Here is a 115,343-nt window from a genome sequence, read left to right on the forward strand (position 1 = left end):
TCAAACAGAACCGACGGGATAACGCCGAATGACGCCGGAAAAATCTCCGAGTAACCCGGCGCAATTGGTGTTTGAAAAAACACAAATACGGCAATGGTAATGGCAATCAGGGCCCAGTTTACATAGGGACGTTTGACATAAATGAGTGGATTGCTGTCATGAAGTGGAAGAAACATAGCGAATCAGGCCCTGGAGCATATTTTGTCTATAGAGAAACAGGCTCTAACGGTTTTTGCCTGGAACCCAAAGCACATCCGCTTCTCCCTTGTCGTTCACCCATCGGGCAGCGACAAACAGAAAGTCTGACAGACGATTGAGATATTGAATGCAATAGGGGTTGACTGGCTCAGCCGCGTCACTGTCCAACTCCACCGTCAACCGCTCGGCTCGTCTGGCAACAGTACGTGCAACATGAAGATGCGCAGATGCCGGGCATCCGGCTGGCAGAACAAATGAACGCAAAGGCTGAAGCTCAGCATTCAGCGTATCAATGTCGCTCTCCAGACGCTGAACCTGAGATTCAATAATCCGCAACGGCTCATAGCCCAGATCCTCACCCTTGTCCGGGGTCGCCAGATCAGCTCCCAGATCAAAGCAATCATTCTGAATGCGGTTCAGCATGTCATCCAGGTCTGGAAAACCATGTTGTGTATGCAGCCGCGCCACGCCAATTACGGCATTTGCCTCATCAACTGTCCCATAGGATGTGACACGCAGATCAAATTTTGCACGCCGCTCCCCGTTGCCGAGCGCAGTTGTGCCCTTGTCCCCGGTTTTTGTGTAAATTTTGTTCAATATAACCATGACAAATCCTGCCTAACGCGACGTGAAGTAAAGCAGCGTCATCATGATCACAACAGCCACGAATTGAAGGACAACACGCCAACGCATGAGCTTTTGGGACAAATTGGAATCGCCGCCACGCATCATATTATAAAGACCGAGCAACAGCACGATTGCAACGGCGGCCAGAGCCACGCCAATGAGCCCTTTGGACAAGAATTCCATTGTTCACCTAGTTCAGTAAGAAAATCGAAAAATTGAGAACTGTCGCAAAACAGACCCATAACACATATGGCACAAACAGTGCGCCCGACAGCTTGTCCAATCTGAAAAACAGGACAATGGTCGTAACGATAGCTGCCAGCAGGCAGATGATCACAATCAGAGCAAAACCGGGACTTTGCAGAAAAAAGAACGCGCCAGACCAGCAAAGGTTTAGCAAAAGCTGAACCGCAAATGCCCAATATGCTTTTGCCCGGTCCGCTTTCGGTTTGCCCGCTTTCGGCCCGCCCTCTTTCGGTCCGCCCGATTTCGGCCCCCCAGCTTTCAGCAGTGACGGATGCGGGTCCGACGACCAGATGCGCCATACGGCATAGGCCATCAGGACATAAAGCGTGGACCAGACCGGACCAAAAATCCAGCTTGGCGGATTGAAACCGGGTTTTTGCAGCCCCGCATACCACGGCTCAAGACCCGGCGCTGTCAGAAGTGCACCCAACCCGCCCACGACCAGACACAGAGCCACAAACCCTGCCAGAGCCAGCGCAGATTTAGCGGATCGTGGAAGCAGAGATATGGTGTTTGCCATCATTCAGGTTTCTTGATCCGCACGCTTGGCCAGAAAACGGCTGAGAGCGCGGTGACTCAGAACACGTTTCAAAACCCCCATCACATAAGTCGGAGTTGTGACGTAGTATCTGGGGCGCGGGCTCGGACTTTCCAGTGCACGGACCAGGCGTTTTTGCACCGCATCAGGGCCAAGTTTAAACGTTGACGCACCGCCGCGCTTCATCCGCGCAAGGCGTTTGGCATAAATCTCCTTGTGGGGAGATGTTTCAACATTAATCTCCCGATGAAACGCTTCCATGGAATGTTCAACAAATCGGCTTTCTATGGGACCAGGTTCAATCAGACTGACATGAACTCCTGTGCCCATCAGCTCCATGCGCATCGTATCAGACAGAGCTTCGACAGCGTGTTTTGAAGCAGAATATGCCCCGCGATACTTCATCGAAATGAAACCCAACACTGAAGAACATTGTACAATTCGGCCAGCACCATTGCGGCGCATTGACGGGATCAGCAGACGCGTCAATTCATGCCATCCAAAAACATTTGCTTCAAACTGGGCGCGCAGCGCCTCAACCGACAAGTCTTCAACCGCACCCGACTGTCCATACGCACCATTGTTGAAAAGGGCGTCCAGCCTGTCATCTGTTTGTGCCAACACATCACTGGCGCATTTGGTGATGCTATTCTGGTCGGTGTAGTCCAACAGCAGCACCGACAGCCCCTCGGACTGCAAACGTTGCAAATCGCTTTCAGTGCGTACCGTTGCAAAGACGCGCCAGCCGCGCTTCTTCATGGCATGCGCACAATGATAGCCAATCCCGGAGGAACATCCTGTAATAAGAATCGTCTTTTGTCTCTCGTCCACTTTTGCTACCCACCAAGCCCTTCAACAGATTTCATCCGGCGTTTTACGGACACAAGATAAACACCGAACACAGTCAGAAGCATACCAGTCAGTTCCGGCACACTTAAACGTTCCCCGAACAGAAAATAGGCCTGCACTGCAATTGTCAGAGGAATGAGATAGATCAGGACCGCGGCACGGGACACTTCACCCTCGCGGATCAGAATGACGAGAAGGCCAATCGCCCCAAGCGACAATCCGAAGACCGACCAGGCCAGCGCCCCAAAGAGTTGCGGCGTCCAGGAAAACTCGAAGTTTTCCAGCAACAGGGCTGCGGGCAACGTGGCCAGAAACGCACCCAGATATTGCAGAGTTGTTATGGTTCGCAAATCTCCGGTCTGCAGATACTTCTTTTGGTAAAACGTACCGATGACAACCGAGATCATGGATATGAAATTAATTCCGATGAGAAGCGTCCAACTGGCCTCAGTGCCCACTGTGTCTGCCAGGTCAGCAGCCAATCTGGGAGTCAGGGCAATCATCAACCCGCCAAAACCAATTGCAAAGCCCAGCCATTGTCTGCGCGATATCTGTTCCCCAACAATTGTCCCGGCCAGAAATGCGGTCATCAGCGGTTGCAGTGCTGCCATCATCCCTGAAAGGGTCGATGGCATCTGACGATCCAGAACCCACCAGATTCCGCCTAGATAGATTGCATGCAAAAATACACCGGAAAACACGGCATGGAGCATCAATTGGCGCCCCGGCCAGCTTGCCTTGAAAGCAAAGCAAAACGCCGCCAGCAACAGGCCGGCCAGCGCGTAGCGCAAGGTCAGAAAACTAAGGGGTTCGACAAACGGGCTGGCATATTTGGCCACAATCCAGCCGGTAGACCAGATGAGCACAAAAAGCGCGGGAAAAAGGAACAGAAATCGGGCGCGCGCCAAAAGAACACATCACCTGTTGAATGGATCAGCCTGTTGAAGTGAAGCAGGGATGCTTCTAGCTCCAGCCACCATTGTAGGTTTTATAGAAAATATGACGGCCGATTTTAGTAATACGCTTCATTTTCTTGGCCCATTTCGGGCTGACATAAGTCGCATGATAATGGGTTGAGGAACCGATTTTGCGGGACCAAGATTTACCCGAAGTTACGTTTTTTGCAACTTTCTGTGCCTGCGCGTAGGATTTCTTGTCAGTCACCTTGTCACGGATGCCGTCACAGGCGAATGAGAACTGGCAACGATTACGCCATTTCTTGTTCTGATAAACCACACCGCAAACCGTAGATGGATAGGAAGGCGCCTTAACCCGGTTCAGCACCACTTGCGCAACAGCTGCCTGTCCTGGAACAGGCTCGCCACGGGCTTCAAAATACACGGCAGCAGCCAGACAGCGCTGTTCCCGGCGCGAGAACGCAGCACGCGGAACTTTATTCTTCGACCACCAATGATCTTTACCGCCAAGCTTCGGCCGCACAACAGCAACTTTCGCAATGCCGCTGCTTTTTGGGATGGCAGAAATATCGGGTTTGATCATCGGAATGCGCCCGGCGATCGTTATTTTCGGTTTGGTATCCGTCACCCGTGATTTTGGCGTGGCAAGAGAGACCAAAGAGGCAGATTGGACAGGGCTTGTTGCAGTCAAAACCGGTGCAGTAACAACTGTCACAATCGGCTCATCGACTTTCGCAATCGCCTGATGTTCTTGCGGCACATTCAAAACAGCAGCGAATGGCGATTTAAACTCTTCCATACTGTCAACCGGCGCATAAGCCAGGGCAACTCGTACGGTGTCTTCGCCAGCTTCCCGAGTAACAACGGGTGGCGAAACTTGACGCGCATCAGCGACCATAGTGCGGGACCGCTCACGAAGAATGCCCGGTGCATTGAAATGGCTGGTCGCCAGAGCAATCTGGTCTTTGCTTGGCCAGCCAGGGGCTGCCAGCACGGTGCGTGGTAAAGTCTCTTCATCAACAGATGAGAACAGATCACGCAGTTCAAAAAGATTACCTGAATGCGGCAAATCATTATTTGGCTCAACCACTGCCGGGCGGATGCGGGTTATCTCCAGGTCTTCCTTGACCACACGATTAACCGTTTCCTTCAGCTTGACCGTATCATTCTTTGCAGCAGCTTTTGGTTCTGACCCGGGCGCAACGCTTGCCGTCAGAACACCGGACGATTTAACCGGGTCTACATATTGCACACGCGCCGAATGGACCGCTGTGCGCTTCATGGGTGTGAGCAGAATATAAGAGTCTGCATCTGACAGCTCGGTGAATTCGGGAAGGCTCGACGAGGAAGGTGTCGCACACAGCAACAACGCGCCCAATGCGGTGGATACGGCCAAACCTGCCAGCCGGGCCTGACGCCGGGCCGCCACGGCACGTTCTTCAGCACGGGCGCGGGCCAAAATCATTGCACTCCGCTGCCTGTTGGCACGCTTCTTTGCGGACGGCGATAAACTGCCTTCTTCCATACGCAATGCAGGCACGGGTAACCCGTCAGCAACATGCTCAGCTTTACGTGACACAACCATCCAAAGGGTACTCCAACGCGACGCGAGTCCAGTTGCATCATGATCCTGTCTATCAGCGTCCTTACCATCGATTAGGAAATCTGATGGTTCAAGCGCGTCGTCCGGCTCATCGCCAGAAGACAGGACCGATACCTGATGCAAACTTTTTGGCCACAAGGACCGATCAATGACCATTTGGACTGATTAACCTTGAGTTTCGGTTAACGTTTCGCGAAAATGTTGCAGTAATTTGTTTGTATTTGGTTAACCATAATATTTTTTCTGAAAATTCGTCCTAAGACAAATTCGTCAGACCCACCTTCCTTGACATTTGCAGTCAGCCCAGATTTTCTGACAAACCCTTTGCCGCCAGAATTCAGAACCGCTCCACACATCAAGTCCAAATGTCAGCTTCGACGCCAGTTATGAGCAATCTCAAACTCGCGCTGATAAACATTTAAAATGTGGCTATGAAAAGATTTGCCCCAGAAAAATATGAATGTTCAACCATACCCGTAATGGGCCTGAGTTTAATCAGAAATTCCGTCCTGTCGCAACCCTAAGACAACCCTTTTTTCATAGTGTTACAGACGGGCAACACGGCTTTTTTGGCTTACTTTCTATGCATCAAAGCAGCCTGAGCAGCAGCCAGTCTGGCAATCGGAACCCGGTAGGGCGAGCACGATACATAGTCGAGACCGACGGACTGGCAAAAAATGATGGAGGCTGGATCACCGCCATGCTCACCACAGATACCAAGCTTGATGTCAGCACGCGTTGCTCGTCCGCGCTCCGCGCCCATGCGAACCAACTCTCCCACTCCATCCTGATCAAGGCTCACAAACGGGTCCTGTTCAATCAGGCCCTGCGCCGCATATGGCCCCAAAAATGACGCGGCATCGTCACGGCTGATACCGAAGGTTGTTTGTGTTAAATCATTGGTTCCAAAAGAGAAAAACTCAGCTGTCTCGGCAATTCTATGCGCTTGCAACGCAGCGCGCGGCAATTCAACCATAGTTCCGACCTGATATTTGATCTCAACATCGCGCTCTTTCATTACCAGCGCGGCAACCGCATCAATACGCCCCTTGATGAGATCAAATTCCGGTTTGACCGACACAAGCGGCACCATGATTTCCGGCGTTACCGGCGCGCCGGTTTTCTGCGCGGCTTCCACAGCAGCTTCAAAAATGGCGCGTGCCTGCATGTCAGCGATTTCCGGATAGGACACGGCCAGCCGGCATCCACGGTGTCCAAGCATGGGATTAAACTCATGCAACGTCCGCGTGCGTTGACGGACCTTATCAATCGAAAGGTTGAGAGCTTTTGCCACATCTTCCATATCTGATTCGGATTGGGGCAGAAACTCATGAAGCGGCGGATCAAGCAGCCGAATGGTCACCGGCTTGCCGCGCATGATGTCGAACAGATCCGTAAAGTCCGCGGTTTGCATAGGCAGCAGCTTATCCAATGCAGCACGCCTTCCCGCCGCATCCTCAGCTAGGATCATTTCCCGCATCGCCATGATGCGGTCGCCATCAAAGAACATGTGCTCTGTCCGGCAGAGCCCGATGCCTTCTGCACCAAAACTCAAGGCCATACGCGCATCTGCCGGTGTTTCCGCATTCGTGCGCACAGCCATGGTCCGGGCAGCATCCGCCCACTGCATCAAGGTTGCAAAATCTTCCGACAATTCCGGTTGCAACATGGCAATCTCGCCTTCGAGCACCTGACCGCTGGTGCCATCTACCGTTATGATATCGCCGCGCTGATAGGTTTTGTCGCCCACGCTGAGCGTTTCATTGCGCAAATCAATCCGAATTCCGCTGGCGCCGGAAACGCACGGCTTGCCCATGCCCCGTGCCACAACTGCAGCGTGGCTGGTCATGCCCCCGCGCGCCGTTAAAATGCCTTCAGCGGCATGCATGCCGTGAATATCTTCCGGGCTGGTCTCCACCCGGACCAGAACAACACTCCGGCCTTGTGCCTTGGCGTCCTGGGCCTCTTCAGATGTGAAGACGATCTCACCACTGGCGGCACCGGGAGACGCCGGCAAACCCTTGGCAATGACATTCCGCTTGGCTGCCGGATCGATGGTCGGGTGCAGCAACTGATCAAGCGCGGCTGGGTCAATGCGCAACACAGCCTCTTCCTTGCTGATCAATCCCTCTGCCGCCAAATCCGTCGCAATCTTCAGCGCAGCCTTAGTGGTGCGCTTACCGGAGCGCGTCTGCAACATCCAAAGCTTGCCTTCCTGGATGGTGAATTCCAGATCCTGCATATCGCTGTAATGCGCTTCCAGCTGGTCGCAGATCTTGGAAAACTCCGCGAAAGCTTCCGGCATTTTGGCTTCCAGAGACGGCTCATCACTGCCAGCTTCAATGCGCGCAGCTTCCGTCAAATTTTGCGGCGTGCGAATGCCCGCAACAACATCCTCGCCCTGCGCATTGATTAAAAACTCGCCATACAGCGCTTTTTCGCCGGTGGAGGGATTGCGCGTAAAGGCAACGCCAGTTGCAGAATCCTCGCCCATATTGCCGAACACCATGGATTGCACATTAACGGCAGTGCCCCAATTTGCCGGAATATTATTGATCGCCCGATACGTGATCGCTCGCGGCGCCATCCATGACTGGAAAACAGCGCCAATTCCGCCCCAGAGCTGATCTTGCGGATCTTGCGGAAAGGGCGTTTCCAACTCGTTCTCGACCAGTTTCTTGTACTCGACAACAATGTTTTTCCAGTCATCAGCCGTCAGATCGGTATCCAGAACGTAACCGGCACGGTGTTTGAAGGATTCCAGAATGTCTTCAAAAGCATGATGGTCGAGCCCCATCACCACATCGCTATACATCTGGATAAAGCGCCGGTAGCTGTCATAGGCAAACCGCGCATCGCCCGATTGATCAGCTATGGTCTCAACCGATTTGTCATTCAGACCCAGATTGAGAACCGTATCCATCATGCCCGGCATGGAACTGCGGGCACCTGAACGCACAGACATCAAAAGCGGATTATCATCATCCCCGAACCGACGCCCGCTCAATTGGGCAATCGTTGCCAGTGCCGTTTCAACCTGCTCGGTCAGCAGGGCCGGGAAGGATTTATCATTGTCATAATAGTAGGTGCAGACTTCGGTGGTCACAGTAAATCCTGGTGGTACAGGCAGCCCCAGCGAAGACATTTCCGCCAGATTTGCACCTTTGCCACCCAGCAAATTGCGCATTTCAGCCGAACCTTCGGCCCGACCATCACCAAATTCATAGACCCACTTGTCCACAACGCACTCCTCCGACTGCACAGGGATTCCCACATTGGATATGTGGAATTCACTCCCGGCATTCCCAAACGGCACCTAGCCCTACCGCGCAGATTGCTGCAGCGCAACAAGGAAAATTCCAATATCCGGAAAAAGTGAGACTCCTTGACAAATTTAGATTGAGAACGTTTGGCAATGATAATGAGGAAGAGGAAGATTCTGGCACGTGCAAAGCTCAGAACGTCGCTCTGCTATGCCAGAGAGATCAAAGCTCTTGCAGAAATCGTAAATACTGATCGACGATGGCGGATTTTGAAAAGCCGGTTTTCCATTTCTCAAACGCAGCATCAGCGACCCTATTGCGCAGGGCATCATCCTTCACAAAGCGCGTAATCTCCCGACTTAGCGCCTCATGATCATCAATCGGAAAAAGCGTCCCGAAGGTACCTGCATCGCCTATGAGCCAGCTTGGTCCTTCCGATGCAGAAGCCACAACAGGAACTTTCTTCGACCACGCTTCGATCACTACATTTGACAAAGGTTCGTGCCGTGAAGGCACCACACAAACATCCGCTTGATCCAGCAATGAAGACTGATCATGCCGCCATCCCAAGAAGCGGATACGGCTTGCAAGGTTCAATTGGTCTGCAAGACTGTGCAAAGCAGCTTCTTCTTCCCCGGCCCCCGCCAGCCACAACACTGCATGCGGCCACACATCCTGCATAGCACGGATTAAAGTATCAAACCCTTTTGATGGATGAAGACGGCCGCATGCCAAAATCACAAATGCATTTTCCGCAGTATCAAAATCAGCGCGCCTCACTGGTGGCATGTTCGGCAATTCACCAAAATTAGAAATCGTTCTGACCTTCTTGTTATCCCATCCTTTACTTACGCAAAACCGTTCCAAATCAGGAGTATTGCATATGATGTGATCAAAACCGGAATAGTATTTGAGTGGGTAGTAGCCGCCAAATCTTGCCACACGTTTATAATTACCGGCTGGAATTCGGCGTGCGGCACGGTTCATCCATGCCATGACAACATTTGCATCTTCCGCCATCAGAGCCCTCTGGAATGCTTTGGTAGCCAGCCAACCCTTAGGTCCCCTGTCAAAAGTGAATTGTTGAACCGGCAGGCCTGCATCGGACAGTTCCTCAAAACGATCTTTGTCATGTCCGATAAACAAGGATTGCCGCAACCCTGCCGCAGACAGGGCAATTGCCAGCTTGACAAAGAAACGTTCAGCGCCACCTTGAGCCTCTCCCACCATTACCTGAGCAAATTTTATATTCTCGGCAAGCTTCATCAGGCGGGACTCACAGGTTTGATTGTGCAAAGAAGATCATCTGAAAGGGAATTGAGGCCTATGATAATGCAGTCACTGAACGGCGTCGAGGCTCTATTGTTGATTGGCGGCCCGGCTGGATGTGGTAAAACAACAATTGCCGAAAGAATTGTAAAATCACCTGAATGCTTTGACTTGCCAATTCAATGCCCGACACCACTGCATCGGACCGACTGGAAATCTCTTACAACAAAACAATTTCACGAAGGCACGGTCATCATCGAATTTGCCACGAACAGGCTATCTGATCCGGCGCAACTGCAAACCTATAATGACTTTATCAACGCCCTTGAAAAAGCAGCACCAATCCGAGCAGGATATACAGGGCAGATAGACAGAAAAACCTTGCGTATGCGCTATTTACAACGCATGAAGCCGAGCCATTTTATGCATTTAGGTAAATGGAAATCGCTGATCCGGTACTTATTTGCTATGAAATCTGATGATTTCGGTATTGCCATATGGAATGAACTTTTGGACAAAAAATCTATCAACCGGCTCACATGGCCCGTTCCCCCACGCACCGCCGATGAGCTGCCAAACCAACACGCCTAGCGAATCGCTACATCAAGCCCCAAATCCAACACTGGTGCAGAATGTGTGATCCAGCCTGTGGAGATGTAGTCCACACCGGCTTCCGCCTTCTCAGCTATCGTCTCAAGCTTTACCCCACCGGACGCCTCTGTTCTGGTCGCAGGGTTTAGCTCTTTTACCATTGCAACGGCCTTCTTCAAGGTAGCTGCATTCATATTGTCCAGCAAAACCACATCCGGGTTGGCCGACAGAGCTTCAGCCAATTGTTCGAGCGTATCGACTTCAACTTCAATTTTTACCAGATGGCCGATGTAAGCCCGCGCCGCCTCAATGGTGGCGGTTACACTACCGACCACGCCAATGTGGTTGTCTTTGATCAAGATTGCGTCATCGAGGCCAAAGCGATGGTTGGCACCGCCGCCGCAGCGTACGGCGTATTTTTCAAAGGCGCGCAGGCCGGGTGTAGTTTTGCGGGTGCAGACCACCCTGGCCTTCGTGTGGGCAATTTTTTTGGCAAACTGGGCGGTGGCTGTTGCAATGCCGCTTAAATGGCCGAGATAATTCAGGGCAACGCGCTCAGCTGACAGCACATCCCGTGCCCGGCCTTTGATCCTGGCGACAATATCGCCGGGTGCTAGCGCCTCGCCATCATCAATCAGCGTTTCAAACTGGATGTCCGGATTTATGGCTCGAAAGGCTGCGCGGGCCAAAGGCATGCCAGCAAGCACTCCGTCTTCACGCGAGGCAATAACGACATCAGCCATTGCACCGGGAGGAATCGTGGCAAGTGTGGTGATGTCACCTGCCCGGCCTAGATCTTCCCGCAGCGCGGCACGCACCGCATCGTCAACCATGACGCTTGGCAATTCAGGTTTGTAGGAATGCGGTTCGGTCATAACGCTCCGTCAAGCTGCCTGTGGCAGCGCCGATGCGACAATCTGGTCAACATCTTCAAGGGTTAGAAATGTGCGGTGATGCCAGGCGCCTTCCGTATCAGGAAAATCAAGGCGCATATGTCCGCCCCTGCTCTCTTCCCGCGCGTAAGCGGCAGCAGCGATACAGCGGGCCACAGACGCCATATTGGCGATACGTGGCATCAGTGGCTTTCTGTACAAATCATCGAAAACCCGAAGCGCCTTCTTGAGGCCTTCACCGTCACGGGCAACGCCCACATGATCCGACATGGTCTTGCGAATCAAAGCGACAAGCTCTTCATCCATCTCGGAACGATCTGTGACTTCCGGCATGCCTTCATCCGGCCAGCGATGGCGCTGTGGCGAAGGCAATGTACCCTGAATATCCTGCGCAATACGTGTGGCAAACACCACAGCTTCCAGCAATGAATTCGATGCCAGCCTGTTGGCACCGTGTGCCCCGGTGGCAGCAGCCTCGCCGCAGGCCCAAAGCCCATCAACAGATGTCCGGCCCCGTACATCCACATGAACGCCGCCCATATGGTAATGCTCTGCCGGAACCACCGGAATAGGGTCTGTCACCGGGTCGATGCCAGCAGACATGCAGGACGCATAAACGGTTGGGAAGTTCTCCGGGAATTTTTCGCCGACGCTCTTCCGGCAATCCAGAAAGGCGCCTTTACCGCTTTGCACCTGTGTGTGAATGGCGCGGGCGACAATATCGCGTGGTGCCAATTCGGCATCTTCATGAATATCCAGCATGAAACGGTGGCCATCATTGTCAATCAGATGAGCGCCCTCGCCGCGCAAGGCTTCTGTGGCCAGCGGTGCCGGGTCACGTCCGATATTGATGGCCGTTGGATGAAACTGGACAAACTCCAGATCAGACAGGATGGCCCCAGCCTGCGCTGCCATGGCGATACCACCACCACGGGCCTGTTGCGGGTTTGTGGTAACAGCATAAAGGCCACCCACACCGCCCGAACACATGACTATTGCCCGCGCAGGCAGCAAAATACGATTGGTCAGGCCACCACGCAGGTCCTGCGCAATGATGCCGCTGATCTGCTTGCCTTTCATACGCAATTGCTCGCCGACAAACCCTTCCAGCACGCGAATGGACGGTGTTTTGCGAACCTCGGCAACCAGTGCGCTCATAATAGCTGCACCGGCCATATCACCACGCACACGCACAATCCGGCGTTCCGAATGTGCAGCCTCACGCGACAATTTCAAATGGCCTTCCAGATCCTTGTCAAAAGGCACGCCATAGGCCAGCAGATCATGAATGCGGTCAGAGGCTTCCGAGGCCATGACGCGAGCAATTTTCTCATCCACCAGCCCGGCCCCGGCAGCAACCGTGTCGGCCACATGAGACTCGGCACTGTCACCGGGAGACATGGCCGCGGCAATGCCACCCTGCGCCCATGCCGAAGATGCCCCTTCGCCAATCGGCGCAGACGTCAGCACGGTAACGGGTCTTGGTGCAAGTTTCAGGGCGCAGAACAAGCCTGCAAGCCCACCACCAACGATGACCACATCATCTATGCCCTCATTTGACTGGGGCGTCAGAACCTCAACCATGATGCAATCAATTCTTCCAGTTGATCATGCGCTCAACGGAATTGCGCGCCCGTTCTGCCACCGAAGGATCAATCAGAACTTCCTCTTCCATGGTCAGCAGGCAATCAAGAATATTGGCAAGCGTGATGCGCTTCATATGCGGGCACAGATTACAGGGTTTGATGAAATTCACCTCTGGCACTTCAGCCGCAACATTACTGGCCATAGAGCACTCGGTCACCATCACAACCTTGTCCGGACGATGGTCTTTCACCCAGTTTATCATATGAGCGGTTGAGCCTGTAAAGTCAGCCTCGGCCACCACGTCAGGCTGGCATTCGGGATGTGCGATAATCTTGATGGAGGGATCATCTTCGCGGTAACGGCGCAATTCCTCGCCTGTGAAACGCTCATGCACTTCGCAGGCGCCCTTCCAGGAAATGATTTCCACGTCCGTCTGGCTGGCCACGAAACTCGCCAGATACTGATCGGGCAGGAAAATGACTTTTGGCACACCCAGACTTTCAACAATCTGCACAGCGTTGGATGACGTGCAGCAAATATCAACTTCGGCTTTAACATCAGCCGTGGTGTTGACATAGGCTACAACTGGCACACCGGGATAGGCCTCGCGCAACAAGCGCACATCGGCACCATTGATTGAGGAAGCCAGGGAACACCCGGCCCGGCTGTCAGGGATCAAAACGGTTTTTTGCGGGCTCAGCATTTTGGACGTTTCCGCCATGAAATGCACACCGCACTGAACAATAATGTCCTCGTCAAGATTGCTGGCCTCAATGGCCAGTTGCAAACTGTCACCAACAAAATCCGCAACGCCATGAAAGATTTCCGGCGTCTGGTAATTATGCGCCAAAATCACAGCATTGCGTTGTTTCTTGATTTTATTGATGTGGTAAATCAATGGCGCAAAAACCGGCCATTCAATGGCAGGAATCTGCTCTTTGACCTTTTCATAGATGGGCGCAGTCGCAGCCGCGATCTCGTCTGTGTAAGTCAAATCTGGCATTGGCAGCGTGCCGAAACGCGATGCGGCACTTTCTTGCGCAATTGCAGAACCAGCCAGAGCGGCCGTTTGGCCAGCAGCACTGTTATCGATGGCAATTGTTGATGTTGTGGACATATCGCCCTCCACTGTTCACTTGCGTCAAAACCGCAGCAGACTGCCTGCCTTGCGCGAATTAACTTCGATCCTACTTATACTCAATCTGAGTATATATATGAAGATGACTGTATTTTGCAAGTCTCAAAACCGTAAAGCCACAGATTCCACCTGCGGTGGTTTAGACACGCAATCCAGGCGCAGGACGTTCCAGCAGCACCTCCCGGCGAAACCGGAACAATTGTGCGGGTCGGCCACCGGTTTGCACACTGCTTGTCCCTGTTGGTTCTACCAAAGCATTGGCTTCCACCAGGCGGCGAAAATTTTGCTTGTGAAGATGGCGTCCGGCCAGTGCTTCAACAGTTTTCTGCAAATCTGTCAGGGTGAATTCATCGCCCATCAACTCAAAGACCAGTGGGCGGTATTTCAGCTTGGCACGCAACCGGGAGATTGCAGTTGCCAGAATGCGGCGGTGATCATATCTCATCGGACGGCCTGTATGGGCAAACATCTCGCTGACAAGCCTCGTATCGCGCCCGTCAACCGCAACCTCCCGGACCAGCCCGGCCTCATAAAGCAATTCATAGCGGTCCAGCACGCGTTCATCATCCCAAACAAGACCATCGAGCGCAAAGGCCAGCTTCAATCGTTCGGCTTTGGTTGCATCACCATGAGAGGCCCATCCCGAAAGCGCCGGCAGCAAATACTGATCCAGAATCTCCGGACGGCCCGCGCGCCAGTCTTCCCAGGGAAAATAGACATACCAGGGCTGAAACGAAGCTCCAGACAGTTTCAACGCCTCGGCGCTGACCGCATCCTCCGGTGCAGCACCTCGGCTCAGCGCCAGATAGCCAACTGAGACCACATGATAGGCCTTGTCACCGGGCTGGGCATGGCGGCCTCTGTCTCCGAATGTATAAAGCTGCTCCACGTGGCCAATTTGAAGGCCGGCCTGCGCTTCCACAAACGCCCGCAGCCCCAGCTCAAAAGTCCGATGCCGCAAGGGATCAAACGGACCGAAGGGCAACATATCCTGCCCATCACCTTTGTCCTCGGCGCAAATTGTCAGAATCAAAGGCGTCTGATCCTTCAGGCCAACAACTGCTGCGCTGAGACCAATAGCAATATTTTTTCCGTCAAAGCGTTCCATCGTCCACACCGGATATGCTCAGATGAAAAACACTGCCTTCAAAACAGTCTATACCCCGGCCAATATCTTCGACCGCCGCCAGCATGCGCCCTTCCCGCCCCAATACATAATCAGCCAAAGCCACAAGCCGCTTATTGGGAGTCGCTTCGGGTGAACGTGCGCGAATGGTTGCCGCAACCAGTTTTTCATCAAGGTCTGGCCGCAAAAGACAGGTGGCAATCATTGCCCCGGCTGTGGATCGGCTGACTCCGGCCCAGCAATGCACAATCAGTGGTGCTGCCTGATCCCAGTTTTCAACAAAGCGGACAAATTCTCTCACATGCTGTTCGCCGGGCAACAGCATGCCTTCTAGCGGCTCATTGATGTCATTAAAACCAAGAAACAAATGATTCTCAGGCTCGATGGTGGGTGGGCGCGCGACAATTGTATCTGCATTGATCAGCGTTGCCATATGGCTGGCCTGGCTGTCACTGGCAGTCTTTTCAAGCCTGTCGAGGGAGCAAACGTAAATTGCGCTCATCCAAATTCCTTATGCCTTTGTGTTCAGACGAAGTGTCAGTTGCTGAAACGCTTCCAGAAAGACTTTTTGTGCCTGATGAGCAGGCAACGGGTCCAGCAAATCTGACACATCATCACCGGTAACGCCACGCGGGCGGCTGAAAAAACGATCGGCTTCCTCACTTGCAAAGCCCGCAAGCCACGTTGCTTCAAAGTAGGCAGCCATCCGATCACAGGATTTTATCGCTCGCAACTCTGTCTTGGAAAGCTCTGGCGGCAGCGAAAAACGCAGATGAATAGCTGTCTGCAATCGATTTTCTACGCTCTTGTAATCGCCACCCATGACAGCTTTGAATGGCGAGATCATATCCCCCACCACATATTCCGGCGCATCATGCAGCAACAATGCCAGATACCAATAGGGCTTGGCCTCAGAAAACAGTTTTTCACCAATTCGCGCCACCAACAGGGAATGCTGCGCCACAGAAAAAGCGTGTTCACCGACGGTCTGCCCATTCCAGCGGGCAACCCGTGCCAACCCGTGTGCAATGTCCTCAATTTCAATATCAAGCGGTGACGGATCAAGCAGGTCCAATCGGCGTCCGGAGAGCATTCGTTGCCAGGCGCGTGTCGGCCTGTCCGCCTTCTGTGCCACGCCTAAACCCACCGGAACGATACCCAATCCGGTAAAGCCAATGTCAGTTGCGCCGGCCCGGCTTTGATGAAATGCCCCGCTTCCATCGCATCATTGACCCGGTCAAGCCGCACGGCCGCCAACCCCAGATGCGTGCTGACGCTGCCAAGTGTTCCGATGGTTTTTTTCTCCACCGTAATCTCAGTGCCAGGTTCGGGCAGTTCGTCGGTCGAGGAGACCAGCACTATCCGCCGTCTTGCAGTGCCTCTGTGCTTCATGCGCGACACAACTTCCTGACCGACAAAGCATCCTTTTTCAAACCCGATTGCATTCATCTGGTCCAGATTGATGTCATGGGGAAACACATCGCCATAAGCATAATCGAGCGGGGCTTCAGGAACACCCAGTTCAATACGCTTCGCCAGATAAGAATCCGTCTCGTCAATCACCAAAGCAGCATCCGCCAACGCAGCTCCTATGACGGCCTCGGATATATAGGCCCGATTGCCAAGCCCGATATGGCGCGGATCCGTCACCACAGTGCCCGGCAATGTCGGCTCGTCGCCCTCGTCAGAGGAAGGCAGCAACGCTAGGACGCTGACATCATCAGAAATATCAGAAACGGAGACATTGGCCCGCAATTTATACATGGAGAGCCGTTTCATGAGATCGGCCCCGGCGTCCGCCAGCGTATCCAGCAGATAGCCATCATTCATGGGAACCACGAAAAAGTCGAAAAGAAGCTTGCCCTGCGGTGTCAGCAAGGCGCCAAACCCGCTTGCGCGGTCTTTCAAACGATCCATATCAAAGGTGATGAGGCCTTGCAGAAAAATCTCTGCATCAGAACCACCAATATACAAAAGAGCGCGGTTTGTAAGGCGTATCGCAGAAACAGACATAATAACGAACCACTTTATAAGGAATACAGGCGCAACACTTGCCATGCCATGAGCTTGCGGACTAGGGTCTGCACCCGATCGGGAGATTGAATTGGCGCTGTCTGGAAAGCCCAATTGTTATGAGCAGATTGCTGATAAGGCTGGTTGCCTTTTCAAAATCTGCGAAGCGGCAGTTGGGCTTTCCAGACAGCGTCCCTACGGGATGAATGGGCTTTAGAGCAGGATATCGACGCAAAGGCTTGAAAACCAGACGGTTTCCTGTGCCTTCGCTCCTAACCCTGACCAAAAGCCCATTCACCAATCCAACCTCCCAATTGAGTCCAGACCCTAGGTAAGCACAACTTGCATATTGGGCAAGCGCACAAACTTGCACGGTCAAAAAATAAAGAATAGAAGATTATGAGCCTCGCTGAAACATCCGCCGCAACCGGCCCTGAATATCTGCGCCGCAGAACCTTTGCCATCATCTCGCACCCGGATGCGGGTAAAACGACGCTGACGGAAAAACTGCTGCTGTGCGGCGGCGCTATCCGTATGGCCGGTCAGGTACGTGCGCGCGGCGAGCGGCGACGGACACGGTCTGACTGGATGAAAATCGAGCAGGATCGCGGCATTTCAGTTTCCTCAACTGTCATGACCTTTGAACGCGGCGAGATGACATTCAATCTGCTCGATACGCCGGGCCATGAAGATTTCTCGGAAGATACCTATCGCACACTGACTGCGGTGGACGCCGCTGTCATGGTGATTGACACGGCCAAGGGTATCGAGCCGCAAACCCGCAAATTGTTCGAAGTCTGTCGCCTGCGCGACATTCCCATTCTGACCTTCATGAACAAGATCGACCGCGAAGCCCGCGATCCTTTTGAACTGATTGATGAGGTGCAGGAAGAACTTGCCCTCGACGCCTCGCCCGTCATGTGGCCCCTTGGCTCCGGCTCAACCTTTCAGGGCTGTATTCACCTGAAAACCGGCATGTTTCTGCACAATGCCGGGCCCGGGAAACCAGCAGAACGCATTCAGACCACCGGTATCATGGATGAAAAGCTCGATGCCCTGGTGGACCCGAATGTGCTGGCCGAAGCGCGTGATAATGTGGAACTGGCCGCTGGCGGCTATACGGAATTTGACCATGAAAGCTTTCTGGAAGGGCATTTAAGCCCCGTGATATTTGGCAGCGCCCTACGCGGTTTTGGCGTGGAAGAATTGCTGGACGTCATTGCCGAATTTGCGCCACCGCCACAACCACTGACCATTGAAGGCGGTGAAATCGGCCCGGAAGACAAAGCGGTTTCCGGGTTTGTTTTCAAGGTCCAGGCCAATATGGACCCCAATCACCGTGACCGAATTGCCTTTCTGCGGCTCGTCTCCGGACACTTCAAACGCGGCATGAAACTGAAACATGGCCGCTCCAACAAGGCGATCAACATTCACTCGCCGCTGATGTTCTTTGCCCAGGACCGTCAGGTGGCAGATGATGCGTTTCCGGGCGACGTAATCGGCATTCCCAATCATGGCACGTTGCGCGTGGGCGATACGCTCAGCGAAAAGGACGGCGTGCGCTTTACCGGCCTACCCGCCTTTGCCCCGGAAATTCTGCGCCGTGTCAGATTGTCCAATACCAGCAAGATCAAACAATTGCGTCAGGGCCTGCGGGATCTGGCCGAAGAAGGCCTGGCCCAGGTGTTCATTCCTTTTTTGGGGTCCCAATGGATTGTCGGCGTCGTTGGCATTTTGCAGCTGGACGTCATGGTTGATCGTATCGGCGGTGAGTATGGTGCCGAGATCAGCTTTGAACCGGCCCCCTTTGTCACCGCGCGGTGGGTCACCAGCGACGATAAATCCACTTTGGAAGATTTCCGCAACATCAACCAGACCGCCTTCGCCGAAGACCGCGATGGCGCACCGGTCTATCTCGCCAGAAGCCAGTGGGAACTGGATCGTGTGGTGAAGGAATACCCCGAGATTTCGTTCAAGAAAACGCGGGAATTATAGCCCACCGCAGCCGGTCCACGACCGTGATTTCCAGGCTATAATGGACCTGCACCTTAGCGAGCTGAAAGATCACCGCGCTTGATTGGCTTCCCATCAACAATCACTATAGCGATGTCGTTATAGGCAGAAACATCCTGCAGTGGATTTCTATTGAGAAGCAGAAGATCTGCCTGTTTGCCCGGCTCGACACTTCCCAATTCGTTGTCGATCTGAAATCCCTTCGCATTGCCCAGCGTCACAGACCAGAAAATACGATCCAGTGGAATGCCGGCCTTTGCCCATCCAAGCATCTCCAGATAACCGTTCAGGCCAGGAAGGTTCCCAATGCCGTCCTGGGCCGGTGTATCACTGCCCATCAACAACACACCGCCTGAACGGTGAAACCGCTCCATACTTTTCATGGCGCGCTCTATCGAAACGTCGATAAGCGTTTCTGGCGTGGTATCAGCAAAAGGATTGTGTTGTTCATAGAGCTCCAGAAGAACGCGCTGGCTCCAGCGCCCTTTGGCTGATTGCAAATAATCTGAGAGTTCACGAGGCAAGAGCGGCAGTGTCCGTGGATCTTGCAGCAAAGCCCCGGTCAGTGTTGCCTTTTCACCAACAACAACCTGCACTGTTGGCTGTACGGCCACGCCTGCAGCCACAGCATTCTGGATCGCCACCAACGCAGCGTCGGTCAGTTCCGCCCCGCGCCGATCACCATCCCAATGCCACATCCCGTGTGCAATGACATCTGCCCCGGCGTCGACAGACATTTGCCATGCCTGCGCGCTGTTGGCATGGACCACAAATACAAGGCCGTTTTCCTGCGCTGCCTTGGCCAATGCAGACAGCGTTTCCGCGCTTGGCGATGCCCACTCAAACACCCCGCCAAACCCGGTTTCTACATAGGTCTTCAGGCAGACCGCGCCAGAGCGGACGACCCGTTCCACCGCAGCATCGACTGTATAAAGCTCAGGATCCATTCCATCGGGCCAAAAAGCCTTGTGCTGTGGCTCATAGACCAGATTGGGAAAAACACGTTCGACAAATTGCGGCGGCACAAATGCAGGACCATAGCCACCAGCAAACCGCACGCCACGCCCACAATGATGAACATCCGGGACAAGCTCACTTTCAGCCAGCCAGCCATTTCTCTCTGGCGCATAATCAAGATCAATAACAGTGGTAAAGCCGTGATACAGCAAGCTGCGCGGCAATTGCAGCCTGTAGGCATGGTTAAGCGCCTCGAAGACCGGCGCATCGTCCCGGTTGACTATCGGATTGTGACCAAGATGCACATGGCTGTCGATTAATCCTGGCGTCAAAAATTTCCCGCTGCCATCAATGATAGTCTCAGAGGGCGGGTTCGTTCCTGTTTCCAGAATGCGCTCAATCCTTCCACCCTCAAGCAACACATCCATATGATGTTGCGGCTGACCCTGATGAGCCGACAGAATGGTGACATCTTCAATCAGAACTGTGCCAGACAATTGCGGTTCAGCAGTCATCGCCACCTTGACCGACAAAACAAGGCAGATGAGTATCGACAAAGAAAGCGTTTTCATAACAGGGTCCCGGGTTGTTTCTGCCGAAATCCGTAAAGTGAGCTGTGGCCTTTTTCGTCCTGAAACGCGATTAAGGACGCGAAAAACTGTAAACCAAACCAAATGCTGAACTTTGAGAGAGGCTGCCTATTGTGACTGTTGTTCTGCTGATTGGCACGGCAACGCTGGGTGTGGTGATGTCAGCCTATCTGTTCGGGTTGATCCGCCAGCAACGCTTTGTTCTGGCCAGCAGCTTTCTGGCAGCGGCTTTTGCCCTGATATCGGTTTCAGCGGCGCTTCTGGCGCTGCATCTTGCCTATGATATTCCGGCTCTTACACAAATCCGCGCGACTTTGGCGCTTCTGGCCGTCCCATGCCTCTATCTCTATTTTTCTGCAATCGCGACAGATAGCAAAAAGCTGTCACACCGACACATCATCCATCTCGTTCCGCTCTTCGCTGGAGCACTTGTTCTGACACGTAACACACCATGGTTGTTGGATTTTGTCCTGTTGGCGACATACCTGGCCTATGCCTTGGCGCTGACGGTCATGTTGCGAAAACGCGACGATAGATTTGCCGCATTGGGAGAAGACGCTGCTCAGACAATCCTGTGGTTGAAGATCGTCATTCTGTTTCTGGCAGCGACCTTCATTCTGGATTTGATCATCTTTGTTGATCTTACCGATGGCGGTTTGCTGAAACAGTCAGCGCCTCTGCTGGTCTCGATATTATCAATCGCAGCGCTTGTGTCCTTTGCGCTGATCGGTGCTCTTGGTCGCCCGTCCCTGTTCGAGCATGTCTATAATTATACTTCGGAAGTGAGCGCACACAGACAACGGCAAGCAGCAGACCCAACCCCGGACCAGCAGGCATTGGCCGGTCGGGTGACATCTTTATTGCAACAACCGACCATTTTGTCGGATGAAAACCTCACAATCACACGCGTGGCGCGCAGGATGGCGGTTCCAACCCGTAAAGTATCACAAGCCATCAACATGGTTGCGAAATGCAGCTTCTCTGATGTGTTGAACGACCACAGAATAGACTACAGCAAAACACTCATGCAGCAGGAGCCGGACAAGTCACTCCTGGAAATCATGCTGGACGCTGGATATGCAACAAAGTCCAATTTTTACAATCAGTTCTCAAAACGAACAGGCATCACCCCTGCGGCCTATCGTGAACGATTGAAAGAAACCACCCAGACCAGTTAGCCCTTTTCGACCCGTCAGGCTGACCGGTTCAGCCGTCGAGAGACTGTCGAAAACACCAGTGCCGACAGCCACATAACAAGTTTTTCCAGGCCAAACAGGCCGGAGCGGATTTCAAATTCCTCATAGGCAAACCGCCGGGAGGCAAGACCGTGGGACACCAGATCACGTTTGAGGCTGTCACGCATCGATGCCGGCCCGCAAAATGAAACTCTTGCCTTGTTGAAATTGCCGCCAACCGCGCTCTTCATGTCTTGCGCATTCAACCGGAAGCCAAACCCACTTTCGACAAGGTGCAGGGTAAAGTCACCACGTGTTTTGCAATGCGTCTCCAACGCATCCAGATGAGCCGCTGTGGAGCGTGTTTTGACGCAGTAGAAAAGATGCACGGGTGCATCAAGATCCTCTGGTTTGTTGGCCAGTTCCTGACTGAGCGCCACAAATGGCGTAATTCCGATCCCTCCGGCAATCCAGATGCGCATGCCCTTGCGTCCAGCATTGCCAAAATGGCCATATGCCCCTTGCACCCTTGCACCCGCACCGGCTTTCAATTGACGGGCAAGTCGGCTTGTATGAGCGCCCATAGGTTTGATGGTAAACCGCAAACTGCCAGATACATCGGGCGCTTTGCTGATTGTGTAAGGATGAGCTTCTTCAAGCCCTGGCATATCAAAACTGACAAATGCAAACTGACCAGGACGATAAGATACAGCTCGCTTGTCAGGCGTCATGGTGACGGCAAGCGCATCGCCCGTGCTTTCTATCAGACTGATTGTATAGGGTCTTTTGCTGCGCTGAAAGCGTTCCGGCAACAGCGTATAGATATAGGCTGCGATACCAAGCACACAGAACCCAAGCACATAAAGGCCAACCGGGTCAGTATTGGCAAATGGCTTCATGATAAAGAAAAAGTGGAATGCCGACAGAGCGAAAAACCCGCCCATCAGCTTATGAGTCCAGCGCCACAAATGGTATGGGATAAAGGTAATCAAGGTGATCGCAACGAGGATCAACAATCCATAATAACTGAATTCACCAAGCGATTCTGCAAGGTCAGCCAATGCGGTTTCTCGGCCAAGACCGCGCATTTCCGGATCAATCGTATCGTGGAGAAACACCGCTACCAGAGCACTGATGCCAAGCCATTTGTGCTGAACATAAATACGATCCAACCCACCAAACACCAGTTCCAGCCAACCAAATCGTGTGGCGAACAATTGGGTGATGCCCATGGCGATAAGTGCAAAACTTCCGACGTACTGGCTGAAGACGGCCGATGGATCGCGCTCTGCTACCATTGGAATAAACCAGATGAGTGGCAAAAAAAGCGCAGCAGCGGTCAAGGCCAGGCCGAATATTCTCATAACGGGTCCAGTTCAATTTTTGTATTTAAGATAATTCTTCAAAACGGATTGTGGCTTCGAAAGTCGTACGTGCGCCGACCATTGTCGTGCGCAGCCTAAGCGAGCCGTCACACTGCTTCATAACCGAGCGCACAATGGACAGGCCCAGACCGGTCCCTTCTGCAGTCGTAGTGCCGCGCTGAAACGGCTCACCAAGTTGTTCCAGCCTTTCCTCAGAAATAGGGCCAGCTTCATTCATGACAGTCAGGCTGAGTGGCGATGTCACATCAATTGTAACTGTTCCATCGGCAACGCCATGTTTGAAGGCGTTTTGTATGAGATTGCGCAGCACAATCGCGAAAGCATCTTTCGTGATGTTCCCCGTCAGTTTCTGATCATCAGTGTTTGTCACAACAAGGCGATCATGAATGACTGAGTCAGCCTGAAAATCCCGCACTATGATCGCAAGCGTTTCCGACAAATCCGTCATTTCACCAGAGCGGGCAAAGCCAGCGTCCAGACGGGAGAGCTGCAGCAATTGTTCAGACAAATTGGACAGATGCCGCAGGGAAAAATCAATTTCCTGCAAGCGTTCACTGCCTTTTTTTCCCTGCATTTCAATGGAGAGCCGTTGGACCTGCGCCAGCGCGCCAGCCAGCGGTGTCCGCAATTCGTGGGCGCTATTGGCAGCAAAGGTCCGTTCCGCTTCCAATGCCAGACGCAGACGTTCCATCAAGGCGGCAATAGCGTCCTTGATTGCCGAAAGCTCTTCCGGGTATTCGCTGACACTCAGGGGCGATAGATCACGGCTGTCGCGCTGTTCAATTTCGGCCCGCAAATGATCAAGCGGTTTGAGCGAACGGCGAATGGCAATCCAGATGCCAATGGCGGCAAGGGGAACCAGTGCGCCCAGCGGCAGAAGAAGACTGAACACACTTTCCAACAGAGCTTCTCCGCGGTGGCCCGTGCTCTCAATCACCACAATTCGGAAACCCGTTTCAGCGTCGGCTATTGAGAAAAGCCGTCTGTCATCAACCGTCGTAAAGCCAGAAACCAAATCGTCAAAATCAACACCTAGCGCGGTCTCACCCGATCGAATGACAGGAATGCTACTGGAATTGAGAATGACGTAGGTGAATGCCGCATCCAGATCATCATCATCCTCGATGGAATATTCTTCAATCTGTTCGTCATTTTTTGTCAGGTCATGAACGGCAAGCGGCAGCAGCCTGATAGCAGCCTGCTGTAATGCCTCATCGAACCCTTCATCCAATTCATGACGAAGCTGATAGCCGCCAATGGCGACAGCCAGAATACAGAAAAGAACCAAGCCTCCAGTCAGACCAAAGGCCAGATTGCGGGCAATAGAGGATCGTTTGGTGGGACGGTCTCTCACGCTCGTGCACCAATTTGATAGCCGATGCCACGAACGGTGTGCACAAACTCGGCACCAAGCTTCTTGCGCAGACGGCTTACATACACCTCCACAGCATTGCTCTCAATTTCAGCCCCGAATTCATAAAGGGAATCCTCAATATCGCTTTTCGCAACAATGGCACCCTGATGACGCACAAGTTTTTCAAGCACCGCCCATTCCCGTGCGGTCAGTTGTAACGCCTTGTCACTGCGCAGAACTGTCTTGCGGCCAAGATCAATTGCAACTGCACCAATTTGAATGGATGGCAAGGGGATTGCGGCGGACCGGCGGGCGACCGCTGCCAACCGTGCGGACAATTCAAACAGATCGAATGGCTTGACCAGATAGTCATCAGCGCCGGAGTTGAGGCCTTCAATGCGCATCTCAATCTGGTCCTGCGCAGTGGCGATGATAACAGGTACGGAATTCCCGGCTTTTCTCAATTCGCTCAGCAAATCCAGCCCGCGTCCGTCCGGCAGGCCCAGATCCAGCAGGATCAGCTCATAAGCAACCGTGTCCAGCGCAAGCCGCGCTTCGTCAATGCGCTTGATCCAGTCGACACTGTGACCTTCTGCCAGAATGTGATCACGCACAGCCTGGCCAAGCACTCTGTCATCTTCAACGAATAATATTCTCACCGCGTCGTCACTCTCATTGCACCTGTCCATCAGGTCTGCCAAGTCTGTCTCCAAAGACACCACAAAGCTGACAGCAAGCTGAACAACAAACGACAATCCCGGCAATTCACTCTTATCAGCTAAAAACATGCCGCCAAAACCGTTCCCAAAATCATTGCCAAAAACTTTGCCAAAAACTTTGATTGACTCATCGGGTGGGACGGTTCTTAAAATCCAGCAACGTTTTGGCGACCACGAAGGAACTTTGGATGTGGGCCAAAATCCAAATATAATTCGGAGAAAACAATGACAAACCTCGTATCCAGAAGAACAACACTGGGGCTAATCAGCCTGTTGGGCGCAGCAATTGTGTCCATGCCCACCGCTTTGTCGAGCTATGCAGCCGACACAAAAATCAATGTTGGTGCGCTGCGGTTCACCAGCCATGCGGCAAGCTTTGTTGCCTTCGAACGGGGTTACTTCAAGGATGAAGGGTTGGACGTTGAGTTCAAATTCTTCCAGGCGGCTCAGCCCATGGCAGTCGCGGTCGCTTCCAAGGATGTTGATTATGCCGTTACCGCAATTTCAGGCGGCCTGATTTCCCTTGCCGAAAAAGGGGCGGCCAAAGTGATTGGCGGCGCATTGATGGAAGATCCAGCCATCGATGGTCAGAAAATTCTGGTCTCCGATGCAGCCTTCAAGGATGGCGTTACCGAGCCCTCCAAGCTGGATGGCCGAAGCTTTGCCATGACCCAGTCGGGCTCTTCTTTTCACTATATGGGCGCAAAAATTGCGGCCAAGGAAGGCATCACAGTCTCCTTCAAACCATTGCAGAAAGTCGGCGCGATTATCGGTGCCCTGAAATCCGGTCAGGTGGATGCATGGTCCATTGTGCCGCACATTGCCAAACCTTTGGATGGCTCCGGAGCGGTACACATCATCGGCAATGTCGCAGATTATATTCCAGACTATCAGGTGACAGTCGTCTTCACCTCAGCTGACAAAGCCGCCAATGACCGTGACACCAGCATGTCCTTTTTACGGGCATTTTCCAAAGGCGCGGATGATTTCAACGCAGCACTGGTCGATAAAACGGCAGGTGATGAAGCCGCCGAAGAGATGGTGAAGCTGGTTCACAAATATGTCTACACAGACCGGCCTTATGAAAAAGCGGCTCCAAGCATCCGCAATGGTGCCATGCGGATCAGCCCGAATGCAGCCCTGAACACCGCATCCGTGCAGGATCAGCTGGACTGGTTCAAATCTGAAAAGCTGGTCAAGGATAGTGTGACCATGGATACATTGGTAGATTCATCCTACGTAAACTAGGGTCTCGACCATTAAAGCGCGATCACCAGAAGGGCGAGCGGATTAAGCGCTCGTCCTTTTCTTTTTGCAATGACACGGAAAGCAATATGGACCTTCGATTAGAAGCTGTTGGCCATCAATATGGTGACCTGGAGGTCTTGAGTAAGCTTGATTTGGCTATTCCAGCTGGAAAAATTATCTGCATTGTCGGCCCGTCCGGCTGCGGCAAGTCTACGCTTTTACGCCTGATCGGCGGGTTGGAGCAGCCCACCACCGGCCACATTGTCCAGATCGGCACGCCGCCCCCTGACAGCATCAATCCTCTGACCTATGTGTTCCAGGATTTTGCCCTGCTGCCGTGGCGCACCGTCGAGGGCAATATCAGCCTGGTGCTGGAAGATCACCGATTGTCATCTGCCCGCATGACAGAAATTATCGCCGATGTGTTGGCACGCACCAAGCTGACGGAATTTGCAAAAGCCTATCCCAAACAATTATCAGGCGGCATGAAGCAGCGGGTTGCCATTGCACGGGCACTGGCCGTGAAACCCGCCATTCTGCTCATGGATGAGCCATTATCAGCGCTGGACAGCCAGACACGGGAACTTCTGATGGATGATCTTGTCGGCCTGTGGACACGAGACCCCTTCACCTCAGTCTACGTCACCCACAATCTCAATGAAGCTGTCCGATTGGGCCACTCGATTGTGGTGCTGTCACGCAGGCCCGGCCGCATACGGGAAATTGTGGATGTCACAATCCCCCTTGGCGAACGCGAATTGGGCGACCCGGAACTGGAACGGCAACAAAAGCACCTTTGGAACCTGATGCGCGATGAGGCCCTTGCCGCCGACAAGGAGTTGCTCAATGTCTGAATTAAGGGAAACCACCACCCGCAAGACAGTCGATTTCCGTGGCGGTGGATTTGCCCCACAATCCAGAAAATGGGTGGGTATCGTTGTTTTTATTGTGTTGATCGGCTTTGTCGAATTCGGCACCAGAACCGGTTTCATAACAAACCTGACTTTACCAATACCGTCAGATGTCTTCGCCACCTTTGTTGATCTCTGGCAAAGCGGGCTTCTGTGGAAACATATGGTCCCCTCCATCATGCGCCTGATTGTTGGCGCGAGCATTGGTGTGTCCCTTGGCATAGGCATTGGAATTCTGATTGGCCTGTTTTCGCTGATCCGTGCTGGTCTGGTGCCATTGGTCGCCGCCATTTTCCCGATCCCGAAAATCGCGCTCCTGCCGCTGTTTGTCATCTGGTTTGGCATTGATGAAACATCTAAATACGCCCTGATCGCCTTTGGCACATTCACACCGACAGTCGTCGCCACCTATGGCGCTGTCGACAATGTCGACCGCTCCCTCATTCGTATGGGCCAAAGCTTTTCCCTGTCCTGGTTTTCCATAGTCAGGAAGATTGTACTTCCCGGCGCCATGCCGGGCATTTTGTCCGGACTGCGCATCAGCCTGGCGATTGCCATCATATTGCTCGTGGCGGCTGAAATGCTGGGCGCTGAATTCGGCATTGGTGCCTACATATTGGAGGCCGGATCGCTTTATGATCTGGAACGCCTGTTCGTCGGCGTTGCAATCCTGTCGATCCTTGGTGTGTTTGTCAGCCTGGGAATCGGCGCGATTGAAAAACGGCTGCTGAACTGGCGGGTTTAGATCAGTTGGTAGATCCGCGATAGGGTGGTCCGTGCTGGTGTGTCACTGATAGACTTCTGACACTCAGCGGTAGAAATCCTTGGGCTTCAGGAGCTCTTGGAACGCTTTCCACGGCAACGGGTCGTCCTGACCCCGAAAGATTAAAGTCATTCTGGAATTAGACAGCGCCCGTTCACACATTTTTTGCGCCAAAACCGGCTTGGTTCAATAGGGCGAAATCAAACGATGGTTTGGACGTTCAACTCTGCACGTCGCGCCTCAAACAACACAACCCCGGTCGACACTGCCAGATTGAGACTATCGGCCTGACCGGCCATCGGAATCAGTGCCAACTGATTGCAGGCGGCTGCCAGATTATCGGTCAGCCCCTGCTGCTCGTTGCCCATCAGAACCACGTTCACACCAGAATAATCGACCGTCCGATAATCGACAGCACCCGCCAGATGGGTTCCGACAACGGAAGCCGAGCTGCGCTCTTTCCATTGCAGAAACTCGCCTTCAGAAGCCTTCACCAATGGCATGTGAAAAATCGACCCCATAGAGGCACGAACTGCTTCTATCGAATAGGGGTCTGTGCAATCGCCCACAAGAATGACACCCTTTGCGCCAACGCAATCTGCAGTGCGCAAAATTGTTCCCAGATTGCCGGGATCACGGACACGATCCAGCGCAACCCAAAGCTGGCCGTCTTTCGGGCGCACATACTGCAATGCTTCGAACTTTTGTTCAAAAACACCCAGCACCATTTGCGGATTATCTTTTCTGGAGATCTTCTCCAGCACCTGATTGGAAACCTCCAGGACGGACCCGCCGGCAGCACGCACTTTGGCCGCAGCCTGTGCAATGGCATCCTGATCGGAAAATGATTTCCCGTAGATAATATCTTCAATACGCCATTTTTTCTGCAACGCATCGGTGACCAGTTTCAGCCCCTCGCCCAGAAACAGGTTTGATTTATTGCGATTCTTGCGCAGAGCCAGTCCGCGAATGTCTTTGACAATCGGGTTGGACACGCTGCTAATTTGCTTCACCTGCCCTGAAATACGTTTTTCAGGGCTGCCGCGTTCGTCGGAATTTCTGTCGTGAACCATTTTCAGGCCTCCCAGCGGCTATACATGGATGTTGAAAGCCTGCGTGTGTCCTGCGCTTGCGCGCTTTCAGGTGTCTGTTCTGTCAGTACCAGTTCGCCACTGGTCAAAGTACCGCCCATATCGCCCACCCTGTCGCGCATCAATTCATGCGCCATGAAGAAACTGGCGCGGATTGCATATGCTGTCAGGATCATGAAATCGGCTTTGGGTGCAAGGATTGCCCGGCAATCATCCATTAAGCCAGGTAAATCTTCCATCACCTGCCAGACTTCGCCTTTTGGGCCGCGCCCATATTTGGGCGGATCAAGGATAATGCCATCATAGGTATTGCCCCGTCGCCCTTCGCGGGCAACGAATTTGGCCGCATCATCGCAAATCCATCGGATCGGTTTTTTGTCCAATCCGGAAAGCGCCTGATTTTCGCGCGCCCAGGCAATCGCCTTCTTGGACGCATCCACATGGGTCACCTCGGCACCACTTGCAGCGGCAACCAGAGATGCGACGCCGGTATAGCCAAACAGATTGAGGATTTTCAGCGTACGACCAGCCGCCTTTGCGCGTGATATGCGCTCTGCAAACCAGGCCCAATGGGCAGCCTGTTCCGGAAACACGCCCACATGGCGAAAAGCAGAAAAACGGCAAATGAAGCGCACATCCTGAAATGACATGCTCCATTCATCATCCAGACTCGGCGCCCGCTTCCAGCGCCCCGCGCCCTCTTCATCCTTATCGGCAGAGAAAACAGCCTGAGCCTCATCCCACAGTGCGGGGCTTGAGCGCTTCCAGATAGCTTGCGCGTCCGGGCGGTCGACAATCACTGAACCATAGCGTTCCAGCTTGCGTCCCTCGCCGCTGTCCAGCAGGACATAATCTTCCCAGCCGGCCGTTTCCAGCATTTTTACGTCATTGATCATCTTGGCTCCGCAGTATCTCTGCCGCGCTATAGCAAATCCCCATTGTCGACCCAAGCGATGATTGAAAAGAGTTTACACGCCAACCACTTGCTGAATAGCAGCCCATAGTGCATTTTCAGGAAAAACCGGGTCTGAACCGAATTGGAAGTCTAAGTCATGGATATGTCTGGCGAATACCGCATCCCCGCGCCGCGCGAAACTGTTTGGGAGGCCATCAACGATCCTGATGTTCTCAAAGAGTGCATTCCAGGGTGCGAAAGCCTGGAAAAAACATCTGATACGGAAATGGCAGCCCAGGTAACGGCGAAAGTCGGTCCCATCAAGGCAAAGTTCAAGGGAACGGTGACCCTGTCTGATCTTGATCCCCCAAAGAGCTATAAGATAATCGGTGAAGGCAAGGGTGGTGCTGTGGGCTTTGCCAAGGGCGGTGCTGATATTTTTCTGGCTGAGGAGGGTAACGAAACCATCCTTACCTATACCGCTGAAGCACAGGTTGGTGGCAAACTGGCCCAGCTCGGCTCACGCCTGGTGGATGGCGCTGCCAAAAAAATGGCGGATGAATTCTTCGGTAATCTGGCGGCAAAACTTGGGAGCGTCCCGAGCAAGGAAGCAGATCAGCCGTCTGACCCGGATATCGGCCATGGCGATAACATCACAGATGTAGCACGGGAAATTGGTGAAGCGGTTCAGGACGCGGAAGAGGCTCTGGAAGTGGAAGCTGGCAAGGGGACACTGGGCGGACCCATGATGTGGGGGCTGATTACGCTTGCTGTTCTGATAGCCGTTGTGCTGGTCCTGTCCTGACTGCCAGGCACCGATTGATGCCAAATGAATTGTGAGGATTCATATGAACGAAGTATCCATGACGGTAAACGGCGAAACCGTCTCCCACACTGTTGAAGCCCGGACCCTGCTGGTCACCTATATCCGGGATCATCTCAAGCTGACCGGCACTCACATCGGCTGCGACACTTCCCAATGCGGAGCCTGTGTGGTCAGCTTCAATGGTAAAGCTGTCAAAAGCTGCACCATGCTTGCCATGCAGGCAGATGGTGCCGAGATCACAACGATTGAGGGTCTTGCCGATGGCGATCAACTGCATCCGGTGCAAGCTGCCTTCAAAGAGCATCACGGTCTGCAATGCGGGTTTTGTACGCCCGGTATGATCATCGCGGCAATCGACATGATTAACCGATATGGCAACTCGCTGGATGAGACCACAATTCGCGCGGAGCTGGAGGGCAATATTTGCCGCTGCACGGGTTACCAGAATATTGTGAAATCCATAAAAGCAGCAGCCGATGAGATGACCGGATCCGGCACGCCTGACCAGTCATCAACTTCAAGCGCTGCATAGTCTGGAAGAACCCATGTTTCACCTCACCTACCATCGCCCAACCAGTGTGGAAGACGCGATCCACTTTTTCACAAACTCTGAAGATGCCCAGTTTCTGGCTGGCGGTCAGACCCTGTTGCCCACCATGAAACAGAGGCTGGCGGCACCGTCAGATGTCATTGATTTGCGGCACATTGCAGCACTGACGGGCATCGGTTCGACCGAAGAACAGCTCACCATAGGTGCGGCAGTAACCCATGCGGAAATGGCAGCGTCACAACAGGTGAAAGAGACACTCCCCGCACTGGCGGAACTTGCCGCCCACATCGGAGACCCGCATGTACGCCATATGGGCACATTGGGCGGATCGATTGCCAATAATGATCCGGCAGCGGACTATCCGGCAGCGACGCTGGCGCTGACTGCCACCATTCACACCAACAGCCGCACGATTGCTGCAGAAGACTTTTTCACCGGCCTGTTTGAAACCGCCCTTCAGGAAGGTGAATTGATCACAAAAGTAGATTTTAAAATCCCAGCGAAAGCCGCCTATGCCAAATTCGCAAACCCGGCTTCCCGCTACGCAATGGCCGGCGTGTTTATTGCGCGATATGCAGATGGCCAGGTCATTCTGGCTGTTACCGGTGCAGGTTCAGACGGGGTCTTTCGCCATCGGGACATGGAATCAGCTCTATCAGACAATTGGTCTGCAGATTCCCTGAACCATATGTCCGTCGATGAAAGCGATCTGCTATCAGACATTCACGGCTCTGCCGCTTACCGCGCCAATCTCGTCAAAGTCATGGCACAAAGAGCCTTGAAAACAATGCTTTGACTAAAATGCGATTGAATTGGTGTTGTATGAAAAGGCTGCACCGGGTTTCCACAGTCCTGGAAAAGAATGGGTAGCGAGAGTCGGATTGCTTTTTTTATTCACGATATTATTCAGTATATACCATCAAAATTTGCACGCATCCTCCCACCATGCTTCATACAATAGGCGGAGCGCGGTGATGAAGAACGTGCGAACGCGCTTGTTTGATCCAGGAAGTGTAGCCAGCGGTGCGGTTGAATGGGCTTTAATGCCGATTAAAGGCAGGCTACAAGCGACTCACGACCTGACAATGAGATTCGACATCGCCGACCAGATTTTATGTGATGTGATTGGACGGATTTAAGCTATGAAGAATTCCAGTTTCCTGCGTGTTCTGCTTCTCTCGGCTGCGATGGCATTTTATGCTGACGCCCGTCCCGCCAGCGCACAACAGGCCACCGACGATGTAGCGCCTGAATCAGGCACCTCAGCACCAGCAGAACCTCCGGTTGAGATCGATCTTGTCGGAGAAAGTGTGCGGGGGATCAGATCCAAAAACTGGATGATCGCCACCGCAAACCCGCTTGCCAGCGAAGCTGGTGGAGCCGTATTGCGCAACGGTGGCAACGCCATTGACGCCATGGTGGCAGTGCAATTGATGCTGGGTCTTGTGGAACCTCAATCATCTGGATTGGGTGGCGGCGCATTTCTGGTTTATTGGGATGCAACAAACGAACGATTGACCACCTTTGACGGTCGCGAGACAGCACCAAACGCCGCAACGCCAACCCTCTTCCATGATGAAAATGGCGAGCCGCTGAAGTTCTTTGATGCCGTCGTGGGCGGTCGTTCGGTTGGTGTGCCTGGCACACCTTTACTGTTGGAAGCCGTCCACGGTCGCTATGGCTCCATGCCCTGGGCAACCTTGTTCGACAGCGCGATCAATTTGGCAGATGGCGGTTTTGAGGTGTCCCCGAGGCTCGCCAGTTCCATCGCCAACGATCAGGACCGGCTCTCACGTTTCAAGGACACCAAAGCCTATTTCTTCCGGGAAGATGGCACACCGCTTCAGGCGGGCGACAAACGCGTAAATGCAGACTACGCAAACACATTGCGGATGCTGTCTCAACAAGGCACTGACGCATTTTACAAAGGTGATATTGCGCAGGAGATTGTCAAAACCGTACAATCCACTCCGGGAAATCCCGGTGTTTTGGCAATGGATGATCTGGCCGCTTATCGGATCAAGGAGCGCGCGCCAATCTGTGTGGACTATCGTGGATTCGATGTCTGCGGCATGGGCCCCCCGTCCTCGGGAGCGCTGACAGTCGGGCAGATTCTGGGAACCTTGCGCGCTTATGATCTGAAAGGGCTGGGTCCTAACAGTGCTCAGGCCTGGCGTCTTATTGGCGATGCCTCACGTCTGGCGTTCGCTGACCGTGGCCGCTACATGGCAGACAGCGACTTTGTACCCATGCCGACAAAAGGCCTGATTGCTGATGGATATCTCGCCAATCGCGGGGTTCTGATGCGCGAAAACCGGCTTGAAACAGTCACACCTGGCGAGCCGGAATTCGATCACGCGCTGTATCAGTCAGATGATGAATCCATAGAACTGCCCTCGACCAGCCATTTCGTCATACGTGACAAAGCTGGAAACGTCGTCTCCATGACAACGACCATTGAAAACGGCTTTGGATCACGTTTGATGACCGGCGGGTTCCTGCTGAATAACGAACTCACTGATTTTTCGTTTCGCAGCCATTCCAATGGCTACCCGATTGCAAATCGGGTTGAACCCGGCAAGCGACCACGGTCATCCATGGCACCGACCATCGTGATGCGGGATGGCCTGCCCTATATGGCCGTTGGAAGCCCTGGCGGAAGCCGCATCATCGGCTATGTCGCCAAGACTCTGATCGCTCATATCGACTGGGGCCTCAGCCTGCAATCTGCCATTAATATGCCTCATTTGATCAACCGCTTCGGGCCGTACGATCTGGAAGCTGGCACCCCGGCAGAAAACCTTGGCCCGGCATTGGAAGCGCTTGGCTACGAGGTCTCGGTGCGCGATTTGAATTCCGGACTACATGGCATTGTCATGGATGATGACAGGCTGACCGGCGGAGCAGACACGCGCCGCGAAGGCACAGTCATCGGGGAATAGGCTCATTTTTCAACGGTGGGCCTACCCGGTCGCACAGGTTTTCATTCGCGATATATGCAGGCACGACCATTCCAGCCTATCGGCTGACATGTTTGTGTGCGCAATCAAAACACAGGCTTGGCGAAACTCCGGAAAGCCCAATTTGGACTGTGTCGCGTTTTCCGGCAGTAGCCATCACTGTTTTTCCGCCGCTTTGTAATATCCATAGCTTTTGAGTATACCGATGTAACGTCCTGTCAGTGTCAGTTTCGGGGGAATGTGCATTGGATATTCGTCAAATCAGCTACTTTTTGCGCGTGGTGGAGGAAGGCAGTGTCACCCGAGCCGCCGAGAGGCTGAACATTGCGCAACCGACCCTTTCGAAGAGTATCAAATATCTTGAACATCAGCTGGGTGTGGAACTGTTTGAGCGGTTGCCTCGCGGCGTCAAACTGACCGTCTATGGCGAGAAGCTGCTGGATCATGCCCGGCATGTCGAAGTCCAGGTGGGAGCCGCCATAAAAGATCTCAGCGGGATCAAGTCCGGCAATGTCGGCAAAGTCCGCATCGGCGCAGGCCCGTCCTGGTTGCGACGGCTACTCCCGCAAGCCATTGCTGAGGTTCTCGACGAGCGACCGGACATAAATGTCAGCGTAACCGGTGGCTTCGATGAGGCGCTCCTGACCGATCTGTCAGCAGGAGATCTGGACTTCGTCATTGCAGAATTACCTCTTCGAGGACAAGAGCAGGACTTCTGCCTTGAGGCCCTCACAGAAGATCGCCTTTGCATTTGTGCACGCGCCGGCCATGCCTTGCAGCAGGAAAAAGATATTCCACTCGCTGCGCTTCAAAACCTGCAATGGGTTCTTCCTTCAGGCGCGACTTTAGCGCGGAAGAAACTGGATGCAATCATGCTATCGCACGGTTTGCAATTGCCCAAGCGTGTAACCGAATCGGATTCAATGAGCTTCATCCTGTCATTGGTGCGCGAGTCTGATGCCGTAACTTATACGATCACATCAGCGTTGGAATCCCAGGATGGGCAGGGCATCATCATTTTGGATGTGCCATCGGTGGAAGCCATTCGCAGAGCCGGGCTGATTTTCAGAAATCCGGTGCTTTTATCTCCAGCGGTCAGCTTCGTGGTGGAAACAGTCAGAAAAATTGCAGGCAACAACCCAAGAAACTGAAGCGATCCAACCGATGCTTTCAACAGCCTGTTGAACGAACAACCCTGCCCGGCTGCTTATGTCGCCGCTTGAAAAACCTCACGCATTTGACGCCTGAAAAACAGCGGACCGACCATCTGTGCCCGTAAGCCGCAAACAACTGACATAGCTCAAAGCTATGAATTCCTATAAAAAAATTATTTGTGGAATAGCAATTTGGGTGACCTTATGTCGTCACTCGACGCCTACAGTGCTGAGGAGGCACCCGTCGGGTTCAGAAAATCAGCACCCTAACGGGGAGGAGAACATAATGAATTTCCGACACAGGCCGGCCGGATTTACGCGTCGCGTGCTTATGGCAACAGCGATGTCAGCCCTTGCCATGGCGACCGTAGGTACAACCAGCGCTTCAGCACAAGAAGCACCGATCACCATCGTCATCAATCAGTCACCCTGGTTTCCCGGGTTCAAGGCGGTTGTTGATAAATATGTTGCAGAAACCGGAAACCCGGTCGAATTTGATGTGAACCCATTCGCAGGCAGCTTGGAAAAGCAGCGGACAGCGGTTCGTACTGATGAAAGTCCGTTCGACATACTCATCATGAACGCAGGTTTTTTTGTTGAGTTCTACACGGGTGGATTTATCGAGCCACTGACGAACATTGACAGCTCGTTTGAATTGAGCCCGGACATCTACACGTTCGACGACTCGCCCTATTGGGACTCTGAGACCAAACGTATTGACCGCGAAAACGGTGAGTTGCTCACAGTACCGATCAATCCATTCATTCCCATCCTTCACTACCGGTCAGATCTTTATGCAGAAAAAGGTCTGTCTGTTCCCACGACATGGGATGAACTATATGCCAATGCCGAAGCCCTCAACAATCCCCCGCAGATGTACGGCATCTCGCAACGCGGGCAACGTGGTGCTTTTGACGTAACTTTTGACGTCTTTCCATACATTCTAAGTCATGGTGGCGGCGTTTTCGCAAATCAGAAAGCTGGTGATTACACAATTACCATAAACAGTCCTGGCACACTGGCAGGTATGGAAACCTATCTGAAATTTGCAAATAATGTGGGTCATCCATCGACCGCAGGTCAGACCCAGACCAACGTCATTCAGAATATGTCGACGGGCCGGGCTGGTCACATTATGGGCGTGCCAGCCCCCGCACTGTTTGATGATCCTACAAAATCTGCCGTTGTCGGTGATGTTGGCTACGCGGCTCCCCCCGGAACCGCAGACTACCCATCCTCACCTGGATTGGGGCATTGGCTTGGCGGTGTTCCAAAGAACATTCCAGCCGACCGCAAGGCTGCAGCCGTCGCGTTCTTCAAATGGTTCCAGACAGATGAAGCTCAGCGCGCATATGCAGAAGCGGGTTCACCACCTGTCTCGAAATCGGTGATGACCTCGGAAATGGCCGACATGCCGGAATTCCGTTACATGAAGGCGCTTGCTGATGCACTGCCAACAGCGCAGTTGACCTTCATCATCCCGGAAGCATCTCAAATTCTGGCGATTACGGAATTGCGCTTCAATCAGGCGATTTCCGGAGAGCTGGAATTGAAAGAAGCGCTCAATATGGCTGCGGAAGAAATCAAAAAAGTGATGGACGCCGCTGGCTACGACGCTCCAGTCCTGGAAAACCTCAAGTAAACGCGTTCTCCCAAAGGAAGGAGTAAAATCACTCCTCCCAGAACCACTGCCCGGCTCAGGCCGGGCAGTGCCTTCCCTGAAAAAGTGAAAGCAGAGGCGCGATGTCATCCGATAAACTGTGGCGATATGTTACGCTAGCCCCCGCCGTCATACTTTTCCTGGCACTGACGATCATTCCCATGATCAATCTGCTGGCGCTGAGTTTCCATGAGGTTGAATGGGTTGATCGCACTGCAATTTGGGAATTTGTGGGTCTGCACAACTATCTCAAGCTTGCTGACGATACCCTTTTTCACGCTGGCATCCGGAACACGATTGTCTTCTCAGTCACGGCAGTCGCAATCCAGATGATACTGGGCCTCGGGCTGGCTCTTTTAACCACCCAGGTCACACGCGGTCGATTGCTTTACCGGACGATTTTCATTCTGCCAATTCTCGTTCCAGGCATCATTATCGGCGCAATCTGGAAGCTGTTATACAGCTTCGATTTTGGCGTCTTCAACCAAATTCTCATGGTGTTCGGGCTGACACCGCAGGACTGGCTCGGCAGTTCGGATCTCGCGCTTGCCTCGGTTATTGTCGTTGATATCTGGCACTGGACACCTTTCTGCTTCCTGCTGCTTCTCGCTGGTCTGGAAAGCTTGCCGGAGGATATCTACGAGGCCGCCAAAATTGACGGAGCGACGGCCTGGCAGACTCTGCGCAGCATCACTTTGCCGCTGATGATTCCGACGCTTGTTGTGACTTTTATCTTCCGCATGATCTTGGCCTTCAAGGTGTTTGACGAAATCTACCTTCTGACCGGCGGTGGGCCGGGCACATCGACAGAAGTGATAAGTTTTACGATCTACCGACGCTTCTTCACAGAGGATCAGGCTGGCTATGGATCGGCTGTATCCGTGGCCACTTTCACCGTCATTGCATTGCTCATTGCGATTGCGGCGCGCTTTGCCCGCAAAAGGGGGGAAGCAGCATGAAACTCCGGATTAATCAAAGCACGATTGTCAGCCATACCTTGCTGATCCTGTTCTCGATAATCGTATTGTTCCCCTTTCTTTGGATTATCTCGGCAAGCATAAAAACCCAGATTGATCTGCTGCTGGGAAAGTTCTTTTTTATTCCCAACCTTCAGGGATATGTCGACGTATTGTTCTCCGGAACGTCCGACTTCATTCGTAATTTCTCAAACTCATTGATTGTTGGATCGATCAGTACAGTGCTTGTGATGGTTGTTGCCACACTCGCTGCCTACTCACTGTACCGAATGCGATGGCCCACATGGGTCCTGCACTCTCTGCTTGGCTGGTCGGTCATATTCCACATGGTCCCACCCATCACGCTGGCAGGTGCCTGGTTCACAATGTTCAGAACAGTTGGCCTTGATAACACCCATCTTGGCATCATCCTGGCGCATACAACACTCAATCTCCCGATGGCTTTGTGGATGATGGGCGTGTTTGTCCGTGATGTTCCAAAAGAGATGATTGAGGCTGCGGAAATAGACGGTGCCAGGACACCTGAAATTCTATGGCATGTGATTATTCCAATTGTGCGGCCCGGATTGGCCGCAACCGGTATCCTCAGCTTTATTTTCAGTTGGAACGAGTTTGCTGTTGCCCTGACACTTACCCAGCGCAAGACAGCGACCGTTCCCCTCGGCATCGGGAAATATGCTCAGGAAAACACCATCGCATTTACAGAAATGGCGGCGGCCTCAACACTTTCAATCATTCCAGCAATCCTGCTTCTCTTGTTCGCGCAGCGCTTCATCGTCCGTGGACTGACCTCCGGCGCAGTAAAATAGGAACGGATCATGAAAACAGTTTTCGTCCTCTTCGACAGTCTCAACCGTCACCTCTTGTCGCCTTACGGCGGTACGCGGTTTCCCACACCCAACTTTGATCGGCTGGCCAAAAAATCCGTGACCTTCGACAAACACTATGTCGGCTCGTTGCCCTGCATGCCGGCGCGGCGTGATATGCTGACAGGGCGGCTGAATTTCTTGCATCGCAGCTGGGGTCCCATGGAACCGTTTGATAATGCGTTCCCCGAGATCATTTCCCGTGAGAGCGACACATACACGCATCTGATCACAGACCATTTTCACTATTGGGAAGATGGCGGCGCCACCTACCACAATCGCTACAACAGTTACGATTTTATCCGGGGTCAGGAAGGAGACCCATGGAAGGCTTTGGTGCAGCCACATTGGGAAAGGCTGCGCGAGAAATATCATGAGCACAATTTTTCGACCGACCGAGGCAGCTATAAAGCTCAGAACGTCATCAATCGTGAATTCATTCGTGAGGAAGCTGATTTCCCGTCTGTTCAGGTTTTTGACGCAGGTCTTGAGTTCATCGATCAGAATTGGCGCGATGATAATTGGTTTCTGCAGATTGAAACATTTGATCCTCACGAGCCGTTTCATGCACCCAGCAGATTCAAGGATCAGTTCAAGACCGACTATCAGGGCCCGGTTCTGGATTGGCCACGCTATGGCCGTGTCGATGAACTGCCTGAAGAATGCGAGGAATTACGTGCAAATTACTACGCAACTGTTGCGTTATGCGATGATTTGCTTGGGCGCCTGCTGGACGAATTTGATGCCAAAAACATGTGGGAGGACACCGCTCTCGTGGTGACAACCGATCATGGCTTTTTGCTCGGAGAACATGATTTCTGGGCAAAGAACAGAATGAATATCTATGAGGAAATCGCTCATATTCCTTTGTTTGTTCATGACCCAAGACGCTCGGCCAAAGATGGGTCCCGTTGCGGGAAAATCACGCAAACCGCTGATCTTGCGGCAACTTTCATCGACTTGAATGGCGCGTCAAAACCCAAGGAAATGCAAGCGAATTCGCTGCTGCCATTGATAGATGGCGAGGCATCGCAGCGCCATGCTGCGCTATACGGGTATTTTGGCGGTGCGGTGAACGTTACTGATGGCCGTTACACATATCATCGATATCCACCTGACTTAAGCAAGCAGACCCTCAATCAATACACATTGATGCCAACACACATTTTCGATTTTTTCTCCCCTGCAGAATTGGCAGACGCAAAACTGGAGCCGGCCCTGTCCTTCACCAAAGGCGCGCCATTATTGAAGGTGCCTGTTACAAACCGTTCGCCAATGTATGACGTTTACGGCCCTGGCGCTCTTCTTGAAAACACAACACGCCTTTATGATTTGGAGACAGATCCCGGCCAGCAAAACCCTCTGGACGATGACCAGCTTGAAGTACAGCTTGCAAATTTGATGTCACAACTCATGCACCAGGCAGACGCGCCTTCTGAGGCATTCGAGCGCCTCAGTCTGGACATGGTTCCAGATGCAGTTGGTGAGACGGTCGCGGAATGAACATGTCGACACCCAACCGGGCGATGTTTCCGCGCTCCCTGACCGGAGATCCTCGACAAGTTGCCTCGGTGCGCAGGGTTACACTTGATGACGGTGTTGAACGCGGCAACCGCGCATTGGTCTTTTCAACAGGTGGCGGCCTGGATTTTTGGATTCTGAGTGATCGCTCTTTGGATATTGGGCCGCTTTGGTTTCGCGGCATGCCGGTGGCCTGGCAACATCCAAGTGGTTATATGGCACCTGCGCTGCACCAGCGTCATGGCGATGAACAAACGGGGCTCGAACGCGCATTATCCGGGTTTTTGGTGACCTGCGGCGCAGAACACACCCGTCAGCCGGCTGACGGAAACGTTCTGCACGGAAATCTGCCACTCACCCCGGCAAGGGTCACCCAGTATGGAGAGAACTGGCAGCATGACAGCCCCATACTGTTTTGTGAGGGCGAAGTAACGATCGCCCATTTGGCAAAATCTTCATATCGCCTGATTCGAAGGATCGAGGCGCCCATCGGCGGCACCAGCTTGAAAATAAAGGATACATTCGAAAATATCGGTCTGGAAGCCTTCGAATTGTCCCTGCTCTACCATTTCAATTTTGGCTTCCCGGCGCTCGGCGATGCCACAACCATCGACGTAAATGGCGAAAACTGGTTGAGGAGGTCTCTACCAACGACATCCGGACCGGCTCTCGAACCGACTTTCGACTGCCGCCGTGTAGAAGAACACGGTGACATAAATGTCATTGTCAGACGTCCGCAGTCCGAACACTGGCCGGGGTTTCAAGCCAGGTTTGAGACAAGCGCACAACAGCTGCCATTCATGCAGATTTGGTCTGATCCAAGACCAAATCGAAACATCATTGCAGTTGAGCCCGCAAACAGCGAGCGCCGTGCCGATGGCACAAGCGGAACCGGTGCCACGCTTGAAACCGGCGGAACCTGGACAAACCAAATCGAGATCGAGTTTTCCGACCCTGCCTGATTCACCAAGGCATTCGGACCAAGTGGAGAACGAAGATGGCAAATGTGAGCCTGAAAAACGTTAGAAAATTGTTTGGATCGGTAACTGTAATCCCCGACATCTCTCTTGATATTAACGACGGAGAATTTGTCGTTCTGGTGGGACCGTCCGGATGTGGCAAGTCAACTCTGCTGCGCATGATTGCCGGGTTGGAGCCAATCTCGTCAGGGGAAGTTTCCATTGGAGGAAAGGTCGTGAATGACGCGCCTGCGCGGGACCGGGGTATTTCCATGGTCTTCCAATCCTATGCGCTTTACCCGCACATGACTTCCGAGGAGAACATGAATTTCTCACTGCGTCTGAAAGGCGAGCACAGTGACGGGCAGAAACAAAAGGTCGGGCGGGCATCAGATGTGCTGGGCCTGTCTAAACTACTTGATCGCTTTCCACGCCAATTGTCCGGCGGTCAGCGCCAACGGGTCGCAATGGGCAGAGCGATTGTGCGTGAGCCGGAGGTTTTCCTGTTTGATGAGCCATTGTCCAACCTCGATGCAACCCTGAGGGTGAAGATGCGAGCCGAAATCAAGGAACTGCATCAGCGGCTGGCAACCACCACCATTTACGTCACCCACGATCAGATTGAAGCCATGACATTGGCTGACAGGATTGTCGTCCTCAGGGACGGCCATATTGAACAAATCGGATCACCCTTGGAACTCTATGATAATCCGGTGAACCAGTTTGTCGGCTCCTTTCTTGGGTCCCCTGCGATGAACTTTCTTGACGCAAACAGGCAAGCCTCAGCAACCGACCCATTGCACTTTTCAGACGGCGACACCCTGATGGTCGACGATTTGAGCCATGTGGCACCAGGGCCCTTGCAGTTGGGCATCCGTCCAGAGAGCTTCTCGATCGTGTCCGAGCCCAGCGATCACAGCATTCATGCCGAGATTGTGGTTGTGGAGCCGACCGGCGCTCAAACGCAACTGGTCATGCGAAAGGGCGGAAATGAGCTCACCGCAACCTTTGGAGATCGGTTGAACGTCAAGCCGGGCGAGTCAATTCATCTGCAAGTCAATCAGAATCGTCTGCATATGTTTGATCACGCGACAGGCAGCAGGCTCTCCTGAAATAGTCTGGTATCTATTCACCTGCATTCAGCCTCTGCCGGTTCAGCTCTCTCCTGTCACACAGGAAAACAGACCGGCAGCCTTGCGCGCTCTGGCATCCACAGTTCTGGCAAGCCGTTGGTGCCCATCGCTGGGGCTGCGCGGATTGCGCGCCAGCGGATTTGGCAAGGCCGTCGCCAGAAGACTGGCTTCACGCATCGTCAAGCGCCCTGCGGTTTTGCCGAAATAACGCCGCGAAGCTGCTTCGGCGCCATATAGCCCCGGGCCCCATTCCACCATATTCAGATAGATCTCGGCGACCCGCTCCTTGGACCAGAAGAAATCTGCATAGATTGCCAGCGGCACTTCCAGCGTTTTGCGCACATAGGAACGGCTGGGCCACAAAAACAGGTTTTTGACCGTCTGCATGGTAACCGTGCTTGCACCGCGCGGTGTGCCACCATCGATCAGATCATCAATCACAATTTCAACCGCCTGCCAGTCCACGCCGTGATGCAGGCAAAACCGGCCATCTTCGCTGGAAAGCACAGCATTTATGAGATTTGGCGACAATTGCTCAACCGGTGTCCAGCTTCGAGTCACTCCATGACCTTGTGCCAGACGCCAAAGCATGAGGTTGGAAACCGGCGGTGTCACCCACACATAGGCAGGTATCAGCAGAAGTGGCGAGACGACGATAAGCAACACGGCAAGAAGGGACCAGCGGACCCATTTTCGCAATGAGGTTCGAGCGCGCCGGACCGGGCCACCGGATTTCTTTTTTGCTGATTTGTTGCCCCGTGCCAATGTCCTACCCGCTGCTGTCCCTGAAAAGCTGTCTCAATCCGGTTACCCTTACAACATGGTAGCGTTGCAGGAATCATTTTTTCCATCAGCCGTCAATCACAGTGTTTATGGTATCCGGCATGTGACTGTTTGTTCAAGATGCGGACTCTTGGCTTGCTCTCAATCGCGCCGCTGTGGTTCAAGGGCGTGTTAGTCACAGATCGGACCGGCATCCTTGCCTGATTTTACCCTATAAATGTCAAACACTTTGAACGAAAAATTATTGCACCATGGGCAGATCATCAGCGATGTGTTGAAATCTGCAATTGAGGCCGAAGCTGGCACCGGCGCACCGCAACGGCTGCTGGATGCCATGTGCTACGCCACATTGAATGGCGGCAAACGCCTGCGCCCGTTTTTGCTGGTGGAGACCGCCGCGCTGTTTGGCCGCAATGATAGAGGCGTCCTGCGCGCAGCCGCAGCCCTTGAATGCATTCACAGCTACAGTCTGGTACATGATGATTTACCGGCACTGGATAATGATGATCTGCGGCGTGGCAAGAAAACCACCCACATCGCGTTTGATGAAGAGACAGCAATTCTGGTCGGCGACGCGTTGCAGACCCTGGCGTTTGATCTTTTGACAGATGAACATGTGCACACTGATCCGGCAATCCGTCTGAAACTGGTCGCCGGTCTGGCCAAAGCCGCTGGTGCGTCCGGTATGGTCGGCGGACAGGTGTTGGACATCGCAGCTGAAGGTCGACGCGGAGAAGCATCACCGCCGCAAAGCGAGACCAGCATTAAATCCATGCAGGCCATGAAGACAGGTGCCCTGCTGCGCTTTGCCTGCACAGCGGGTGTGATCCTGGCTGGCGGCTCACCAGATGATGAGATGCGATTTGAAAAATTTGGCAGCACCATCGGTCTGGCTTTTCAACTGGCAGACGATATTCTTGACCGGACAAGTGATGCCGCCGCGCTCGGCAAAGAAGCAGGCAAGGATGCCGCAGCGGGTAAAGCAACGCTTGTGGACTTTATGGGGCTGAAAACAGCGAAAGCCCACCTCACCGCCCAAATCAATGAAGCCCATGATTTGCTCAAGCCATATGGTCCGGCCGCAGACACGCTGAGGCAAACAGCCAGCTTCATCGCCAACCGAACGTCATGAGCGCCCAAGGGCTGGACTCAATTGGAAGGTTGAATTGGTGAGTGTGATTTTGGTCAGGTTTAGAAGTAAAGACGCCGGAAACCGTCTGGTTTTCCAGCCTTTGCGCCGACATCCTACCAAAAACCACGCTCATCCCGAAGGGAAATTGTGTAGAAAGCCCAACTGCCGCTTCACAGATTTTGAAAAGGCAACCAGCCTTACCTGCAATCTGTTCATAGCATTTGGGCTTTCTATACAACGCCAATTTAATCTCCCAATGGAGTCCAGACCCTAGATGCCAGAGACATTTTTTACGTCTGACACCCATTTTGGCCATGAGTCGATCATTCACCTGTCCAAGCGCCCCTTCGAAACCGTCAGCGAGATGAATGAAACGCTGATCGCCAATTGGAATGCCGTCGTTCGTCCCGAGGACACGGTCTGGCATCTGGGCGATTTTTCAATGGGGTTTGATCAACCAGCCAGCGTCTTCGCCAGTCGACTGAACGGAAGCATTCATCTCATCGAAGGCAATCATGACCATAAAACGGTGCGTGACTGCGCTGGCAGCTTCGCTTCCATTGATTTGATGAAAACCATTTCGCTCGACAGCCAGCGTCTCATTCTGTGTCACTATCCGATGCGTGAATGGAACAAGGCCTGGCGCGGCTCCTGGCATTTATTCGGCCACGTTCACGGCAGACTGGATAGCGAGCCCTTCTCAAAGAGCATGGATGTGGGCGTTGATAGCAATCATTTTCGCCCACTGGCCTTTGAGGAAATCCGCACATTTATGCAAGATGAGGAAGACTATCCGCACTTTGCTGGCGGAGAAGTGCGGGTTTGGAAAAAATAACCGCTCGTCCGTTTCAGCGTCAGCCGCCGGCCCCGAAACGCTTCTCGATATAGTCACCGACCATGATTTGAAAATCATCCGCAATCGTGGCGCCACGCAAGGTCGCGGACTTTTTGCCATCAATAAAAACGGGGGCGGCAGGGGTTTCACCTGTGCCTGGCAGGGAAATGCCGATATCGGCATGTTTGCTCTCGCCAGGTCCATTCACGATGCAGCCCATGACAGCCACTTTCAAGGCTTCCACGCCGGGGTATTTTTCCCGCCAGACCGGCATACTGTCGCGCAGATCGCTTTGGATCCGTTCCGCCAATTCCTGAAACACGGTCGATGTGGTGCGTCCGCACCCCGGACAGGCAGCGACAATTGGTACAAAGGACCGGAAACCCATGGTCTGCAGCAATTCCTGTGCGACCTGTACTTCCCGTGTGCGGTCGCCACCCGGTGCCGGAGTCAGTGAAATTCGGATCGTATCGCCAATGCCCTGCTGCAACAGAATTCCCAGCGCCGCAGAGGAGGCAACAATGCCCTTGGAGCCCATGCCAGCTTCCGTCAGCCCAAGATGCAGCGCATAGTCGCAACGCTGTGCAAGGCTGGTGTAGACCGCAATCAGATCCTGCACCTGGCTGACCTTGGCCGACAGAATAATCTTGTCTTTCGGCAGCCCGATATCCTCTGCCAACCGGCCTGAAATCAGTCCAGACTGAATAATCGCCTCATGCATCACCTCGGTCGCGGAAAGCGGTTTTTCTGATTTGGCATTTTCGTCCATCAGCCGGGTCAATAATTCCTGATCAAGCGATCCCCAATTGACACCGATACGCACTGGCTTGTCGCGCTCAATCGCGGTTTCGATAATCTGCGCGAACTGCCGGTCCTTTTTGTTGCCAAACCCGACATTCCCCGGATTGATGCGGTACTTTGCCAAAGCGTCTGCGCAGGCGGGGTGGTCTGCCAGTAACGTATGTCCGATATAGTGAAAATCACCAATCAACGGCACATCAATGCCAAGAATATCCAGCCGTTCGCGAATGACTGGAACAGCTGCTGCGGCCTCATCCCGGTCAACGGTAATGCGCACCAACTCCGATCCGGCACGAGACAGGGCCGCAACCTGTTTGACCGTCGCATCAATATCAGCAGTGTCGGTATTGGTCATCGATTGCACAACAACAGGCGTGCTGCCACCAACACGCACACCGCCAACATCAACGCCAACACTGTCGCGCCGCGACATGACTTTGGAAAGATACTCCATCCGGCAATTCCATCTCTGGCAACGCAATCTCCATCTGCTCACTTCGGGCCATACCGACGCCATACTCAGATTGTGCGTTGCAAAATAATTTATGCGGACCCTATATAAGGATTAATCGTACGAAACACACCAAATTCCTGTACCAGCCCCAAAATTCGAAACAGAGGATCAATTCATGTTGCAAGGCAAGAACGCTATCATCACCGGTTCAACCTCCGGAATTGGTCTCGGCATCGCTCGTCAGCTTGCAAAGACTGGCATCAATGTCGCCATCAATTCCTACACAGACAGCCAGGAAGACCACAAGCTGGCAGAAGACATAACCCAAGAATTCGGCGTGAAGGCCGCGTTCTTTTCCGCTGACATGTCGAAGGCCGATGCCTGCGTCTCTTTGGTGGAACAGGCGACCGAATCGCTGGGTCCGATCTCCATTCTTGTCAACAATGCCGGCATTCAGTTTGTAGCCCCAGTGGAGGAGTTTCCGCCGCAAAAATGGGATGCCATCCTGGCCATTAATCTGTCTTCGGTGTTTCACACAACCAGAGCCGCAGTTCCAGGCATGAAGGCCTTCGGTTGGGGCCGTATAATCAACATCTCATCGGCCCATGGTCTTACCGCTTCACCTTTCAAATCCGCCTATGTCGCGGCCAAACACGGTGTTGTCGGCTTCACAAAATCTGTTGCTCTGGAACTGGCCGAAAAGAACATCACCTGCAACGCAGTATGCCCCGGCTATGTGATGACACCTCTTGTCGAATCGCAAATTCCGGAGCAGATGAAGGCGCATAACATGGACCGCGAGACAGTTATTCGCGAGGTTATGCTGGCGCGCCAGCCAACCAAGGATTTTGCCACCACAGAACAGATTGGCGATATCGTTGCGTTTCTGTGCAGTGACGCGGCGGCCCAGATCACCGGAACGCCTCTATCAGTCGACGGTGGCTGGACGGCTCTGTAGTCATGCCAAACCCACAAGGAATGCTTATTAATCTGGCCCTTCAGGGCGGCGGTTCCCATGGCGCGTTCACCTGGGGCGTGCTTGATGCGCTGCTGGAGCGCGGCACACTGGATATTGAGGGCATTTCCGGCACCAGCGCTGGCGCAATGAATGCGGTCGTGCTGGCAGATGGCTTTGAAGAAAACGGTGCAGAAGGCGCGCGCGAACACCTGCATCGTTTCTGGAAGGCTGTCAGCGACGCTTCCAACTTTTCGCCGGTTCAGCGCACCCTTTTGGACATGATGTTCGGAAACTGGTCAATGGATATGTCTCCGGGCTATCTGATAGGCGATGTCATGACCCGCTTCTATTCGCCCTATGATTACAACCCGCTCAACCTCAATCCTCTACGCGACATTCTGGAAGAACTCGTGGATTTCGAACGGGTACGCCGTTGCAAGGGTGTGAAGCTGTTTCTGGGCGCCACCAATGTGTACAATGGCAAAGTTCGGGTGTTTGAAACAAGCGAGATTACCGCTGATTCCGTACTGGCTTCTGCCTGCCTGCCCTCCATGTTTCAGGCCGTGGAAATTGACGGAATTCCCTATTGGGATGGCGGTTTTATGGGCAATCCGGTGCTGTTTCCCTTTTTCCACGGCACCAAAACGGATGACATTCTGCTGGTCCAGATCAATCCGATTTCTCGAAAGGAAATACCCAGATCGGCCCGCGATATCCACAATCGTGTCAATGAAATTACGTTCAACGCATCTTTGCTGCGGGAATTGCGCGCCATTGAATTTGTCTCGCGCAAGCTGAAAGAGGGCGTTCTGTCACCCGATGAGTATTCAGATGTCCGTATGCATCGGATTGCGCTGGTCGACACGGACGCGCCCCTGTCGGCATCATCCAAGGTTAATGCCGAGTGGAAATTTCTGACCTATCTGCGCGATCTCGGTCGTGAAGCAGCATTAGAATGGTGCCGTGAGAACGAGCAACATGTCGGCAAGAAGCCGACAATCCGCCTCGAAGAGGAAATTGCCTACACAATGCAGGGCGAACTCACCGGATATTAGACCGCGGCGTTAAGCCTCCGAATTTTATTCGGAAGCTTCGACCACGACCAGAAGATCCTTGGCATCGATCTGATCACCGGCTTTCACCAGGACTTCGGTCACCTTGCCATCGCTTTCGGCATGAATCGCCGTTTCCATTTTCATGGCCTCAATGGACAGCAACACATCGCCTGCAGTGACGTCCTGACCTGACTTGACGTTGATTTGCGAAATAACGCCCGGCATCGGTGCAGCGACGTGTGCATCATTACCGGCATCCGCCTTTTGCCGCGCAACAACCGCATCGGCCCGGTTACGGTCCGGCACCTTGATGATGCGTGGCTGGCCGTTCAGCTCAAAGAACACCCGCACCATGCCATCTTCATCCGGCTCGCCAATAGCCTGACAGCGCACAACAAGGGTTTTGCCTTTTTCCAGCGTCACCAAAATCTCCTCGCCGGATTCCAGACCATAGAAATAGACCGGCGTCGGCAGTACACTAACCGGGCCATACACAGCCTGCGCGCGCGCAAAATCCGTGAAGACCTTCGGATACATCAGATAGGACGCCAGCTCGTAATCGCTGACCGGGCGTTCAATCGCCTCTTCAATGGTCGCACGCTCCTGATCCAGATCTGCCGGCGGTAACAGAGATCCTGGAACAACAAGAATCGGCTCCTCGCCTTTCAGGACCTTTTTCTGCAGATCAACTGGCCAGCCATTGGGCGGTTGTCCCAGATCACCATGCATTAGTTGAACAACTGACTCAGGAAATGCGATGTCTTTGTTCGGATCTTCAACATCAGCGACCGACAGGCCTGACGAGACCATCATCAAGGCCATATCGCCGACGACTTTGGAAGATGGTGTCACCTTCACGATATCACCGAACATCTGATTCACATCAGCATAGGTCTGAGCCACTTCGTGCCAGCGGCTCTCCAGGCCCAGTGACCGGGCCTGCTCTTTCAGATTGGTGAACTGACCGCCCGGCATCTCGTGAAGATAAACTTCAGAGGCACCGGCTTTCAGATCAGGCTCGAAGGCCGCATATTTGTTGCGCACGGCTTCCCAGTAAAACGAGATTCGGCGAATGGCTTTGGGATCAAGTCCGGTATCCCGCTCAGACCCTTTCAAGGCTTCGACAATCGAGCCAAGGCATGGCTGGGACGTGAGGCCGGAGAATGCATCCATGGCCGCGTCCACCGCATCAACGCCGGAATCCACCGCAGCCAGAACGGTCGCAGCGGAAATACCTGATGTGTCATGGGTGTGGAAGTGGATTGGCAATTCGGTCTCTTCGCGTAGAGCCTTGATCAAAACCCTGGCCGCATTTGGCTTCAAGAGGCCCGCCATATCCTTCAGGCCGATAATATGAGCGCCTGCTGCTTCCAGTTCCTTGGCCAGTTTGACGTAGTAGTTCAGGCTGTATTTGGCCCTGTCCGGGTCCATGATATCGCCGGTGTAACAGATCACGCCTTCACACAGTTTCTCGGCTTCACACACAGCGTCCATCGAGACGCGCATATTTTCCACCCAGTTGAGGCAGTCAAAGACGCGGAACAGATCAATGCCGCCCGATGCTGCCTTGGCAACAAAATCCTTCACCACATTGTCAGGGTAATTGGTATAGCCAACGCCGTTGGAGCCACGCAAAAGCATTTGCAAAAGCAGATTAGGCACGCCTTCGCGAATTTTCTCGAGGCGCTCCCACGGATCTTCCTGCAGGAAGCGCATGGCCACATCAAACGTCGCACCGCCCCAGCATTCCAGTGACAGCAGATTTGGCAGCGCTGTGGCATAGGCATCGGCCACATTGACCATGTCGTAAGTCCGCATCCGTGTTGCCAGAAGGCTCTGATGCCCATCACGCATGGTGGTATCTGTAATCAGCGCCCGTTTTTCGGCGCGCATCCATTTGGCAAATTCTGCCGGTCCATCCATGTCGAGGCGTTGTTTTGTACCTGGAGACGGAGTTCCCTCAAAAATCGGCACCACCGGCTTCGCAGCTTCCGGATCCGGTCGACGACGGTCCTTGGCTTCCGGGTGGCCGTTCACGGTCACATCGGCAATATAGGTCAAAAGCTTGGTCGCCCGATCCTTGCGGGTCGATGTGGCAAACAGCTCTGGTGTCGTGTCAATGAAGCGGGTTGTGTAGCGGTTTTCCTGAAAATCCGGATGGGAAATGATGTTTTCAAGAAACAGGAGATTGGTCGCGACACCGCGAATACGGAATTCCCGTAACGCACGATGAATCCGCAGAATGGCTTCCATCGGCGTGGGCGCCCAGGCTGTAACTTTTTCCAGCAATGGATCGTAAAAACGCGTAATCACAGCGCCCGAATAGGCCGTGCCGCCATCAAGGCGAATACCAAAACCGGTTGCCCCGCGATAGGCAGTGATACGGCCATAATCGGGAATGAAATTCTGTTCCGGATCTTCAGTGGTAATACGGCACTGGATCGCATGGCCGTTGAGGCGCATGTCTTCCTGTTTGGGCACACCGGAGGCTTCTTCGCCAATCACGGCACCCTCGGCAATGTGAATCTGCGCCTTTACAATATCAACGCCAGTGACCTCTTCAGTCACCGTATGCTCCACCTGAACCCTGGGGTTCACTTCAATGAAATAAAACTTGCCGGTATCGACATCCATCAGGAATTCAACGGTTCCGGCACCCCGATAAGAGGCAGTCTTGCCAATTTTCAGCGCGTAGTCGGACAGTTCATCGCGCTGTTCCTGCGACAGATAAGGCGCCGGGGCCCGCTCCACCACTTTCTGATTGCGCCGCTGCACCGAACAGTCACGTTCAAACAAATGCACCAGATTGCCGTGGGAATCTCCCAGCAGCTGCACTTCAACATGGCGTGCGCGCTCGACAAGCTTTTCCAGATAGACCTCATCCTTGCCAAACGCAGCGCGCGCCTCGCGTTTGCCTTCCAGCACTTCACGGGACAGATCATCGGCTGAGCGAATGGACCGCATACCACGGCCGCCGCCGCCCCAGGACGCTTTCAGCATCACCGGATAGCCAACCTCCTCGGCCAGACGATGCACTTCATCCATATCGTCGGGAAGCGGTTCAGTGGCCGGCACAACCGGCACACCGGCTTCAACGGCAAGGTTACGCGCTGACACTTTGTTGCCAAGCGAACGCATTGTATCAGCAGTTGGCCCGATAAAGGTGACGCCGGCTTTTGTGCAGGCATCTACAAATTCGGGGCTTTCAGACAGAAAGCCATATCCGGGATGAATGGCATCGGCGCCAGATTCCTTGGCGACCCGCAGAATTTCCTCAATCGAGAGATAGGCTTCAATTGGCCCCATCTGCTCTTTCAGATGCGGCCCCTTGCCAATCTGATAAGCTTCATCAGATTTGAAACGATGTAGCGCAAGCTTGTCTTCTTCGGCAAAAACCGCAACAGTTTTCAAGCCCAGCTCATTGGCAGCGCGAAACACGCGAATAGCAATTTCAGAACGGTTTGCGACAAGAATTTTGGAAATGGCCATAGATTGGAAAACCCTGATAGTGAACGTATTCGAATGCAGTGAATTGTCTTTTACCTTGCAGCGCACAATTTCGCAAAGCTTCGTTTGCGAGAAGTCCATCGAGAGCTTGTTTTATGAGAGTAAGACATTGCCAGGCCGCTTGCGGAATCTGTCATCAACGCCGCACAACGTCGTGTTCAAAGACTGAACAAACGCCGTAGCCATACGGCTGCATCGCCAACGATAGAAACCCGCACAGCTTCAGGTTTTGGTGGTTGGACCACCATGATGACCGGAAGGCCCATCCAACTGGCCGCCTCGATTTTGGCATAGCCGGGACCACCGGAATTCTTCGCAACAACACAATTGATGCGGTTGTCCGACATCAGCGCGCATTCTTCATCCGCATTGTCCCGCGGCCGTTCCACCAGAACCTTTCCCGGTGGGACCAGCGTATCAGGTGGCTCCATCATTCGGGTCAGGAACCAGCAATCCATGCGTTTTGAAAAGGCTGGTGCTTCTTGTCGGCCCACGGCCAGCAGCACCCTTGCACGCCTGGGGATGCTGTCGACCGCCGTCGCAATATCCGGCACATCGATCCATTGATCCTGGTCCGTTTTCTCCCAGGGAGAACGGCTCAGAAGCAACAGCGGAATACCGGTGCGCTGTGCTGCATAAATGGCATGATCCGTCATGGTTGCAGCAAATGGATGGGTCGCGTCGATCACAGCCTGAATGCGCTCACTGACGATAAATTCAGCCAGACCATCGCCGCCACCAAACCCGCCAACCCGCAGACGGCCCGCTGGTTGCCGTGGAGAACTGGTTCGGCCTGCAAGCGACGTGATGATGTCAGTCCCCGGATCATTGGCGAACATCTGGGCCAGGCGAAAAGCCTCAGTCGTGCCGCCAAGCAACAGAACCGACCGCGCGCCTTCCATTGGCGCAACGCCCTCAATCATTGGTGTCGGCACTGTTTCCACGCCTGCCAGTTCCTATCACGCTTCAGGGTTCAAACCCAATCCTGAGGCCGTATTGGCCAATACTTCGCCTTCTCGTCCAACAACCAGTATATCCACAGAAACGGCGCTGCTAACGCCCCCTCTATCCAGGGCAGTCTGTGCCGTCCGTTCTGCGGCGCGCGCCACATCCAGTGTCAGGGCTTCTGCCAACTCACGCGTATCTTCTTGAGCTAATGAAAGCACTTCCGCAGCGGTGTTGGCAATGCGGGAATTTTCAACCAGTTCCTGCGAACCACCCAAAGCCTCAATTCGCCCTGCAAGCCAGTTGAAATCAACTTGTGATCGGCCCGAATGCAGATCAAGCGCGCCCTGTGCCAGTTTGACCAGCTTTGCAAAACCACCAGCGATTGTCAGTCGTGAAACCGGATGGGTGCGAACATATTTCAAAAGCCCTCCGGCAAAATCCCCCATATCCATAAGCGCAATATCGGGAAGATCGTAGAGAGCCTGAACAGCGGTTTCAGACGTCGAGCCAGTGGACCCGGCAATGTGTTTCAATCCCGCCGCCCTTGAAACATCAACTCCCCGATGAATGGAGTGAATCCAGGCCGCACAGGAAAAGGGATGAACAATTCCTGTCGTGCCAAGGATGGACAACCCGCCTACAATGCCCAAACGTGGATTCCAGGTTTTCAAAGCCAGCTCGGCGCCGTCAGCGACAGAAATTTCGATGGTAATATCTGTCGGCTGATCAAATTCAACACAAAGAGCCTCGACCACTTCGCGCATCAGCTTTCGCGGAACAGGATTGATGGCGGGTTCACCGGGCGCAATCGGCAAACCTGCCTTTGTCACCATGCCAACACCTGGTCCGGCTTTGAAACTGATACCCGAGCCGGGCAAACCCCTGTAGACAGTAACAATCACTTCAGCGCCGTGGGTCACATCAGGATCATCACCGGCATCCTTGATGATACTGGCCATAGACCTGTCGCCATCCAGATGCTCGCGACACAAGGGAAACAAAGGCATTTCGCCCTTTGGTAGTGTAATTTGAACAGGGTCTGGAAACGAGCCTGTAAACAGTGCGGACAGCGCCGCTTTCGTAGCAGCGGTCGCGCAGGCACCTGTTGTCCAGCCTCTGCGCAACGCCCGATCTGTTGGTTTTCGCGTATTCATATCATAGCTCTAAGGGTCCGCCGCGCGATTGCAAAGATGAATGTCGCAGTTCCGCTTTCAAAGCGGCGCACTTCGCGCTAATTTGCGCCCATGAACAAGAAGAAGTCTCCAGAACCATTTTTCAACCTGCCGCGGTTTGAGCCCGGCTGGGTTTGGCTTGTTGGCGCAGGGCCGGGCGACCCCGGCTTGCTGACACTGCACGCCGTTAACGCGCTGCAACAGGCAGATGTCATTATCTATGATGCCTTGGTCGGTGAAGAGGTTCTGGCGCACGCGAACCCGTCTGCGATTCGCGAATATGCCGGCAAGCGCGGCGGCAAACCGTCCCCCAAGCAACGCGATATCTCGCTGCGGCTGATTGAACTGGCAAATGAGGGCAAGCGGGTCTGTCGGCTGAAGGGAGGAGACCCCTTTGTCTTCGGGCGCGGTGGTGAAGAAGCTTTGTCACTTGTGGATGCTGGAATACATTTCCGCATTATTCCAGGTATTTCAGCGGGCATTGGCGGACTGGCCTATGCCGGTATACCGGTCACGCACAGGGACATTAACCAGGCAGTAACCTTCCTGACAGGTCATGACCAGACAGGGCTGACACCAACCGCCATAGACTGGCATGGCGTTGCTAAAGGTGCCCCGGTGATCGTCATGTATATGGCCATGAAACACCTAGGATCGATCACCAGGAATCTAATCGACGCCGGACGTTCACCCAGCGAGCCGATGGCTATCATCTGCAACGCATCCCTACCCAATCAAAGCATTCTGGAAACCACATTGGGTGAAGCGGTCAGCGCTGCCGAGGCGCAGAAAATGGAACCACCTGCCATGGTGGTTCTGGGAGAAGTTGTTCGACTTCGCTCCGCACTGGATTGGCTGGGCGCGCTGGAGGGGCGCGTACTGGAAAAAGATCCGCTCAACAATCGCACCCAAAGCAAAGCTGGATGACACCACAAAAAAGGACACGGCCCAAGGCCCCACATGGTCTGGTCCTGTCAGCGCCCGGGTCAAATTCCGGCAAGACACTTATTACACTCGCCCTGCTGCGCGCCCTGAAAAATCAAGGTATCTCGGTTGCCGGCGCCAAAAGCGGCCCCGATTACATCGATCCGCGCTTTCATGAAGCTGCCTGTGGGCAAAATTCGTTTAATCTTGATGGTTTCGCCATGTCACAACAATGCCTGCAGCACTGGGCGGCAACAGCCACAAGCGCGGCCGATCTGCTGCTGGTTGAAGGTGCCATGGGCCTGTTTGATGGTGCTGCCAATGGCCATGGGTCAACCGCCGACATCGCAGACAGTCTGGGCCTTCCCATCGTGTTGATCATTGATTGCAAGGGCATCGGCCAATCAGCGGCAGCCATTGCAAAGGGCTTTGCCGAATTTCGCAAATCAACACGCATCGCCGGCGTTATTCTTAACCGCGTCAACTCACAGCGCCATTTCGACATTCTGCAAAGTGGTTTCCAGGACACAGATATTTCTGTTCTGGGCCATGTCAGAACAAGTCCGAATCTCTCGCTGCCCGCACGCCATCTTGGTCTGGTTCAGGCAGAAGAACACGCTGAACTCGGCAAATTCCTCAATATGGCAGCCAACTTCGTCACAAGCCATATTGACCTGTCAGCACTTATCGATGCCGCTGCCCCTTTGCAAACACAGCTGGCACAGCGCCCGACAAGCAAACCGCTCGCCCAGACCATTGCCATTGCCCGCGATGAAGCCTTTGCTTTTTGCTATCCGCATCAACTGGCGAACTGGCAATCCGCAGGTGCCAGTCTGAGTTTCTTTTCCCCATTGAATGACGAAGCCCCGGCCTTGGACTCAGACGCCGTTTTTCTGCCTGGCGGCTACCCTGAACTACATGCCGGTCGGCTCGCCCACGCAGAAAATTTCCGCGACGGCATGAATGCAGCGAAAGCCAGAAACGCCCTGATCTACGGCGAATGTGGAGGCTATATGATTTTAGGCGAATGGCTGGTCTGCAACGAAAAACACAGCCACAAAATGTTGGGATTATTGCCTCTTGAGACCAGTTTTGCTGAACGCAAATTGCATCTGGGCTATCGCAAGCTGAAACCGCTCCAGACCGCGCCATTCACATCAACTCTATTCGGTCATGAATTTCACTACGCAAGCACAATGCGCACTGGCACCGCAGATGCACTGTTCGATGCAGAGGATGCGTCCGGCGTCGCAATCGGACCCATTGGCTTGCGCCGCGACAAAATTATGGGGTCATTTGCCCACGTGATTTAGGACCATGCGCTGCAAGACTGCATCAATCGCCGAATCTGAAGTCCGGCAGGCTGACAAAAGCTTCCCGCAAAGCATCACTCCAATTGTCAGAAATGGCTTTATAGTGCGGATTGGTATCGGTAATCCGAACCTGCCGACCGACCTGCAAAGTATCTGTCTGATAAGTCTGCACATCAAACGGAAGAGCCACCGACAGGTTTGATTTGACCGTGCTGTCGAACGAGACCAGCAAAAGTTTCACCGCTTCTTCAAACCCCATTTCCGGATCATAGGCCCGCACCAAAATTGGCTTGCCGTATTTGGCCTCACCAATTTGAAAAAAGGGTGTATCTTCAGTGGCTTCGACAAAGTTTCCTTCCGGGTAGACCAGAAAAAGCCGCGGGTCCATGCCCTTGATTTGTCCGCCTATGATCACCGTTGCGCTGAAGGAACTATCACCCTTCTGGCCAACATTTGCATTGGCCTGGATAATGTCTTTCAACGCCTCGCCAACAATGGCAGCAATCCGGAACATGGACGGCGCTTCAAGCACCGACGGGTTGCGATCTTCCAGCGCCTTGCTGCGTTCGTCCAGCGTGCTGATCACAGCCTGTGTGGTGGCCAGATTTCCTGCAGTCAAAAGTGTGATGACGCGATCACCTGGAACTTCCCAAGTGTGCATTTTTTTAAATGTTGAAACATTGTCGACGCCCGCATTGGTGCGGGTGTCCGACATAAAAACAAGGCCTTTTTTAAGCTTAAGACCAACGCAATAGGTCATTTGCGCGACACTCTTTCCATGGGGGTACGAATCACATGTCCGTACCTATCGCCAGACACTTACTTCTCTACACGAATCGAGACAACCAGAGTTTCATCCAGAGTTCCGCCCTGAGAGCCAAACCGGACACCTCGAATTGGCGCCACGTCACGATAGTCAAGACCTGTGGCCACCCGAACATAGCGTTCATCGGGAGAAATGCCGTTAGAGACGTCAAAACCAACCCAGCCCAGCGAAGGCAGATGAGCTTCAGCCCATGCGTGGCTGGCCACTTGATCAGTCTGCCCGTCCATCAGCAGATAACCGCTGACATAGCGCGCCGGAATTCCCGCAAGTCGACACACCGATATAAAAATATGCGTGTGATCCTGGCAGACACCGGTCCCAATTTCCATGGCTTGTTCAGCCGTAGTCGCAGAATGCGTGGTGTCTGTTACGTAATCGACATTGCCCAGAATGACAGCCGACAGAGCGTGCATGCCCTCCACAGTTTCATCCGGTTTGAAGTCCCGCGCCAATTTGCGGATATGTGGCCCCGGCGCGGTCAAATCAGTGCTGCGTTCAAACATCCACAAAGGCGCAAAACCGCCATGCGAGCCGATAATACCGGATGTGTCGCTGGTTTCCACCTGTCCGTTGGAACGGATTTCAACCCGGCTGACATCCGGTTCGATCTCGACAAGGTCGACACGATTATTATTGTGATCCTCATAGGACAGATTCACAGTCCCACCGGAAATTTGCGTATTCCAGTCTTTAACGGTCTGTCCTGCACGCGATTTGGGCGTCAACCGCAATTGCTGAAGCGCGTACGAAACCGGGTTGCTGTACAGATATTCAGTCACATGAGAAATGGTAAGCAGCATGATCTTCTAACTGTTGGTTGCCATCAGTGCCCAAAATTGGGCATCAACTATTGAAACGATATGCTTCATCTATAAGCAGACCGAGGCGATTATTGTCGCGAACAAAATCCCGAATGAACTGATGAAGGCCCTGGTCGAATATATCCTCAACCACCTTGCCTTTCAGACGCGCCCGAATGGCATCTGCATGATCATGGCAGGCATGACGAGCACCATAGTCAGCTTCAAGATAGCCAAGATTTGACACGATTTTATTGTAGCAGAACGCCAAGGATCGAGGCATGCGCGAATTCAGGATCATGAAATCCGCAATGGTCGCAGCCTGATAGTCATCATCATAGGCCCAACGATAGGAACGATGCGCGGACACTGACCGCAAAATCGATTCCCATTGCACATTATCGAGTGAAGAACCCACATAGGACACTGATGGCAGCAGCACGTAATATTTCACATCGAGAATACGGGCTGTTGCATCCGCGCGTTCAACGAATGTGCCCAACCGACAGAAATTATACATGTCATTGCGCAGCATTGTCCCATGCAGGGCACCGCGCATACGCGCGCTCTGCTGGCGAATGGCTTCCAGAAGTGCAGGCAATTCGCGTGGCTTTATCGCTGGTTTCAAGGCTGCGTCGAGTTCCATCCACGCTTCGTTGACAGTTTCCCAAACCTCTCGGGTCAAGGCGGTGCGTACCGTGCGGGCGTTGTTACGCGCGCGCTCCAGCACTGAAATCACACTGGCAGGGTTGGTTTTATCACGCAGCAGAAAGTCAACCACGCCGTCAGCAGACACCGCATCATGCGTCCGCTTATAGCTGCTCAGCGCTCCGGCAGTTGCCAGAACCGACACCCACTCTTCCTCGTCACCAGACGAGCGTGTCAAGGCAATGCGTAGGCCGGTATCCACCAGTCTTGCCGTGTTCTCAGTGCGCTCAATATTACGGAAAAGCCAGAACAGGCCATTTGCGGTTTTGCCCAGCATAGTCCTATTCCTCCAGCACCCAAGTGTCCTTGGTGCCGCCTCCCTGACTTGAATTCACAACCAGAGAACCTTTTTTCAGCGCAACGCGCGTAAGGCCACCTGGAATAATGTCGATCTTGTTCTTCGAAACCAGCACATAAGGACGCAAGTCCACATGACGCGGCGCGAGCCCTTTTTTGGTCAGGATCGGAACCGTCGACAGTGACAGGGTTGGTTGCGCAATGTAATTGGACGGCCTTGCCCGCAACTTGGTTCTGAATTCGGCCAGTTCTCTCTTGCTGGCAGCAGGGCCAACCAGCATGCCATACCCGCCGGAGCCGTGAACTTCTTTCACCACAAGCTCTGAAAGATGCTCCAGCACGTATTGCAGGGAGTCATCCTCGGAGCAACGCCAGGTTGGCACATTCTTCAAAATGGCACTCTCTCCGGTGTAGAACTCAACAATTTCAGGCATATAGGAATAGATTGCTTTGTCATCACAAACGCCAGTGCCGGGCGCATTGGCGATGGTAATATTGCCAGCACGGTAAACATCCATAATGCCCGGAACACCCAGCATGGAATCGGGTCGGAAGGACAAAGGATCAAGGTAATCATCATCAATCCGCCGGTAGATCACATCAAGCGTCTTGTAGCCGCTCGTCGTGCGCATTTTTACCTTGCCATCAATGACGCGCAGATCATGGCCTTCCACCAGTTCCGCTCCCATATGGTCAGCCAGAAAGGAGTGTTCGAAATAGGCAGAATTAAAAATACCGGGAGTCAGCACCCCAACGGTCGGTTTACCATCGCAACCCGGTGGCGCAACACTGGAAAGACTGCGGCGCAAAAGCCTTGGATAGTCGCCAACTGTCCGCACCTTGTTGAGTGAAAACAGTTCCGGAAACATCTGCATCATCGTTTCGCGATTTTCCAGCATGTACGACACACCCGACGGCGTGCGTGCATTGTCTTCCAGTACAAAAAATTCATTGGGACCGGTGCGCACAATGTCTGTTCCCACGATATGGGTATAGACATTGCCCGGAGGAGACATGCCGATCATGCTCGGTTCAAACGCGACATTCTGCGCTATCAGATGTTCGGGCACACGGCCAGCTTTCAGAATTTCCTGGCGGTGATAAATGTCATGCAGAAACGCATTGATGGCACGAACGCGCTGTTCAATGCCGCGCGCCAATCGGTTCCACTCGGGGGCCGCAATGATTCGCGGGATAATATCAAACGGGATAAGGCGCTCAGCAGCTGCCTTTTCGCCATATACATTAAAGGTAATACCTGTCCTGCGGAATATGGATTCCGCTTCGGTTGCCTTGGCATTGAGGCGTTTCATATCCTCGTCGCCAAACCAGGCATTGAAGGTTTCATAAGGCGCACGACAGGACGTGTCAGTTGGATCTGTAATTGTAGCGGGACCGTTTTCCATAGGGCGGTCGCCGTACATCTCATCAAAGGCGGTTTTACTATTGCTCATTCCAATTAGCTTAGAGAAGCTAACCAGCATTGCAAGGCTCTTTGCTGCGCTGCATCAGCACGGACATTCTGCAAAGACCATTTTCTCAGACCTTTTTGTCAGCAACCTCACGTTTCTGCGTTTCAAGTCCTTGATGCTGCTGCCATTGCGCCGTATGTATTTTCCATGTTTGCTAAAATCAAAACCTTTATTGACACCCTCACCGGCGAGGATGAGCCGCACTTTGCGGAGACAGACCCACGTCTGGCTGCTGCTGCACTCCTGGTCCATACCATCTCCATCGATGGCGTTATTACCGAGGAAGAAAAAAGCCAGTTGCATGCCGTTCTTCAGACTAAATATGAGCTCACTCTGGAACAGGCAGATGAGTTGATTGAAGATGCCAGCGCGGCAGACAAGGAAGCGGTTGATCTTTACGGCTTCACCAGCGTCCTGAAACGCAATCTCAGTGAAGAAGAGCGTCTCGATATTCTCGCGATGATCTGGGATATGGTCTACGCAGACGGCGTTGTGCACGAATTTGAAGACAATCTCGTTTGGCGAATTGCGGAATTGCTGGGCGTGTCGTCACGGGATCGAATGATCCTGAAGAAACGTGCCGGGAAACTCGCCGAATGAATCTGAAGCCGCTTCAGGCATCCGGCCAAATATCTGATCAGACATCGGATCAGGCCTCAGGCCTCCCGGCCCAACACGCAAGCAAAACAATTGCGGTTGTCCTCCATCAGGCAGGCTCCAGCCCGGGCCGCGTGGGCCAGTGGCTTGAAAGCCAAGGCTACCAGTTGGATATCCGCAAACCACCCTTGGGCGATCCGCTTCCGATTGACCTGACCCATTATGCAGGTGCTGTGGTGTTCGGTGGCCCGATGAGCGCCAATGATGACGATGTCTATGTGCATGACGAGATCAACTGGTGCGGGCACTGCCTGAAACAGGAGATACCATTTCTCGGCATCTGCCTTGGCGCGCAAATGCTGGTTCGCGCACTGGGTGGCAGCGTAACAGCACACCCGGAAGAACATGCCGAAATCGGCTATTATCCGCTTCATCCCACCGAAGCTGGAAACAGCTTGCTGCCTGACTGGCCAGGCATGATTTATCAGTGGCACAGAGAAGGCTTTGAATTGCCCACTGGTGGCACATTGCTGGCAACTGCGGATCTGTTCCGGGAGCAGGCTTTTCAGGTCGGTCCTTCTGCTTTTGGGGTGCAGTTTCACACGGAACTCACGGAAGCCATGATGCGGCGTTGGTTGGTCCGCGGGCGGGACAGGCTCGAACTGCCAAGCGCTCAGCAAAGACATGCCCATATCGAAGGCCGGATGATGTATGACGGGCTAACCCGGGATTGGCTGGGCCGGTTTCTGACCGTTTGGCTGGCCAGCGATACACGCGGGAATGCCGAAATCCAACAACACAGAACGGCCTGACCGGCGGCTCTTGCAATTTGCAGTTTACTCGCCGAATGCAATGCAATTTGCACGGATTAGGACTTAATTAATCGTAAATATATCAACATCTTGAGCAATGAGGCGCGCCCGCGTCTACATCTCGCATTTCCGCAAACTGGCAAGCCCCTTGCAAGGGTACTGGCAGGTTGGCATCAAGTATTGCGTTCCAACCAAATCATGATCACGCCCGCGCGGTGTTTGCGTTGCGGGCGTGTTTCTTTTTTGCTTTTACGCTTGCGAGCCAGCGGTTCCGACGCTACATCCCATCTAACGATAACAGGCAATGGGCAGAGCAATGCGGGCTATTCTTGATGTAATCCTTGTGGTGCTGCAACTCTATGTGTGGGTGCTGATCATATCGGCGGTGTTTTCCTGGCTCTACGCGTTCAACGTGATCAATAGCAGCAATCAGGTTGTAGCCACGATTGGCAACATGCTCCATCAATTTACTGAACCGGTTTTGTCACGTGTAAGGCGCTTCGTACCCGCTTTTGGCACAATTGACATTTCTCCGATCATTGTGATTCTTGGCATTTTCCTGCTGCAGAACATCATCCGATATTATATTTATCCGAACGTTTTTTAGCGCGTGAACAAACGCGCCGGCACAGCAAGACGAAACAAAAGGCCGTTTCATAACGGCCTTTTGCTTATGGTTCTGGCGATCGTCGGCGTTTGCCCGAACCTTCTATCCGCCAATGATGCAATCATATCCAGCTACGCGCCCAATGAAGACTGCACCATTGTTGAAGAGACAGACGCCATTATCGATTATCGCTGTCCGGGCGTGTTTGATGTAGATGTCTGGTTCTCCATCGGCGATGCACGTTGGACAGTCTCATTCCACAAGAAACGCCCCACCGGACTTGTGCTCAATCAGGGGTTTAGCCGGGCCCATCATCCCGATTTACAAGTCGAGTGGCGCTTTGATGGCAATCGCCCTATGGCTGCACTGCAGCTATGGCGCTTCTATGATGACGCCGGAGATTTGGATGATGGGGCGTGGGTCATCACCAAAATTGACGGCGACGAGGTCTGCCATATGGGCTTTGTCGACAGCCTGGAAAATGAAGACCCTTTGGCCCTGGCGCGTCAATTTGCCGATGCCAACGCCCGGACCTATTCCTGCGCAGATAATCCGGTTTGGATCGGCAATGCGCCCCAAACATCAGGCCACACACACCACACAGCGCGCTGACAGGTCGCGGCCGCACCTTTGATACGTCGCACATGTCAATTGACGTGGATGCCCACTGCAGGTACTCAACCCCTTCATGAAATGCGTCCTGGCAGGGGCTGAAAGTGATCGTCGGCGCGGTTGACCCAAATGCGGAACCAAAACCGGACATTTCAATCAGATGACGACCATATTGCATGGTTGCGCAAACCTGCCATGACACCACAGAAGGCAGGATGATGAGCGAAACAAATCCCGGTAGCCCAGAGAAATTCGGCGTGATGGTCTGCGGACATGGCAGCCGTAATCGCAACGCGGTCGGCCAGTTTTCCGTTTTGGCGGAACGCCTGCGCCCCCATTTCCCCGATTGGCCGGTTGAATATGGCTATCTGGAGTTTGCAAACCCGATCATCGGCGATGGCCTGGACAAGTTACGTGATCAGGGCTGCACTCGCATATTGGCTGTTCCCGGTATGCTGTTTGCTGCAGGGCACGCCAAAAATGACATCCCATCGGTCCTGAACACCTATCAGGCGAAAAACCCGGACGTCAAAATTGAGTATGGCCGGGAATTGGGCATCGATCCCAAAATGTTGAAGGCTGCGAGTGACCGCATTCAGGAGTGTATTGATAGCGCACCAAACACTGCTGAAATCCATGAAACCCTGCTGATGGTCGTCGGGCGCGGCGCATCTGATCCGGATGCCAATTCCAACATCGCAAAAGTCATGCGCCTGCTTTGGGAAGGCTTTGGCTTTGGTTGGGGCGAAGTCGCCTATTCCGGTGTCACCTTTCCCCTTGTGGAGCCTGCTCTGCAGAACATCTCCAAAATGGGCTTCAAGCGCGTCATCGTGTTTCCATACTTCCTGTTCACTGGCGTTCTTGTGCGCCGGATTTATGATGGTGTGGATACTGTGGCAGCAGATCAGCCTGAAACAGAGTTTCTGAAAGCCGGTTTTCTGAATGACCACCCACTGGTCATCGAAACCTTTGCCGAGCGTGTTCGCGAAATCATAGCCGGCGAAAACCTGATGAATTGCCAGATGTGCAAATACCGCACACAGGTGCTTGGCTTTGAAGATCAGGTCGGCCTTGCTCAGGAAAGCCATCATCATCATGTGGAAGGCAAGAACGAGCCGTGCAGCCTGTGCAAGCCAAATGGTGACTGCACGGGTGCCTGCGAAACCGAGATTCGCGCGAATATGCATCAGCACCACCATCACGACCATGATCATACGCACGATGACGGGCACAGCCATGATGATGGACACAGCCATCACCCTTATCCTCATGCGGACCATCCCATGGGGCCGAAAACATTGTTGGATGAATGAGCTGCAATGAGCCAGTTTGACTACATCAAGGACCCGGCAGAAATCTATCGGCGGTCTTTCGAGATCATTGCCGAAGAAGTGGATTTCTCGGCACTGCCTGCAGCGATGCACGCCGTGGCGCGGCGTCTGGTGCATACGGGCGGTATGATTGATGTGTTGGACAATCTTGAATTTTCCGATGGTGCCGCCGAAACCGGTGCAAAAGCGCTTGCCAACAAAGCGCCAATCATCTGCGATGTGACCATGGTGGAAGCCGGGATTACAAAACGGCTTCTGCCTGCCGCCAATAGAACACTCTGCGCGCTGGATGACACCCAAACCAACATCATTGCCGCCAAAGAACTGACAACACGCTCTGCCGCTGCAATGGATGTCCTTGCCGACCGCTTTGAGGGTGCCATCATTGCCATCGGCAATGCGCCAACCGCATTGTTTCGGGTTCTGGAACTGGTCGCAGCAGGCGCTCCGATGCCTGCCCTGGTGCTAGGTTTTCCCGTCGGTTTTGTTGGCGCTGCGGAATCCAAACAGGCCCTTGTTGAAAACACACTGAACCTGCCCTTCATCGCACTGACCGGCAGACGCGGCGGCTCAGCCTATGCAGCTGCAACAGTCAATGCATTGGCGCTGGGAGAAGCAACCCATGGCTGAACAGACACCAAATGGACGCTGGCTGTCGGTCATCGGCATGGGAGCGGACGGGCTGGACAGTCTTTCCGCCAAATCCCGAACAGCATTGGACGCCGCCGAAATTCTTGTGTCTTCACCACGCCTTTTCGCTCTGATCCCGCAAGATGACCGCCCACACATTGAATGGAGCAACCCGTTCTCAGCCACATTGCCAGACATCGAAGCCTGTCGGTCTCAAAAAGTCGCCATCATCGCAACCGGTGATCCGCTGTGCTATGGTGTCGGCAACTGGCTACTGACGAAATTTTCCATCGAGGAAATGACCATTTATCCGGGCATTTCCGCGTTTGCACTGACCTGTTCCCGCATGGGCTGGCCACAACACAAAACAATCTTGCACACACTGCATGGCCGCGATGACAGCACCATTCGGGATGCCATCGCGCCCGGTGCAAAACTGGTTGTTCTGTCAGCAGATGCAAAGACACCGAAATCCATCTGCACACATCTGGTGAAGCTTGGATATGAAAACGCAACAATCAGCGTTCTGTCCCACATTGATGGCAGCAAGGAAAACAGAATTGACGGCGTTGCGAAAGACGGCGAAACCCTTTTCGATGCGGCCTTTGAAGCCAATCCGGATAATGATCTGAACACGGTCGCAATTCATTGCATTGCCGGGGCAAACGCCCGCATTCTGTCGCGCGCACCCGGCCTGTCAGAACACCATTTTTCCGAATTCAGAAAAATGACCAAGAGCGAATTGCGCAGTCTTGCACTTTCGAAGCTCGCTCCACAGCCCGGCGATATCATGTGGGATGTGGGTGCTGGATCAGCATCCGTAGCCGTTGAGTTTTTGCGTCTTGCGCCGGGCGGTGCTGCCTACACATTCGACATTGATGAGGACGCAAAAGTCCATCAGCGCGAAAATGCCCAGCGGTTCGGCCTGCCCAATCTGCACATTGCCCCGCACACAGAATTACCGCTGCAGAATGATGATCTGAACTGCCCGAAGCCCGATGCGATATTCATGGGCGGGGGCATTTCCAAAGATCGAATTGAAGCGGCCCTGCACTTTCTAAAACCCGGCGGTCGATTTGTCTGCAATTCAGTCACACTCGAATCCGAGGCTGACCTGTTGTCAGCCTATGGCAAACATGGCGGTGAATTATCCCGCCTCAGCATAGCCCGAGCGGAGCCCATGGGTGCCGTCCATGGGTTCAAACCAGCAATGCCAATCACACAATGGTTTTGGCAGAAGGAATATGAAGCATGAGCGGAACTCTTTATGGCGTGGGCGTCGGTCCGGGAGATCCGGAATTGATGACCTTGAAAGCTGCCCGGCTGATTTCAAATGCTGATGTCATCGCCTATCCCGCACCGGAAAGCGGAGAGAGTTTCGCCCGAAGCATCGCTGTCGCTCACTTCACACAAGGCGTAGAAGAGCTCCCCATCGAGGTGCCCATGCTGCCAGATCGGTTTCCTCATGAGATCTATGAAGGCGCGGCAAACAACATCGCACGGCATTTGAGTGCCGGACGCGATGTGGTTGTGCTGTGTGAAGGCGATCCGTTTTTCTACGGATCCTTCATGTATCTGTACGATCTGTTGGAGAAAGAGCATTCCTGCATTGTCGTACCGGGCGTCTCATCGCTGACAGCATGCGCCGCCGCAGCCGGTCATCCGCTGGCAGGCCGGAATAGCATTTTAACGGTCCTTCCAGGGCCCCTCGAAGATGCAGAAATCGCAACCCAATTGCGCAACTGTGAAGCTGCTGCCATCATAAAAGTCGGCCGCCACATGGGTCGCCTGAGCAAACTTATCGAAGCTGAAGGACTAACTTCGGCAGCGACTTATGTCGAGCGTGCCACATTGGAACAGGAACGCGTTGCACCCCTGGCGGATATTCCAGAGAACCGTGCGCCCTATTTCTCCATGATCCTGATCGATAAGGGCAGCCGCCCGGGACAGGCATCCTCCTCATGAACGCGCAACCCGTCATCATTGTCCTGACCCAGGCGGCGCTGCCGCTGGCACAAAAGCTGGCGAAAACTCTGCAGGCGGATATTCACGGTTCCCAAAAACGCCTTGATGGTGACCCGTCGATCAATGTCCTGTTCAATGATGCAATCTCACATATCGGTGCGCTTTTTACAGCTGGCCGACCCATCATCGGCTTGTGCGCCTCCGGCATTCTGATCCGCGCTGTTGCGCCGCACCTCGGTGACAAACACAGCGAGCCACCGGTGCTTGCAATCAATGAGAGTGGTCAATCCATTGTGCCACTTTTGGGCGGGCATAACGGGGCCAATACTCTGGCTCGAAAAATTGCAGATGATCTTGCTGGCCACGCAGCCATCACCACCGCCGGAGATGCACACTTTGGCGTCGCGCTGGACGAACCACCAAAAGGTTGGACACTCGCCAACAAGGCAGACGCAAAACGCTTCATGGCAGCGTTGCTGAACGGCGGAAAGGTCAAAATCCGGGGCACTTTGCCATTTAATACTGAGAATTTGCCTCAGTCGGAAAACGCAGATCTAGTGCTGGAAAGCACTGTGAATCACAAAACAGGCTCAGCCACCCATCTGGTCTATCATTCCAAAAACCTTGTCATGGGGTTGGGTGCCATTCGCAACGCCGATCCGGCGCGGATGATCGCATTGGCAGAACAGGTTTTGGCAGATGCCAATCTCAGCCCATCGGCGCTAAGTTGTATCTGTTCTCACACGGTCAAGGCAGATGAAGCTGCAATCCATGCAGTAGCCAAACATTTTGGGATCCCTGCCCGTTTTCTGAGCGCCGAGACACTTGAGGCAGAAACACCGCGTCTCAAAAACCCGTCGGATATCGTCTTTGCGGAAGTTGGTTGCCACGGAGTGGCTGAAGCAGGAGCACTGGCTGGCGTTGGCGCAACCGGACATCTGATTGTTGAAAAGCAGAAGATTGATCAAGGCACCTGCGCAATCGCAGAAGCAACCAATATCATTGATCCGCAGACCATTGGCCGCGCCCGCGGTCGGCTTGCTGTTGTGGGTCTTGGACCGGGCCAGCCCGACTGGCAAACGCCAGAAGTGAGCCGGCTGGTCGCGGATGCAGATCATCTGGTTGGCTATTCGCTGTATCTTGATTTGCTGGGCGCGCAGGCAAATGGCAAGACGCGCCACGATTTTCCATTGGGCGCAGAAGAAGACCGCGTGCGCCATGCCTTGGTGATGGCAGGCGAAGGAAAGTCGGTTGCGCTTGTGTGCTCAGGCGACCCTGGAATCTACGCAATGGCAACATTGGTCTGGGAATGTCTTGATCAGACCAAATTGCCCGATGGCGCAAAACGGGTGGAGATCATTACCACACCCGGCATTTCAGCGCTTCAGGCGGCCTCGGCACGCGCTGGCGCGATCCTTGGTCATGATTTTTGCACGATCTCCCTGTCCGATCTTTTGACACCGTGGGACGCCATTCAGACCAGAATAGAGGCCGCAGCCAAAGGCGACTTTGTCATCGCGTTTTATAACCCGGTTTCCAAACGCCGCCGCACGCAACTGGCCTACGCCAAGGAAATCCTGCTGCAACACAGACCGGCAGATACGCCCGTCATTCTGGGCACAAATCTTGGCCGCACAGAAGAGCAATTGCGCATTGTTGATCTGGGCGATTTGAATGTCGACGATGTGGATATGCTGACGGTGGTGCTGGTCGGTTCCAGTGCGTCGCGCAGGCTTGCCTTTGATGGCGGAACAAAGGTCTACACACCACGCGGCTACGCCAGGAAACGCGAAACAATCACCAAGGAGGCTGCCGAATGACCGTGCATTTTATCGGGGCTGGACCCGGTGACCCTGAACTTATCACTGTGCGCGGCCTCCGCATCATCAAATCCTGTCAATTGTGCCTTTATGCCGGATCACTGGTTCCCGAGGCCGTTGTGGCCGAGGCGCCGGGAACTGTAACAGATACGGCATCCATGACGCTGGACCAGATCATGGTAGAAATCGAGGCCGCGCATGCGCGCGGCGAAGATGTGGCCCGCGTTCACTCAGGCGACCCGTCACTCTATGGCGCCATTGCCGAGCAGATCCGTCGCTTGCAGGCAGCTGGCATCCCGTATGAAATCACCCCCGGTGTGCCAGCCTATGCAGCAGCCGCAGCTAAATTGGGTCGTGAGTTGACCGTTCCTGAAATCAACCAGACAGTCATCCTCACCCGCACAGCCATGAAATCCTCCTCCATGCCGCCGGGAGAAGATCTGGAAATTCTGGGCCAGTCCGGTGCCACACTGGCCATTCATCTGTCAGTGCGCAATCTGCGCGACATTGAGCGCAAACTGATCCCACTTTATGGCGCGGATTGTCCGGCCATCATCGCCTACCGTGTCGGCTGGCCAGATGAAGCATTTCTCCACGGCACGCTAAGTACAATCCGCGAAAAAGCCCGGCTCGCAAAAATCACCCGCACGGCACTTATCTTTGTTGGTAAGGCTCTGGCAGAGCAGGACGAATTCCGTGACAGCGCGCTGTATGACGGCGCTCATGCGCATATTCTAAGGCCAAAACGCAGTGCCTGATAACGGGTGGTTGCCTGGACCCTCGGAACAAGTCCGAGGGTGACGGAGAAGGAATGGGTATTCAGCCTACCGGTTTTGCTTGACCTCTAAACCTGTCATCCTCGGACTTGTTCCGAGGATCCAGGCATTGACAGAGCAGGATGAATTTCGTGACCGCGCGCTTTGTGACAGCACACATGTGCATATTTTAAGAGCGGAACGCAGCGCCTGATAACGGGCGGTTGCCCGGACCCTCGGAACAAGTCCGAGGGTGACGGATTTGGATGTCAACCAAATCCGCAGGCGGAATATCCACCTCCCCTTCGTCATCCTCGGACTTGTTCCGAGGATCCACAGCGCTCACTCCGTCAAACGCACACTCACCTGATCCGTCCGCCCCTTGGCGTCAATCACGGTCAGGGTGGAAAACCCGGGACCCGATGGCCGAAACGAGCTTTCCCTGCGCAAGGCACGGCTGGCAACAGGCCGCCCGTCAGCCAGCCACGTAAAGGGTGCCGAGCCACCGCGAACCTTCAGCGCAACCTCGCCATCCGCACGCACTTGTAAACTCGCATCTGCTGGCGGGAAGGCAATGACGGGCCTGGCAGGCGCAACCGCATTCCCCGTGCCATTGTCCTGCCCAAACCGTTTCAAATGCGCTGGCAAATCCACATTGGCCAAAAGCGCATCACCGTTCAGTGCCGGATGCGGGTGGCTTTCAAGACGTGCAAACACATCCATGAAGATCGGCAACGCTGCGGTGGCACCGGTAATATGTCCTGCAGGTGCATTGTCAGGCCGCCCGACCCAAACGCCCACCACGTGACGGCCATCAAAACCAATTGTCCATGCATCGCGGTAACCGTAAGACGTACCAGTTTTGTAAACCGGGCCGGCAAGACCACTTTGTTTGTGTTGTGAGGTTTGCAGCATCGATTTGACGAGCAGATCAGTCGCCGAGGCACTCAGTACACGAGCCGTAGAAGAAGGTATCTCCGCATCAGGGCGAATTTTTAGCTCCAGCGCAGACCCCTGCCGCGCAAGCGCGCCATACAGGCGTACAAGCTCTTCCAGTGTCAATCCAACGCCGCCCAGCCCCATCGCTAATCCCGGCCTGGCACTATCCGGAAAGCGCGGGGCCGCTCCGGCACGGCGCAGGCGGCTGGCCAGCCGATGCGGATCAACCTTGTCCAAGACAGCGATAGCCGGAATGTTGAGAGAAAGCTGAAGCGCCTCCGAAATGGTCATCGTGCCATGAAACCCAGTGTTGAAATTTTCAGGCACGTAATCTGCAAAAGCGGCAGGCCGATCATCAATCAATGTATTGGGATGAGCCATTCCAACCTCAAATCCAAGGCCGTAAATCAGAGGTTTCAATGTTGACCCCGGTGACCGCACAGCGCGGATCATGTTCAAATGCGCGGCTGCATTGCCTGACAGCAGGCCCGGACCACCCACGGATGCGCGTATTGCCCCGGTTTGATGGTCCACCACCAAAGCGGCAATTGAAAAGCCTTTGCCCAGTCCGGCACTGCGCTGCGTGATGTGTTTTTCAAGCGAGGCCTGCAACGCATAATCAATGGTGGTTTCGATGACCTGATCAGGCGCATGCGCCGCCTGCAATTCTTGCGCGATATGAGGCGCAAGCATGGGGAAACGTTTACGCTGATGGGGAACCGGCGCTGCCGCCGCACGTTTCGCATCTTCATTGGAAATCAGCCCTGCCGTTTCCAGCCGTTGAAGAACACGTTTCCGGGCCAGCATTGCGGTGTCAGTAAACCGATCCGGGCGCCGGGATTCAGGCGCCTGTGGCAGGGCAATCAACAGGGCAATTTCGGCAAGGTTAAGCCACGCAGGCTCCTTGCCGAAATAAGCCCAACTGGCTGCCCGCACACCTTCCAGATTGCCACCATAGGGCGCGTGATTGAGATAAAGCGTCAGAATTTCCTGCTTGCTGAGCCGCTCTTCCAGCCGTTTTGCCTGAACGATCTGCTGTATCTTTCCAGCCAGTGTTCTGGTTGTTTCATCACTCAACAGGCGGGCCACCTGCATCGACAGGGTGGATGCACCTGATATCACCCGGGCATTCGTGACCAATTGAAAAGCCGCACGCAACATGGCACGCCGGTCAATCCCGTCATGATCGAAGAAACGGCGATCCTCATAGGCCAGAAGAAATGTGATCAGCCTCGGGTCAACCGCTTCCAGTTCAACTGGAATACGCCAATAGCCACCTTCAGTGGTAAACGGGCGCAGCAGATCGCCATTGGATGCAACCACTGTCACCGATTGAGGTTGCTCCAGATGCACCGGCGGCGTGCCTCTGACAATCTGATGCACAGATTGCAGGGCTATAAGTCCACCGGACAGCATTGCCAGTCCCAGCAGAGCTGGAACCAGCAACCACAAACGATGTCTGAGGCTCAGGGCCATGCCTGTTCTCCGCTCTACCGCAGCGGCCCCACAATACTGATGCTTGTTCCCTCGTTTGTTCCATGGATTTGCGGCCAGTACATGTCTTCAACATGAGTCGGCGGCAGGGTGAACTCGCCTGGAGAAATTGCCCGAACCTGATAGGCAAAAGTCCAGACATTCGACCCGTCCGTCACCGGCATTTCCTCAAATGCCTTGCCGTCAAAACCGACCACAAACCGGTCATCCAGAAACGCAGAATGCTCAGGAGGCGTCGAATTGGGAAGCCAATTCAGCCCACTGCTGGCACTTTGCAGCAGACTTGGATTGTCAATTTCAAAACCGGCAGGCAAAGGATCAACCAACAGCAGCTTGTCTGTCCGATTGACCATCTGGCGCACGGTCAGAACAACAACCAACCGGTCATTCTGTGACAGGGTCTCCAAATCAGCTGGCGTACCATCCCGATTGAAAAACTCTCGGATAACAATGAATCCATTTTCCCGAGGCCCCAAAGCGGTATTGGGTACGCCACTTGTTTCAACCCGCAAAGGCACGCTGCGCTGCAGATTATTGCGGACCACAACATTGCCTTCCGCCATTTCCTCTTCATCAAAGCTGAATGAGATCACACCACTGCCATCACCAGCAGCATCTTTTTCCAATTGAATGCCCGCATGGCTGACATCCACATCAAGTATGTCATTGGCTTTGGCCAGAGAGCCTGATGCCATCAGCAACCAGGCCATTTCCTGAGTGCTCAGATACCGGTCCCGCTGACGATCCGCTGTGACGGCCTCAGCAAGTTCAGCTGTCTCGATCTGGTTCAGACCACTTTCTGCAATCAGCGACATGATCGCCGCCCCGTCTCGCATATTCGTTCCATAGTCACGCGGACCGGAGCGAAAAGGTCTTATCTTACGGCGGTCCAGATAGACGGTTTTAGCCGCTTCAAACGCCTTGGTTGCCCGCGCCTTTTCACCATAGAGCGCCAGACCTCCAGCCAGTTGTGCCTTGGCTATGGGTGTCGAAAACGCATCAAATTTGGCGTCTACAAAGTAACGCAGATCGCCAAGCGTGGCAGACCCGTTGCGCGCCAGCACATAAAGCGCATAGGCCATCGGATTGGCGTCCGCATCAATATTGGTGTTGAACGACAATGTGTTTTTCAAATTGTTGATCGCCTGCTCATAAGCCACCTCTGGCACATCAAAACCGGCTTCACGAGCTCTGGTCAGGAAATCACTGACATAAGCATCCAACCACAAATCCCGGCTGGCAGATGAGCCCCACAGGCCAAACGACCCGGCACTGGTCTGATAGCTGACCAGGCGCGTAATCGCATCTTCAATTGTCTTGCGATCAGATGCAGAACTGATGGGACGTGACAGCAATGGCAGTGCCCGGCTGGTCGTCTGCTCCGAGCATCGATAGCCATAATTGTCCAGCTGGTTGTACAAAGCTGCCGGATTAAGCCCGGCACCAGCACCGAGCGCAATGGACACAGTTCCGGTTCCGGGCACATAGGCATCCAGTACAGAAGGGCTGATTGTGAAGGAATTTCCATCGGCACTGGCCGGTTTCAACACAACGGAATTTGCATCATGCAGAGGCCGTGTGTTGGCCCGCATTGGCAACACCAGATCTTTCAAAATAGTCTGGTCATCCGGTCCGGTTAGGCTGATTTGCAAGTTGGCATTGCCAACCGCACTTGCTGTCAACGGAACCAGAACCCGCGCATTACCGCCTTCATCCAGCGTAACAACACCTTCCGCGGTTTCACCAAGATCCAGCCCGGTGGAGGCGGTAATCGCCAGATCGTAATCGCCAGCCGGACCGTCCGTATTGTCAAACTGAACCAGCAGACGAGATTGATCTCCCGGTGCCAGAAAACGTGGCAATGTGGTGGTCATAACCACCGGATCACGAACGATCACCTCAGCATTGGCGCTGCCAAGCTTCCGCTCACTCCACGCCACGGCCATCAGTTTTAGTGTGCCGTTGAACTGCGGCACATCAAACGAAATCGTTGCGGCGCCATTTTCATCCAGATCAACAATGCCGGAATAAAGCGAAACGGGTTTTTCCGCTGGCGGATTGCCTTCCATGGCAAGACCGGCAGTTGCCGCATCCCCGCCAACACGAAGCCGCCCTTGTGTCCCGGACAGACCATTGATCAACCGACCATACAAGTCCCGAAGCGTTGCCCCCAATTGGCGTTTGGCAAAGTACCATTTTTCAGGTTCCGGAGGTGCGTAGCGGGTCAAATTCAAAATGCCCAGATCAACAGCCGCAACAACAATATGAGCGCTGCCGTCAACCATGCCGGAAACAGTCACAGGCACCGTTAATGTGGTGCGCGGTTTGATTTTTTCGGGAAGATCCATCGCCACGGAAAGCGTGCGAGGCGCAGGATCGACGCCCAGCCATTCCACCCCGATAGACCGGGTTGGCAACTGACCATTGGCCGCACCCATCGGGTGATGGAGTGTCGCCAGAACATAAGCACCAGCGCCCCAGTTGTCGCCAACGGGTACATCAAAACTCTGCTCGCCCTCAATCACATCAAACTGGTAGCTTGCCAGTAATTCTTCATTGGCAACAAGCAATTGCAGCTTGCCGGGCCGATCAGCACTCAGCCGAATTTTTGCCACGTCACCGACGGCGTAGAGCGCGCGATCAACACCAACCTGAAGCGCATCCGGCGTATCAAAAGCGGATTTTTCAACATACCAGCCTGCATAAAAATCATAGCTGGCAACGGTTTCACCGGAGATCACTTCAAGACGATACGACCCCCACTCCACCGTTAAATCAAGCCGCGCAAACTGGTCCTGCATCAAATCGAGTGAACCTGTTGCGACACGGTCTGTCCGCGTGATCGGCTCCCAGCCCCAGCGACCATTTGACTTGCGATACCATTGATAGGATCGGCTGATCCGATTCAGCTCATAGCTTGCCTCTTTTGCCGCGATCTGCGTGCCATCTTCATCAAGGGCCACCAGTTGAAAACCTGCTGATCCCCCTTCAGGCGCAGAGCCATCAAACAGCGGGCGGATACCGATTGAGGGACCGGTTGCTGCCAGAGGAATGTCGATCTGGCGCTCAACCGGACGCCCGCCACCATCACTCATGGTGACCGAGATTTTAGCAGCCAAAGGCAATGTGGTTTCAGGGACTGACGGAACGGCCAGATCAAACTGAACACGGCCTTCGGCATCCGTTCTTACGCCCGGCGTGAACCGGTCATTTACCGGTGTGAAATTTTCATCCGACAAGCCAAATACAAAGCCTCGAAATGGTCCATCGACCGGCTGCCTTGCCACAATGCTGATGCCGCCTTCAATCGGTAGCCCTACTGCAGGTGCGCCAAACAGATAACGTGCAGCCACGTTCATTGTGGCAACCTCCCCCGCCCGAAGTTCCGCGTCATTCAGGGTCAGATCAAAATCAATCCGCTCGGGCAGAAAATCTTCAACAAGAAACCGTTTGGTTGCCACCGGGGCAGCATCGGGATCCGTGTAAATCTGCATGTCCCAGTTGCCGCGCAAAGCGCTTGCTGGAAGCGTAAAGGAGGCAGAATGACCACCGGTACTGTCATTCGTCGAGACTTTGCGGATTTGCTCAACACCATCCGGGCGCTTCATCACAAAGGTAGTCGGCAATCCGGGCAGCGCTTCGGCATCTGCATCACGCAGCAATGCAGTGGCATGAACCTCGGCACCGGGGCGATACACTCCCCGCTCTGTGTATAAAAACACATCCACAGCGCCGGGTGATGTGCGTCCATCGACACCGCGATCGGTCAGGTCAAACCCGGTTTGCTCCAGATCCAGCAGAGCATAATCCGGCGCATCGGTTTCCGCCACAAGCGTGGCTGCCTGCAAAGCGCCTTCGCCGCGCAACAGGCCGGGCGCAAATTGCACATAGCCATCTGCATCGGTTTCGCCCCGGCCCAGAATCTCGCTGCTGCGCGCAATCAGCTTGACCGCAACACCAGGCAATGGCGTCGATGTTTCAAGCGAACGGGCAAACACATGCAGGCCATCATCAGCAGACAGACTGGACAGACCCAGATCACTGACGACAAACCATTGTGTCGCCTTGGGTTGCCAGTAGCTTTCATTGGTTTTCGGACCGTCAGCAACCATCACATAGGCCCCGGGCTGCAGATCACCGATAACACGGAACACAGGCATTAAGGTGGTCGTATCAGCGTTCAACTCGCCATCAGTTTCCAGAACGCCGGACCAGACCGGCGTTGCCAGATCAGAGCCGAGCCCACTCAGGGAATCATTGTTCAGGGGCTTATTGAACCGGCCGTCACGCAGCAGTTCTGCAACGGCTGCATCACCCACACGGTGCAAGCTGATATCCACAGCATCCATATTGACAGTAACAAGCGGAATGCCTTTGGCATGGCTGCGGGACAGCACATAGGCCGATCCGGTAAAGCGCACATTTGGTGAACGATCGCGCACATAGATATCCAGCGAGACAACAGTATCAATCCGCTCACCGATGTCAGTTGGAAGACCAGCGCGTAAATCCAGACGATAGCGCTCGCCATGGGTCAGACCACCGACGCAGATTTCCTTGTTGGCAACCCGCACATCTGCCGGCTCCGCTCCATCCAGACGCAAATAGTCCGTATATTCTGTACCATCTGCATCCAGGCGCTCTGAAAACTGTACGCATGCACTTGGATTGGCCGCATCACTGTCGACCGAATAGTCGAGCATTCGGAAGCCATGCTCGGCATCCAAGGTCTCATAAGCTGTCCGAACTCCTGGATTTTCCAACAGTTCCAGACTCACCTTGTAGGCTTCCAGGGCGGGCCTGTAACGGTCCGAGAGCACAAGTGTACGCGCCAGAAAACCCAAAGCCGCGGCTTTGTCTGCATTACCCTGAGCCAGTCGATAGGCTTCAAGTGCACCGCTGATGGCAAAACTGCGATAGTCTCGTGTTTCCTGCCATTTTTTGGATCGACTGCGCCAATATGTTTCGGCAAAAGCACGCCAGGCGGCGATGTTCAGCGGGTCAACAATTACCCAATTTCTCGCCAATTGACGCATGGATGAAAAGTCGCTGACAAGGGCGGCGGCAGAATAACGACCAGGCAGATTATCGGTCTCACCCCGAGGGGAACTGACAGCAAATGAAGCGCGCAGCGCCTCCTGCGCCCGCACCAGATCTTTCGTCAGAAACAGCAGTTCAGCAGGATTGTTGAATGAATCCGGTGCCCTAACCGTCTTTTCCACAATCCGTCCTGCAACGGCTCCTTCTGCGCTTTGCAGTTCCCCGGACTGATCTTTTAGAAAGCACCAGCCCGCTGCCTGATTGTAAGTAAAAACCTTGCATTGCTGATCTGATACACAGGCCTGTGCACACTGCTTTTCGGACACATCTTTAACCGTCCGGTAATCAAACCCGAAATAATCGGCATTTTCAGTGGTTTGAACAATGCGTTGGGTTTCCTGCGCTTCAGCTTCCAGGCCGAAAACGGACGCGCTCAGCGAAACCGCCAGCGCAAAAGCAATTCGCGATGCATTCCTTACGGAAAATGGAACCAGAAATCTCATTTTATCTCCCTAGTGCACCCCAAGAAGCATGCGCTTCCAATTCTTATCTTATCCCATAAGTTGAAGATGCCCAAATGACAGGATCAAGGCAAAAAAGAGTTGAAGACAAATCCATATTGCAGTGCAAAAGTTGCCCCGAAGCCGGTTTTGCGTATAAGTCACTTTCAAAATCAACTTTTGCAAACACGATGTGAAATGGGGCCTTATGAGCAGCCAAATTATTCCGGTGGAAGAATTCGATCTGATCGTTTTCGGTGGAACCGGAGATCTTGCCCAACGCAAGATTATTCCAGCTCTTTATCACAGACATCAGGATGGTCAGATTGTTGGTGACAGCCGCATTATTGCCGTCTCTCGCCGCCCCTTGTCTCAGGAAGAATATCTGACCAAAGCGAATGATGCTCTGGAAGAGTTTCTACCCGAGGAAGAACGCGATCCCGATACGGTCAAAGCGTTTCTCAAGCGCCTGTCCTATGTGTCAGTTGATGTCACAGATGATGCTGGCTGGCAGGAATTGAAGGCCAGGCTTGATCCGTTTCCGGACCGGGTGCGGGCATTCTATCTGGCCGTTGCGCCGGGTCTGTTCGGTCAGATTTGCGAGTATATCGGCAGCACCGGTCTGATCACGGAGAAAACCCGTGTGGTGATTGAAAAACCAATCGGCAAGGATCTTGCTTCAGCCAAAGAGCTGAACGACGCCATTGGCAAAGTCTTCCGTGAAGAACAGATTTTTCGGATCGATCACTATCTGGGCAAGGAAACCGTTCAGAACCTGATGGCATTGCGCTTTGCCAATGCTCTGTTTGAGCCAATCTGGAATGCGGCCCATGTGGACCATATTCAGATCACCGTGGCGGAATCCATCGGTGTCGGCACACGTGGCCCATACTACGATACATCCGGCGCCATGCGCGACATGGTGCAGAACCATATTCTACAGCTTTTGTGTCTGGTGGCCATGGAACCGCCAATGTCCATGAATGCCGACGCGGTGCGCGATGAAAAGCTCAAAGTTTTACGGTCACTGCAGCCAATCACCGGTGAGACAGCTGAAAAACTGACCGTTCGTGGCCAATATACCAGCGGTGCCGGACCGGAAGGCGCGGTTCCGGGCTATCTGGAAGAATTGGAAGACGACACCAGCAAGACCGCCACTTTTGTGGCTATTAGAGCATCTGTTGAAAACTGGCGCTGGGCTGGTGTGCCATTTTACCTGCGGACCGGAAAACGCATGCAACAGCGGTCCTCGGAAATCGTAGTTGCGTTCCGGCCCATCCCCCATTCAATCTTTGACACGGGCGCGGGCGGCGTTGCGGAGAACCGTTTGGTTATCCGCCTGCAGCCGGATGAAGGCGTAAAGCTGTGGCTGATGATCAAGGATCCCGGCCCAGGTGGCATGCGTCTGCGCCATGTCCCGCTGGATATGAGCTTTGCTGATGCCTTCGAAGTGCGCAGCCCGGATGCATATGAACGTTTGATCATGGATGTCATTCGTGGCAACGCAACCCTGTTTATGCGCCGTGATGAAGTTGAAGCAGCCTGGGAGTGGGTCGACCCCATCCTGCAGGCCTGGGACAATTCCTCCGACACACCCAAAAAATACACAGCTGGTACGTGGGGTCCTGCAGCATCGGTCGCACTGATCGAGCGCGAAGGCCGCACATGGCACGATGATGATTGATATGATGAGTGGAACCGACAAAAATATATTGGCTGACAAGGAAAGCCTCGCCGAAGAGCTAGCAGCTCAAATTGCTGCGGTTCTGGACCAGGAGCTTCAGGCCAACGGCAGGGCGTTGCTGGCCGTATCCGGCGGATCTACGCCAAAGCTGTTTTTTCAGAAGCTGAGCGAGAAAGACATTGATTGGGCCGGCGTCACCGTCACGCTTGTCGATGAGCGCTGGGTCGATGAAACCAGCGAGCGATCCAATGCGGCTCTGGTGAAAGCCAATCTGCTGACCGGCAAAGCCGCTGCAGCAAACTTCTTTCCGCTTTACACAGGCGATGAAACGCCAGTGGCAGGGCTGAAAACACTGGAAGACCAGTTTAGCACCCTTGGCATTCCAATCACTGCCGCCATTCTCGGCATGGGCGGCGATGGACACACTGCATCCTTTTTCCCGCAAGGGAACAAATTGTCTGCAGCGCTTGATCTGGACAATCAGAATACCTTTATTGAGATGCATGCACCGGGTGCGGGCGAGCCACGCATCACCTTCACCCTGCCTGCCTTGCTGAAAGCCGACTTTCTGGCCCTTCACATCGAGGGCGAAGAGAAACAGCAGGTTTTGGCAACCGCTCTGAGTGATGGGCCCGTCGAGGACATGCCAATTCGAGCCGTCCTGCGTCAGAGCGAAAAAGAATTGACAATTTTCTGGTGCCCGTAGCGCACCACTTGTTTTTTTGGAGACAATCACATGACCGACGTGCAACCACGTATTGCCGAGGTTACAGAACGCCTGATCGAAAGAAGTCAGCCGACACGGTCGGCCTATCTTGAACGCATCCGCAAGGCCGGTCAGGACGGACCCATACGCACGCAGCTGTCCTGCGGCAATCTCGCCCACGGTTTTGCGGCCTGCAGCCCGCATGACAAGGAAGCACTGGCAGGGGACCGTCTTGCCAATATAGGCATCATCACTTCCTATAATGACATGCTGTCGGCACATCAGCCGTTCGAACAATTTCCAAACCTTATCAAGCATGCCGCCCATCAAGCCGGCGGTGTGGCACAGGTCGCTGGCGGCGTTCCAGCCATGTGCGATGGGGTGACGCAAGGGCAACCCGGCATGGAATTGTCGCTGTTCTCCCGCGATGTCATTGCAATGGCTGCCGGCGTAGGCCTGTCTCACAACATGTTTGACGCGGCAGTTTTCCTGGGCGTCTGTGACAAGATCATACCGGGTCTTCTGATTGCATCCCTCACCTTTGGCCATTTGCCGGCCGTGTTTATTCCGGCAGGTCCCATGCCAACCGGATTGCCCAATGGTGAAAAAGCCCGGATACGGCAACTTTTTGCAGAAGGCAAAGTTGGCCGCGCAGAATTGCTGGATGCAGAATCCAAATCCTATCACGGCCCCGGCACCTGCACATTCTACGGCACTGCAAACTCCAATCAGATGCTGATGGAAATCATGGGCCTGCATCTGCCAGGAGCCAGTTTTGTCAATCCGAACACACCCTTGCGCGATGCGCTGACCAGGGCGGCAACGGAACGCGCGCTTTCCATCACGGCGCTTGGCAATGGTTACACACCTGTGGGCGAAGTGATTGATGAACGTGCCATCATCAATGGCGTTGTTGGCCTGCATGCCACCGGCGGGTCTACAAACCACACCATGCATCTGGTTGCCATGGCAGCTGCAGCAGGCATCAAGCTGACTTGGGATGACATATCCGATCTGTCAGACGCAGTGCCGCTTCTGTCCCGTATTTACCCCAACGGCCTGGCCGATGTGAACCATTTCCACGCGGCTGGCGGCATGGGCTATCTGATCAGCCAACTATTGGATGGAGGCTTGATACATGAAGATGTTCGCACCATTTGGGGCACCGGCATGAACGGCTATCGCACGGAACCCAGGCTAACCGAAAAGGGCGGCGTGAACTGGGTGCCTGTGGCAGAAAAAAGCCATGATGAAAATGTTCTGCGCCCTTTCGGCACGCCATTCCAGAGCGATGGCGGGCTGAAAATGCTGTCAGGTAATCTTGGCCGCAGCGTCATCAAAATTTCTGCCGTCAAATCGGAACATCGCCTGGTGGAAGCGCCAGCCATCGTATTCCATGACCAAAATGATGTTCTGGAAGCGTTCAAGGAAGGCAAACTGAACCGCGACTTCATTGCAGTCGTGCGGTTTCAGGGCCCCCGTGCCAACGGCATGCCGGAATTGCATAAGCTGACACCAACACTTGGTGTGTTGCAGGAGCGCGGTCTCAAAGTTGCGCTGGTAACCGATGGACGCATGTCTGGCGCATCCGGTAAGGTTCCCGCAGCAATCCACGTCACGCCGGAAGCGGCTTGTGGTGGCATCATCGGTAAAATCCGCGACGGGGACATGATGCGTCTGGACGCGGAAGCAGGCACTATGGAACTATTGGTCGATGCTGATGAGCTGGCAAAACGTGATTTGGCAGTGGCTGATCTGACCGCCAATGATTTCGGCATGGGCCGCGAAATGTTTGCGACCTTCCGCGCCGTCGCCGGCACTGCAGATACCGGTGCCTCCACATTGTATGGAGTAGCATGATGACAGACCAGAACCGCTTCAAGCCGCTAAAGGCCCTGCGCGCCTCAGAAGCGGATATTCAGATCAAATCATTGTTTGACTATGATCCGGACAGGTTTGCCAGTTTTTCGGCTGAAGCTGTGGGCATTCTGTTGGACTATTCAAAAACCCACATGTCGCAAAAAGCCAAGGATATGCTGCTCGATCTGGCCTCCAATTGCGAAGTCGCGGAACGTCGCGACGCAATGCTGTCCGGAGAGAAAATCAACACCACCGAAGATCGCGCTGTGCTGCACACAGCACTTCGTGCCCCGCTGGATGCAGACATTGAAACCGACGGCGAAGATGTGGTTGGCCCGGTCCATGGTGTCCTGGCTGCCATGCGCGTTTTCGCCGATGGCGTGCGCAGTGGCACCATCAACGGAGCCACCGGCAAGCATTTCACCGATGTCGTGAATATCGGCATTGGCGGTTCAGACCTAGGACCAGCCATGGCGACACTGGCGCTGAAACCCTACCACGATGGGCCAAGGCTGCATTACGTCTCCAATGTTGACGGCGCGCATATGGCCGACACGCTGGACGAGCTGGATCCGGAAACGACGCTTTTCATCATCGCGTCCAAAACATTTACCACCATCGAAACCATGACAAATGCCCGCTCCGCACGGGCATGGCTGTCAGCCAATCTGGATGACGCGGCTGTGCCGCATCATTTTGCAGCCATTTCCACCAATCTGGAGCGTGTTGAACAGTTTGGCATTCCCGAAGAGCGGGTATTTGGCTTCTGGGATTGGGTTGGTGGCCGCTATTCTCTTTGGTCGGCGATCGGCCTGCCCATCATGATCGCCATTGGCCCTGAAAATTTCGACGAATTTCTGGCCGGCGGCCATGCCATGGACCGGCACTTCGCCAACGCACCTCTCCATGAAAATCTTCCGGTTCTGCTCGCACTGACCGGTGTCTGGCATCGCTCCATCTGCGATTTTCCAAGCCGCGCAGTGCTGCCCTATGATCAGCGCCTGTCCCGGTTCCCCGCCTATCTCCAGCAACTGGATATGGAATCCAACGGTAAACAGACGACGCTCGACGGCAAGGCTGCCATCGGCGCAACAGGCCCGATTGTATGGGGAGAGCCCGGCACTAACGGTCAGCATGCGTTCTATCAATTGATCCATCAGGGAACGACCGTTGTTCCCTGTGAATTCCTCGTTGCCGCCAATGCCCATGAGGAAGCTGGAACACTTGGCGTTCATCATGATCTGTTGCTGTCAAATTGCCTGGCTCAGGGCCAGGCACTGATGGTCGGCAAATCTCGCGATGAAGTGGAAGCTGAATTGCGCAAAGCCGGTATGCCGGACAGCGAAATTGCAGCGCTCGCTCCGCACAAGGTATTTCCCGGCAACCGCCCGTCGGTCACCATGGTCTACAGCAAGCTGACACCGGACATGCTTGGCAAGCTGATTGCGCTTTATGAGCACCGTGTCTTTGTTGAAGGTGTCATCTGGAATATCAACTCATTCGATCAATGGGGTGTTGAACTGGGCAAGGTGCTCGCCAATGGCCTGCTGCCGCTGGTTCAGGGTGAAACCAGCAGCAAACCTATCGATGGCTCAACAGCCGGCCTGTTGAAGCAACTGCACAAGCTACGCGATAAGGACTGACATTAAAGACATCTGATACGAAAAAGGGGCCTGACTGCGTCAGACCCCTTTCAAATTTCATTGTCGTATCAGATCAGTTGCCAGCACGGGCGACCGCTTCAATCAGCATTTTCTTGGCAGTTGCGGAATCTTCCCAGCCAACAATTTTTACCCATTTGTTGGGCTCCAGATCCTTGTAGTGGGTGAAGAAATGCTCAATCTGCTTCAAGGTGATCTCCGGCAAATCAGTATGATCTTTCACATGATCATAGCGCTGGGTCAGCTTGCGTGACGGAACAGCAAGAATTTTCTCGTCGCCACCAGACTCATCTTCCATCACCAGCACACCAATCGGCCGGCAATTGATAACGGATCCAGGCATCAAGGGGCGGGTATTGGCAATAATCACGTCTGCCGGGTCGCCATCTTCAGAAAGCGTATGGGGCACAAATCCGTAATTGCCGGGATAACGCATCGGCGTGAACAGGAACCGGTCGACAAACAAAGCACCGGATTCCTTGTCCAGCTCATATTTAATCGGTTCATCACCAATCGGGACTTCAATAATAACATTGATGTCTTCAGGCGGGTTTTTGCCAATAGCAATTTTATCCAGATTCATCTGCAGCAGCCTCATATGTTTGAGCAGTCTTTGCGGCGGTCATGCCGCAAGCTGCACCATCTTTCAAGATAAAGCCGCGAAAATAGCGCTGAACTTTCATTTTACGTGGAATTTCGGGGGGTTCGATCGTTTTGCGCTGCTTCATGAGTTGAGGTGCGGCTGCAAATTATGGCACAGCCTCCTGGCATGAAAACGCCTGCCTCTAAATCCAGCGAAACCCGATGGTTGGTGCCTGTGTGCCGCCAAACATTTCGTGAGACCGCACAAAGGACTCTCCGCCAAGCGACGTATAAAAACCGATCGCCTGATCATTTGCCTCCAGTGCCCAGACAATCAGCGGTCCATGTTCCATGTCTTTCAACTCTGCACGCACACGGTCAAACAGCATCCGACCAAATCCAAGGCCCTGATACTCCGGCAGCAGATAGAGTTCAAAAATCTCGCCCCAGCGTGAAATTGCGTAAGGTGGGTAATTGCGGCGACCGGTGCCGAAATTGGCATACCCGGCAACGCTGCCATCAAATTCAAGCACCAGAAGCCGGGATTGCCGCAGCCTTGCGCCGCCGCCGCTCATACGCCCGCCGATGGAAGCCGGTTCCGCATTCAGTTTTTCAACCGCCGAAAGCCACCAGTGTTTGTTGCGTCGTGCGATGGATTCGCGCAGCGCAGTCCCGTTCAAAATACCATGATAGGCATTGAACCAGGACGCCCGATGCACCTGTGACAAAACAGCGGCGTCGCCAATTTCAGCGGCTCGGATATGTATCGTTGAACGGTCCATGGTGTGAATGATTCGTTAACAATTGGGCAGGATCGTGGCTAACGCAAACTATCCCTGATCTTGCTGTTTCCCTGATGTCGCGATTTTCAGTGTTGCAACCCGCAATGTCATAACCACCAAAGCAAACACCAAAAGGTGGCCGCAAGTCTCCAGAGTTTCCTCCAGATTATGACGCCAGACGGCAAAATCGGGCAGAAATGCCAGATAGCCCCGGTCAACAATTTTCGAGAGCAGGTAGATCAGGAATGCACCACTCAGAAAAAATCGGATCACGCGGCATTGCAGAAATTCATTGATTTGGTTTCGACTCAGCCAACCCCAGATAGTGATGGCCACCAATGCGATGTAAAACCCGTTATTGGTTCCCCAAAAATGCAACTCTCTGAAAAACAAAGCCCAGACAAAACAGGCAAGGAGAAGAGAGAATCTCGCACCGACCCAACGATGAACCGCCAGCACCAATACAGCGGTCATTCCGATGACAACCGGCGCTACGATTTCCTGAACCGGCTTTTCAGTCATCCACCCCATTGGCGTTTTTGTTATCGCCCAAATAATCACAGACAGAATAATTGGTAGCAACCAGACAAAAACAGGGATGGATTTAAGAACAATCACCGCCGTTTTCGATAGGGATACAAAGAGCTCTGTGAGCCGTTCCCTCACTGTTGTGGCAGTCTTGGCAGTCATATTCCATCCAGTTCAGCACAAATTTGCGTTGACCCAATTGATAGCACAAAACTTTCTTAGCCAGCCAATCTTATCAGAGCGGAATCCGCTTCTTCAGGCCTGGCGCTCACTGCCGTCATGACAGTTTTTTGTCATACCGGACAAAGTCGCTCAAAGTTCCAATCCGGTCATACAAGTGCCGCGCAGTTTGGTTTCCTGTGTCGGTGAACCAATAGAGATGATTGGAACCAAGGCGTCTGGCTTCTGCGGAAGCAGCTTCGATCAAGGCGCGACCAACGCCGCCACCACGTTCCGATCTGGCAACATATAAATCCTCAAGATAGCAGCGCAGTTCAATATCCCAGGTGTTGAGATGCATCAGACAATGGGCAAAGCCAACGACGACACCATCTTTACCTTCCGCCACAAGCGCAAAAAAGCTGTCCTGCCCGCCGGTAATACGTGACCAGGTGCTTTCGGTGATGGCGTCACTTAAATCCACTTCGTAGAAAGCAAGATAGCCATCCCATAAACCTTGCCAGGCCTCTCTGTCTTCCGGCTCGATAGCGCGGATAATCACAGCAGCTTCAAATCCCGAACCACCAGGCTGCAAGCCCGAGAAACGCGAAAAAACCGACAACATCTGTGACCGTGGTCACAAACACACCCGACGCAATGGCCGGGTCGACCTTCAGCTTGTCGAGCACAATCGGGATCAGGATGCCTGCCAGGCCAGCGGAAAACATATTTATGATCATGGCCAGCGCAATGATTATGGACAGCGCCGCATTGCCAAACCACATGGCGGTAACCAGGCCGATGACGATCGCAAACAGAAACCCGTTAATCAGGCCCACGGTGCTTTCACGCAGAATAATGCGGCGCACATTGTAGGAATCCAGTTCTCGTGTCGCCAAAGCGCGCACAGCAACGGTCATGGTCTGGGTAGCCGCATTGCCGCCCATGCTGGCCACGATGGGCATCAGTACCGCCAAAGCCACCATCTGCTGGATGGTGGCATCAAAGAGCCCGATAATAACAGAAGCCAGCACAGCGGTACCAAGATTGACCATCAACCAGATAAAGCGACTGCGCACAGCATTGAAGACATTATCTGAAATCTCCTCATCGCCCACACCGGCCATGCGTTTGAAATCTTCTTCATGCTCTTCCTGAATGACATCCACAATGTCATCAATAGTCAGCACACCAACCAGGCGCTCCGATTCATCGACAACGGCGGCGGACACCAGATTGTAACGCTCAAAGGTTCGGGCAACTTCTTCCTGATCTTCTTCGGCCTTCACGGTATGGGCAGTTTCACCCATAATATCAGAGACAGAAACGGGGCGCTTGGTGCGCAACAGACGATCCAGCGCCACAGTTCCCAAAAGCCGATAAGTCGGATCAACCACGAACAATTCATAGAAGCTCTCGGGCAGATCTTCCGTATCACGCATGTAGTCAATCGCCTGACCGACCGTCCAGAACGGTGGAACGGCAATATACTCGGTCTGCATCCGCCGCCCGGCGGATTCTTCGGGATAATTCAAGGACCGCTGAAGAACGACCCTTTCCAGAGCCGGAAGTTGATCCAGAATTTCCGCCTGATCTTCAGCAGTCAGATCTTCCAGAATGAAAACGGCATCATCACTGTCGAGTTCCGACAGCCCTTCCGCAACCGTATCAACCGGTAGATTCTCCAAAAGGCTCAGACGAACGCCTTCATCAAGCTCGGTCAGGGCCGTAAAATCAAAGTCAGACCCCAGCAGCGCAATCAGCCGCGAGCGATCCGGTGCCGGCAGAGCCTCAATCAAATCCGCCAAATCTGCTTCATGCAGATCAGCGGTTAATTGACGCGCCAGAGCTTTGTCGCTGCCCTCAATCGCGAGTTGAACCGCATCAACAAAGATGGTCGCCATGCCGCCGGTTTCCGGATCATGGATCATCCATTCCGGCGCAGCGGCATCCTGTCCGTCTAGCGGATCACTTTCGTCATTCGAGGAAGTGTTTTGCACCATGATTGTGAGCTTCTGAAGGTCAGGGTTTTCACATCCATAGCGCCTTATTGGCCAACATCCAATGCAAACAACGATGGTCCGAAAGATTTCAGGAAATCATCCCGTCAATTTGCGGAACCATGACTTTCAGCAAATCAGCAATTTCAGTTTTGGTTTTGGAAAACCGATAGGAGGGCACAGGAATCGAAAGGGCATAGATTTGGCCCGCAGGGTCGCGAAATCCGTAGCCAACCGCTGAAATGCCCTCAGTATGCTCATCAAAATCCCAGGCAAGGCCAGTGGCGCGAATGCCCTCAAGCTCAGCAATAAGCGTAGACAAAGCCTTACCCGACTGGCTGGCTTTCAACTCCCGCGCGGCAAGGGTTGCCGCTATTTCATCATCAAGCAAAGCCAGCGCGGCTTTGCCATTTGCAGTGGAGATCAAAGGGAAGTTTTCACCCACAGCGGAAACAGTTCTCACCCGGTGTGTGCCAACAACCTGATCGACGAACACCAGATGATCGTCACGCAGTACAGCCAGATCGACAGTCTCACCCGTACGCTCAGCTATTGTCGACATGATAGGCCGCAGCAATTCAGCCGCATCTACGCGCCCAGCCGCTGCCAGTGACTGGATTTCGGGCCCCAGGCGCAACCCGCCTTCAGCGGCGGTGTTCATGATCAGCTTTTCTGCCAGCAGCGCATTGACGATGCGCTGGACAGTCGAGCGCGGCAGACCCACCCGATCTGAAATCTGCCCCAGACTGAGACCGCCATTGTCCTGCTTCAACACGCGGAGAATCTCTGCCGCACGGGCAATAACTTGCACGCCCTGATGTTGCGCAGATTTGCGCGTGACAGCTTGCTCCATTGGATGTGTCGAACCTAACGAATCGGTTTCTGCAGATGTCATTCCTACATCCTTTCGTCAAAGAAATGGATTGTTGGAGAAATAATCCAAAAACTCTTGACCGCATTATGGTACATATGTATCGTAATGCAATACATTTGATCAATTTGCTGAACTTTGGGAGGAGTGAGCATGAGCATCACAGTCCGCGGCATAGAATTTCAAGACAATCTGAATAACGACATGGGGGTTGAGTTTTACAACCTCTCCCACCGTTTTGGCTTCCAGTGCCCCAACTGGCCATATTTTCGGGATGTTCAGATAGAACGCAAGCATTATATGGCGAAATCCGGCGTATTGAGCCAGACCATCACCACTACAATGCACGTCACCACACACATTGACGCTCCTGCCCACGTGGTCCCGGGCACACCCTTTATCGACGAGGTTCCGCTGCCGCATTTCTTCGGCTCTGGCCTCGTTGTGTCCATTCCAAAAAAGAAATGGGAGCAGATAACAGCTGACGATCTGGAAAAAGCCTGTGGCCATGCCATTCGCAAGAATGACGTTCTGATCATCAATACTGGCTGGCACAAGGAATACGAGGATGGCGATTATTTTGCCTATTGCCCGGGCCTCGTTCCTTCCGCCGCCGAGTGGATGGTGGAAAAAGGTATCAAGGTTGTTGGTCATGATACACAGGCAAACGACCACCCTCTGGCAACAGCCATCGGACCGCAGCGCAACGGTCCAATCCTGCCGCATCTGGAAGCGGAATATAAAGAATGGTCCGGCGGCGCTGACTGGAAAGATGCATTCCCCGAGTGGGAACCGGTCCACAACATACTTTTCTCAAATGGCATTCTGGGCATTGAAAACGTGGGCGGCGATCTGGATGCGATCACTGGCAAACGCTGTACCTTTGCCTTTTTCCCATGGAATTGGGACCGCGGTGATGGCTGCATCATCCGTCTGGTTGCCATGATCGACAAAAGCCAGCAATACCGCATTGAAGCCGGCGAGTCCTTCTGATGCATGTCAAACGCTTCGCTGATACGGAATCTTACGAGGCTCCCAATCATCGGGGCGTCGTAGGGCTTCGCCTTCAGGGCTTTGAAGATGGCGGTCCTGAAAACCAGTGGATTGGTTATTCCCAGTTCCTGCCGGGTGGTGGCGCCGGACCCGATGCCACACCGTTTGAAAAAGTCTATGTGGTTCTGTCCGGTGAAATGACCGTCATTATCGATGGTGAGGAAACCGTTCTTGGCGCAATGGATTCATGCACAATTGCACCCAATGAAATGCGCGAAATCGTAAACCGGTCCAAACACACCTGCAACATGCTTGTTGTGATCCCCTATCCGGACGGCAAGCGGCCAGGAGCAGCCTGATGAGTTTTGAAAATCCACTCGACATGTTCAATGTCAAAGGCAAGGTTGCACTGATTACCGGCGCTTCCGGCGCCTTTGGTGCAGTCGCCGCAAAAGCGCTTGCGGGCGCCGGTTGCAAACTGGTGCTGGCTGCAGGCAAAGCTGATGCATTGGCCGAGATCGAGGCCGAATGCAAAGCTGCCGGTGCCGAAGTTGAAGCGTTGAACACGCGCCCGGATAATGAAGCCAATTGCAGTGCCATGGTTGAGGCGGCTGTCAAACGCTTTGGCCAGCTCGATATTCTTGTTGTGGCCTCTGGCATGAACAAGGTTGCCAAAATCAAGGACATGCCGGTTGAAACCTTCACAGCTGTGATGGATGCAAATGTCACACAGTCCTGGATGTTGGCAAAAGTTGCAAGCGTCCAGATGACAGCACAGATTGATGCTGGCACAACGGATACCGGGAAAATTGTTCTGGTCTCCTCTGCCCGTGGTCTGCTCGGTCATCCCGCAGGCTACAGTGCATATTGTGCCTCAAAGTCTGCCGTCGATGGCATTACAAAAGCGCTGGGCTGCGAATTGGGCCCGACCGGCATCACGGTCAATGCCATCGCGCCAACCGTATTCCGCTCTCCTCTCACCGCCTGGATGTTTGGCGATACGGATGAAGCCAGGGCTGTGCGTGCCGGCTTCCTGGCACGCGTACCAAAAGGAAGGCTTGGCGAACCGGAAGATCTGGTCGGCCCGCTGCTGTTCCTGGCCTCAAAAGCCTCTGACTTTTATACAGGGCACATCCTGTATGCAGATGGCGGATATACGGCGGGTTAAATGTCCTCAGAAAGCTTGCGCAATATAGCGATCATCGGTGCGGGTCTTATGGGTAATGGCATCGCCCTGACCTTTGCCCGCGCTGGGTATGCTGTTCGTGTCTATGATCCGGTCGCAGACAGTCTGGAAACCCTGAAGGCGCGCATTTCTGACAGTTTGATCGCTCTGGGCGTGCATGCTGATGATGTGCCCGCCATCATAACTAACGTTACACCCTGCACTGATTTGTCTGATGCTGTCCGCGCCGCCGATCTTGTGGTCGAGGCTGCGCCGGAAAAACTGGCGCTGAAACAGCAGATTTTCGCGGATGTGGAAGCCCATGCGCCGGCCCATTGCCTGCTGGCGTCCAACACATCTGTCATTCCGATTACCAGCATCATGGAAAATCTCAACGACCGCAGCCGCGCTTTGGGAACCCATTGGTGGAACCCGCCGCATATGATCCCTCTGGTCGAAGTCATTCGAACCGAATGGACCACGGATGTGGCCATGGAGCAGATGGTCGCCATTCTGTCAGAAATCGGCAAGACTCCGGTTCGGGTGGAAAAGGACGTCCCCGGTTTCATTGGCAACCGCCTTCAGCACGCTTTGTGGCGTGAGGCTGTCAGCCTGGTTGAAAATGGTGTTTGCTCTGCAGAGGCTGTCGACAGCGTTATCAAATCCAGTTTCGGCCGCCGTCTGGCTGTGCTTGGGCCACTGGAAAATGCCGATCTTGTTGGCACCGATCTGACCCTTGATATTCATAAAAACGTATTGGCCGATCTGGAGGCAAGCGGCGCGCCGTCGCCCTATCTGGAGCGCCTTGTATCTGAGGGTAAACTGGGCATGAAATCCGGTGAGGGCTTTCGCAACTGGACATCAGAGACAGCCGAAGCAACCCGCAACCGTGTCACGACGCATCTGAGGAAACTCGATACAATACTGGAATAAATCACCCGCCTTTTGTGGAGGACGGGAATTCAGGAGGAAGACTATGACAAGAAAAACCAATCATGCCAGCGTCACACGCCGAACCGTTCTCACCGGTCTGGGCGCGACTATTGCAGCACCTGCCATTCTGCGTCACAGCCGTGCCTATGCAGCCAATCCCGTTATCAAAATTGGCCATGTCAGCCCGCGCACCGGCCCGATTGCCGCTTTTACCGAGGCGGATGATTTTGTCCTGGCTGGTATTCAGAAAGCCTTTGCTGGCGGCCTGATGAACAATGGCAAAACATATGATGTTGAAATCATCTCAAAAGATTCCCAATCCAACCCCAACCGGGCATCGGAAGTCGCGGCCGAGTTGATCCTCAGCGACGAGGTTGACCTCATTGTTGCAGCATCCACACCGGAAACAACCAATCCGGTCGCTGATCAAGCTGAAATCAACGACGTGCCCTGCATCACCACCGATTGCCCATGGCAGCCTTACTTCTTTGGCCGCAACGGCAACCCTGCAGAAGGGTTCCGGAGCACTTACCATTTCTTCTGGGGTCTTGAGGATGTAATTGGCGCATTCCTCGACATGTGGAGCGAAAGTGGCGTTGCAAAGAACGTTGCCGGCCTCTTCCCCAATGATGCGGATGGAAATGCCTGGGGCGATCCCGAGCTTGGTCTGCCAAAGCCGCTGGCCGCTGCTGGATACAATCTTGTTGATCCGGGCCGCTATCAGCCATTGTCTGACGATTTCTCATCACAGATTTCAGCTTTCAAGGAAGCTGGCTGTGAGATCGTCACCGGCAACATGATCCCGCCTGACTTTGCCAATTTCTGGTCGCAGGCAGCACAACAGGGTTTCAATCCAAAGATTGTCACCATTGGTAAAGCGCTTCTGTTCCCGTCGGTTGTCAATTCATTCGGTGAGCGGGCCAATGGTCTGTCATCTGAAATCTGGTGGTCTCCAAATCATCCGTTCTCATCCAGTCTGACACAGGCATCAGCGAAAGATCTGGCAGACAGCTATGTAGCTGATACTGGCCGAGCCTGGACGCAACCAATCGGCTTTAAACATGCCCTGTTTGAAGTGGCAGCAGATGTGATCACACGGGCAGCGGATTTGGATGATCCAGAAGCCATTGTTGAAGCCATTGCCGCAACAAATCTCAACACGATCGTTGGCCCTGTTGACTGGTCAAAAGGTCCGGTCAAGAACGTCACCAAGACACCGCTGGTTGCAGGCCAGTGGCAGAAACAGGGTGACGCATTGGAGTTGGTCATTACAGCAAACAAGCTCGCACCGGAAATTCCGGTTGGTGGCGAATTGCAGCTGATCGGCTGATCTGATCCAACGCACCTCATATCCGCCTCATCGGTCTTGGGACCGGTGAGGCAATTTTGGAAACACCATGTCAACTGTTCTGAAACTGCAGGATGTCTCCAAGGCATTCGGTGCTATCACAGTATCCGATGAGCTGAGCTATGAGTTGCAAAGCGGCGAAGCTCTGGGCGTCATTGGGCCCAATGGCGCTGGCAAAACATCCATGTTCAATCTGATCACAGGTGCTTTGACGCCTGATGCTGGCAGCATCTGGTTCAACGGTACCAATGTGACAGGTATGAGCGCTGCGAAGCGCTGCCGCAGTGGTATTGCACGCTCCTTCCAGATCCCGCAGCCCTTTGGCGCGATGAGCGTTTTTGAAAACGCTCTTGTGGCAGCAACCCATGGCGCCGGACTCGCTAAATCAGAGGCAAATGAGCAATGCCTCAGCGCGCTTGAACAAACCGGCCTTTTGCCGAAAGCAAACATACTGGCTGGAAATTTGACGCTGCTGGAACGCAAGCGCCTTGAATTGACCCGCGCGCTCTGCGCCAGGCCCAAACTGCTGTTACTGGATGAAATTGCTGGTGGCCTGACCGAAAAAGAATGTCATTCGCTTGTGGAAACGATCAAGGACATTCGCTCGACCGGAATTTCCATCATCTGGATCGAACACATTGTGCATGCCTTGCTGGCTGTCGTTGATCGCCTTGTCGTGATTGACTTTGGCCGCAAGATTGCCGAGGGCGAACCGAAAGCCATCATGGACAGCAAGCAGGTCAAGGAAATCTATATGGGGATTGAAGTCGATGGCTGATCCGATCCTCAAAATACAAAACCTCGAAGCCTATTACGGTGACTTCCAGGCCCTGTTCGGCATCAATTGCGAAGTCAATAAGGGCGAGATCATTGCCATTATCGGTGCCAATGGCGCAGGCAAAACCACACTCATGCGCGCCATCACCGGGCTGCTGAAAAGTGAACCGGATATGGTGCAGTGGCAGGGCAGCCCCATTGGTGCTTTGCGGGCAGATCAAGTGGCCGGGCTTGGCATCGCCATGGTGCCGGAAGGCCGCCAGTTATTTCCCTCGCTCTCCGTTGAGGAAAATCTGAAAATCGGCGGTCAGGTTGGCCGCAGCGGTGCCTGGAACCTGGAAGCGGTGTTCGAGCTGTTTCCAATTCTCAAGGAACGCCGCAATGTGCCTTCAACAGCCCTGTCCGGTGGGCAGCAGCAAATGGTCGCCATTGGCCGCGCATTGATGTCCAATCCCGACTTGATTCTGTTCGACGAAATCAGCCTTGGCCTCGCGCCAATCATCATCAAAACCATTTACGACGCGCTTCCAAATATTGTTGGTGATGGCATGACCAGCATCATCGTTGAGCAGGACATTGCAAAAGCCTTGTCTGTCTCTGACCGTGTCTATTGTCTGCAGGAAGGACGCGTTTCGCTGGAAGGCGACGTCAAATCCATCTCACGAGAGGAAATCAGCAATGCCTATTTCGGAGTGTGATTCATGGATTGGGTAAATGCAGTTCTTCAAGGTGTCCTGCTGGGCGGGCTCTACGCCCTGTTCGCAGCTGGCCTATCGCTGATTTTCGGCGTCATGCGGTTGGTCAATATTGCCCATGGTGATTTCATTGTGCTGGCCGCTTTTCTTGGCCTCGTTGTGACAACAACATTGGGTCTGCATTCAATGGTCGCCCTGCTCATTGTCGTGCCCTTCATGGCGCTGCTTGGTTATCTGCTGCAGCGCTGCATACTGAACCAGACACTTGGCAAAGACATTCTGCCGCCGCTGCTGGTCACATTCGGCCTCTCGGTCATCATTCAAAATGGCCTTCTGGAGGTCTTTACCGCAAACCCGCAAAAGCTCAGCGCCGGTGCGTTGGAAACTGCCAGTATACCGCTTGGCGCTGGACTGAATGCTGGCGTTCTGCCGGTTCTGACCTTTGCTGCGGCTGTCGTGATCATTGCGCTGCTGCAGTGGATTTTCTACCGCACCGCTCTTGGCCGTGCCTTTCGCGCTGTGTCCGATAATCAGGACATCGCTCAATTGATGGGCCTGAACAAATCCCACATTTTCGGCCTTGCCATGGCCTTGTCCATGGCTGTCATTGCCATTGCCGGCATCTTCCTGGCTGTCCGCACCAGCTTCGACCCTTCCGTTGGCCCTGCCCGTCTGATCTTCGGCTTCGAAGCCGTTATCATTGGAGGCCTTGGTAATTTGTGGGGCACGCTGATTGGCGGCATCATTCTGGGCGTCAGCCAGAACATAGGCGCACAGATCAATCCCGGCTGGCAGCTTTTGGCAGGCCATATTGCCTTTCTCGTCGTGCTGGCTGTGCGTCCGCGTGGCCTGTTCCCGAGGGTAGATGGATGAGCGCTGCAACAGAACATATTATTGTCCAATCCTCCCGGACCAGCCGGGCAGCCTCCATTGTGGCTTTGCTTTTGCTTGCCACTCTTGTGGCAGCTCCCTGGTGGGCGGGTCGGGCCGATTTACGCCTCTTCGGTGAAATCTATCTTTATGTGGCTTTGGCCTGTCTGTGGAATTTTCTTGCAGGCTATGCTGGTCTTGTCTCGGTAGGACAGCAGGCCTTTGTTGGGTTTGGCGGTTATTGCCTGTTTGCACTGGCAATTTTTCTGGGCGTGCACCCCATGGCGGCTGTCCCATTGATTTTCATTCTGGGAACGTTGATTTCCATTCCCGTCGCAGTGCTGATCTTCCGTCTTCGTGGCGCCTATTTTGCCATTGGCACCTGGGTCATCGCCGAAGTATTCCGCCTTTCCGCCGCGCAGATTTCAGCGCTTGGCGGAGGTTCGGGGACCAGTATACCGGTTGACATTGTCCGGTCCATTGCCTCGTCCAGATCAGGCCGCGAACATGCCGCCTATTGGGCAGCTTTGGCTATTGCGATCCTTGTCATCGCCAGCGTCTATCTGTTCCTGCGCTCCCGGCAGGGACTGGCCCTGCAAGCGATCCGCGATAATGAAACAGCGGCACAGGCAATGGGCATCGATATCTGGCGCACCAAGTTCTTTGTCTACATCGTAACGGCAGGCCTGACGTCGGCCGTTGGCGCGCTGATTTTCCTGCAAAAGCTGCGCATTTCACCAGATGCCGCTTTCAGCGTGAATGACTGGACAGCCTTCGTAATTTTCATTGTGGTGATTGGCGGCATTGGCACGATTGAAGGCCCCATTATCGGAACCATCGTGTTCTTCCTGCTCCGCGAAACGCTGGCGGATCTGGGGTCCGTTTACCTGCTCATTCTTGGGTTCGTCGCCATTGTCGTCATGCTGCGCGCTCCCAGCGGGCTATGGGGTTTTGTCAAAAGCCGCACAGGCATTGAATTGTTCCCGACCACCAGACGGGTTGAACCGAAGCGTAATTGAAGGAGGCCATAATGGCTCGAAAGCAGAAAAAGACCATCATCACTTGCGCCATAACAGGTGCAATTCACACACCCACAATGTCTGATGCGCTGCCCTTTACGCCCGAAGATATTGCCGATCAGGCCATCGCCGCATCAGAAGCTGGCGCGGCCATTTTGCATCTTCATGCACGCCGACCTGATGATGGCGGTGTATCAATTGATCCGGAGAATTTCAGGCGCTTCCTGCCGGTCATCAAACAGGCAACCGACGCGGTGATCAACGTCTCCACCGGCGGCAGCATTCTCAACACCATGGAAGAACGCATTGCGCCTGCCAAATGGGCATCACCGGAAATGTGCTCGCTGAATATGGGGTCCATGAACTTCTCTTTCCACCCGCTGGCTGACCGCTACAAAGAGTGGAAATTCGATTGGGAAGAAGAATATGTCCGCAATTCAGATACCTATATCTTCCGCAATACGTTTTCAGACATTGGCTATGTCGCCAAGGAACTGGGCGAAGGTCACAACGTTAAATTCGAACACGAATGCTATGATGTCGGCCATTTGTACAATATGAAATTCTGCATGGATACCGGCATGTTCAAGGCTCCGGTTTTCATCCAGTTCATCTTCGGCATTCTTGGCGGTATTGGCCCGGACATCGACAATCTGATTTTCATGAAGCGCACAGCAGACCGCTTGTTTGGCGATGATTATCAATGGTCGGTACTGGGCGCTGGCGGCGCACAGATGCCCTTTGCCGCCACAGCCTCTCAGATGGGTGGTAATGTGCGGGTTGGACTGGAAGATTCCCTTTTCGTTTCCAGAGGCAAACTGGCCGAATCCAACGCTGAACAAGTCACCAAAATCCGCCGCATCGTCGAAGACCTTGGCTGTCAGGTCGCAACCCCGGATGAAGCCCGCGAGATGCTGGATTTGAAGGGTGCTGACCGCACCGCATTTTAGCAGCGAGTGATTGCCTCCGCTGGTTTTTGGATTCTCGGAACAAGGTCGAGAATGAGGATAGATCGACGCCTGCCCGTTTTCTCAGAAAAGAGACGGAGAACACCGTCACCCTCGGACTTGCTCCGAGGGTTCATAACGACACACATCATTCACTGCAAAGTTGCTGTCACAATACGGTTTGGCATTGGCACAACCACAATTTCGCCCTGCCGAAAAGTCTCAACGCCCTCACGCAACAGAGCTTCAATCCGTCTCTGCACGTCTTCTGGCTGAGCTTTCATGACAAAGGTAGCCCGTACAGTGGCTGCCTTCAGGAAGGCCACAAAATCATCCGGCGCGCAGGTAATTTCAGATGGGAAAGTCTCAATGGTGACATCGCCAAATCCAGCGGATTCCAAAACCTGTTTTGCAACAGCTTCATCCGCCAAACGAAATGCATCAGGCGCAGCCGGGATTGTGACCGCCTGATCGACATTTCCAAGAATTGTCTCGAAAATCAACCGGAATCCCTCTGATGCATCCGGGCCAACCCATGTGGTAAATCCATAGCGCCCGCCGGGTTTCAAAACCCGCGCAGCTTCCATTATGGCCTTGTCCGGGTCAGGTAGATGATAATGTCCGAAATTGGTAAGGACGGCATCAAACGTTGCATCTTCAAACGGTAGGTTTTGTGCATTCCCCGTTACAAATCGAGCTGAGGGCACAGACAGTTTAGCCTGTTCAATCATATCTGGCGCAAAATCGATGCCGCTGACATTTGCGCCACTTGGAAACAAGTGTTTGGCAACAGCGCCCGTCCCACAACACACATCCAGAATATGATCTGTTGCCCGCGGTTTTATCAATTCAATCAATCTGGGGATCGTCGACCCCGTCATCTTCAAAGTAGTCCTGTCATAGCGGGCCGCACGTTCCTGCCAGCCAATCCATTCCAGCTTTTCAAATTTGCTGTAAATACTCATGCCCTGATGTCCTCTTCCCTGTTTGATGAGACGGACACTAGATCGACAAATGTTGCAACAGATAGTCCATGGGCTGTAGTGTTGAACTACATAAAGTGGAGTAACCCGCTTTTCACCGTGGAGAATGACATGGAATACGGCCAGTTCTGCCCCATTGCGAAGGCATCGGAAGTCATCGGTGAGAAATGGACGGTCCTGATCATTCGTGAAATCCTGATGGGTGGCAGGCGCTTTTCAGAGCTGCAACGCGGCCTTGGAACCATATCGCCAACCCTGCTGACCAAACGCCTCGCAGATCTGGAGAGCAACGGTCTGATCTATCGGAAAACCGTAAGCGGACAGCGCAACCATGAATATTTTCCGACAGAAGCCTGCAAGGAGCTACAACCAGTGCTCATGTCCATCGGCAATTGGGGAATGCGCTGGGCTCATGAAAATCTTCGGACACATGAATATGACGTGGAACTGCTGATCATCTATCTGCAACGCAGCATTCAACCGGAAAAACTGCCGCCGTCACAAACCATCATCCAATTCACATTTTCCGATATGGTCGATAAAGCCCATTGGTGGCTGATCTGTGATGCCGGCGAGATCGAGGCCTGTGACAAGAATCCGGGTAAAGATATCGACGTCTATTTCAACACCACCGTCAAAACCATGACGGATATCTGGATGCAAAAGCGCTCCTACCGGGACGCAAGGCGCGCAAAGGAAATAGCCGTTACCGGCAATAATTATCTGGTGGATAATGTGTGGTCATGGATGTCCCACAGTCCGTTTGAAGCCCTGCCACCCGCCGAGAATATTCTCTGATTTTGGCCGGAACAGCCCTGCTGCTCCAGCGCTTCAGGCCGCGTGATTATCAACGTCATGCGCCATGTCAGCACCGAATTCCCAGGGGCGATACAGCTTGAACCGCTGCTTCAGAAATTCCACAAACGCCCGCAGATTGGGTGCCATGCTCCGATGCGGCATGAACACCACGTTGAAATCAACAGACGGCCCGCGATAGTCGGGAAGAACCGGCACGAGACGACCGGCGCGCACATGCTCATGCGTCATCCATGCGGGAAGCAATGCAACGCCAATACCGCTGAGGGTCATTGACAGCATGGCCTCATGATCCCGCACCGACAGGCGTGGCGTCACACGGATGGTTACATTGTCAGTGCCGCGCTTCAGCGCCAGATCGGCAGGACCATAGGTAATCGCACTGGAAATATAAGAGTGATCTGGCAGATCATCGGGATGCTCAAGCGGATCGGCAGATGCAAGATATTCCGGGCTTGCATAGAGCATTTGCGTAGACGACCCCAAGGGGATCGCACACAAGGACTCATCATCGATTTCGCCTTTGCGCACAGCCAGATCACAGCGTTCTTCACTTAAATCCACCTTGCGGCTGGTAATCGTCAGATTCAGGCGGATGTCGGGATAGGCCTTCATGAACTCCGGCAACACAGGCAGAATGAAATTGCGCCCCAAAGTCTCCGGCACGCTCACATTCAACAATCCGCTTGGCGTGGAATGCATCAAACGAATGGCGTAATCTGCATCGCGGGCCTCACTCACCAGGCGTGCGCAATGCTCGTAATAAACCCGCCCGCTTTCGGTCAGGCCAAGCTTGCGGGTCGTGCGGTGCATCAATTTGACATCAAGCCGGTCTTCCAGCGCAGCAACACGGCGGCTGACATTTGATTTTGAGATTTGCAGCACATTGGCTGCGGCTGAAAAGCTGTTCTGCTCAACAACCGCCGCAAATGTCGCCATATCCGTCAAAAGTTCTGCGTCCATCGATTGTCCCACATATGTAACAATGTATCCATATTATGATTATTGTCATCTATATGAAAAAATGTCAGCATGCAATGAGAGCTGTGGAGGACTGTGTGCAGACGATGCATTCACTAAAGGTTCAGCTTGAAAAAGGGCCAAAGGCCCGGCATGGGCGCGCAAAGCGCAATGCACAGAATATCGGAGGAATTTGAGTATGAAAACATTCACATCCAAAATCAAAAAGGCAGCAGCGTCGACCGCAATGATTGCCGGGCTGGGGGTTGCCGGGCTGGGGATTGCCGCAACACCCGCCGCAGCGGTGGAATTGCCATGCGACACTGCACAACTCATCGTGCCCTGGGGTCCAGGTGGCGGAACAAGTGTCATTTTCGGCATTTTTGAGCAGGCCATCCAAAATTCAGATGCTGCAACAAAAATCAAAGTGGTCACAATGCCTGGTCAGGGCGGTGCGCTGGGCGCAAAAGAAGCTCATGCTGCCAAGCCGGATGGCTGCACATTGTTTGCCATTCACCAGCATTTGCCGGTGAACTACATCAACGGTGTAACCGACTTCAACTGGGACGGTTTTGAACCCGTTGCCATGCTGACGGACACACCGGAAATCATCGGTGCTGGTGGCCATGTCGCCTATGATGATCTGGAAGGTATGCTTGCTGCCGCCAAAGCTGATCCCGGCAAAATTCCGACCGGCGTTTCCATGGGCGCGACCAGTCACTTCCTCTGGATTATTCTTGGCTCCAAAACCGGTACAGATTTTGCTTATGTTCCGTTTCAGGGCGGCACTGCCGAACGTGTGACAGGCCTTCTGAATGGCACCATCGATCTTGGTGGCATCAACATGGCTGCAGCCCGCACCCAGCGTGGCGACGGCAATTTGAAAGCATTTGCCATTGCTGCAAACGAGCGCAGTGATCTCATTCCCGATGTGCCCACGCTGAAAGAACTCGGCGTCGACATGACCTTCTCTCTGACACGCGGTGTGATGCTGCCAAAAGGCACATCCAGGGAAATCGTCGATTATTGGGCAGAGATTTTCAAAGGTCCGACCGAAAACGCGGATTTTGTTGCAGAACAAGCGGCCAAGGGAACGTCCGTGGTCTACCTTGGACCAGATGACTACACCAAATGGTGGGAAGCAACGTCAGCGGATTTCGTCAACGCTGCCACAGAACTGAAAATGGGCCGTTTCCAGTAAACAGTCCTTGCGGGGTCCCCATGGACCCCGCATTTCATTACGCACTGAATTCAGTAGCGCGGCGTTGACCGCAACATTCAGCGCTCAAGGGATAGTACAATGCAACTGAACCGCGATACGGCCATCGCCATTGTTTCATTGCTGATCTGCGGTGCTTTGTTGATCAGCACATTTCAAATGCCTGATCCGATGTTCAATCAGATGCCCGCAACCTTGTGGCCACGCATGATCATTGGACCGCTGGTCATTTTGTCCCTGATCCTGCTCGTCAGGGCGCAAATGGCAGACGCTGATACAAGTACACCCATCAGAAGCCTGCCGGACTGGTTCTCTTACTACAAGAACCCGATCATCTGCTTTGTCCTGTTCTTCCTGTTTCTCGTCTCCATGCCGGTGCTGGGCATGCTCATCGGAGGTCTTCTCTACGTCTTCATCACGCTCAGCGTGCTGGGCGGCTGGTCACCACAATTGATGTTGCGCCACGGATTGGTATCCGTGTTTTTCGTCGTTGGCATGTGGGCCATTTTCACGCAATTGCTCGGGGTCTTCCTGCCCGAAGGCATCTTGCTGAGAGTCTATTAGACCATGGACCTGTTCACCAATCTGGGCCTTGCAAGCGCTGAGCTGTTCTCGATCACCACGATGGCGCTGATGATGCTCGGCACCCTGGTCGGTCTGCTGGCCGGTGCCATTCCCGGATTTACAATCGCCATGGCCGTTGTTCTGGTGCTGCCCTTCACATTTGCCATGTCGCCCGTGCAAGGCCTTGCCACCATGATCGCGGTCTATGTCGGCGGCCTGTCCGGTGGGTTGATGTCCGGCATTCTCACCGGCATTCCCGGCACGCCTTCGTCTGTTGCCACAACATTTGACGGCTACCCCATGGCCAAGGCTGGCAAGCCTGGTCTGGCGCTCGGCATTGGAGTCTGGTCATCCTTCTTCGGCGGCGTCATTGCCTCAATTATCCTGATGCTGATTGCGCCGCAGCTGGCCCTCATCGGATTGGAATTTCAGCCCGTAGACTTCTTTGCGCTGGTTATATTTGCACTGACTGTCACAGCCAGTCTTGCTGGCAATGAGATGCTCAAAGGTTTGATCGGCGCTCTGTTTGGCCTGTTGATTGCCACCATCGGCAGCGATGTTGTCTTTGGCCTGCCGCGCTTTACCTTCGGCATTGACGAAGTTTCAAAAGGCTTTGCATTCCTGCCGGTGCTTGTCGGCCTGTTTGCCTTCAGCCGATTGCTGAACGATATCCGCGATCCGTCCTCGGCCTCCAAACGCCTTGGCGGAGATCAATCGGCCAATGTTGTCCAAATTGACTACATTGCGTCCGCCAAGGTGGTTCTGTCGCGCTGGACCAATGTTCTGCGCTCTTCACTGCTCGGCGTTTTCGTCGGGGTGCTGCCCGCTGCCGGCAGCACGATTTCCAACATTCTGGCTTATGATCAGGCCAAGAAAGCCTCTAGGGAACCGGAGACATTTGGCAAAGGTGCTGTCGACGGGATCATCGCACCGGAATCCGCTAACAACGCCACCGCTGGCGGCGCGCTGATTGTCATGATGGCGCTGGGACTGCCGGGCGATATCATGACCGCCATTATGCTGGGCGCCTTGCTGATCCATGATGTGATCCCAAGTCCGTCCTTCATCACCGACGAGCCAACAATCGCCTATTCGATTTTCCTGGCCTTCTTCATCGCGAATTTCATGATGTTGTTCCTGCAATCATTCACCCTGCGCGGCTTTGTGCTGGTGACAAAGGTCAAGATGTACATGCTGACGGCGGTCATCCTGTTCTATTGCGCAGTGGGCATATTTGCGCTCAACAACATCGCCTATGACATGTGGACATTGTTCATATTCGGTGTTCTGGGCTTCGTCATGCGTGCCCTTGGTTTTCCCATTGTACCAATCGTGCTGGGCGTCGTGCTGGGACAGATTGCTGAAACTCGGCTCAGCCAGGTCTTTGCACGCGGCGATGGGCTGGACGTCTTCTTCACACGTCCATGGGCACTGTTCTTCATTCTGCTGAGCGGTTTTTCCATCATGTTTCCGTCCTATCAGAAGCATATCGGCAAAAAACAATGGACCCGTTTCTTCCTGCCGGTATTGCTGATCGTGATGTCCCTACCGGTCTTCATGATGCCGGGTTACATAAGGCCGGTCATTGCCGGTCTCATGCTGGCAACCGGCATAGTTCAATTGGTCCTGCGGCTGAGAAAACCTGCTCCCAAGCTCGATCAAACACCAACAATCTGACACCACCCTTATTTGGAGAACTGCTATGGATTTGGGCCTCAAAAGCAAAACAGCGCTTATTCTGGGCGCATCCCAGGGATTGGGCCACGCGATTGCTGAGAAATTGGCAGCCGAAGGTGCAAACCTCATTCTGTCTTCGCGCCGTCTGGAGGCACTTGAGACAGTGGCCAGGGATCTGTCCTCAAAATATGGCGTAGACGTTCAGTGTGCGGCCATTGATCTGACGGACGCCACGCAACTGGAGGCGTTTTGTGCGCGTATTCGCAATGAGTTCAAGCCTGATATACTGCTTAACAATGCTGGCGGCCCACCACCCTCGCCTTCCACCGGCGTTGCTCCCGATGTCTGGAAATCAGCAGCGCAAGGACTTTTGTTCAGCCTCATTCAGGTGACAGAAGCAGCTGTTGAGGTGATGCGTGCAAAAAAATGGGGTCGCATTGTCGCCATTGGCTCGTCAGGTGTTGTCCAACCCATTCCAAATCTTGCAGTGTCCAACACAATCCGGGGCGCCATGGCCGGATTCTGCAAGACGCTTGCCGCCGAAGTTGCCGGTGATGGCATCACAGTCAACATGATCCTGCCCGGCAAAATCGATACGGCCCGTGTCGGACAATTGGACACGGCGCGCGCCAAGCGGGAAGACAAAACGTTGGAGCAGGTTCGCACGGAAATCGCCGCTTCCCTGCCCGCCAAGCGTTATGGCAGACCAGAAGAATTCGCCAGTGTTGCAGTTTTTCTCATGAGCGAACCAGCGGGCTATGTCACCGGTCAGATGACACGGGTTGATGGCGGAATGATCCGCAGTATCTAAAACAGTATCTAAAGCAGCTAAAACAGGAACGTCGGACATGCCTCTTTCTCAAAAAAATACAGCACCTGCTGCGGTTGAACGGCCCGGCGGCCATATTCTGGCCGACCAGTTGAAAATACTGGGTGTCGATACAGTATTCTGCGTACCGGGAGAAAGCTTTCTTGACCTGCTGGACGGGCTTTACGACCACACAGACACCATCAAAACCGTGGTGTGCCGCCACGAAAGCGGTGCCGCCAATATGGCCGACGCCTATGCCAAAATGACCGGAAAACCGGGCATATGCGCAGTGACGCGCGGCCCGGGCGCGACCAACGCATCCAACGGAATCCACACCGCCTTTCAGGATTCCACTCCCATGATTGTCCTGATCGGTCAGGTTGGACGCGGAATGGTGGACCGCGAAGCGTTTCAGGAAATGGATTATCGGCAGGTCTTTGGCCAGATGTCCAAATGGGTGGCGCAAATTGAAGATGCCAGCCGTATCCCTGAATATCTGTCCCGTGCCTGGAAGACCGCCATGTCTGGACGCCCCGGACCGGTCGTCCTTGCCTTGCCTGAGGACATGCTGTCCGAAATGGCATTAGCCCAGGATTTGCAGCCCGGTATTATCACACAGCCCGCCCCTGCGCCTGAAGCCATTTCCAAGTTGGACAACTTACTGAAAAGCGCGCAAAAGCCGATGCTGCTGCTGGGTGGTCCTGGTTGGGACGAAAAATGTGGCCCCAAGGCACTGGCGTTCGCAGAGCGCATGGGCCTGCCGGTTACCACGAGCTTTCGGTGTCAGGATTATGTCGATAATGATCACCCCAATTATGTCGGCGTGGTTGGAATTGCGCCCGTGCCAAAGCTGCGCAAACGCATAGCCGAGGAAGTGGATTTGTTGATAGTGGTCGGCTCTCGTCTGGGAGAAATGACGACGCAGGGCTATTCTCTCATCAATATACCTGACCCGCAAATGACCTTTGTCCATGTGCATCCCGGTGCCGAGGAACTTGGCCATGTCTATAATCCCGATCTTGGCATCGTGTCGTCTGCTGCTGAGTTCCTGGACGCATTGCAAACAATTGAAACCGGTGATGGTAAACAGCGCTGGGGCAAGTGGGTCGCCGAACAACGTGCAGATTATCTGGACTTTCTGGAGCCAACCGAGGTTCCGGGCAATGTGAACATGTCGAAAATCATTCGCCATTTATCAGCTGAAATGCCCAAAGACACCGTGCTGACCAATGGCGCGGGCAATTATACGGTCTGGGGCCACCGGTTCCACAAACACCGTGTCTATCGCACCCAATTGGCGCCCACCAGCGGGTCCATGGGCTATGGAGTTCCTGCGGCCATTGCCGCAAAAATCGCATCACCCGATCAGCCTGTGGTCTGCCTTGCCGGCGATGGGTGTTTCCTGATGACGGCTCAGGAGCTGGCAACCGCAAAACAATACAATCTCGATATCATCTATCTGGTCGTCAACAACTCCATGCTTGGCACAATCCGGATGCATCAGGAACGCCATCATCCGGGCCGCACCATAGCCACCGACCTGCAGAACCCGGATTTTGTTGCTTACGCACAATCTTTTGGCATTTCTGGAGAGAAAGTTGAGCGAACAGAAGACTTTGCCGCAGCCCTTGATCGCGCAAAATCCGCCAAGGGAGGCTATCTGATTGAACTGATTGTTGATCAACAGGCGTTGACACCGGTGCAGACACTGGCAGACGTCACCCAACAGGGCCTCAGCGGACAAAAAAGCTGACATACGGAGAAAATCATGATCGTCGAACAACGAACTTACACGTTGCAAATTGGTGCAGCGCCAAAATATCTTGAGCTCTATGAAGCAGAGGGTCTGGCCATTCAGCGCGCTATTTTAGGCCGCATGGTGGGATATTTTTCAAGCGATATTGGTGCATTACATCAAATCGTACATATGTGGGCCTATAGGGATTACGCAGAACGCCAAGAACGTCGCACGAAACTGGGTGCGGACCCGCGTTGGAAAGCCTATATCCCCAAAGTCCGCGAGCTTCAGATTGCGCAGGAAAATAAAATTCTGATCCCGGCCTCGTTCAGTCCATGGGGACAGGATGATCCTTCGCTCGATATGGCAACAACGAACAGCTAAACTAAGGATACAAAGATGATCGACTTTTATACCTGGACCACTCCCAATGGCCGCAAAGTTTCAATTCTGCTGGAAGAGTTGGGAGTGCCGTATAATGTCCACGCCATCAATATCGGTCAGGGCGATCAGAAAACGCCAGAGTTTCTGAAAATCGGCCCGAATAACAAGATCCCTGTCATCGTTGACAGTGATACAGGCGTTTCCATCATGGAGACCGGGGCCATCATGATTTATCTGGCTGAGAAGCATGGGAAATTCCTGCCGACAGACCCGCTGAAAAAGATCGAAGTCATCGAATGGCTGATGTGGCAAATGGGTGGGCTTGGCCCAATGCTTGGTCAGGCGCATCATTTCCTGCACTTCAATCCAGGCAAAGCTCCCTATGCCGAAGAACGGTTTGCAACTGAAGTGAAACGCCTCTATGGCGTACTCAACACACGCCTTGAAGGCCGTGAGTTCATTTGCGATGAATATTCGATTGCCGATATGGCTTGCTGGCCGTGGATTTCGCGCTACGAGTGGCAGGGCATCGATCTGGCGGACTATCCAAATGTCCGCGCTTGGTATCAGCGTCTGCTGGCGCGTGAAGCCGTACAAAAGGGCTATCACGTCCCGAAAGTCATGGGTGAAATCCCTGCTGGCTGAACCAAATTTTTTAATCTGATCTTCGGGGGCCGTTTCTCGGCCTTCATCCACACTTATTTCTATACAAAGGACACACAGACACATGTTAATGGGAAAACACCTCATCGCTGGCAACTGGGTTGGCGGAGACGCAGAGTTTCAGAACATGCCGGTTTCCGGCAGCGCCGATAGTTTTGCGGTCGGCACACCCGATCATATTGATCAGGCCGCCCGCGCCGCAGAAGATGCATTCTGGTCCTATGGATATTCCTCACGGGCCGAGCGCGCCAAATTCCTGCGCAGCATCGCCGATCAAATTGATGCACGCGGCGATGACATCACAGCAATGGGCGTGAAGGAAACCGGCCTGTCGGAAGGTCGCTTTGCTGGCGAACGCGGCCGCACCGTGGGCCAATTGCGCCTGTTTGCAGATCATATTGAAGCCGGCAACTATCTGGATCGCCTCCACGATGAAGCCTTGCCAGACCGCGCACCTTTACCACGCCCGGATTTGAAAATGGTTCAGCGCCCCATCGGCCCTGTTGCCGTCTTTGGTGCATCGAATTTTCCTTTGGCATTCTCCACCGCCGGAGGGGACACCGCTGCGGCCCTCGCAGCAGGTTGTCCAGTTGTCGTCAAAGGCCATTCGGCGCATCCCGGTGTCGGCGATATTGTCGCTCAGGCAATACTGGCGGCGATTAAGGAATGCGGAGTGCATCCAGGTGTGTTCAGCCAGGTCCAGGGTGGCAACCGCGCCGTTGGCCAGGCCATTGTGCAACACCCATTGATCAAAGCCGTTGGCTTTACCGGCTCGTTGACAGGTGGTCGCGCCTTGTTCGACCTGTGCGCCGCACGCCCCGAACCCATTCCATTCTTTGGCGAATTGGGCTCCATCAACCCGATGTTCATTCTCGATACCGCGCTGGAACAACGTGGATCGGCGATTGCAGAAGGCTGGGCCGGATCACTGACCATGGGCGCAGGCCAGTTCTGCACAAACCCCGGCATTGCTGTGATTACAGAAGGCAAACAGGCAGAAGCCTTTGGCGAGGCTGCTACAAAAGCACTGTCCGCTGTCGGACCACAAACAATGCTCACCGACGGCATTGCAGACGCCTATCATCAGGGGCGTGACCGTGTTGCAGCCCATGAAGGTGTTCGTGATTTGCTGACAACCTCATGCGACCAGCGCAATGCAACACCATATCTTTATGCAACAACCGCCGAAAAGTGGCTTGCCAATGAAGAGCTGGGCGAAGAGGTCTTCGGTCCGCTTGGCATGATCGTCACGGTCAAGAATGCAGAAGAGCGGCAGACCGTCGCAAAAGCCCTTCAGGGTCAGCTGACCTGCACCATTCATATGGATGATGGTGATACGAAAGATGGCCAGGCTCTGATGCCAGTGCTTGAACGCAAGGCTGGTCGCCTGCTGATCAATGGCTTCCCGACCGGTGTGGAAGTCAGCGATACGATGGTTCATGGCGGCCCTTATCCCGCTTCGACCAATTTCGGCGCAACTTCGGTTGGCACCCTTTCCATCCGCCGCTTCCTGCGCCCGGTCTGTTATCAGAACATGCCGGATGCTTTGCTGCCAAAAGATCTGGTGTAAAGCACATGCAATTTGTCACGCTTGGCAAAACGGGATTGAACGTCAGCAGCGCAGGTTTGGGCTGCGGCGGTCACTCACGGCTTGGCCAGGCCTATGGCAACAGCACAGCCCAATCCATCGCCATAATTCATGCGGCGATGGATATGGGCGTCAACTTTATCGATACGGCCACCGCCTATGGCACTGAACCAATTGTTGGGGAAGCCATAAAGGGCCGACGCGACGAAGTGATCATTTCTACAAAGCGCACGATTTTCCAGCAGGGCACATCGCCAACCGGAAATGAACTCCTGACCGGCGCTGAGTTCATCACCGGCGTGGATGACAATCTGAAACTGCTGGATACAGACCACATCGATATTCTGCATCTGCATGGTGTTTTCGCAAACCAGTATGATCATTGCGTCCAGGAACTGGTACCCGCCCTTCACACACTGCAAGAGCAGGGAAAAATACGGTATCTCGGTGTGACGGAGCGCTTTATCCGTGACACCGACCACACGATGCTGTCACGGGCACTGAAAGATGATTTTTGGGATGTGGTGATGACCGGGTTCAACATGATCAACCCGTCAGCCAGACACACCGTCCTGCCCAAAACACAAGAGAAGAATACTGGCACACTCATCATGTTTGCCGTCAGGCGCGCCCTGAGCGACCCGCAAGCCACCGCCGAAATCATTAATGAACTGATCTCAGCCGGCTTGATTGAGCCCTCTGATCTGGATCCTGAAAACCCTTTCAGCTTCCTGCTGGCCCCCGACATTGCAGGCAGCGTAACGGAAGCTGCCTACCGGTTTTGCCGCCATGAACCCGGCGCCCATGTGGTTCTCACCGGCACGGGCTCATTGGATCATCTGAAAGAAAATCTGGAAGTGCTGCAAATGCCGGCATTACCAACCGAGGCGCAGGACAAATTGCGGAATGTTTTTGGCAATGTGGACTCGGTGTCAGGAAACTGACTGCCGTAGTCATTTGGCAGCCTCTCGGAGCCACGGCTCACATGCTGGCTAAAGAAGAATGTGCCGTTCCAGCACTTGCAGCACCATTTCAGGCGACGCCCAAAGACGCGTCAATGTTTTACGATCCCCGTTGAAATCAGACGCTAATATCAGGCGCTGATAAAGGCGGCAAGAACTGGAAAACAACCCTATATAACCTCAACCGGACAATCAGGAAAGAAGGCCCGAATGTATATTGCAATGAATAGATTCCAGATCAATGACGGACAGGAAACGGCCTTTGAGGATATTTGGCGCAATCAGAATTCAAGCCTGAAACAAGTGCCGGGCTTCAGAGAATTTCATCTGCTCAAGGGGCCTGTTGATAAGGCGACAAAAGCGACGCTTTATGCATCCCACACAATCTGGGAAAGCCACGACGCCTTCGTGGACTGGACCAAATCCCAGAATTTCCGGGATGCTCATAAAAATGCCGGAACCAATAAAGGCATTTATGCCGGGCATCCGGTGTTTGAAGGGTTTGAAGCTGTTCTGGATGAATAACGGCTTTCAAGCCGCCTGATGGCTTAAAAGCATTTCCTGAAACTCGCGTGCAATGGTGCCCACTTGGAACCGCGAACTAGAATATTTTAAATTCCGTGTTCCGCCAAAAACCGGTTCGTCTCATCCAGACAAGTCGTCCAAGCTGGTTCGTGTCCCAAAAGAATGTGATTTTTACTTTCAAGCGGCACGAACCGAGCACCTGGAATGCCAGCGGCAACTTCTCTGCCTTGAGCCAGGGAAATACGCTGATCATCCTTTGAATGAAACACGATGGTTGGCACTTTGACCTGGGGCAGAAGATGCCGCACATCTATATCGGCAAAAGCCTGCTGAAAGCGAACCGCATTTTCCGGTGACGTTGTTTGGCGTTGAAACTCGTCGAACCAATCCAACTCTTCAGGTTTTGCATCCGGCATGAAGGTTTGCGAGAAGATATGTCGATAGGCCGGGTTGTTGGTGCCCCATCCATGCTTTGTCAGGGTCATCACGGCTTCGCGGCGTTCCTGCTCTTCCGCTGTCGCGCCAATACGCCACCCGCTGGCATATCCCGAAATCAGAATCAGCGCAGATACCCGTTCAGGATGACGCACAGCATATTCGATGGACACGGCACAGCCTTGAGAAATCCCAAGCAGTGGGAATTTTTTCAACTTCAGCGCATCGACAACTGTTTCCAGGTCACTGACAAAGGCGCCTTGGCTGATGTCATCAACATCCCAATCAGACAATCCATTGCCACGTTCATCATAACGGATGAACGTTCGACCATCGGCGCAGGCCTGGAAAATATCGCCCCAAATCGGGCTGTCCCAATCGAGTTCCAAATGGTTCAGCCAGTTGGCAGCTTTTACAATCGACGGCCCCTCACCGACTGTCGCATAAGCGATGCGGACATTGTCACCGGTGCGGCAAAACCCGATATTCTGATTGAGCAGTAACGTTCGTTTTGGCGCGGCTTTCGGCTCATTCTGGGGCTGGGCAACCGGGCGCGTTTCAAAGTCGGCGCTGGTCTCCAAACCAGCTTCACGCATCTCGGTGGTAAATACATGGATAAACTGTGTTGCTTCAGCGTTTTGTCCGGTTTGGCGAAGGAGCGAAACATAGACCTCAGCTGATTCTGAGCTAAACGGATCGGCCTCGGCCCACCGTCTGGCCCAACTGACCGCTTCTGTCATACTGATGTCTGGATGCAGGGCCAGTCGTCTCAGGACATTCAATTTCAGCAAATTTACATCTTCGCGCTCGGCCACCAACCAACTGGCAAACGCATCCTGACTGCCATAGCCAAGCCCATCAAGCAGCGCATTGCCAAGTGTCGCAGCCATGTCCCGCAATTCTTCCGGCGGCATGAATGGCGGATCATCAAAGAGACGTTTTCGAATGATGACGAAATCAACTGAGATATCTGACGTATCTATTTGAACCCGTTCCCGATCCGCAATTATGCGCTCGGTTCCCTCGCTATTCAGCACGCCGCGCAATTTACTAAGCGACCACCGAAGTGCGCCACGCGGGTCATCCGGAACATTCCAGAACAGTTCACAGAGACGTTCGCGGCGGTGAGGCCGCGCAGTGACAGCAAGATAGGCCAGTAGCGCACGCGTCTTGCGCGAAGAAGGCAGCTTTATTTCGGCACCGTCTCTCTCTACCGACAGGTGTCCCAGGGTCTTGATGAAGATTTTATTGCTCATCGGAAACCGCACTCCAGATCTGTTTAACACGCTTTCGGACGCAAATTTAAACGGTTTTTACCACGGTCATGCACACGCAAACAACTGATTGATGTTTTCAGACAACGGCATCGGTCGGGGTCCCACTCAAACGGGAGAAAATACATGTTTGGAAATATTGTTATGAAGACGCTCGGCGCTGTACTGCTCACAGTGATGCTCGCCGGTAACGCACTTGCCGCAGAGCATACCGTGCGTATCAAAGGAATGAAGTTTCAACCAGCGAATTTATCAGTCGCAGCGGGTGATACAGTCACGTTCATTAATAATGACAATGCACCCCATACCGCAACGGCAAAAGATGGCAGTTTCAGCACGCCACGCCTGGGCAAAGGTAACAGTGCCAAAATCAAAATCTCCAAATCCGGAGCCTTCGACTATTTCTGCGCGGTTCACCCCCGCATGAAGGGAAAAATCGTTTCAAATTGACAGCTGCTACCGGTGGGCGGTTAAGCGCCCTTCTTCGTCCACCGTTAGACATGTCATGAATGAGGAAAACTGATTATGAACGCGCTTGCAAAACTCACAGACAAAAATCATCCAGTATTTCTCACTGACGCTGGTCTCGAGACCTGGCTGGTCTTTCATCGTGGCATTGAATTGCGTGATTTTGCCGCGTTCGAACTTATCCATTCGGAAGCAGGCAAAGCTGCGCTCGTGGAATACTGGACCGAATTTCTGGCATTGGCGCAGAGCCAAAACAGGGGATTCATTTTGGATACACCGACTTGGCGCGCCAGTCCTGACTGGTGTCAAAAACTGGGTTTTGACCTCCACGAAATGGAGGAGATCAACCGGGATGCGACCGCTTTCATGCGCCGCTTCAAAGAGAAAAGCCCGATCAACGCTCCGCTGGTCATCAACGGCATTATAGGCCCTCGCGGCGATGGCTATGTACCCGGCCGGCTGATGAGTATTGCTGCAGCTCGCGCCTATCACAGCGCGCAGATTACTGCACTGGCAAAGGCTGGTGTTGACATGATTTCGGCTCTGACAATGAACAATGTTGCTGAGGCTGTTGGCATTGCCATGGCCGCGAAAAACGAAAACATTCCATGCGTCATAAGCTTTACCGTCGAGACCGATGGACGCCTGCCGACAGAACAATCGCTTGCCGACGCCATCCATGAGGTTGACGCAGCCACAGATAATTATCCGCTGTATTTTATGGTCAATTGCGCCCATCCCGATCATTTCCGGGACGCTGTGCGCGAAGATGCCAAATGGTTGCAGCGCATTTGCGGTATTCGCGCCAACGCTTCGCGCATGAGTCATGCCGAATTGGACAAGGCTGAAGAGCTGGATGAAGGCAATCCGCAAGAATTGGGCAGCCTTCATAAAGAGCTGTTTCGCCTGCTCCCGAACATTCGCGCACTTGGTGGGTGCTGCGGCACCGATCACCGGCATGTGGCCTGTATCGCCAATCATATTCCCCGGTATCAACATACCTGATGCGATGAAACAGCACTGCAGAGACATTGGAGCCTGAGAATCCCCGCCGTAATCAAACTCGGTCTGCAGCCAGCATATTTGATGAGATTTCAGAATGAAACTGACCCGAATTGATCACGAGAGCCATGGTGAATCGTATTTTTCAGATCACGCCTGGGAGCTTGAGAGCGGAAGCTTTACCCCGCCATCGCCGGCGGGGTACTTCACGACCCCACAATTGGCAACAGATAGCGTTTTGATGATGCATCACCCTGCTGGCTATGTGGATGACTGGCACACGGCACCGGCGCCCGTTCTTGGAACTGTTCTGAACGGGCAAGTCTGCATTCAGACCAGTGATATGGAAACCCGAATTCTGCAGCCGGGCGAGCAGTTTCTTGCTTGTGATCTGTCGGGCAAAGGGCACCGGATGTCTGAAGTCAATGATGGTGCCTATGATCTTGCACTGGTTGTTCTGAAATCAATTCCGACCACAAAACCGATCACCGGGTGAACCTGTATGTCTTTCCCGGCGCTTGTTCGCTCGCAATCAACATTGCGCTGCGGGAAGCGAACATTCCGTTCCATCTGATCGAGGTGGACTATGAAACGCGAAGCCTTGTTGATGGGACCGACTTTCGCACCATCTCTCCGAAAGGGTGTGTTCCAGCTTTGCAATTGGACAATGCGACCTGCCTGACGGAAAGCATCGCGATATTTGACCACATTGATTTTTGTGCACCCGAAATTCGCTTGCTGGGGAACCGCGGAACCCCGCAACGTCAAGCGGCCCTGGAATGGTTAAGCTTCATCGCAACCGAAATTCACAAAAGCTTCAGCCCGTTATTTCGACCCGATACGCCAGCGGAATTCTCAAAACTGGGGCGACGCCACTTGGAAAAAAGACTGTCTGTGGTTGAAGATGAGCTTTCAAAACATCCATATGTCGCCGGACACCACCCATCAGCTGCAGATTTTTACCTTTTTACACTGTGTCGATGGATGAGTGATTTGGGGCTTTGTCTCAAGGACTGGCCCGGTATTTCAGCACATTCCGACCTGATCAGATCGCGCGAAACTGTTCAGCTGGCCCTGAAATCAGAAAACCTTTGCACCGACTAAAAATCGTGCAGACGTAACGCGCAGAATGAGATTGAACTCCGCTCACAGCGGATTTATGCACCTGAATTGCAGCCTTGTTTTGAGTTTGCGGCCCTAGGTGTGGTTTCCAGAACCGTGAACAACCTCTTTGGAAACCACACCTAGACATCTCCGTATCATTCGAATATCAAATATATAGAATAGGATAGTTTCGAAAGTCAGAAACCTTGATTAGAAACTTTGATATAGACGCGTTGAGATCAATGGTTGTGGGTGTGGAGCTTGGTAGCTTCACGCGCGCCGCCTCCGAGCTGGGTCGTTCACAATCGGCTATCAGTATGCACATCAAGAAATTGGAGGATCGAGCTGGCAAACCGCTGTTTACGCGACAAGGTCGGGGGCTGGTCCCAACAGAGTCTGGTGAACAACTTTTATCCTATGCTAGAAAGATCATTGCTCTGAATGATGAAGCTGCGGTTGCATTGAGTGTAGGTGAATCGGAAAGCTATATAAAACTCGGCTTGCCACAGGATTTCTTTGACGCAATCCTGCCAAAAACAATCAAAGAATTCACCTCTGTGGTCGAGAACGTTCATGTGGATGTTCGTGCAGGTCGCAATTTTGCTTTAGAAGAAGATGTTTATTCTGGCCGCCTTGACGCAGCGATTGCATTTTTCCCTGTTGGTTCAAAAGGGCATGGAGAACTGCTCTTTCAGATGCCCACCTATTGGTTTGCCGGGCGTGGACATGGGCAGAGGCAAGCCACCCTCAAGAGACTTCCGCTTGTTCTCTTCGATCATCCCTGTCTCTTTCGCACCAATGCACTGAGAGCACTGGAACAAGACCAACGCCGCTGGCGGGTTGCTCTAACAACTCCAAGTCTCTCAGGTATCTGGTCAGCGGTCCAAGCAAATCAGGGACTAACCTCCAGAACCCCCTATCGTGTACCTCAAGAACTC

Annotated in this window: 106 protein-coding genes (2 of these 106 cut by a window edge); 63 read left to right on the forward strand and 43 right to left on the reverse strand. The window is 53.6% G+C overall.

Features of this window, described 5'->3' with window-relative positions; all coding sequences use genetic code 11:
- From RAL91_RS21370 to RAL91_RS21410, 9 genes are all read right to left on the reverse strand, one after another.
- Positions 1–176: the beginning of a rhomboid family intramembrane serine protease gene (locus RAL91_RS21370; RefSeq protein WP_306258269.1), read on the reverse strand. It extends 523 nt beyond the left edge of the window; the window shows 176 of its 699 coding nt (coding positions 1–176); the start codon lies at positions 174–176; its stop codon lies beyond the left edge, outside the window.
- Between the two features lie 46 nt (positions 177–222).
- Positions 223–804: a cob(I)yrinic acid a,c-diamide adenosyltransferase gene (locus RAL91_RS21375; RefSeq protein WP_306258270.1), complete on the reverse strand. Its 582-nt coding sequence runs from the start codon at positions 802–804 to the stop codon at positions 223–225.
- A 12-nt stretch (positions 805–816) separates the two neighbouring features.
- Positions 817–1,008, reverse strand: a complete 192-nt coding sequence (locus RAL91_RS21380) for a twin transmembrane helix small protein (RefSeq protein WP_306258271.1) — start codon at positions 1,006–1,008, stop codon at positions 817–819.
- A 7-nt stretch (positions 1,009–1,015) separates the two neighbouring features.
- Positions 1,016–1,594, reverse strand: a complete 579-nt coding sequence (locus RAL91_RS21385; protein WP_306258272.1) for a TspO/MBR family protein — start codon at positions 1,592–1,594, stop codon at positions 1,016–1,018.
- Positions 1,595–2,440, reverse strand: a complete 846-nt coding sequence (locus RAL91_RS21390) for an SDR family oxidoreductase (RefSeq protein ID WP_306258273.1) — start codon at positions 2,438–2,440, stop codon at positions 1,595–1,597.
- Positions 2,441–2,445: 5 nt separating this feature from the next.
- Positions 2,446–3,366: a DMT family transporter gene (locus RAL91_RS21395; RefSeq protein WP_306258274.1), complete on the reverse strand. Its 921-nt coding sequence runs from the start codon at positions 3,364–3,366 to the stop codon at positions 2,446–2,448.
- Positions 3,367–3,421: 55 nt separating this feature from the next.
- Complete coding sequence (locus tag RAL91_RS21400; RefSeq protein WP_306258275.1) at positions 3,422–4,960, reverse strand: cell wall hydrolase; 1,539 nt, start codon at positions 4,958–4,960, stop codon at positions 3,422–3,424.
- Positions 4,961–5,552: 592 nt separating this feature from the next.
- On the reverse strand, positions 5,553–8,219 hold the full coding sequence (gene ppdK, locus RAL91_RS21405) for a pyruvate, phosphate dikinase (RefSeq protein WP_306258276.1): 2,667 nt from the start codon (positions 8,217–8,219) through the stop codon (positions 5,553–5,555).
- A gap of 244 nt (positions 8,220–8,463) precedes the next feature.
- Positions 8,464–9,261, reverse strand: a complete 798-nt coding sequence (locus RAL91_RS21410) for a glycosyltransferase (RefSeq protein WP_306258277.1) — start codon at positions 9,259–9,261, stop codon at positions 8,464–8,466.
- A 111-nt stretch (positions 9,262–9,372) separates the two neighbouring features.
- Here RAL91_RS21410 and RAL91_RS21415 point away from each other — a divergent pair, with 111 nt between their 5' ends.
- On the forward strand, positions 9,373–10,101 hold the full coding sequence (locus tag RAL91_RS21415) for a hypothetical protein (RefSeq protein WP_306258278.1): 729 nt from the start codon (positions 9,373–9,375) through the stop codon (positions 10,099–10,101).
- Here RAL91_RS21415 and nadC read toward each other — a convergent pair.
- The 7 genes from nadC to RAL91_RS21450 form a co-directional block, all read right to left on the reverse strand.
- A complete protein-coding gene (gene nadC, locus RAL91_RS21420) occupies positions 10,098–10,976 on the reverse strand; it encodes a carboxylating nicotinate-nucleotide diphosphorylase (RefSeq protein WP_306258279.1) in 879 nt (292 codons plus the stop codon). The genes RAL91_RS21415 and nadC overlap by 4 nt on opposite strands.
- A 9-nt stretch (positions 10,977–10,985) precedes the next feature.
- The gene (locus tag RAL91_RS21425; protein ID WP_371932562.1) at positions 10,986–12,581 is read right to left on the reverse strand and encodes an L-aspartate oxidase; all 1,596 of its coding nucleotides are present in this window, start codon (positions 12,579–12,581) and stop codon (positions 10,986–10,988) included.
- 4 nt (positions 12,582–12,585) lie between these two features.
- Positions 12,586–13,698, reverse strand: coding sequence for a quinolinate synthase NadA (gene nadA, locus RAL91_RS21430; RefSeq protein ID WP_306258281.1), 1,113 nt, complete (start codon positions 13,696–13,698; stop codon positions 12,586–12,588).
- A gap of 160 nt (positions 13,699–13,858) precedes the next feature.
- A complete protein-coding gene (locus tag RAL91_RS21435) occupies positions 13,859–14,827 on the reverse strand; it encodes an NAD regulator (protein ID WP_306258282.1) in 969 nt (322 codons plus the stop codon).
- On the reverse strand, positions 14,814–15,347 hold the full coding sequence (locus tag RAL91_RS21440; protein ID WP_306258283.1) for a tyrosine phosphatase family protein: 534 nt from the start codon (positions 15,345–15,347) through the stop codon (positions 14,814–14,816). Before RAL91_RS21440 ends, RAL91_RS21435 begins: the two co-directional genes overlap by 14 nt.
- A 9-nt stretch (positions 15,348–15,356) precedes the next feature.
- A complete protein-coding gene (locus RAL91_RS21445) occupies positions 15,357–15,938 on the reverse strand; it encodes an HD family hydrolase (protein WP_306263049.1) in 582 nt (193 codons plus the stop codon).
- A 44-nt stretch (positions 15,939–15,982) separates the two neighbouring features.
- Positions 15,983–16,858, reverse strand: coding sequence for a folate-binding protein YgfZ (locus RAL91_RS21450; RefSeq protein ID WP_306258284.1), 876 nt, complete (start codon positions 16,856–16,858; stop codon positions 15,983–15,985).
- 399 nt (positions 16,859–17,257) lie between these two features.
- On the opposite strand from RAL91_RS21450, the gene RAL91_RS21455 reads away from it, so the two are divergent.
- A complete protein-coding gene (locus tag RAL91_RS21455) occupies positions 17,258–18,853 on the forward strand; it encodes a peptide chain release factor 3 (RefSeq protein WP_306258285.1) in 1,596 nt (531 codons plus the stop codon).
- Between the two features lie 53 nt (positions 18,854–18,906).
- On the opposite strand, the gene RAL91_RS21460 is transcribed toward RAL91_RS21455, so the two are convergent.
- Positions 18,907–20,400, reverse strand: coding sequence for an amidohydrolase family protein (locus RAL91_RS21460; protein ID WP_306258286.1), 1,494 nt, complete (start codon positions 20,398–20,400; stop codon positions 18,907–18,909).
- A gap of 131 nt (positions 20,401–20,531) precedes the next feature.
- On the opposite strand from RAL91_RS21460, the gene RAL91_RS21465 reads away from it, so the two are divergent.
- On the forward strand, positions 20,532–21,596 hold the full coding sequence (locus tag RAL91_RS21465) for a helix-turn-helix domain-containing protein (RefSeq protein WP_306258287.1): 1,065 nt from the start codon (positions 20,532–20,534) through the stop codon (positions 21,594–21,596).
- Positions 21,597–21,610: 14 nt separating this feature from the next.
- Here the strand turns inward: RAL91_RS21465 and RAL91_RS21470 are convergent, their stop codons facing one another.
- The 3 genes from RAL91_RS21470 to RAL91_RS21480 are packed head-to-tail and all read right to left on the reverse strand — an operon-like array spanning position 21,611 to position 24,991.
- On the reverse strand, positions 21,611–22,957 hold the full coding sequence (locus RAL91_RS21470; RefSeq protein ID WP_306258288.1) for a ferric reductase-like transmembrane domain-containing protein: 1,347 nt from the start codon (positions 22,955–22,957) through the stop codon (positions 21,611–21,613).
- Between the two features lie 25 nt (positions 22,958–22,982).
- On the reverse strand, positions 22,983–24,332 hold the full coding sequence (locus RAL91_RS21475; RefSeq protein WP_306258289.1) for a HAMP domain-containing sensor histidine kinase: 1,350 nt from the start codon (positions 24,330–24,332) through the stop codon (positions 22,983–22,985).
- Positions 24,329–24,991, reverse strand: coding sequence for a response regulator transcription factor (locus RAL91_RS21480; protein WP_306263051.1), 663 nt, complete (start codon positions 24,989–24,991; stop codon positions 24,329–24,331). Before RAL91_RS21480 ends, RAL91_RS21475 begins: the two co-directional genes overlap by 4 nt.
- Before the next feature lie 285 nt (positions 24,992–25,276).
- Between RAL91_RS21480 and RAL91_RS21485 the strand changes: the two genes are divergently transcribed.
- The 3 genes from RAL91_RS21485 (at position 25,277) to RAL91_RS21495 (ending at position 27,955) form a co-directional block, all read left to right on the forward strand.
- Positions 25,277–26,299 (forward strand): ABC transporter substrate-binding protein, encoded by a 1,023-nt coding sequence (locus RAL91_RS21485; protein WP_306258290.1) that lies wholly within the window; start codon positions 25,277–25,279, stop codon positions 26,297–26,299.
- 86 nt (positions 26,300–26,385) lie between these two features.
- The gene (locus tag RAL91_RS21490) at positions 26,386–27,153 is read left to right on the forward strand and encodes an ABC transporter ATP-binding protein (protein WP_306258291.1); all 768 of its coding nucleotides are present in this window, start codon (positions 26,386–26,388) and stop codon (positions 27,151–27,153) included.
- Positions 27,146–27,955, forward strand: coding sequence for an ABC transporter permease (locus RAL91_RS21495; protein ID WP_306258292.1), 810 nt, complete (start codon positions 27,146–27,148; stop codon positions 27,953–27,955). The genes RAL91_RS21490 and RAL91_RS21495 overlap by 8 nt, the downstream gene beginning before the upstream one ends.
- Positions 27,956–28,173: 218 nt before the next feature.
- On the opposite strand, the gene RAL91_RS21500 is transcribed toward RAL91_RS21495, so the two are convergent.
- Both RAL91_RS21500 and RAL91_RS21505 read right to left on the reverse strand, forming a co-directional pair.
- On the reverse strand, positions 28,174–29,046 hold the full coding sequence (locus RAL91_RS21500; protein WP_306258293.1) for an RNA methyltransferase: 873 nt from the start codon (positions 29,044–29,046) through the stop codon (positions 28,174–28,176).
- 2 nt (positions 29,047–29,048) lie between these two features.
- Positions 29,049–29,960: a class I SAM-dependent methyltransferase gene (locus RAL91_RS21505; protein ID WP_306258294.1), complete on the reverse strand. Its 912-nt coding sequence runs from the start codon at positions 29,958–29,960 to the stop codon at positions 29,049–29,051.
- 156 nt (positions 29,961–30,116) lie between these two features.
- Here RAL91_RS21505 and RAL91_RS21510 point away from each other — a divergent pair, with 156 nt between their 5' ends.
- The 11 genes from RAL91_RS21510 to RAL91_RS21560 all read left to right on the forward strand — a co-directional run bounded on the left by RAL91_RS21510 (position 30,117) and on the right by RAL91_RS21560 (position 42,544).
- Positions 30,117–30,764, forward strand: a complete 648-nt coding sequence (locus tag RAL91_RS21510) for a carbon monoxide dehydrogenase subunit G (protein ID WP_306258295.1) — start codon at positions 30,117–30,119, stop codon at positions 30,762–30,764.
- 43 nt (positions 30,765–30,807) lie between these two features.
- Entirely contained in the window at positions 30,808–31,317 is a 510-nt protein-coding gene (locus RAL91_RS21515) for a (2Fe-2S)-binding protein (RefSeq protein WP_306258296.1), read from the forward strand.
- Between the two features lie 13 nt (positions 31,318–31,330).
- A complete protein-coding gene (locus RAL91_RS21520; protein ID WP_306258297.1) occupies positions 31,331–32,131 on the forward strand; it encodes a xanthine dehydrogenase family protein subunit M in 801 nt (266 codons plus the stop codon).
- A 346-nt stretch (positions 32,132–32,477) separates the two neighbouring features.
- Positions 32,478–34,277: a gamma-glutamyltransferase gene (gene ggt / locus RAL91_RS21525; protein ID WP_306258298.1), complete on the forward strand. Its 1,800-nt coding sequence runs from the start codon at positions 32,478–32,480 to the stop codon at positions 34,275–34,277.
- Positions 34,278–34,540: 263 nt separating this feature from the next.
- Entirely contained in the window at positions 34,541–35,446 is a 906-nt protein-coding gene (locus tag RAL91_RS21530) for a LysR family transcriptional regulator (protein ID WP_306258299.1), read from the forward strand.
- 289 nt (positions 35,447–35,735) lie between these two features.
- Positions 35,736–37,091, forward strand: a complete 1,356-nt coding sequence (locus RAL91_RS21535) for an ABC transporter substrate-binding protein (RefSeq protein WP_306258300.1) — start codon at positions 35,736–35,738, stop codon at positions 37,089–37,091.
- A 101-nt stretch (positions 37,092–37,192) separates the two neighbouring features.
- Complete coding sequence (locus tag RAL91_RS21540; RefSeq protein ID WP_306258301.1) at positions 37,193–38,068, forward strand: carbohydrate ABC transporter permease; 876 nt, start codon at positions 37,193–37,195, stop codon at positions 38,066–38,068.
- A complete protein-coding gene (locus RAL91_RS21545) occupies positions 38,065–38,895 on the forward strand; it encodes a carbohydrate ABC transporter permease (RefSeq protein ID WP_306258302.1) in 831 nt (276 codons plus the stop codon). The genes RAL91_RS21540 and RAL91_RS21545 overlap by 4 nt, the downstream gene beginning before the upstream one ends.
- A 9-nt stretch (positions 38,896–38,904) precedes the next feature.
- Positions 38,905–40,455, forward strand: coding sequence for a sulfatase (locus RAL91_RS21550; protein WP_306258303.1), 1,551 nt, complete (start codon positions 38,905–38,907; stop codon positions 40,453–40,455).
- A 2-nt stretch (positions 40,456–40,457) separates the two neighbouring features.
- Complete coding sequence (locus RAL91_RS21555) at positions 40,458–41,435, forward strand: DUF4432 family protein (protein WP_306258304.1); 978 nt, start codon at positions 40,458–40,460, stop codon at positions 41,433–41,435.
- Positions 41,436–41,470: 35 nt separating this feature from the next.
- A complete protein-coding gene (locus RAL91_RS21560; protein WP_306258305.1) occupies positions 41,471–42,544 on the forward strand; it encodes an ABC transporter ATP-binding protein in 1,074 nt (357 codons plus the stop codon).
- Positions 42,545–42,586: 42 nt separating this feature from the next.
- Here RAL91_RS21560 and mtgA read toward each other — a convergent pair whose 3' ends face one another.
- A complete protein-coding gene (mtgA, locus tag RAL91_RS21565) occupies positions 42,587–43,330 on the reverse strand; it encodes a monofunctional biosynthetic peptidoglycan transglycosylase (protein WP_306258306.1) in 744 nt (247 codons plus the stop codon).
- A gap of 235 nt (positions 43,331–43,565) precedes the next feature.
- Between mtgA and RAL91_RS21570 the strand changes: the two genes are divergently transcribed.
- Together RAL91_RS21570 and RAL91_RS21575 are read left to right on the forward strand one after the other, a co-directional pair.
- Positions 43,566–44,480, forward strand: a complete 915-nt coding sequence (locus RAL91_RS21570; RefSeq protein WP_306258307.1) for a polyprenyl synthetase family protein — start codon at positions 43,566–43,568, stop codon at positions 44,478–44,480.
- Positions 44,481–44,754: 274 nt separating this feature from the next.
- On the forward strand, positions 44,755–45,315 hold the full coding sequence (locus RAL91_RS21575; RefSeq protein WP_306258308.1) for a metallophosphoesterase family protein: 561 nt from the start codon (positions 44,755–44,757) through the stop codon (positions 45,313–45,315).
- A 19-nt stretch (positions 45,316–45,334) separates the two neighbouring features.
- Here the strand turns inward: RAL91_RS21575 and ispG are convergent, their stop codons facing one another.
- Positions 45,335–46,570, reverse strand: coding sequence for a flavodoxin-dependent (E)-4-hydroxy-3-methylbut-2-enyl-diphosphate synthase (gene ispG / locus RAL91_RS21580; RefSeq protein WP_306258309.1), 1,236 nt, complete (start codon positions 46,568–46,570; stop codon positions 45,335–45,337).
- A gap of 175 nt (positions 46,571–46,745) precedes the next feature.
- Between ispG and RAL91_RS21585 the strand changes: the two genes are divergently transcribed.
- Both RAL91_RS21585 and RAL91_RS21590 read left to right on the forward strand, forming a co-directional pair.
- Entirely contained in the window at positions 46,746–47,528 is a 783-nt protein-coding gene (locus tag RAL91_RS21585; RefSeq protein ID WP_306258310.1) for a 3-hydroxybutyrate dehydrogenase, read from the forward strand.
- 2 nt (positions 47,529–47,530) lie between these two features.
- Entirely contained in the window at positions 47,531–48,583 is a 1,053-nt protein-coding gene (locus RAL91_RS21590; RefSeq protein WP_306258311.1) for a patatin-like phospholipase family protein, read from the forward strand.
- Between the two features lie 24 nt (positions 48,584–48,607).
- On the opposite strand, the gene pyc is transcribed toward RAL91_RS21590, so the two are convergent.
- The 3 genes from pyc to RAL91_RS21605 all read right to left on the reverse strand — a co-directional run bounded on the left by pyc (position 48,608) and on the right by RAL91_RS21605 (position 54,192).
- Positions 48,608–52,072: a pyruvate carboxylase gene (gene pyc, locus RAL91_RS21595; RefSeq protein ID WP_306258312.1), complete on the reverse strand. Its 3,465-nt coding sequence runs from the start codon at positions 52,070–52,072 to the stop codon at positions 48,608–48,610.
- A 176-nt stretch (positions 52,073–52,248) separates the two neighbouring features.
- On the reverse strand, positions 52,249–53,034 hold the full coding sequence (locus RAL91_RS21600) for a cobalt-precorrin-6A reductase (protein ID WP_306258313.1): 786 nt from the start codon (positions 53,032–53,034) through the stop codon (positions 52,249–52,251).
- Between the two features lie 15 nt (positions 53,035–53,049).
- The gene (locus tag RAL91_RS21605) at positions 53,050–54,192 is read right to left on the reverse strand and encodes a cobalt-precorrin-5B (C(1))-methyltransferase (RefSeq protein WP_306258314.1); all 1,143 of its coding nucleotides are present in this window, start codon (positions 54,190–54,192) and stop codon (positions 53,050–53,052) included.
- Between the two features lie 90 nt (positions 54,193–54,282).
- On the opposite strand from RAL91_RS21605, the gene cobA reads away from it, so the two are divergent.
- Both cobA and RAL91_RS21615 read left to right on the forward strand, forming a co-directional pair.
- Positions 54,283–55,137 carry a uroporphyrinogen-III C-methyltransferase gene (gene cobA, locus RAL91_RS21610; protein ID WP_306258315.1) on the forward strand — a complete coding sequence of 285 codons (855 nt, stop codon included), beginning with the start codon at positions 54,283–54,285 and terminating at the stop codon, positions 55,135–55,137.
- Positions 55,134–56,447: a cobyrinate a,c-diamide synthase gene (locus tag RAL91_RS21615; protein ID WP_306258316.1), complete on the forward strand. Its 1,314-nt coding sequence runs from the start codon at positions 55,134–55,136 to the stop codon at positions 56,445–56,447. The genes cobA and RAL91_RS21615 overlap by 4 nt, the downstream gene beginning before the upstream one ends.
- A gap of 22 nt (positions 56,448–56,469) precedes the next feature.
- Here the strand turns inward: RAL91_RS21615 and RAL91_RS21620 are convergent, their stop codons facing one another.
- The 4 genes from RAL91_RS21620 to RAL91_RS21635 are packed head-to-tail and all read right to left on the reverse strand — an operon-like array spanning position 56,470 to position 60,484.
- Positions 56,470–57,207 (reverse strand): proteasome-type protease, encoded by a 738-nt coding sequence (locus RAL91_RS21620; protein WP_306258317.1) that lies wholly within the window; start codon positions 57,205–57,207, stop codon positions 56,470–56,472.
- Positions 57,208–57,266: 59 nt separating this feature from the next.
- On the reverse strand, positions 57,267–58,073 hold the full coding sequence (locus RAL91_RS21625; RefSeq protein WP_306258318.1) for a transglutaminase family protein: 807 nt from the start codon (positions 58,071–58,073) through the stop codon (positions 57,267–57,269).
- Between the two features lie 43 nt (positions 58,074–58,116).
- A complete protein-coding gene (locus tag RAL91_RS21630; RefSeq protein ID WP_306258319.1) occupies positions 58,117–59,058 on the reverse strand; it encodes an alpha-E domain-containing protein in 942 nt (313 codons plus the stop codon).
- Positions 59,059–59,062: 4 nt separating this feature from the next.
- A complete protein-coding gene (locus tag RAL91_RS21635) occupies positions 59,063–60,484 on the reverse strand; it encodes a circularly permuted type 2 ATP-grasp protein (protein WP_306263053.1) in 1,422 nt (473 codons plus the stop codon).
- A gap of 213 nt (positions 60,485–60,697) precedes the next feature.
- Between RAL91_RS21635 and RAL91_RS21640 the strand changes: the two genes are divergently transcribed.
- From RAL91_RS21640 to cobM, 10 genes are all read left to right on the forward strand, one after another.
- Entirely contained in the window at positions 60,698–61,150 is a 453-nt protein-coding gene (locus RAL91_RS21640) for a TerB family tellurite resistance protein (RefSeq protein WP_306258320.1), read from the forward strand.
- Positions 61,147–61,959 carry a glutamine amidotransferase gene (locus RAL91_RS21645; RefSeq protein ID WP_306258321.1) on the forward strand — a complete coding sequence of 271 codons (813 nt, stop codon included), beginning with the start codon at positions 61,147–61,149 and terminating at the stop codon, positions 61,957–61,959. The genes RAL91_RS21640 and RAL91_RS21645 overlap by 4 nt, the downstream gene beginning before the upstream one ends.
- A gap of 316 nt (positions 61,960–62,275) precedes the next feature.
- Entirely contained in the window at positions 62,276–62,566 is a 291-nt protein-coding gene (locus RAL91_RS21650) for a YggT family protein (RefSeq protein ID WP_306258322.1), read from the forward strand.
- A gap of 66 nt (positions 62,567–62,632) precedes the next feature.
- A complete protein-coding gene (locus RAL91_RS21655) occupies positions 62,633–63,178 on the forward strand; it encodes a hypothetical protein (protein ID WP_306258323.1) in 546 nt (181 codons plus the stop codon).
- A gap of 218 nt (positions 63,179–63,396) precedes the next feature.
- On the forward strand, positions 63,397–64,491 hold the full coding sequence (locus RAL91_RS21660; RefSeq protein WP_306258324.1) for a sirohydrochlorin chelatase: 1,095 nt from the start codon (positions 63,397–63,399) through the stop codon (positions 64,489–64,491).
- A gap of 6 nt (positions 64,492–64,497) precedes the next feature.
- Positions 64,498–65,139, forward strand: coding sequence for a precorrin-8X methylmutase (locus tag RAL91_RS21665; protein ID WP_306258325.1), 642 nt, complete (start codon positions 64,498–64,500; stop codon positions 65,137–65,139).
- The gene (cbiE, locus tag RAL91_RS21670; RefSeq protein WP_306258326.1) at positions 65,132–66,394 is read left to right on the forward strand and encodes a precorrin-6y C5,15-methyltransferase (decarboxylating) subunit CbiE; all 1,263 of its coding nucleotides are present in this window, start codon (positions 65,132–65,134) and stop codon (positions 66,392–66,394) included. The genes RAL91_RS21665 and cbiE overlap by 8 nt, the downstream gene beginning before the upstream one ends.
- Positions 66,391–67,104, forward strand: coding sequence for a precorrin-2 C(20)-methyltransferase (cobI, locus tag RAL91_RS21675; protein ID WP_306258327.1), 714 nt, complete (start codon positions 66,391–66,393; stop codon positions 67,102–67,104). The genes cbiE and cobI overlap by 4 nt, the downstream gene beginning before the upstream one ends.
- On the forward strand, positions 67,101–68,924 hold the full coding sequence (gene cobJ / locus RAL91_RS21680) for a precorrin-3B C(17)-methyltransferase (RefSeq protein ID WP_306258328.1): 1,824 nt from the start codon (positions 67,101–67,103) through the stop codon (positions 68,922–68,924). Before cobI ends, cobJ begins: the two co-directional genes overlap by 4 nt.
- Entirely contained in the window at positions 68,921–69,682 is a 762-nt protein-coding gene (cobM, locus tag RAL91_RS21685; RefSeq protein WP_306258329.1) for a precorrin-4 C(11)-methyltransferase, read from the forward strand. Before cobJ ends, cobM begins: the two co-directional genes overlap by 4 nt.
- 339 nt (positions 69,683–70,021) lie before the next feature.
- Here the strand turns inward: cobM and pbpC are convergent, their stop codons facing one another.
- On the reverse strand, positions 70,022–72,094 hold the full coding sequence (pbpC, locus tag RAL91_RS21690; protein ID WP_306258330.1) for a penicillin-binding protein 1C: 2,073 nt from the start codon (positions 72,092–72,094) through the stop codon (positions 70,022–70,024).
- A 14-nt stretch (positions 72,095–72,108) separates the two neighbouring features.
- On the reverse strand, positions 72,109–77,655 hold the full coding sequence (locus RAL91_RS21695; RefSeq protein WP_306258331.1) for an MG2 domain-containing protein: 5,547 nt from the start codon (positions 77,653–77,655) through the stop codon (positions 72,109–72,111).
- A gap of 205 nt (positions 77,656–77,860) precedes the next feature.
- Between RAL91_RS21695 and zwf the strand changes: the two genes are divergently transcribed.
- Genes zwf through pgi form a run of 4 tightly spaced genes read left to right on the forward strand, consistent with a single transcriptional unit; the run spans position 77,861 to position 83,545 of the window.
- Positions 77,861–79,336, forward strand: coding sequence for a glucose-6-phosphate dehydrogenase (zwf, locus tag RAL91_RS21700; RefSeq protein WP_306258332.1), 1,476 nt, complete (start codon positions 77,861–77,863; stop codon positions 79,334–79,336).
- A 1-nt stretch (position 79,337) separates the two neighbouring features.
- Positions 79,338–80,042 (forward strand): 6-phosphogluconolactonase, encoded by a 705-nt coding sequence (gene pgl / locus RAL91_RS21705; protein ID WP_306258333.1) that lies wholly within the window; start codon positions 79,338–79,340, stop codon positions 80,040–80,042.
- A gap of 30 nt (positions 80,043–80,072) precedes the next feature.
- Entirely contained in the window at positions 80,073–81,902 is a 1,830-nt protein-coding gene (gene edd / locus RAL91_RS21710; RefSeq protein WP_306258334.1) for a phosphogluconate dehydratase, read from the forward strand.
- Complete coding sequence (pgi, locus tag RAL91_RS21715; RefSeq protein ID WP_306258335.1) at positions 81,902–83,545, forward strand: glucose-6-phosphate isomerase; 1,644 nt, start codon at positions 81,902–81,904, stop codon at positions 83,543–83,545. The genes edd and pgi overlap by 1 nt, the downstream gene beginning before the upstream one ends.
- Before the next feature lie 73 nt (positions 83,546–83,618).
- Here the strand turns inward: pgi and ppa are convergent, their stop codons facing one another.
- The 7 genes from ppa to RAL91_RS21750 all read right to left on the reverse strand — a co-directional run bounded on the left by ppa (position 83,619) and on the right by RAL91_RS21750 (position 88,509).
- A complete protein-coding gene (gene ppa, locus RAL91_RS21720) occupies positions 83,619–84,146 on the reverse strand; it encodes an inorganic diphosphatase (RefSeq protein ID WP_306258336.1) in 528 nt (175 codons plus the stop codon).
- The gene (locus RAL91_RS21725; RefSeq protein WP_306258337.1) at positions 84,133–84,291 is read right to left on the reverse strand and encodes a hypothetical protein; all 159 of its coding nucleotides are present in this window, start codon (positions 84,289–84,291) and stop codon (positions 84,133–84,135) included. Before RAL91_RS21725 ends, ppa begins: the two co-directional genes overlap by 14 nt.
- 57 nt (positions 84,292–84,348) lie before the next feature.
- Positions 84,349–84,927 carry a GNAT family N-acetyltransferase gene (locus RAL91_RS21730; RefSeq protein WP_306258338.1) on the reverse strand — a complete coding sequence of 193 codons (579 nt, stop codon included), beginning with the start codon at positions 84,925–84,927 and terminating at the stop codon, positions 84,349–84,351.
- Between the two features lie 48 nt (positions 84,928–84,975).
- Positions 84,976–85,617 (reverse strand): hypothetical protein, encoded by a 642-nt coding sequence (locus RAL91_RS21735; RefSeq protein ID WP_306258339.1) that lies wholly within the window; start codon positions 85,615–85,617, stop codon positions 84,976–84,978.
- A gap of 115 nt (positions 85,618–85,732) precedes the next feature.
- Positions 85,733–86,176, reverse strand: coding sequence for a GNAT family N-acetyltransferase (locus tag RAL91_RS21740; RefSeq protein ID WP_306258340.1), 444 nt, complete (start codon positions 86,174–86,176; stop codon positions 85,733–85,735).
- A gap of 7 nt (positions 86,177–86,183) precedes the next feature.
- Positions 86,184–87,545: a magnesium transporter gene (mgtE, locus tag RAL91_RS21745; protein ID WP_306263055.1), complete on the reverse strand. Its 1,362-nt coding sequence runs from the start codon at positions 87,543–87,545 to the stop codon at positions 86,184–86,186.
- A gap of 160 nt (positions 87,546–87,705) precedes the next feature.
- Entirely contained in the window at positions 87,706–88,509 is an 804-nt protein-coding gene (locus RAL91_RS21750) for an IclR family transcriptional regulator (RefSeq protein WP_306258341.1), read from the reverse strand.
- A 129-nt stretch (positions 88,510–88,638) separates the two neighbouring features.
- On the opposite strand from RAL91_RS21750, the gene RAL91_RS21755 reads away from it, so the two are divergent.
- From RAL91_RS21755 to RAL91_RS21800, 10 genes are all read left to right on the forward strand, one after another.
- Positions 88,639–89,478: a cyclase family protein gene (locus RAL91_RS21755; RefSeq protein WP_306258342.1), complete on the forward strand. Its 840-nt coding sequence runs from the start codon at positions 88,639–88,641 to the stop codon at positions 89,476–89,478.
- On the forward strand, positions 89,478–89,837 hold the full coding sequence (locus RAL91_RS21760) for a cupin domain-containing protein (protein WP_306258343.1): 360 nt from the start codon (positions 89,478–89,480) through the stop codon (positions 89,835–89,837). Before RAL91_RS21755 ends, RAL91_RS21760 begins: the two co-directional genes overlap by 1 nt.
- Positions 89,837–90,646: an SDR family NAD(P)-dependent oxidoreductase gene (locus RAL91_RS21765; RefSeq protein WP_306258344.1), complete on the forward strand. Its 810-nt coding sequence runs from the start codon at positions 89,837–89,839 to the stop codon at positions 90,644–90,646. Before RAL91_RS21760 ends, RAL91_RS21765 begins: the two co-directional genes overlap by 1 nt.
- The gene (locus tag RAL91_RS21770; protein ID WP_306258345.1) at positions 90,647–91,576 is read left to right on the forward strand and encodes a 3-hydroxyacyl-CoA dehydrogenase family protein; all 930 of its coding nucleotides are present in this window, start codon (positions 90,647–90,649) and stop codon (positions 91,574–91,576) included.
- Positions 91,577–91,619: 43 nt separating this feature from the next.
- Positions 91,620–92,906 (forward strand): ABC transporter substrate-binding protein, encoded by a 1,287-nt coding sequence (locus RAL91_RS21775; protein ID WP_306258346.1) that lies wholly within the window; start codon positions 91,620–91,622, stop codon positions 92,904–92,906.
- Between the two features lie 67 nt (positions 92,907–92,973).
- Positions 92,974–93,702 carry an ABC transporter ATP-binding protein gene (locus tag RAL91_RS21780; protein WP_306258347.1) on the forward strand — a complete coding sequence of 243 codons (729 nt, stop codon included), beginning with the start codon at positions 92,974–92,976 and terminating at the stop codon, positions 93,700–93,702.
- Complete coding sequence (locus RAL91_RS21785; RefSeq protein WP_306258348.1) at positions 93,695–94,399, forward strand: ABC transporter ATP-binding protein; 705 nt, start codon at positions 93,695–93,697, stop codon at positions 94,397–94,399. The genes RAL91_RS21780 and RAL91_RS21785 overlap by 8 nt, the downstream gene beginning before the upstream one ends.
- Before the next feature lie 3 nt (positions 94,400–94,402).
- Positions 94,403–95,269: a branched-chain amino acid ABC transporter permease gene (locus RAL91_RS21790; RefSeq protein ID WP_306258349.1), complete on the forward strand. Its 867-nt coding sequence runs from the start codon at positions 94,403–94,405 to the stop codon at positions 95,267–95,269.
- Positions 95,266–96,285: a branched-chain amino acid ABC transporter permease gene (locus RAL91_RS21795; protein WP_306258350.1), complete on the forward strand. Its 1,020-nt coding sequence runs from the start codon at positions 95,266–95,268 to the stop codon at positions 96,283–96,285. Before RAL91_RS21790 ends, RAL91_RS21795 begins: the two co-directional genes overlap by 4 nt.
- A gap of 11 nt (positions 96,286–96,296) precedes the next feature.
- Positions 96,297–97,235, forward strand: a complete 939-nt coding sequence (locus RAL91_RS21800) for a 3-keto-5-aminohexanoate cleavage protein (RefSeq protein ID WP_306258351.1) — start codon at positions 96,297–96,299, stop codon at positions 97,233–97,235.
- A gap of 149 nt (positions 97,236–97,384) precedes the next feature.
- On the opposite strand, the gene RAL91_RS21805 is transcribed toward RAL91_RS21800, so the two are convergent.
- A complete protein-coding gene (locus tag RAL91_RS21805) occupies positions 97,385–98,197 on the reverse strand; it encodes a class I SAM-dependent methyltransferase (RefSeq protein ID WP_306258352.1) in 813 nt (270 codons plus the stop codon).
- A 129-nt stretch (positions 98,198–98,326) separates the two neighbouring features.
- On the opposite strand from RAL91_RS21805, the gene RAL91_RS21810 reads away from it, so the two are divergent.
- The gene (locus RAL91_RS21810; protein ID WP_306258353.1) at positions 98,327–99,013 is read left to right on the forward strand and encodes a helix-turn-helix domain-containing protein; all 687 of its coding nucleotides are present in this window, start codon (positions 98,327–98,329) and stop codon (positions 99,011–99,013) included.
- Between the two features lie 33 nt (positions 99,014–99,046).
- On the opposite strand, the gene RAL91_RS21815 is transcribed toward RAL91_RS21810, so the two are convergent.
- Positions 99,047–99,994, reverse strand: coding sequence for a LysR family transcriptional regulator (locus RAL91_RS21815; RefSeq protein ID WP_306258354.1), 948 nt, complete (start codon positions 99,992–99,994; stop codon positions 99,047–99,049).
- A 196-nt stretch (positions 99,995–100,190) separates the two neighbouring features.
- Here RAL91_RS21815 and RAL91_RS21820 point away from each other — a divergent pair, with 196 nt between their 5' ends.
- From RAL91_RS21820 to RAL91_RS21865, 10 genes are all read left to right on the forward strand, one after another.
- Positions 100,191–101,192, forward strand: a complete 1,002-nt coding sequence (locus RAL91_RS21820) for a tripartite tricarboxylate transporter substrate binding protein (RefSeq protein ID WP_306258355.1) — start codon at positions 100,191–100,193, stop codon at positions 101,190–101,192.
- Positions 101,193–101,291: 99 nt separating this feature from the next.
- A complete protein-coding gene (locus RAL91_RS21825) occupies positions 101,292–101,774 on the forward strand; it encodes a tripartite tricarboxylate transporter TctB family protein (RefSeq protein WP_306258356.1) in 483 nt (160 codons plus the stop codon).
- Positions 101,775–101,777: 3 nt separating this feature from the next.
- Entirely contained in the window at positions 101,778–103,451 is a 1,674-nt protein-coding gene (locus RAL91_RS21830) for a tripartite tricarboxylate transporter permease (RefSeq protein WP_306258358.1), read from the forward strand.
- 25 nt (positions 103,452–103,476) lie between these two features.
- Positions 103,477–104,262: an SDR family oxidoreductase gene (locus RAL91_RS21835; RefSeq protein ID WP_306258359.1), complete on the forward strand. Its 786-nt coding sequence runs from the start codon at positions 103,477–103,479 to the stop codon at positions 104,260–104,262.
- A gap of 37 nt (positions 104,263–104,299) precedes the next feature.
- Entirely contained in the window at positions 104,300–106,015 is a 1,716-nt protein-coding gene (locus tag RAL91_RS21840; RefSeq protein WP_306258360.1) for a thiamine pyrophosphate-binding protein, read from the forward strand.
- Positions 106,016–106,030: 15 nt separating this feature from the next.
- Complete coding sequence (locus RAL91_RS21845; RefSeq protein WP_306258361.1) at positions 106,031–106,384, forward strand: NIPSNAP family protein; 354 nt, start codon at positions 106,031–106,033, stop codon at positions 106,382–106,384.
- Between the two features lie 15 nt (positions 106,385–106,399).
- Positions 106,400–107,029: a glutathione S-transferase family protein gene (locus tag RAL91_RS21850; RefSeq protein WP_306258362.1), complete on the forward strand. Its 630-nt coding sequence runs from the start codon at positions 106,400–106,402 to the stop codon at positions 107,027–107,029.
- 82 nt (positions 107,030–107,111) lie between these two features.
- Positions 107,112–108,617 carry an aldehyde dehydrogenase (NADP(+)) gene (locus tag RAL91_RS21855; RefSeq protein ID WP_306258363.1) on the forward strand — a complete coding sequence of 502 codons (1,506 nt, stop codon included), beginning with the start codon at positions 107,112–107,114 and terminating at the stop codon, positions 108,615–108,617.
- Positions 108,618–108,622: 5 nt separating this feature from the next.
- Positions 108,623–109,579, forward strand: coding sequence for an aldo/keto reductase (locus tag RAL91_RS21860; protein ID WP_306258364.1), 957 nt, complete (start codon positions 108,623–108,625; stop codon positions 109,577–109,579).
- Positions 109,580–109,807: 228 nt separating this feature from the next.
- Positions 109,808–110,122 (forward strand): antibiotic biosynthesis monooxygenase, encoded by a 315-nt coding sequence (locus tag RAL91_RS21865; protein ID WP_306258365.1) that lies wholly within the window; start codon positions 109,808–109,810, stop codon positions 110,120–110,122.
- Positions 110,123–110,208: 86 nt separating this feature from the next.
- On the opposite strand, the gene RAL91_RS21870 is transcribed toward RAL91_RS21865, so the two are convergent.
- Entirely contained in the window at positions 110,209–111,813 is a 1,605-nt protein-coding gene (locus tag RAL91_RS21870) for an alpha/beta hydrolase (protein WP_306258366.1), read from the reverse strand.
- A 144-nt stretch (positions 111,814–111,957) separates the two neighbouring features.
- On the opposite strand from RAL91_RS21870, the gene RAL91_RS21875 reads away from it, so the two are divergent.
- From RAL91_RS21875 to RAL91_RS21895, 5 genes are all read left to right on the forward strand, one after another.
- Positions 111,958–112,281, forward strand: a complete 324-nt coding sequence (locus tag RAL91_RS21875; protein WP_306258367.1) for a cupredoxin family copper-binding protein — start codon at positions 111,958–111,960, stop codon at positions 112,279–112,281.
- Positions 112,282–112,356: 75 nt separating this feature from the next.
- Positions 112,357–113,304, forward strand: a complete 948-nt coding sequence (locus RAL91_RS21880) for a homocysteine S-methyltransferase family protein (protein WP_306258368.1) — start codon at positions 112,357–112,359, stop codon at positions 113,302–113,304.
- A 94-nt stretch (positions 113,305–113,398) separates the two neighbouring features.
- Positions 113,399–113,797, forward strand: coding sequence for a hypothetical protein (locus RAL91_RS21885; RefSeq protein ID WP_306258369.1), 399 nt, complete (start codon positions 113,399–113,401; stop codon positions 113,795–113,797).
- Complete coding sequence (locus RAL91_RS21890; RefSeq protein WP_306258370.1) at positions 113,794–114,405, forward strand: glutathione binding-like protein; 612 nt, start codon at positions 113,794–113,796, stop codon at positions 114,403–114,405. Before RAL91_RS21885 ends, RAL91_RS21890 begins: the two co-directional genes overlap by 4 nt.
- Positions 114,406–114,638: 233 nt before the next feature.
- Positions 114,639–115,343, forward strand: partial view of a LysR substrate-binding domain-containing protein gene (locus RAL91_RS21895; RefSeq protein ID WP_306263057.1) — the 5' portion only. It continues 165 nt past the right edge of the window; only the first 705 of its 870 coding nucleotides appear in the window; the start codon lies at positions 114,639–114,641; its stop codon lies beyond the right edge, outside the window.

It is taken from the genome of Pararhizobium sp. IMCC21322 (assembly GCF_030758295.1).
GTDB lineage: Bacteria > Pseudomonadota > Alphaproteobacteria > Rhizobiales.

Coding starts and splice junctions, on each gene's coding strand:
- RAL91_RS21375 (WP_306258270.1), bottom strand. CDS start 804: ATGGTTATATTGAACAAAATTTACACAAAAACCGGGGACAAGGGCACA.
- RAL91_RS21380 (WP_306258271.1), bottom strand. CDS start 1,008: ATGGAATTCTTGTCCAAAGGGCTCATTGGCGTGGCTCTGGCCGCCGTT.
- RAL91_RS21385 (WP_306258272.1), bottom strand. CDS start 1,594: ATGATGGCAAACACCATATCTCTGCTTCCACGATCCGCTAAATCTGCG.
- RAL91_RS21400 (WP_306258275.1), bottom strand. CDS start 4,960: ATGGTTGTGTCACGTAAAGCTGAGCATGTTGCTGACGGGTTACCCGTG.
- RAL91_RS21410 (WP_306258277.1), bottom strand. CDS start 9,261: ATGGCGGAAGATGCAAATGTTGTCATGGCATGGATGAACCGTGCCGCA.
- RAL91_RS21415 (WP_306258278.1), top strand. CDS start 9,373: ATGTCCGATAAACAAGGATTGCCGCAACCCTGCCGCAGACAGGGCAAT.
- nadC (WP_306258279.1), bottom strand. CDS start 10,976: ATGACCGAACCGCATTCCTACAAACCTGAATTGCCAAGCGTCATGGTT.
- nadA (WP_306258281.1), bottom strand. CDS start 13,698: ATGTCCACAACATCAACAATTGCCATCGATAACAGTGCTGCTGGCCAA.
- RAL91_RS21435 (WP_306258282.1), bottom strand. CDS start 14,827: ATGGAACGCTTTGACGGAAAAAATATTGCTATTGGTCTCAGCGCAGCA.
- RAL91_RS21440 (WP_306258283.1), bottom strand. CDS start 15,347: ATGAGCGCAATTTACGTTTGCTCCCTCGACAGGCTTGAAAAGACTGCC.
- RAL91_RS21445 (WP_306263049.1), bottom strand. CDS start 15,938: ATGCTCTCCGGACGCCGATTGGACCTGCTTGATCCGTCACCGCTTGAT.
- RAL91_RS21450 (WP_306258284.1), bottom strand. CDS start 16,858: ATGTCTGTTTCTGCGATACGCCTTACAAACCGCGCTCTTTTGTATATT.
- RAL91_RS21455 (WP_306258285.1), top strand. CDS start 17,258: ATGAGCCTCGCTGAAACATCCGCCGCAACCGGCCCTGAATATCTGCGC.
- RAL91_RS21460 (WP_306258286.1), bottom strand. CDS start 20,400: ATGAAAACGCTTTCTTTGTCGATACTCATCTGCCTTGTTTTGTCGGTC.
- RAL91_RS21470 (WP_306258288.1), bottom strand. CDS start 22,957: ATGAGAATATTCGGCCTGGCCTTGACCGCTGCTGCGCTTTTTTTGCCA.
- RAL91_RS21485 (WP_306258290.1), top strand. CDS start 25,277: ATGACAAACCTCGTATCCAGAAGAACAACACTGGGGCTAATCAGCCTG.
- RAL91_RS21490 (WP_306258291.1), top strand. CDS start 26,386: ATGGACCTTCGATTAGAAGCTGTTGGCCATCAATATGGTGACCTGGAG.
- RAL91_RS21495 (WP_306258292.1), top strand. CDS start 27,146: ATGTCTGAATTAAGGGAAACCACCACCCGCAAGACAGTCGATTTCCGT.
- RAL91_RS21500 (WP_306258293.1), bottom strand. CDS start 29,046: ATGGTTCACGACAGAAATTCCGACGAACGCGGCAGCCCTGAAAAACGT.
- RAL91_RS21505 (WP_306258294.1), bottom strand. CDS start 29,960: ATGATCAATGACGTAAAAATGCTGGAAACGGCCGGCTGGGAAGATTAT.
- RAL91_RS21510 (WP_306258295.1), top strand. CDS start 30,117: ATGGATATGTCTGGCGAATACCGCATCCCCGCGCCGCGCGAAACTGTT.
- RAL91_RS21515 (WP_306258296.1), top strand. CDS start 30,808: ATGAACGAAGTATCCATGACGGTAAACGGCGAAACCGTCTCCCACACT.
- RAL91_RS21520 (WP_306258297.1), top strand. CDS start 31,331: ATGTTTCACCTCACCTACCATCGCCCAACCAGTGTGGAAGACGCGATC.
- ggt (WP_306258298.1), top strand. CDS start 32,478: ATGAAGAATTCCAGTTTCCTGCGTGTTCTGCTTCTCTCGGCTGCGATG.
- RAL91_RS21535 (WP_306258300.1), top strand. CDS start 35,736: ATGAATTTCCGACACAGGCCGGCCGGATTTACGCGTCGCGTGCTTATG.
- RAL91_RS21540 (WP_306258301.1), top strand. CDS start 37,193: ATGTCATCCGATAAACTGTGGCGATATGTTACGCTAGCCCCCGCCGTC.
- RAL91_RS21545 (WP_306258302.1), top strand. CDS start 38,065: ATGAAACTCCGGATTAATCAAAGCACGATTGTCAGCCATACCTTGCTG.
- RAL91_RS21550 (WP_306258303.1), top strand. CDS start 38,905: ATGAAAACAGTTTTCGTCCTCTTCGACAGTCTCAACCGTCACCTCTTG.
- RAL91_RS21555 (WP_306258304.1), top strand. CDS start 40,458: ATGTCGACACCCAACCGGGCGATGTTTCCGCGCTCCCTGACCGGAGAT.
- RAL91_RS21560 (WP_306258305.1), top strand. CDS start 41,471: ATGGCAAATGTGAGCCTGAAAAACGTTAGAAAATTGTTTGGATCGGTA.
- RAL91_RS21570 (WP_306258307.1), top strand. CDS start 43,566: ATGTCAAACACTTTGAACGAAAAATTATTGCACCATGGGCAGATCATC.
- RAL91_RS21575 (WP_306258308.1), top strand. CDS start 44,755: ATGCCAGAGACATTTTTTACGTCTGACACCCATTTTGGCCATGAGTCG.
- ispG (WP_306258309.1), bottom strand. CDS start 46,570: ATGGAGTATCTTTCCAAAGTCATGTCGCGGCGCGACAGTGTTGGCGTT.
- RAL91_RS21585 (WP_306258310.1), top strand. CDS start 46,746: ATGTTGCAAGGCAAGAACGCTATCATCACCGGTTCAACCTCCGGAATT.
- RAL91_RS21590 (WP_306258311.1), top strand. CDS start 47,531: ATGCCAAACCCACAAGGAATGCTTATTAATCTGGCCCTTCAGGGCGGC.
- pyc (WP_306258312.1), bottom strand. CDS start 52,072: ATGGCCATTTCCAAAATTCTTGTCGCAAACCGTTCTGAAATTGCTATT.
- RAL91_RS21605 (WP_306258314.1), bottom strand. CDS start 54,192: ATGAATACGCGAAAACCAACAGATCGGGCGTTGCGCAGAGGCTGGACA.
- cobA (WP_306258315.1), top strand. CDS start 54,283: ATGAACAAGAAGAAGTCTCCAGAACCATTTTTCAACCTGCCGCGGTTT.
- RAL91_RS21615 (WP_306258316.1), top strand. CDS start 55,134: ATGACACCACAAAAAAGGACACGGCCCAAGGCCCCACATGGTCTGGTC.
- RAL91_RS21620 (WP_306258317.1), bottom strand. CDS start 57,207: ATGACCTATTGCGTTGGTCTTAAGCTTAAAAAAGGCCTTGTTTTTATG.
- RAL91_RS21625 (WP_306258318.1), bottom strand. CDS start 58,073: ATGCTGCTTACCATTTCTCATGTGACTGAATATCTGTACAGCAACCCG.
- RAL91_RS21630 (WP_306258319.1), bottom strand. CDS start 59,058: ATGCTGGGCAAAACCGCAAATGGCCTGTTCTGGCTTTTCCGTAATATT.
- RAL91_RS21635 (WP_306263053.1), bottom strand. CDS start 60,484: ATGGAAAACGGTCCCGCTACAATTACAGATCCAACTGACACGTCCTGT.
- RAL91_RS21640 (WP_306258320.1), top strand. CDS start 60,698: ATGTTTGCTAAAATCAAAACCTTTATTGACACCCTCACCGGCGAGGAT.
- RAL91_RS21645 (WP_306258321.1), top strand. CDS start 61,147: ATGAATCTGAAGCCGCTTCAGGCATCCGGCCAAATATCTGATCAGACA.
- RAL91_RS21650 (WP_306258322.1), top strand. CDS start 62,276: ATGCGGGCTATTCTTGATGTAATCCTTGTGGTGCTGCAACTCTATGTG.
- RAL91_RS21655 (WP_306258323.1), top strand. CDS start 62,633: ATGGTTCTGGCGATCGTCGGCGTTTGCCCGAACCTTCTATCCGCCAAT.
- RAL91_RS21660 (WP_306258324.1), top strand. CDS start 63,397: ATGAGCGAAACAAATCCCGGTAGCCCAGAGAAATTCGGCGTGATGGTC.
- RAL91_RS21665 (WP_306258325.1), top strand. CDS start 64,498: ATGAGCCAGTTTGACTACATCAAGGACCCGGCAGAAATCTATCGGCGG.
- cbiE (WP_306258326.1), top strand. CDS start 65,132: ATGGCTGAACAGACACCAAATGGACGCTGGCTGTCGGTCATCGGCATG.
- cobI (WP_306258327.1), top strand. CDS start 66,391: ATGAGCGGAACTCTTTATGGCGTGGGCGTCGGTCCGGGAGATCCGGAA.
- cobJ (WP_306258328.1), top strand. CDS start 67,101: ATGAACGCGCAACCCGTCATCATTGTCCTGACCCAGGCGGCGCTGCCG.
- cobM (WP_306258329.1), top strand. CDS start 68,921: ATGACCGTGCATTTTATCGGGGCTGGACCCGGTGACCCTGAACTTATC.
- pbpC (WP_306258330.1), bottom strand. CDS start 72,094: ATGGCCCTGAGCCTCAGACATCGTTTGTGGTTGCTGGTTCCAGCTCTG.
- RAL91_RS21695 (WP_306258331.1), bottom strand. CDS start 77,655: ATGAGATTTCTGGTTCCATTTTCCGTAAGGAATGCATCGCGAATTGCT.
- zwf (WP_306258332.1), top strand. CDS start 77,861: ATGAGCAGCCAAATTATTCCGGTGGAAGAATTCGATCTGATCGTTTTC.
- pgl (WP_306258333.1), top strand. CDS start 79,338: ATGATGAGTGGAACCGACAAAAATATATTGGCTGACAAGGAAAGCCTC.
- edd (WP_306258334.1), top strand. CDS start 80,073: ATGACCGACGTGCAACCACGTATTGCCGAGGTTACAGAACGCCTGATC.
- pgi (WP_306258335.1), top strand. CDS start 81,902: ATGACAGACCAGAACCGCTTCAAGCCGCTAAAGGCCCTGCGCGCCTCA.
- ppa (WP_306258336.1), bottom strand. CDS start 84,146: ATGAATCTGGATAAAATTGCTATTGGCAAAAACCCGCCTGAAGACATC.
- RAL91_RS21725 (WP_306258337.1), bottom strand. CDS start 84,291: ATGAAGCAGCGCAAAACGATCGAACCCCCCGAAATTCCACGTAAAATG.
- RAL91_RS21730 (WP_306258338.1), bottom strand. CDS start 84,927: ATGGACCGTTCAACGATACATATCCGAGCCGCTGAAATTGGCGACGCC.
- RAL91_RS21735 (WP_306258339.1), bottom strand. CDS start 85,617: ATGACTGCCAAGACTGCCACAACAGTGAGGGAACGGCTCACAGAGCTC.
- mgtE (WP_306263055.1), bottom strand. CDS start 87,545: ATGATCCATGATCCGGAAACCGGCGGCATGGCGACCATCTTTGTTGAT.
- RAL91_RS21750 (WP_306258341.1), bottom strand. CDS start 88,509: ATGACATCTGCAGAAACCGATTCGTTAGGTTCGACACATCCAATGGAG.
- RAL91_RS21755 (WP_306258342.1), top strand. CDS start 88,639: ATGAGCATCACAGTCCGCGGCATAGAATTTCAAGACAATCTGAATAAC.
- RAL91_RS21760 (WP_306258343.1), top strand. CDS start 89,478: ATGCATGTCAAACGCTTCGCTGATACGGAATCTTACGAGGCTCCCAAT.
- RAL91_RS21765 (WP_306258344.1), top strand. CDS start 89,837: ATGAGTTTTGAAAATCCACTCGACATGTTCAATGTCAAAGGCAAGGTT.
- RAL91_RS21770 (WP_306258345.1), top strand. CDS start 90,647: ATGTCCTCAGAAAGCTTGCGCAATATAGCGATCATCGGTGCGGGTCTT.
- RAL91_RS21775 (WP_306258346.1), top strand. CDS start 91,620: ATGACAAGAAAAACCAATCATGCCAGCGTCACACGCCGAACCGTTCTC.
- RAL91_RS21780 (WP_306258347.1), top strand. CDS start 92,974: ATGTCAACTGTTCTGAAACTGCAGGATGTCTCCAAGGCATTCGGTGCT.
- RAL91_RS21785 (WP_306258348.1), top strand. CDS start 93,695: ATGGCTGATCCGATCCTCAAAATACAAAACCTCGAAGCCTATTACGGT.
- RAL91_RS21790 (WP_306258349.1), top strand. CDS start 94,403: ATGGATTGGGTAAATGCAGTTCTTCAAGGTGTCCTGCTGGGCGGGCTC.
- RAL91_RS21795 (WP_306258350.1), top strand. CDS start 95,266: ATGAGCGCTGCAACAGAACATATTATTGTCCAATCCTCCCGGACCAGC.
- RAL91_RS21800 (WP_306258351.1), top strand. CDS start 96,297: ATGGCTCGAAAGCAGAAAAAGACCATCATCACTTGCGCCATAACAGGT.
- RAL91_RS21805 (WP_306258352.1), bottom strand. CDS start 98,197: ATGAGTATTTACAGCAAATTTGAAAAGCTGGAATGGATTGGCTGGCAG.
- RAL91_RS21810 (WP_306258353.1), top strand. CDS start 98,327: ATGGAATACGGCCAGTTCTGCCCCATTGCGAAGGCATCGGAAGTCATC.
- RAL91_RS21815 (WP_306258354.1), bottom strand. CDS start 99,994: ATGGACGCAGAACTTTTGACGGATATGGCGACATTTGCGGCGGTTGTT.
- RAL91_RS21820 (WP_306258355.1), top strand. CDS start 100,191: ATGAAAACATTCACATCCAAAATCAAAAAGGCAGCAGCGTCGACCGCA.
- RAL91_RS21825 (WP_306258356.1), top strand. CDS start 101,292: ATGCAACTGAACCGCGATACGGCCATCGCCATTGTTTCATTGCTGATC.
- RAL91_RS21830 (WP_306258358.1), top strand. CDS start 101,778: ATGGACCTGTTCACCAATCTGGGCCTTGCAAGCGCTGAGCTGTTCTCG.
- RAL91_RS21835 (WP_306258359.1), top strand. CDS start 103,477: ATGGATTTGGGCCTCAAAAGCAAAACAGCGCTTATTCTGGGCGCATCC.
- RAL91_RS21840 (WP_306258360.1), top strand. CDS start 104,300: ATGCCTCTTTCTCAAAAAAATACAGCACCTGCTGCGGTTGAACGGCCC.
- RAL91_RS21845 (WP_306258361.1), top strand. CDS start 106,031: ATGATCGTCGAACAACGAACTTACACGTTGCAAATTGGTGCAGCGCCA.
- RAL91_RS21850 (WP_306258362.1), top strand. CDS start 106,400: ATGATCGACTTTTATACCTGGACCACTCCCAATGGCCGCAAAGTTTCA.
- RAL91_RS21855 (WP_306258363.1), top strand. CDS start 107,112: ATGTTAATGGGAAAACACCTCATCGCTGGCAACTGGGTTGGCGGAGAC.
- RAL91_RS21860 (WP_306258364.1), top strand. CDS start 108,623: ATGCAATTTGTCACGCTTGGCAAAACGGGATTGAACGTCAGCAGCGCA.
- RAL91_RS21865 (WP_306258365.1), top strand. CDS start 109,808: ATGTATATTGCAATGAATAGATTCCAGATCAATGACGGACAGGAAACG.
- RAL91_RS21870 (WP_306258366.1), bottom strand. CDS start 111,813: ATGAGCAATAAAATCTTCATCAAGACCCTGGGACACCTGTCGGTAGAG.
- RAL91_RS21875 (WP_306258367.1), top strand. CDS start 111,958: ATGTTTGGAAATATTGTTATGAAGACGCTCGGCGCTGTACTGCTCACA.
- RAL91_RS21880 (WP_306258368.1), top strand. CDS start 112,357: ATGAACGCGCTTGCAAAACTCACAGACAAAAATCATCCAGTATTTCTC.
- RAL91_RS21885 (WP_306258369.1), top strand. CDS start 113,399: ATGAAACTGACCCGAATTGATCACGAGAGCCATGGTGAATCGTATTTT.